The organism is Aureitalea sp. L0-47 (assembly GCF_026126405.1).
Lineage (GTDB): Bacteria > Bacteroidota > Bacteroidia > Flavobacteriales > Flavobacteriaceae > Pukyongia.
The window spans coordinates 1-115343 of sequence record NZ_JAFMTQ010000009.1 but is presented as its reverse complement, the minus strand read 5'-3'; the positions used below and the strand labels follow the sequence as shown (position 1 = coordinate 115343).

Genomic DNA, 115343 nt, shown 5'->3' with positions numbered 1-115343 from the left:
AAAGGGCAGAGGGTGCCTATTTATACGACGAAGATGGTAACCGGCTGGTCGATTATATAGCTTCCTGGGGTCCTATGATACTGGGACACGCCTATAAACCCGTGATCGATGCGGTGATTAATAAAGCAAAAAAGGGTACTTCCTTCGGAATGCCAACAGAGATCGAAACCAAAATAGCGGAGTTAACTGTTAGCATGGTGCCGGGTATCGACAAGATACGATTTGTGAACAGCGGTACCGAGGCTTGTATGAGCGCTGTTCGATTAGCCAGGGGGTTCACAGGCAAAGAGAAGATCATAAAATTTGCAGGTTGCTATCACGGACATAGCGATTCATTCCTGATTGAGGCCGGAAGTGGGGCTGTTACTTTCGGAGTGCCCAATAGTCCGGGTGTTACCCAGGGTACGGCAAAAGATACCTTATTGGCTAAATACAATGACCTTGATTCGGTTTCAGAATTAATTTCTGAAAACAAGGACGAGATCGCCTGTATCATACTCGAACCTGTAGCAGGGAATATGGGGTGTATACCTCCTGTGGAAGGATTTCTTCAGGGACTCCGAAAGCTGTGTGACGACCACGATATCCTTCTTGTTTTCGATGAGGTAATGACAGGATTTCGACTTGCTCGAGGAGGTGCGCAGGAGGTTTTAGGTATTGAGGCAGATATAGTAACCTTCGGAAAGGTAATAGGCGGAGGGCTACCAGTAGGTGCATTTGCCGCCAGGGAGGAGATCATGAACCATCTTGCTCCATTGGGCCCAGTGTACCAGGCTGGAACTCTTAGCGGCAATCCGTTGGCCATGGCCGCCGGACTAGCTATGCTTACTAAATTAAATGATTCTGGAGAAGTATACAGTTCATTGGAGGAAAAGACCGCCTATTTACATAAGGGACTGGATGCTGTACTTAGTAAGTATTCAATTCCTTATACTATTAATCGACTTGGATCAATGATCTCTGTGCATTTTTCGGATGAGCCTGTGGTTGATTTTGCAAGTGCAGCCCTGGGAAACAATGACTATTTCAAAGCATTCTTTCACGGTATGTTATCTGAAGGAGTTTACCTGCCTCCGAGTGCGTTTGAAAGTTGGTTCCTTAATGATGCCTTATCATACGAAGATCTGGATCACACGATAGCAGCATGTGATGGTGTTGTCAAAACCCTATAAAAAAACCTCCCGAAATCTCGGGAGGTTTTTTTATATCGATCTTTTGATCTACATGTTTTGAAGCGATAGCCACTTGGTGTACTGGGCTTCAGTTAAGGCTTTCTTTACCGAAACTTTCAATACATCGTCGAATTTCTTCTTATTGGCCTGTACTTTAGGGCTAGATTGGTCCTGCCCGGTTACATGCTTTTTGTAATTGCTTTCATGGGCAGTATAGGCTCTGAAAAGAGCTCTTTGCTGAGTGCCATCAAGCTCCAGTTTAGGAGATAATTCTGCTACTTTCGTCTTGGCGATCACTTCTGGTCTGTCCTGATCCTGGGTCAGGGTCTGGGCATTTAAATTACCCATTCCGAAGAGCATAACACATGAAATGGCAAGTACGGATAATAGATTTTTCATTGTTTCAAATTTAATTTAAGGTTACTAATGTAACCATTTTACAATGAATTATCCAAGAATTGGGCCAATTTTCAAAATCAACCTCGTCTTTCTCCTTTTCCACCTTGTCTACGTTGACCTTTCCTTCGCTTACCCTTTGCTATCACTGACTTTTCCCACTTTTCATATTGTTCCTTATTCAGTATGGATTTCATGGAATTTTTATGGGCGATCTGCCTGTCCAGCATTTCAGATTTTTTGTTAAATCGCTCTTCGTCACTTGGTTTTTCTCCTCGTTTACGCTCTTCCATCATGGACTTTCGCGATTTAGCAGCTTCCAATTCCAATTGGGATATCTTCTTCTGCTGAGCTTCAGATAGATCCAGCATCAGGGTCAACTTCTTTGTTTTTAACTCAGCGATTTGCTCCGGGCTAAAATCCGGGCGTTCTACGTTTGGCTTACCTTGTCTTTGCCTTCCTTTTTCAGGATGCTGGGCGAAGGCTGTAAAGCAGATTAATAAGCTGCAGATAAAAAGTGTGTTTCTCATTTTTTTCTATTTAAGTTATACGACCTTTGGACTGCGCTACTACAGAATGGTTTAAACAAAAAAGCAGCCTCTAAGGCCGCTTTTTGCATTTTATGTGTTAAATATTTTATAAAGATTCCAGGTATTCGCTTAGCATATTAAGTGCTTCATTGTGAACCACTGTCCTTCCTAATTGCGGCATACGGTAAATAGGTGAAGTACTCGCAAACCTGGCTTCTATATCTCCTCTCTTAGCATAGATACCAGTTTCATTAAATGCTGTCTCATAACGAAGGTCCAAGGCAAATCCCGGAGGGACACTTCCTCCCGGTGCGTGACAATGTGCGCAATTTACATCCATGTAGGCACGCGCGCGCTCCTCGAGAGTTAGGCTGCCGTTTTCCCAATTCGGAATTGAACTAATCGCCGAAGGATCTGCAACTCCAAGTAATATACCATTGTCCGTAAAGAACTGTAGCTGATTGTAACCCGCATATTCGGGGATATAGTTCATATTTCTTAACTTCATCCCAATAGGCACGGTTGTATTGAAACTGTTGTGACAAGTAAAGCAATCGGTATTGCTGGGAATAATGTAGTCTACATTATTTGTAATACCGTTCTCGTCTATATAACTAATTGGGACGGTTCCACCGGCATCATCTCTGAAGGCTTCCGTCATCGATTCGTTCCACACGTAATCCGTAGCAGTCCATCCGCTTTCCAATTTCAGGAATACCCTGGTCTCAATGATCTTCTTTCCGAGCGCAGGATCACGTTCATCCAGAAAATAATAGAATGTTTTTGCAATAAGCGTGTTATTCGGGAATGATGGTAATAGATCACTGTCTATATAACGCATTGCCTGTCCGAAAGGAATTTTGATCAATCGTTGCTTTGCAGCATAGTCTGTGAACAGAGTTGTCCTTATTTCATATAACTGAACATCATCGGCGGGCATTAGGTCGGACATAGTTCCCTGGAAGAATCCAAGCTCCGATAAGGTGGGAGTGAGCTCTAAGGGGGTACCGTACGTAGTTACTGAGGCGGAATTACTCGTCACAGATTCGTTTCCGGCGGCATCCATCGCTGTAACATAAAAGCTGTAAAGTGTTTCTTCGGTTAGATTTTCAACTATGGCGGAGGTTCCGCTTACATCAGATAGCACAAGGGTTCCATCCTGGTATACATTATATCCTGTAACACCTACATTATCGGTAGAAGCATCCCATCCAAGTTGAATTGAATTTATGCCGATATCAATGATTATTAGGTTTTGTGGCGCCGTAGGATTCTGGTTATCAAATTCTCCAGGATCCGTATCGTCGCTTCCACAGCTGGCAATCACAAAAGAAAGAAGAATAAGCAGGGCAAAAGAAAGTCTTTTCATATTCAAACAATTTGATGCTAAAAATAGAAAATAAGTTTGAGAACAACCAATGAGTTATGCTAAACTCTTCAGATCTATCGGTTCCCTAACCAATTACTATCATTGACTAAACGTTGCTTTTATTCCATTTGGTATGCCCCTAGCTTCGGATCAAATTCTAAAACAAAATTCATCATGAAAACAAAGATCTTATGGCTGTTACTGCCACTATTGGGATTAGCAGCATTCTATTCAGTAACCATGTCTAACGGTACCTATGAGGAAACTGCAAGGGTACTGACACCTTCCGAAGGTTGTGTGTTTATGACCATAATGGGTGAGCAATCCTCCGAGGATTTCAACATTTATAAAAGTGACGAGAACCTTATGTTGTCCGTGCGCGATGGCCTTAGCTGGCTGTCTGATGCTCAACTACCTAACGGAGGTTACGGCGCCGGAAGTCATAATGCACAGCATGTAAGAGATCCCCATGCTGTGAAAGCGGATCCTGCAACAACGGCTATGGTTGCTCAGGCGTTTTTGCGTAGCGGCACGACCTTAAAAAACGGCAAATATTCGCAGAACCTAAAGGATGCGATCGATTTTTTACTGGAGACGGTAGAAAATACACCCAAATCATCCCACTATATTACAGAGGTGCGTAGTACCCAGATTCAGACCAAACTCGGAGAGAACATCGATGCGGTACTTACGGCTCAATTACTATCTAACCTATTGGATCGAAACCTGAAGGGAATCGATAAGCGAAGAGTGGAACGGGCCCTCGATATTTGCGTAGGCAAGATCGAATCGGCTACCGATGCTTCAGGACGTCAGAAGGGCGCCGGATGGGCAGGAGTTTTACAAAGCGGACTGGCGACAAGCGCCCTTGAAGCCGCCCAGGCCGTTGGTGCCGATGTGGACGAAGAAGTCATGGAACGAACTAAAGACTACCAGAAGGGGAATTACGACGAAAAGACCGGGAATGTGAAGACGGAAGACGGCGCTGGTATTATGTTGTATGCTGTAAGTGGGAGTGTAAGAGGAAGTGCCAAGGAGGCTCGTAAAGCTGAATCAGCCATCAATAAAGCAAAGCGAGACGGAAAACTAGATAAGGATGCCGAAGTCAATACCGACAACCTGCGCAAAGCCGGATTTTCTGAAAATGAGGCCATGGAGTATGCTACTTCTTACAACGTATACCAGTCTGCCAAGAAGACGGCACAGCGGGAAGATGTCCTGAACGGATTCGGGAATAACGGAGGAGAGGAATTCTTGAGTTTCCTGCAAACCGGCGAGTCGTTGTTAGTTAACGATGACAAGGACTGGAAAAAATGGTACGACGATATGAGCGGACGAATCTTGAAGATACAAAACCAGGACGGAAGCTGGAACGGTCATCACTGTATTACCAGTCCCGTTTTTTGCACTGCTACAAGTGTGCTCTTACTCACTGTTGAAAACGATATTGATTTTCTTAAGAAAGTTGGGGAGTAGTTAGAATCTATTGTGGAGGTGTTTAGTCGTGATTTATAAATAACGACCCCTCATTGATAAATGCCGACCGGATGTGTTTTTAATTGGTTGATAGCGTGCGTATCTTGGAGTATCTCAATTACACGCTAGTTGATGTTTAGGTTGGTAGTACACCGCTCGCGGCCGTCGACAGGGATGTCGGCCCCTTATGCCAAAAAGGTAAAGTTAAACTGTGAGCGGTGTTTTTTATTCCATTCGAACCAATTCCAAAGTTACCTCGTAAATGTCTCTTTCCTCCATTTTCGCCTTTAACCAGGCGTAGAAACTCATTACGAATATATCTTCTTGCGTGGCTACTCTCCACTCCAGGGAATTTTCTACTTTTTCTTTAAACGCTTCGGAAGTAACCTGTTCGGGATCATCATAGTACATTGAGACCAATTTCATGAAACCTATGGCCCGGGTTTGCTCCAGTGCTTTGAGTCGTGGGAATTGCCTACGCTGAAAGTTATTCAGCCTTGAAAGGACCAGGTCCAGTTCATCTAACTCGATAAGCAGAAGTATCTCGATGATATTTCGTTGGATCACCCAAATGAATCCCACTTTCTTCTCGTAAAACCGATCGCTGTGTTGCAGTTTATTCAATGCGCGCCAGGCTTCTTTATATTCCAATTGCTGAAACAGGCACATTACCAATGCCAGTTGTATGTGGGGTGAACTGTTTGCGTGTTCCTGAAGCAGCTCAATAGCGTCTGTTGATTCCCCTGAATAATTAAGGTTAAGCGCTTTAAGAAGTACGAGATCGTTCAGAAAAGTCTTGAAATAAGTGCCCTGCTGCTTTTTCATTTCCTCTTCCATTTGATTGGTAAAGGAGATTGAGTTTTCAAAATCTTTATTTCTGAAACTCACAATGGCCATGAGCAACAGTATCTGGATATGGTAGTAGAGGTGCTTGTCGGCTTGCTCCTGTTTCTTACGAACTATGGTGTAAATATGTTTCGAATAAGGCAATACCGACGCGTAATCGGTGCGTAGTTCGCCGGCAGTGGCTAGAATTTGAAAGAGTTGGTAAAGTGATTTATAAGTTAACGCCTCATCTATCGAAATTCCGAATTCATCAAATGCTGCTTCTATAATGGATTTCACCGAGTTGGAAGCATTTCTGATATTTTGCTTGATTGAGGCATAAGCGATGTTGAGTTTAAGCTCGCGTTGCTGAAGCCTTTGATTTCTTTCCGCTTGATTTGCGATCGTATTGAAATCTTCCTTCGTATTCAGGTGAGCGTACTGCACTTTGGTATGATAAATTTCACTCAGTAAGGTATACTGGTCAAGCGTAAGCGCTCGTTGCTCCGACTTCTCCAAAGATTTAAATGCTGGTTTGTATAATTTGTGTTCGAAAAAGATCCTGCTGGCAAGCAGCAGTTTCATGATCTGCATTTCTTCTGATGTTTCCGAAGCAAAACTTCGTTCAGCAACAAAGTCGATCATGGTATCCTGAAGTCTTTTGCACAAAGCGTGAAAAGAATTGCGGGAAGGCTTTCCGTACAATTGGATGTCCGGATCTTCCAGTCGGCCACTGTCGATCATCCTGTACAGATCGATGTTCTTAGCGTCACCTCTGCGGTTCTTTTTTTTCAGAAAAGAAACGAACTCGCGTTTTTCTTCCGAAGAAAATATACCGTTTATAGCAATTATATCTTTCATTAAAACATAAGTATTATATGCGTAAAGTTACTGTATATAATGAGTAATAAGTAATATCAATAAAGAATAAATAATAAGTAATATTTAATTTATGTGTTGAATATAGCACGGTTTCATCTCATTTTTGCTTCAGAATTAACATCAAAACATTTCATTATGGAAAATCAATTTTCAACTGAAAACAAACCTGTAAATGCTCCTTTGATTGAGAAAATACAGAAGAAAAAAGATGAATTTAATTGCGAGCCTACCCCGGCCTTCATTTCGGCTTCGTGGACCGCTTTGTTTATCGGTATGGTCTCTTATTGTATAGGGCTGTGGAACGCCACTATGGAATTGAACGAAAAGGGTTATTATTTCACCATTCTGCTCTTCGGATTGTTTTCGGTGGTGTCTGTACAAAAGACGGTAAGGGACAAGCTTGAAGGTATTCCGGTAACCGATATCTATTATGGGATAAGTTGGTTTACGACCGTTGCGTCAATACTGCTGCTCATCATAGGCTTGTGGAATGCAGATCTTTATTTAAGCGAAAAAGGATTCTATGGGATGGCTTTCGCTCTAAGTCTGTTCTCCGCCGTTGCTGTTCAGAAGAATACAAGGGATGTGAAATTCCTTCAGCTAAAGAAGAATAAAATAGACTAAGTGCTGTTCAAGCCGTATCTTTAAGTAAAGTTGTTTGGATATGAACTCAAGGATAGATAAAGACCTACGGGAATTACGCGAAGCACACGTAATTTCCGATGAGGTCTCGCAAAGAATAACCGACTATTACCAGGCTAAGAAAAGTGGCGGCCCCAGGAAACTGTTTGCCATTTTCGGTGTGCTGGGATCCCTGCTCATTGGATTAGGGATCATATTGATCCTCGCCCATAACTGGGATAATTTCAGCAGGTTCACCAAGACGATATGGGCATTCGCGCCATTGGTTATAGGGCAACTAGCTGTAGGCTTTTCATTGCTGAAGAACAAAAGCAGGGCCTGGAAAGAAGCCAGTGCCACCTTTTTGTATGTTGGAATAGGTGCCAGTATTTCGCTGGTAAGTCAGATCTATAACATACCCGGCGATATGCCCGAGTTCCTGATGACCTGGATACTGCTGGGCGCATTGCTGGTCTATTTACTGCGATCGTACACGGCAGTGCTGTTGCACCTTATCATGGCTACGGTCTATGCCTGTAACCTGGGTTATTTCAATGAGATCAATCCATGGTGGTATTTAGCGATGATAGCCTGGATCATACCATTTTACCTCAGGATGCTTCGTGAACAGCCGGAAGGTAATGCAACGTCTATATTGAATTGGGCGATCCCACTAAGTCTTGCCATCACTTTCGGTGCTTTTGTTTCTGAGGCTACCAACATTGTCTTCCTAATGTATGTCGGCCTGTTCGGATTACTATACAATCTTGGTAAGCTGGAAGTGTTTAACAGTGGTAAGCTAAGGCGGAACGGTTACGCAATCATTGGATCACTGGGAATGATCTACGTCTTCATGCTTGTGACCTTTGAGTTTGCCTGGGCAGAGTTCAACCCATCGGAACACCTTACGAAGGACATTGTAATCACTGTTGGAATTTTTGGAATGGCTTGCCTGGTATTATTGTATTTGGCTTCAAAAAAGAAACTCCTGCCATTCAACCTGTTCCAATACGCCTTCCTGATCTTCGGTGTCATTTTCGTAGCCCAATACTGGGATTTTCAACTGGCCGTTGTATTGTCAAACTTACTTGTCTTCGGGCTGGGGATATTTGCAATTCGGATAGGAAATCTCAGGAATAATTTCGGGGTGCTGAACTATGGTCTACTGATCATTACGATACTCGTGGCGTGTCGATTCTTCGATACGAACATAGATTTCATAGTTCGCGGATTGTTATTCGTCGCTATTGGCGTTGGCTTTTTCCTTGCGAATTATATGATGTACAGAAAACAACAAAAATTAAAATCGAAAGATCATGAATAAGTTAGTAATAGGAGGATTGTTCATACTCATGGTCCTTGCTCAGTGGTATGTTCCGGGGAATATGATCTCCCAGGAAGAGAAGGTCTTAACGGAGGGCACTATGTATAAATTTAAAACAGAACCCATAGATCCCAGTGATCCATTCAGGGGGAAGTATATAGTGCTTAACTATGAGGTAAATTCGTTTAGATCGGATACTGCCATTTGCAAATACTACGATAAGCTCTATGTGTCAATTGGAGTTGACTCACTGGGCTTTGCCAAGGCGACCAGAATAGGGCTTAGCGAACCCGAAATCGGAGATTTCGTCATCGCGGATTGTTCAGGCTTCTACAACGGGAAACAATCGTTCAGTCTTCCATTCGACACCTATTATATGAATGAGGACAAGGCACTACTCGCCGAAGAAGCGGTTCGTGAAGTGCAGCGAGATAGTTTGCCATCGGTTTGCTTTGGGGTGGTTTATGTGCTTGGTGATCGTGCAGTATTGGATGATGTGCAAATAGACGGGGTTTCAATAAAGGATTATGTAGAGAAACCCTAAAAGAAATGCGGGTGTGTTCCCGTGTTTTGATGTTGGTTGGAACAACCTGCCGGCCGGGGGTTGTTCTTTCAAATGAAGCGTTATGATATCAGCCATTAGCAATAGCAGAAGATACCTGGAGATCCTGGCAGTGGTAGTAACCGCCCTTGGGAAATTCGTATTTATGGATTATCTGAACCTCAGGTTACCTTATGTTGTGACTGCGGTACTAGGCTGGACCATCTATATTATCTGCCGAAGCAGACAGCAGAAGGGGATCTTGTCTTACTGGGGATTCCGAAAGGACAATTTCAGGAAAACAATTAAACTGTTATTGCCCTTTGCATTAGGTGCCTTGCTTCTGTTTCTGATAGTTGGGTATTTTCAGGATAGTTTGAACCTCACCTGGCACATTCTCCCCATCCTGATCACCTATCCTCTGTGGGGGATCATTCAGCAGTTCCTGGTCATTGGCTTGGTTTCAGGGAATATGCACGACATGAACGAACCAAAACTCAACAAGTTCTTAATTGTTATTCTAAGTGCCGTACTTTTTTCAGTTGTTCATTATCCTTCGAACTGGTTAATGATAGGAACTTTCGTTCTGGCTATTTTTTATGGTTTTGTATACCTGAGAATTCGAAATTTGTACGCACTCGGTATCTTCCACGGCTGGTTGGCTGCGGCATTCTATTACACCGTAGTTGGAACAGATCCCTTCCAGGATGCCTTCCTGGTTTGGTTGCAATAAAAAAGACTGCCTGAAGATATATCATTGCCTGTCTGAACTTGTTTCAGAATCTTTTTAAATCATTCAATCAAATAGATTCTGAATTAAATTCAGCAGAACAATATCAAACACTTCAAACAGCCTCAGTCATAGTTTATTGGTCCGAGGGATTCTTAATCCCTAAGATTTTTGTCGGTTTGTCCGTTGTCGTACAATCCTTGCAAGGCAACTACCTTATTATTTTCTGACAGGAAACGAATTCTGAAGGTCTCCAGACCTTTCAGCATAAATTCGTTATCGCTATATGGGTATAGTTCGTATTTCGGGTTGGTGCCACGCTGGTAGTAGAGCTTCCCGTTTTCGAACATGACATTTCGAGGACCGTAGCTGCCCGCATATTTCTTGAGTGTTTTTGTATCCAGAGAAACAGGGTTTTGCTGTACTTTAAGTGCGACCATGGGCCACTCGTAGTAGGTCGCCATTTCCTCGTCGTCCTTGTGCTTTTCTTTTAACGACTCCAATGCTTTAACGTAAGCAACGTCCAATGCATCCTGGGAGGGTACTTCTATGTGCGGACTTACGCCAGTTCCCTCCCAGTTTGTGTTCGTAATTGGATTAATGGCCCGTCCAATCGGCAGCCAAACCATGAATCTATCCGTAGCGGCCCGTGATCCTCCGGGATGGGCACCACCTCCTGTAGTTTCTCCAACCAGAGTGGCACGATCGAGGTTCTTTAAATTATAACTGAACTCTTCCGCAGCTGAAAAAGTACTGCTGCTCGTAAGCACATAAACGGGGGTGTCCGGGCTACGCTCTCCGCTCACGTGAGGCAGGGTCCAGGTTTGGGTGGTTTCATCAGAAGGGCGCCAGTAAAAATTGTTGAGGTGAACGGGCTCACTTCCAAAGAGGTAGCTGGAGATCAGCTGTATCATGGCAGGGCTTCCGCCTCCATTCTTACGAAGATCAATGATGATGGCATCGCTATTACTGAGATAGTTCATGGCTGCAACAGCGGTGGGTCCCGCGAATTCCACATTTGAGAAACTCCGCAGGTCGAGGTAGCCAATATTACCGTCCATGATCTTTACTTTCTTGAAGCCGAAATTATTTCGTTTCATCTGGTTGATCCACCGGTTCATAAACTTAATGCTGTCTTCCGGACTTACCGTTTGCTCCTGTTCCTGGATCTGCTGTGGTGCAAAGGAAACACGAAGGTGCTTGTCCTTACTAATGGCTTGCAGATCTTCGGTGAGTTTGGTGGCGAATTGATTTGGGTCGCTTATGGTATTATAAGCACCGCTCTTAAGTTTGCTTTGAAGATCGGCCGACATCTTTTTGGCGACTTCCGGGAAAACGTAATTGCTGTTCAGTTTGCTGCTTACGGAGTCGATCACCAAAGCTTTTTCGGCGGAGGTCACAGGTGTGTTCTGTGCTTGCAAACAACTAGCGGCCATTAATATTATCAGGCCGGTTAGGACCAGTGTTAGGGTGTTGTAGATTTTCATAGTGTTACTTGTTTTGGCAATTCAGACGTATCTTGTTGAGGATAGCCTGCAATTGCTCCAGTTCGTTTTTTGATATTCCTTTTAATGATGAATTTCTGTTGTGATGAATGATAGGAGGAAGGGTTTCAAGTACTTCCTTTCCTTTTGTTGTTATTTCCAGTTTATAGCGCCTTCGGTCGCTGTCGTTCATGGATCGTTTAATAAAATTCTTCTTTACCATGGTATTGATCATGCGTGTCATGGAAGCGTTGTCCTTAAACACCAGTTCGGCGATCTCCTTTTGGGTCATCTCCGGGAATTTGTTCAGAAACAATAATACCAACCCCTGGTCTATGGTCATTTCCGGAATTGCTTCGGAAATATTTTGCTGGGCAAATTTTCTGTATTCCTTGATGGTACTTTCAATTGTATGAAACACCGTTTCCGAAGGGAGCTTTAACTTCATTAATTAATTATTTGAGACAAATATAATTGATATATCAAATATATTACAAAACTTTAACGGAGTTTTTAGAAACTTGTTGTTTTGTGATGAAGTTTATTTTCTGAAAAGTCGCAGCAATAAATGAAATATCCAAAGTAATAATGGAAATCCCACAACTGTGTATGTATAAAACCAGTAGTACTCTCCGGCACGAGCACTCCCTCTGAAAACTCCATTCCCTCCGAAACTTCCCGAGAGATTATCGGCTAGGGCCCAGCTAACGGGATACCATATTACGCCGAGTACAATCGCTATTATTAAAAGAACTTTTAAGATACGATCTACTTTCGATCGCGGCATTCGAAAGCGCCTTACACCCAGGTACAAACTCAAGGGCAAGGCGATCATAGCCAGCCAGGTGAGGACATTTCCGAGAGGGATAAAAGGATCTTCGATCACAGCATAAACCAACAAATCGGAACCGTTGACTAGTAGCGTAGTCGTGATAACGACAACAAGAGAGCACATAAAAAATCCGAAACGTCTCACTTTTTCTTGTTAACTCAGAACAAAATAGCTAGAAATAAATTAAAAATTTATTAAATCTGTTTATTTACATTATTACATGAAAGATCTTCAATACTACCAACACCTCCAACGATTGTATTTTCATAACTGGTTCCATTGTAAACTTGTTTAAAAGTTAGATTCCAATACTTGCATTCACCTTCAGAAGTTTTAAATGCGACTGCTGCAGGAATGGTCCTGTATATGGTTTTTCCAGTTATAGTGTGCTTGTATATCTTCCAATTATTATCTGTGATTACTATACGCTGAACTTTCTTATTATCTTCCCACCCTTCATTTATTAAAGCTTGTTTCATTGATTGTGTTAAATCAGGATTATTCATTTTAGCGCCAGGCATATAAACACCTGCGAGATTCTTCTCCCTGTATTTTATGGCATAATTTGCTAGTTGATCCCGTCCGGTACTGCAATCTAACGTGAATGTCCCTTCAGCAAATGGAATAATATTGCTTAGTCCAATTCCAAGTCCAGTTAGGGTTACTTTTATTTCGTGATTTCGAGGAGAAATATTAGCTAGAGTTTTTGAAAATTTAGCAGGACCGCTATGTGTATTTGTTGCAGGATCTGGAATAATTTCCATATACAAATACGTTTTGTTTTCTTTTAAACTTTCCCAACTCATACTAAACTCATGAGATGTTTTTTCTGTTCCATCTACGTAAATACTAGTGGTTACCTTAATAGCGTTTCTTGCACTAGCTAAATCCTTGAAACTGCCTTCTAAATAGGCCATAGCATAAATAAAATCACCTGCCTTATAAAGATCTTTTACCGTTGAGATGTTTTCAGATTTAATCTTAGGCCTTTTACTAAAAAACACCACTTTGCCTATATTATTTTTATGAAAATCACTGGTAAAAATATTTTTATAAATGTTCTCGGTGAGGCTTTCATAAGCTGTCATCATTTGCTTATGTAAGCTGTTGACATTAGAATCTTCGGGTAATATCAGAATTGCAGCTTCACTTAATTGTTTGGCTTGCTCTATATATTTAATCGCTTCACGTTCATTTCCCGTTTTATTTTCAAATGCTCCTTCAATTAATCCATTAATAACAACTTGTAATGTTTCATTGTAGTAGGCGGCATAGTTTCGTTCAAATGCTTTTACAGTTTGAACTTTGGAATCCAGGTTATGTCCTTTAAATTTAGCATCTCCTTCAGTCGTTATTTTCAATAAATTTGGGTAGTCAATTTCAGTAGCTGCTTTTAAATAATTAGATGTGTTATAATAGCTGTGAACCCATTCTGCACCACTTCCAAGTTTATCATCTAACAGATTCGAAAGTTGCCAGCTTTTTGATAAAATAAGTTTTTCAAATTCTGCTTTTGCTAAGTTATAGTCATTTACAGTACCTAAATTATTATCATAATAGGTTTGATATCCATCTAATCTTGTTTGCAAGTCACTTACATCAAAATTTGGATCATACGTTTTTACATTTCGTAGGTGAATAGGTGCAGTTTCTAAAAATCCGGAATATTGCAACATTATCTCTTCACTTCCCCAATCAGGACTGTTTTTCAGATCTTCAAGCTTATCTAACCTCTCGATCAAAGAATATAGAAAGTTTTTGGCAGGACTTCTATCAATTGTTCCCTGTTGAGATTCAAGATTAGTACTTTTTATTACTTTAAAAGGATATCTGGCTTGGATCGTAAAATCTGTACCAAAAAAGGCTCTCACCTCATAATCACCCACTTGCAATCCTTTAAAAGTTAATGTGCCATCTGTTACACCTTTTGTGTATTTCCAATTTCCATAGTCTCTTGCGGCAGAACTAGGGTTAATTAACGTAATCCAATCATTTTCGCCTCCAGGGAATCCTGAAAAAACCACTGTGATTTCTTCAAGTTCATTATAAATATCTTTTGCTGTTTTTACGCTCACATTCAAATCTTCATTGCCAATTAGAGCGTGATTATCTTTAATCTTATTCAATAAATGGCCGGAAGAATAACTTAAATTAGCTGAAAATAGAAAACAAAGAAGGAAGAATATTTTATTCATGATTATATGATTTAGATTATTTTATTTTCTAAATCATAATCATTTTTTTGTAAGACTAAAGATACGATTTTATTGTATTAATATTTAGAAAAATACAACTAACCATTACATTTCCTTAAGGGAGCAATTCGAAACTATAAAAGAAGTTTTATCTACAAAAATCAACTACTTAAAAGTAGAAAAAAAGGATTTACCCTTAAGTAAATCCTTTATCAATTATTTCATTCTCCAACTATCTCAACAAACAAACCATCATCTGTCTTCTCCACCTTAGCCAGGTTATTCTTGGTTAGGTGCTTAATGGCCTTGTCCCATTTCTTATTGGAGAGACCGGTCTCTGCTTTTAGCTCGACCAGGTGAACAGGTGAATTCTTTCTGAGAAGTTCCAAAACATGTTTTTCCTCATCGTTCAAAGCTACCTGCTTCTTCTCAGGTTTCATTTGAGGGAAGAACAGCACTTCCTGTATGGAAGCATTATTAGAAAGGAACATCACAAGGCGGTCCATTCCAATTCCCATCCCACTCGTAGGAGGCATGCCGTATTCCAGGGCCCTGATGAAGTCGTTATCGATAAACATGGCTTCATCATCTCCGCGGTCGGCCAACTTTAACTGGTCTTCAAATCGCTCCCGTTGATCGATTGGGTCGTTTAACTCGCTGTAGGCATTGGCTACTTCTTTTCCACAGATCATGAGTTCGAAACGCTCCGTAAGTTCCGGATCGCTACGATGTTCTTTACACAATGGACTCATTTCTTTGGGATAGTCCATGATGAAGGTGGGCTGTATAAAGTTACCTTCACATTTCTCACCGAAGATCTCGTCTATAAGCTTTCCTTTACCCATTGAAGGATCTACTTCAACGCCCATCTTTTCAGCCGCTGCGCGAATTTCCTCCTCAGTCTTGCCGGTAATATCAAAACCAGTGAATTGTTTAATGGCGTCGGTCATGGTTACTCGCGGATAGGGTGCCTTAAAGTTTATGGTATGCTCTCCGAAAGTAGCCTCCGTGGTACCGTTTACCTGCTCTGCACAGAATTCCAGCAATTGCTCACAGAATTCCATCATCCAGTTGTAGTCCTTGTAAGCTACATAGATCTCCATGGCCGTGAACTCCGGGTTGTGAGTTCTGTCCATTCCTTCATTTCTGAAGTTCTTGGAGAATTCGTACACCCCGTCGAAACCACCTACGATCAGTCTTTTCAAATACAATTCGTTGGCGATCCGCAAATACAACGGCATGTCCAGGGTATTGTGGTGTGTAACGAATGGTCTTGCAGCCGCTCCTCCGGGTATGGGTTGTAGTATAGGGGTTTCCACTTCAAAATAGCCGTGTTTGTTGAAGAAATCACGCATGGCGGTGAAGAGCTTCGTTCTTTTTACAAAGACGTCTTTTACATGTGGATTCACGACCAGGTCGGCATAACGCTGCCTGTAGCGCTGCTCGGGATCGGTAAAGGCATCGTGCACTTTTCCTTCTGAATCAACCCTGGGTTGAGGTAATGGTTTTAGTGCTTTAGAAAGTAGGGTGAAATTCTTCACCATTACTGTCTTTTCGCCTACCTGAGTTGTAAACAATTCACCTTCCACACCGATAAAATCACCGATGTCGAGTAGTTTTTTATATACCTCGTTATAATGAGTTTTGTCTTCGCCCGGACAGATCTCGTCCCTGTTGAAGTATACCTGGATTCTTCCCTCACCGTCCTGAAGTTCTGCAAAAGAGGCCTTCCCCTGGATGCGTCTCGACATAAGCCGGCCGGCTAAATTCACCTTTTTTCCTTCTTCAAATTCCTGTTTAATTTTTGCTGAAGTGGTATCCACCGGGTATAGAGCCGCCGGATAAGGTTCGATGCCTAGATTTCTCAGTTGGGAAAGTTTCTCCCTTCGTATCAATTCCAGTTCTGAAAGTTGCATAGGTGTACGTCTTTTGATAGCCGTGTTTTCACAGACGGCACAAAATTAACCTAAATCGAAAAACTTTGTGTTATAACTTTCAGAAAAACCCCTTGTTATTCCTTCGATTGAGATTTTATATACTCAAGCGAGGCAGCAGCTTCTTCATTTTCCGGGTCTACCTTCAGGGCATTTTCATAGTTATGGATAGCCTCCGAATGACGCCCAAGGACCCCAAGGGAATTGGCCAGACTAAGGTGCGTACCCACCTCATCCGGGAATAGCAGGGTATTGAGTTTGTAAACAGCCAGCCCCTCTTCCTTCCTCTTGGAATAGAATAAAACTGTTGCATAGGTATTCAATTCGTAGCGGTTTTTAACCACCTTTTCCAATTCGGGTAGTAATTTGAGTGATTTCTTTCCGAATTTCTCCAGGCTAACTTCTTTTAAAAGATCGTCAACCTTGGATACACCCGAATAATTCGGGGTGTAATTTCCATTCAGGATCTCAAGGATATCCGACTCCAGTGTTGTCACTGGCTCCTCCGTAATGCGATTCACTTCCACGCCATTTTTATAGAAAATGAAGGTTGGAACTCTATGAATGTTCTTTCCTTCGTGTTCTCCTCCCGGACTTTGTTTGTAGGAGGCTTTGTCCCGGTCTACGGCCACTGCCGTGAGACGCTCCAGGGGATATTCAGCAGCTTCAAGTACTTTGTAGAATCGGGGGACTTCTCTTTTACTGTCCCCACACCAGGTTCCCATAAAGAGTTCGATGGTGTAATCGGCAAGTTGGTCTTTAATTTCGTTGATAACGGCAGCATTGGGCTGGTACTCGCTTCGGTTTTTCAGGAACCAGGACGCGTAGCTCCCATTGGACAGCCCCTCCTGGTTGATTTTCCCCAGTAATTTCGGACTCGTTCCTTCTTTGATGATTTCCTTGTTAACTGGCTGAGCAATGAGCAGGCCGGTGAACAGTAGCATAGTGATAAGCAATCGATTTTTCATGTTCGTTTCTGAATTTGTGCCCCGATGCCTTAGCGAAGTGGCAGATTGATGATGGAACGAAATTGCCTATCCTTCAGAAAAAAATTGAAGAAAGATGGGTTGAAATAAGGGCTAGACCCCCGGTTGAAATAAATTAAGAGGCTGAATATAAGGTTTTTACTTCATCTCTCGAAGAGACCTTCAGTTTCTTGTACAGGTTGTTGATATGGGTTTTTACTGTGCTTACGCTCACGTACATTTCGGTAGCGATCTCCTTATTGGTCTTATCGGCCAGGATAAGATCGAGTACTTTCTGCTCCTGGTTGGACAAAACCTTGGAAGCATCCGGGATGGCATTCTTGATCTTTTTCCACTTTCCGAAGAAATAAAAATTAGCAAGAACAGATAGTAAAGTGAGTAAACCAACTAAGTAAACCCACCACGGGAGTTTGGCCTCGCTGGCGGTTTGAACCAGGAACTGATCTGCCTTTAGCTCCGCCTCATATTGAAGGGCATAGGTTGTCTCAGGATAGGTTGATATTAATCTTTGAAGTAAATTGTTATAGTACTCATTGGTCTTCAGGTCTTCCAAATAGTAGGCGTGAAGAATGCTACGCCTATCGCTGATGAAGCTGTAGACATATAACTCAGCAAGGGGTTCATTGAGTTGTTCACCGTACTGCTGAAGTATACTGAACCACTTCTTGGTATTCAGTTTTCGGTTAGCTTCAGAACGGTAACTACTGAAAGCAAAGCGCATATCGTTTTTCAGCGAGTCGATCTTCAGAAAGGCATTGCTGCGTTCATCAGTAGAGACAACCTTACAGAACATTTCATCTTCGAAGGTTACCGGAAGCGATAGGTCAGTGGTGTTGTTAGCTACAAATACGATTTCCTTGCTGTTGCTGCAATTACCGCTCACATGCGACACATTGAATTCTCCGTCGGGACAGGTATCTACATGAATCCTGTACATTCGGTTCTGAGCCGGGAGATTGTTGCCCGTAAAGACAAAGTATCCTGTGGAATCCGGTACCGTCTTGGCGATGATCTGTTCGTGGTAGACGCCCGAGATCTTGCGGTAATCTTCCACCATAGAAAGGTATACTTCACCTTCTATCATGGAATCGTCCACATAGCCGTCGAACTCGTATTGCGCCTGAATAGAATGTATCGCAAGGCTTAAGAAGCATAGTATGACAAATGAAACTCCTCTCAATTTTATAGTTTTTCTTTGGCTTCGTCCAGTAATCCCTGGAATTCGCTGTCGCCCGGAGCAAGTTCCAGGGCTTTTTCAAATTGGGCTATGGCTTCTTCATAACGTTCCATATCTGAAAATCGTGCACCTAGTCCGGCATAGGAGTTCGCATCTTCAGGGTAGATCATAGTGTTGAGTTTCGCCACCGCGATCCCTTCTTCTTTTTTCCCTTGTCGGAAAATGGTCTTGGCATAGGTATTCAATTCGTACACATCCCTGGGTTTGCCTTCGAACTCACTCGCCAGGCTTTCCATATTTGCTTTGAAGGCCTCCAGACCCATGCTGTTCAATTTATTGTGAATGAGATCCGCCACATAATAATAGGGTAGGTAATTTTCACTCAGAATAACGGGAATATCTTCTTCAATGGTACGTACCGGGTATTCGATGATCCGATTCACTTCCGCCTCGTCCTTATTGAAAATGATGGTAGGAACATGATGTATGTTCTTGCCGTACTCCTCTTTGCCCGGACTAAGTTTATAATTTTCGATCTCGTCGTCGATAGCCACTACGGTTAGTTGTTCCATTGGAAAGTCGGCGGCTTCAAGGATCTTGTACAAGGTAGGGACCTCACGTTGGCTATCTTCGCACCAGGTGCCCATAAAAACTTCGATCTCGTATTCGGCAAGTTCCTCTTTGAAACTGTCGACAAGTCCGGTATTCACCTGGTAGTCTTCATAGGTAGGTTGGAACCAATCTTCGAAGGCAGGTTTCATTAGATCATCCTTCTCGATCAACCCAAGCAGTTTGTCCTCGGTATCAGGAGCTACTGCCTCTTCAACGGGGTCGCCAGCTACTGTTGTGTCGGTTTGCTTGTCTTTGCATGCGGTTAGCAAGGGAATCAGAAAACTGAGAAGAATGAGGTAGGAACGCATAAGTATATTTTTTGGTAAATATAGCGAGGCATATTGAGTTAATCAACATTGTAACAAATCACTTGTTCCGTCATCTTATAACAGTAGAATAATTGTAATTTTAATTTTATGAGTTTTTGGAGAGTTTTGCTTTCAATTTTATTTCCTCCACTGGCTGTGATCGACAAGGGTTGTGGTTCGGTGCTAATCGTACTAATCCTTACCGTGGCCGGTTGGATTCCCGGGGTGATCGCCGCACTGATCATACTTAACAATCCGGATCGATAATTTATCTTTAGCGGTCGGGTGTATTCTGTTTTTCTTCGGAATCGATCATGATAGACCATAAGTTCTTACTCTTGGTCGCTAAAACACATACTTTCGGTATCTTTGTAATCATTAAAACACATTAACCTTCGGAACGATGAAAAAATTATTTCTACTCGCATTTGTTTCAATTTCTTTGATAAGTTGTCAATTTCAGGAAACTATGATTCTAAATGAAGACGGTACAGGCCGCATGTCACTTAGTATGGACTTAAGTGAAATGATGGCTTTTAGTGGTGAATTCGGGAAAGATTCAACCGAGACGAAGCAGGACACCATCATTACTTTCAAAGATATTTTTGAAGAAAAGAAAGATAGTATCGCAAAACTATCCAGGGCCGAACAAAAGAAGCTAAAGGCAATGGAAAATTACAAAATACGAATAATGAGTGATCCGGATGCGGAAAAAATGCTAATGGATGTCTTCACCGATTTTAAGGATGTGTCCGAAGCAAATGAACTTATGAGGGGATACCAGCAAGCCGAAGGATTTATTCCGGGTAGTGATTCCTCAGCCAGTGAAGAAGGGGGAGATGAGGAGGAACCAGAGATCATGGCAGTTGCTTACGAATTCAAGAATAATGTTTTTAAACGTGATGCGTATATTATTGATGAGGTAGCTCACAAGAGACAGATAGATAGTATGAAACAGGCCGAAGCTTTTATGAGTTCCATGAAGTATAAGATAAAGTATACCTTCCCTAGAAAAATTAAGAGTACCTCAGTTGAGGACGCTACTTTCTCTCTCGACGGCAAAACGATGGAGCTCGAACGCAGCTTCTTAGACTATTTTAAAGATCCGGACGTATTGGACGTTGAGGTTGAATTGGAGAATTAATAGTGAATAGAACAATAGAAATACAGGACCTTGGAAACAAGGACTACAAAGATACCTGGGACTACCAGGAGGAACTATTCAGGGAAATTCTCGATCTGAAGATCCGGAACCGCAGAGAAAACCTCGAACTGGAAACTCCAAACCACTTTCTCTTTGTGGAGCATCCGCATGTATACACTCTGGGGAAAAGTGGTGACTTTTCGAATTTGCTCATAGACGAAGACAAGCTCAAAGAGATCGATGCTACCTTCTACAAGATCAACCGAGGTGGAGATATCACCTACCATGGCCCTGGTCAGGTTGTAGGCTACCCCATCCTTGACCTGGAAAATTTCTTTACAGATATTCACAAATACCTTCGCTTTCTGGAGGAAATGATCATCCTTACCCTGGCGGAGTATGGATTGAAAGGTGAGCGTTCTCAAGGAGAAACCGGTGTGTGGCTGGATGTTGGAACTCCCTTTGCTCGCAAGATCTGCGCCATGGGTGTGCGTGCCAGCAGATGGGTCACCATGCACGGATTTGCCTTCAATGTGAATACGGACCTGGGCTATTTCGATCACATGATCCCCTGCGGAATAAAGGGCAAAGCGGTTACATCACTTAATGTAGAGTTGGGCAGACCTCATATTTCCATGGAAGAGGTTAAATCAAAACTATTGCATCACTTCACGGAATTATTCGAGGCGTCTGTTTCGGATAAAGTTGACTTATAAAAAAACCGCGACCTGGGCCGCGGTATTAATTGCTTACTTTGTGAACGAAGTAAGAACACTGGTTCCGTCCAGCTTTCCTTTCTTATTGTAGTCTTCAGATTTAACAACGCCTACCCCTTCGGCTATCCATTGTTTTGACGTCCGACTCTGGTTTGCCGCCATAGATTTTATCCGCGTAGTCTGGGTAAGAACATAACAAGGGAAGGTGCCGGCAGGTACCGTAACGGTTTCGGTGGCAAGTACCTTTCTATCTGTGATCAACGTACTCATCGTAAAATTCATACCGGACATTGACATAGTTACAATAATTTCGGCATCAGGCAATGATTGCCCAACAGAAAGGTCATTGGGAAGGTCAAGATTGGTCCCTTTTACGTCAGTTTCCATTTCTTCCCCATAGGCAGCAAGCATTCCCTGACCCATCAAAGATTTAAAATCTATGGATACCACGCCTTCCTTACAGGTAGCTTCGTATTCCGTGCCATTCATTTCCTTGCCTTTTTTGTCGATCAGCTTCATTGTCATGTTAGCTATTGTAGCATCTCCTGTGCTGGAAACACTGTTGATGTGGTATTCGACCATCCCCTGGGATTTACCCTTAGCATTGTACATGGTTAATTGAGAAACGGCTCCTTCAGTAAAAGGGTAGTACTTGCTACAGTCCTGTGCATTCACAGTACTGGAAATCATTAACGAGAGGGTGAAAATTGTTATTATTTTTTTCATGATATACATTTTATTGATGAGGTTAATTACAAATATAAAGATTTAGGCACTATATTATATTGGTCCTTAGAGGCCTAGTAAGAGCCCGAAATAGAATCTGTTTCTTCTATTACTACTTTTTCTTTTCGTGCCTTGCGATCTTTCTTGCGTTGCTCTTTGGATTTCTTTGGTGCATCGATCACTGAGTCCAGGACTCGATCTGTAGTTTTTGATGCTTCTCGATCCACTCGCCATTCAACGGTTCGTTCAGCTGCACGCTCAGCTCTTTTACTGAGTTTTTTAAAGATCTGGGCATCTGCCTGCGTTCCTAATAGAAGGAACAATAGAACTAGAAGATAATTTGTCGTTTTCATGATGTTAGGATTTATTTAAATTCATAAATTATTTAATCGATCTTTCTTATTACTAACCAGGTCCCTCTCCCCGCAGTGGAGGCACCTCCATAAACGGCAGTAGACGAGGGTGTAACATTTGTAGAAAATAGCTGCAACTGATCACCATTTGAGAATTGCTCCACAAAGGTGGTTGAGTAGGTGATTCCATAATTGATGTCGACTGCTTCGGTGCGCTGTTCCAGTGTGGTCATATAGTAGACTCCATTAAGCCAGACTCGATTGCTCATCAGCATTTCATAATTGGGTGCCGCCAGGTTAACATTAAAAGATGTCCTTATTTCATATAGTCCATCGGCTGGTATTGTATAGGTGCCAGTACTGGTATCGTAGGACCCACCTCCCGAATTGTATGATATTGAGTTTAGGAACAGGATAAAATTTCCTCCCTGTGGGATCGAACTGGAAGCAGTTGTGCTGCTTACCTTTAATACCACTTTAGCACTATCAGCAGAGGTTCGTACTTTTTCCCAGTTTGTTCCATTAAAACTGTAATACCCAACACCATTTCCACCTGTAACCGAAGCATTGGTGTTCCAGATCAATAAACCTGTAGCTGCTGTATTGGTGCCGTCCAGCATTGTATCAGACACGTCTCCAAGAGCTACGCGTGGTATCAAAAGACCCTGGTCAGATGAATTTATGTCGAGCACTGCTGAAGGGTTTGGAGAAGTTGTACCGATACCCACCTGTGCCGTGATCGGATGGAGCGAAAAGCTTAGCAGCAGGATAATGATGATTCTTTTCATTTCTTAAAAGTGGTTTGTTTTATTACTTTGTTCTTGTGCGTGATCTTGAGGGTGTAAATCCCTTTTGCGAGATGATTGATGTTGAGATAGATCTGCTTAAATGGTTCCAGCTCAACATTCCCGGCATAGACCTTACGCTCTTTTTTCATTGGGGGGTATCGTTTATTAATCCAAAACTAGGAATCAAGATCGGGCCCTTGTTGGAGCCATGTAACCAATGTTATGACATATGTAACATCCCGTGTTTAAGGGGTGAGAAGCAAGGTTTACTCTATTTCAAAAGCATTCAGGAAGAGAAATAATCTGTTGGAGATGCTCCGAATTCCTGTTTGAAGCACTTGGTAAAATAGGATGGATCGTTGAAGCCTACTGTATAGCCTATCTCCGATATGTTGGCCTTTTTATCCTTCAGAAGATTGTAGGCAAGTTTTAATCTTTGAGAACGTAAAAATTCACTTGTAGACTGACCTGTGATCGCTTTTAGCTTTCGGTGGAGTTGCATTCTACTCACCCCCATTTCTTTGCTGAAACGCTCTGCACTAAAATCGGTTTGCGTTAAATATTGATCCATTACTTTCTGAAGTCGTTCCAGGAATTGTTCATCAGCCGATGAGATGGAAATGTCCTTTGGCCGAATGAGAACTTCCTGTGCGAACCTGGATTGCAATTTCCTGCGGTTTTCAATTAGATTGGTGACAGTAGCCTTTAATAATTGCGAGTTGAATGGCTTAATAACATAAGAATCCGCACCACTATGCACCCCATCCAGTTTATCCTTATCATCGGATTTAGCGGTAAGTAAAACTATTGGTATGTGGGATGTTATTTCATTTTCTTTAAGATTCTTTGTGAATCCAAAACCATCCATTAAAGGCATCATTACATCACTAATAACAATATCCGGGATCTCTTCCAATGCCAGCTCTAATCCCTCTTTTCCATTTGAAGCGGTTTTGATCTGATACGTTGATTCAAAAATTGAACACACATAGTTTCTGATCTCCACATTGTCATCAACCACCAGTAAGATAGGGGCGTCCTCAGGAGTTGAGAGATGCTGCTCAAGGATCTCTTCTGAAACAGACTCAACAGTTGTCTCACTTTTCTGAAGTTCTTCGGAAAGAATTTCATCAGGACCGTAATCCGATTTATTTATCGGGATTTCTACCCTAAATTGCGTTCCTTCTTCTTCCGAACTTTCCACCGAAATAGTTCCTTTATGCAATTCGACCAATTCCTTGGTCAGCGCGAGGCCAATTCCAGTGCCAGGATTATCTCGATCGGATTGATAAAACCTTTCGAAGATTTTGATTTGCTGTTCTTCCGAGAGGAATTTGCCGGTATTTTTAACGCTAAAGGAATAAACTGAAGGCTCCCTTAAACTTGAGATCCGAACGGTCTCTCCTTCATTGGTATACTTTATAGCATTACCCAGTAAATTAAACAGAATCTTTTCCATAGCATCACGATCGAACCAGTCGTCCACTTCGTATTTAGTGTCCAGAGATACTTCGAGTTTAATATTCTTTTCTTTTCCACTGAACGCAAAGGCTTCTGCCTGCACAGCAATGAAATTTGATAAATTACCCGGTTGAACATGTAACGATAAATTGCCGCTCTCCAATTTGGACAATGCTAGTAATTGTTCCACCAGCGATTCCAGGCGATAGGTATTGGTCTTTGCAATAAGCAGGTTCTTTCGGTCACTTTTGCTCAGTTTTCCTGAATTCAATTGATCCTCAACCGGGCCTTTTATCAAGGTTAGCGGGGTTCTGAATTCGTGGGATATATTCGCGAAGAATGTCGATTTTGCCTTATCCAGTTCCTTTAATTTCTTTGCCGTCTTTAAACGGTTCCTGTACTGGAAGAAAAAGAATAGTCCAACCATTGCCATCAATCCGATTCCCCCGAGTAATAGGTTTCGTTGATTCTTCTTTTGTTCTTCTACCAATTCGTTTTGCGAGGTAAGCAATTCAATTTCCCTGTCGCGGCTCTCAGTCTGGTATATGGCCTCGATCTCCTTTATTTTTTCTGAACTCTGAATTGCCTGAAGCGAATCCTTTAGCGCAGTAGCCTGTTCTTTGTAACGAAATGCATTTCTGAAATCACCATTTTGCTCGTACGCGTCAGACAACAACTCAAGTGTTTCCTGAGCAACCTGGCTATTTTGAGATGCTTCGTTGAGTGATTCGACTTCTTTCAGGTAGGGAATGGCGAGAGAAGGTTGGTTTTTTTTAAGGGATAACTTTGCCAATTCAAGCGCATTTAGTGAGGCTTCGTATGCCCTTCCATTTCTTTTGTGAATTTCAAACCCTTCATTAAAATATTCTTCCGCCTTTTCAGGGTCTCCTTGTTTTACCTTTAACTGACCCAGATAGGTGCTAATCTCTCCCACGGTTCGCTCGTCCTTCAAACCAGAAAAGAAAGTATAGCTTAAAGTCAAAAGGCTATCTGCACGATTGAGTTCATTCTTAAACAGATACACCTGGCCAAGGTTGATATGGGTTGTATTAAGCAAATAACTTGCGCCAGGACCCAATTTTTCGAACTCCTGGTTGGCACGAATATAGTACGTTTCTGAAGCGTTGTAGTCCTCAAGATCGAGGTAGATATTCCCAAGATTCTGATAGGCCGCAGCAATTACATCCGGGCGAAGAGCTTCTACTTTATGCACCGAATCGACAACCAGTAATTTCTTGATCGCCTCATCGAGTTTGTTCTGCCTGGCATAGGCCGTAGCCAACGCGGTGTGAGAATCAGCGAAGATCATATTATTTGGGTCGTCGTAAGTTAGGGTAGCGGCAATGGCATTTTCACAGGCCTCTACAGATTCGTCCATCATGCCCATTAAATAATAGGTTCGGCATAAACTGTTATACGCCCGGGCTGTGCCAATAGGGTAGTCGATCTGCTTAGATAAATCCAGAGCCCCTTTAAAATACGCGATGGCCGAATCATTCTGTTGCACTCGCTTAAAACATTGCCCAATGAGATAGTCGGCATCGATAATACCCTGGCTGTAATTTAAATCGGTAGTAAGGGTTTTGATCTTCCGCGAATAGAAAAAAGCACTATCGGGATACGGGTTTATATTTTGAGCCATTTTCATTCTCCATCCGGTAATTTTAATGGAGTCTTCGGTAGAAATATTTTTCACGTAGGAAATGGCGTCCTGGGCAAAAAAGGAAGTAGAAGAGAAAAGAAAACACAGAATTAGTAGAATTCTTTGCATTGTTAGGTTGCTTGATTTCTAAATATAGGTAATTACAAATAAAGTAACTATCGAACCTCGTAAAGAATGATCTCATTAGACTCTCCTTTAACTAATACATTCATAGCGTTAGAACGATCCAGGTTGTCGAGAGCTGCAGATGATGACCCGTAAATCGGGAAGCCGGGAAGTAGGTCGCCGTCACGGTTGTAAATGAAAATTTGTTTTTCCTGGGTTTCGGTGAGGCTAACAAGGGTGTTTCCGTTCACCCGGTAGATTTCGGGTGTTGTATATATCCCGAAAGGTAATTCTATCAACTTTCCGTTAACACGTAAAAGATTGTCGTCCAGGGTAGCTTTTGTATTATAATCGATTACGAAAGAATAACTATCCGATACCTCCAGCTTTTGAGAACTCACCTTTCCGCTTTGTGAGATCTTTTCTTTGGTTTTTTCTGAAGTAATTACCACGAAACTCGATCCTTCCTGCTCAATTGGGGTATCAGAAAACTTGAACCTTTTACCAACACGAACCCTCGACTTTCCAACCCTGCTAAGAATATTCAGGGTACCGCTTTCTTCTGCCACTAAGATATAATCCTTGTTTCCCATACGGATATGCTGAACCGGTAAAACAATGGATGATCCCGCACCTGCGAACTTGAACCCGCTTACATTCTTGCCTTTGTTATCGTAGAGTAAGACCTCCTTGTCCTGAACGATCGCAAAGCGGTACTTTCGGTTATTGTCGTAGTCGAAAACAGACAAAGGTTGAGTGACTTCATCCCTAAACTGAACAGGGAACGGGCGCACGTCGTTTCCATTTCGATCCACTACATACAAAGCATTCTTTGTGGCAAAGGCAAGTTGTTTTTTCCCATTCCGAAGAATATCCACCTCATGAACCTCTCCCAGGATAGGATGCTTGAGATCGCGAGACCAAAGTGCCTTCCCGCTAGAGGAGAGCAGGTGCAATTTGTTAGACATATCCTGAACAGCTATATCTTTTCCTCCCGTTCGATGATTGGTAAAGAATGTGGGTTCTCCCAGAATATCCACCTCCAGTTTTTTACTGAATAGTTGAACTACACCTCCTGCCATTTTTTTGGATTGAGTGGCTTCTTTACAAACGAAATTCACATGTGCAAAATCCCTGTCATGACTGAATTGCAACACAGATAAGTTGTAATCGCCAACACTCGCCAAATTGTTTGGATTCGGTGTTGCTCCAAACAATGCATCGGATATACCCGTATTTACCTGCTCATCAAAGAACATGATCATCAGTGAGGAGGCAGTACTCATGTCCCCTAAGGCGGTTTGGTAATGGTTCGAATTCTCCAGGACACTGTTGGTCTTGAAAGACGTGATGAAGTTTTCCGCAGTTACCATGGTTTCAGTAAAAACAAAGAAATCCTCCACCCTGAAACAATAAGCAGGGATGGTCTGAGAAATTAAAGGATTGAAATTCTCAACAAAGATCTGGGCAGCAGTAAAATCGTAGATATCAACATCCCGGAAGTTAGTGTTCACAAGTAAGGAGGGTAGCAGGGATTCATTGGTAAGAGTAGGATCTATACTGTGCATTATAATAATATCCCCCTCTTTCGTCCGGATTTCAGCCAATTCAGTAGCCGTTTCGAAGATCGCAGGCAACGTTTTGGGAATTGTGTCTCCGCGTAACGATCGCAAATGCTGAACAAGTGAATCTGGGTTGGAGATGGTAAAAGTAACAGAAGACCTGGCGTTAACCGGATGAACAGAGCTGATATGATTTGTTTGTGGGATCTGACCCTTAAACGCATCCATAAGCTTTATTACAGAATCCTGACCCGTGGCAACCCCGTAGCCTGTAATACCTCCCGGCGCTATGGTGAGATTAAGCGAAACCTGTTCCGATAGTGGTTCATAAATGGAATCGGTTAGATGCACCATGCTATTGTTTCTCGTAATTAGAAGCTCCGCGTCGCTTCCCAGTCGAGTAGTATTCCGATACTTCTCTTCAGAAGCCGTTTTGTCGTCCAGGATTTCTTCCAGTAACTTCTGGGAGGAAGTGAGAAGGAAAAAACTATCGCGGCTTGCCGAAAAAGCGATCTGCTCTTCCACCTGGATTCGATCGATGGTGTATTTGCCGTAGGTGAGGGTTTCTGAAATGATATTGGGAACCGAATCCAACTCTAGTATCGTACTGTCCATTCGGGAAATGAAAGCAAATTCTTTTTGGTCTCCCTCACCAGAGTGAATGCTGATCAGGGATTTTGTCTTGATTGTAAGATGCCGAAGGATCTCGTGATCACCGGATAACAGTTTAAATTCGGTTCTATCCTTGTAACGGTCTATAATCTCGTTGAGTTTAAGATCGTTTTTGAGTGTTTCATAATTTGAAATGGAAATAATAGTTTCAGGGTCCCTGGGGATAAAATCTTCCGGTTGGGTAAAGGAAGCATTATCCGATTCACACGCTAAAAGAAGCGCGCAAATTGCGATGAAAAAACTACTGTTCAGGAACTGCTGCACAACACAAAAATAGGGAGTATCGGCCATCGAAACAGTTGGTTTACCAATACTTTATCTACGTCTTTTCAACAATCTACAGATCGAGCCGAAGTTGTTCCGGGAGTAACCTGAAACTCTTGCGGTGATAAGGCGTAGGTCCATATTTCTTAATGGCATCCCGATGCTCTAACGTAGGATATCCTTTATTCCTTTTCCAGTTATAAGCGGGGAACTCCGCATGTAGCTTGTGAAGGTATTCGTCCCTATACGTTTTTGCGAGTATGGAGGCGGCGGCGATGTGCAGGTATTTGCTATCACCTTTCACCACACACTCGTAGGCTGTTTTCTTGTAAGGTTTGAACTTATTCCCATCTATGGCAATGAATTCAGGCTGGATCTTTAATTGTTCAATAGCCCTGTGCATCGCCAGTATGGAGGCGTTGAGGATGTTTACCTGGTCGATCTCTTCCATCATCACATGAGCCACGGCATAAGCAACGGCAGCTTGCTCTATTACAGGCCGCAATTCTTCTCGTTTTTTTTCTGAAAGTTGCTTGGAATCGGTAAGCCAGGGATGGCTGAAATCATCGGGCAGTATAACCGCTGCAGCCGTTACCGGACCGGCAAGGCAACCACGCCCCGCTTCGTCGGTTCCGCACTCTATAAGACCAGGATTTATTTTAAGGGCTAACACTGAAATTAAAAGTAACTATTTTCGTTTAATAATTTACCTTTGTGCGATAAGACGTCCTTACATGAGCAAAACACTTTCGTTCTTATTTCTATCCCTTTTCACTACTGTAGTGTTTTCTCAAAGTTATCCCACCGGCCCTGACAACACCCCACAAAATAAGGCGCCCATCGATCTTTACAAGATTATATCCCACGATAGGGATACCACCAATGTAGATACTGCGCTTAGTATTCAGAAGGATTATAAATTCAACTACCTGAGGAGAGACGATTTTGAATTGATTCCTTTTGCGAACGTTGGACAGACATACAATTCTCTCGGATATTCCTTCAATAATAAAAACCTGAAACCGCTATTCGTAGCTCAATCGCATCATTTTAACTACGCTGAAATTGAGGACATGCACTATTTTCGGGTTCCTACGCCGCTCACAGAACTTTATTTCAGGACTGCCTTCAACCAGGGGCAGCAACTGGACGCCTTTCTTACGGTGAACACCAGCGAACAATTCAATTTTTCCATAGCCTATAAAGGGGTGCGCTCCCTGGGAAGTTACCAGCAATCGCTTACGAGTACAGGTAATTTCAGGTTTACAACAAATTATCAAACAAAGAACAAAAGATACAAATTCAGAGGGCATATCGCCGCCCAGGATATTTTGAACAGAGAAAATGGTGGCCTGAATGCGAACTCCATATTCCTATTCGAAACAAATGATCCGGAATTCGAAGACCGTGGCCGACTCGATGTAAATTTCGAAAATGCCGAAAACAAACTGGAAGGCTTGCGTTTCTACGCGGACCATGAATACGAATTGATCAGTAAAAGGGACTCTACATCGTATAATGTCCTGAATATTGGAAATAGAATTAGCTACGAAGACAAATTTTACGAATATCGACAGGGCGAGCCATTCACAGGATTCGGTGAATCCTATGAGGCATCAGATCTAAAAAAGACGACAAAACTGGAGGATTTCAATGTTCAGGGATATGCCAGACTGGAAAATTCAATACTGGGGGAAATCGGGGCTTCTATTGGTTATACAGACTTTAATTACGGTTATAACACCGTCATAGTCCTGGATGAAGGACGTATCACGAACAGGATCCAGGGCAACCTGGTACAATTCGGAGCCAGTTACAGGAAGCAGTATCGCGGATTCGAACTTACAGGTAATGGTAAGATCAATATCGCGGGTGATTTCGACGGAAATTACCTGAATGCCGCCGCTGCATTTTCCTTTAATGAGGAAAACAAAGTGAAGGCTTCAGCGACAATTCATTCGGTGGCACCGAACTTCAATTTTCTTCTGAATCAGAGCGATTATGTAAATTACAATTGGCAGAACGATTTTGAGAATGTCAAAACCCAGGAATTGAAATTCGAACTGAATTCTGAAAAACTTCTCGATGCTGAAGTGAGTTACACGGGAATCGATGATTTCACCTATTTCACCATAAAAGCGAACGACAGCACACCAACCCCACAACAATACGGGGATAGGGTAGATTACATGAAGGTAAAAGCATCCAGGGAATTTCGTTATAAATCATTCGCACTCATGAATACCGTGATGTTCCAACAGGCGGTAAGTGGGGATGAAGTATTTAATATTCCTCAGATCGTCACACGTCACTCACTCTACTACCAGGACGAGTGGTTTAAAAAAGCAATGTTCCTGCAAACGGGTATAACTGTGAAATACTTCACCGAATACGATATGAACGGCTATGATCCGGTGCTTGCCGAATTCTATGTACAGGAAAATGAGAAGATAGGTGGATTCCCAATGGTAGACCTTTTCTTCAATGCCAAGATCCGTCAAACCAGGATATACGTTAAGTATGAACATATCAATCAATTGTTCAATACATCAAACAGCCACTTTGCCGCCCCGGGATATCCGTATCGGGATGCGGTAATCCGATTTGGCCTGGTTTGGAACTTCTTCTTATAATGTTTGAATTATGAGATCGATTTATGTGATCCTTAGAATTAGTTTCGCTGTCGTCTGGTTTGTGAACGGCTTCTACTGCAAGATCCTTGGTATGATTCCCCGGCATGAGTTTATTGTCGCTAAAATCCTCGGATTTGAATACGCCCAGCAACTCACTCTCGCAATCGGATTGGGAGAAGTTATCATGGGATTCTGGATTTTAAGCGGTTATAGGGCGAAATTTAATGCGATCACCCAAATAGTGCTGGTACTGCTAATGAATATACTTGAAGTGATCCTGGTGCCGGAATTACTCCTTTGGGGTAGTATGAATATGTTGTTTGCCATCCTTTTTGTGATCCTTATCTTTATTAATGAATTCATCATTGCGAAACGATTGCAATAAATGGCTGTGCTCAATTTTTTAAAGGACCACCCGTTCGCCGTAGAGGCCTTTTTTGAACGGTCGGTGGTTTTTACTTTCGCGGCGCCTAAAGCTTCTCTGGAACACTTGCTTCCCGAATGCCTCACTTTGGATACCTTCAACGATGAATATGGATTTGTTGCAGTAGCCATGGTTGAAACCAAAAATCTCAGACCCAAAGGGATGCCTGAATTCACCGGAAATAAATTCATGCTCATAGGTTATCGGGTCTTCGTGCGTTACACGAGAAATAATGGAAAGCGTCTTAGAGGATTGTATATACTGAAATCAGAAACCAATCGAAAGAAGATGGAGTTCTTCGGAAATATTTTTACTCACTACAATTATTCTACAACCGACATACGATTTGAAGACAAGGATGCAGAAACATCTGTGATCTCCGATGGTTCTGTTTTCAGGGCCGACTTCCTTGCTTCATCCGAAGAGGCACCCTTACCCCAAGGTTCTCCCTTCAGTTCATGGAAAGAAGCGAGGAGGTTTGCAGGGCCGCTTCCATTCACTTTTACTTACAATTCCGAAAAAAAAGAAGTGCTCATTATCGAGGGCGTCCGTCAAAATTGGAAACCCCAGCCACTTTCAGTAACCAACCATCATTTTGAATTTATTCATAACCTCAACATCGATGGGATGATCCTGGCCAACGCTTTCCAGATTACAAAAGTCCCTTATTTTTGGAAGAAAGGAGTAAAGGAAGTATGGAAAGGATAAGAAAACCTTTTGAAGGAGTTTGGAACATCGTTCGATTCAACTGGCACTTTTATGTGATATTCGTGATCCTGGTTCCCGTAATTTTTTTCCTTCTGAATCATTACCTCAGTTCATTTGTGGCGATTATAGCAGTGGTCATTTTGGTCGTTCCTGTTTTGAAATCCCTGATAGTTTCCTATTGGGTCTACGACCGATCGGATCTTTATACGTTGAATTACCTGGAAGATCTGAAGTTCGGAGATTCGGATACTATTGTGAATATCAATGCGGGATTTGATGAGACTTCGGAGTTCATTCGGTCCAGATATCCTGGGTCGACCCTGAAGGTTTTCGATTTCTACAACCCGGAACGGCATACGGAGGTGTCGATAAAGAGGGCGCGCAAAGCATACCCACCTTACCATGGATCTACTGCCATAGAAACATCCAGCATCCCGGTGGAAGATGAAACTGCATCCGGGGTGTTTGTATTTATGAGTGCTCATGAGATTCGGGATCAAAAGGAAAGGATACAGTTCTTCAAAGACGTAAACAGGATCCTAACTTCAGAAGGTAGAGTAGTAGTTGTAGAACATCTTCGGGACCTCCCAAATTTCCTGGCTTACACGGTTGGAGTCTTTCATTTCTTCAGTAAAAAAAATTGGTTGAAATCTTTTTCAACATCCGATCTGTATCTTCAGAAAGAAATCAAGATCACACCTTTTGTTTCAACTTTTATACTCACTAAAAATGGAGCTACATCTTAAGATCATAGGAATTTTGCTGATGGTACTGGCGTTTGTCCATATACCCTTTCCAAAGTATTTCAAGTGGAAAGAAGAACTCAAATCCTTGAGTCTCATCAACAGGCAGATGATGAAAGTACACACATTTTTCATTGCGTTGATGGTCTTTCTTATGGGGCTGTTATCCTTTAGCCAGGCAGATCTATTGGTTAGTACAGAACTCGGACAAATTGTGTCACTGGGCATGGCCGTTTTCTGGGGTGTCCGACTCGTATTTCAGCTGTTTATCTACTCTACCAAGCTATGGCGTGGAAAAGTTTTTGAGACCACCATGCATGTACTTTTCACTGCGCTTTGGGTATATATTTCGATAGTCTATGTTGTAGTCTATTTTAGCCCTTCCGTTTAGTTGCTAATACTGTCTTTGATTACCTCCAGGAGTTCTTCTGAGACCTCTTGCAGCGCCGTGCTATCTAATTGAATAATTGAATTTAAATCAGGATCGTTCCTATCGGGCCAGATATCCTCATCTCTTAAATTTTCGGAAGTTTTCCAGGTCTCGCCTAATTGCTCAAGGATGGCAGATTCCCACTGAGAAGGGTGCTTTGCATCGATCCAAACTACATCGCGATACTCCGTGTCCACCAGGGCAAGATCGGGCGTAGCCGATCCATCGAATTTCTTGCTATCGTCCCTTTTGGCTGCAACAGTGCAAAACACGAACATACGTTTCCTGCCACCGATCTCTTTAACGAACGGACGGAATTCAACGGGTTTGTTCACGCTCCAGTCGTATTCCTTTCTCGATTCGATCACTTTTAGCGGCATGGCTGAAACTCCAGCAAGTCCTTCTTTTTTGGCAGCGTGGTTGTAGTAGAGCAATTTGTCGGTTCCATCGGCAGGGATCATCACACTGAAGGACAAGCTTGTTCGTTCTTCACCCACGGGCTCAAGTCCGAACCAATGGTATAAGCCACTGTATGCATCCACCTCCATGGTATCAAAATTGAAGTCGGTCACAAAAGGCTGCATATTCTCATCGTCTTTCAGATCCGGGATCTTAACGGCTGTTTCCATGTTCCAGGGTAGCGGATCGGTAAATCCGCCCAGGAATTGCAATGACTGCGCCTGTAGGCGCGACACTTCTTCCGCCAGTGTATTCTGTTTGGTTAGAAACGGATAGTTCTGGATTTCATCTGGTGGAATATAAGTTCCCTTACCTATGCTGATGCGCTCCAGGTAGTCCATAAAGTCGTGTTCACCAGGTTCTACGATCATTACTCCGCCGTAAGAAGGATAAGGGAAAAAGAAGCCCTTCCATTTGATCAGGCTTACCACTTGCACCCATTTTCCTTCGTCATTCTTCATGTAGAACACGTCGCTGGGTTCCATGGTAAACAATTGGAAGAAATTGAAGCGCTGCACCACGGCATTATAAGTATTCCTGCTGAAAGCCAGGGATTCACCAATGGAGAAGGTTACTGGAATGCGGTTATCACCCGAGAAACGGGGAAATGGAGAGGTGCTTTCTACCGTGAATAATTCCTCTGTGTTATCGCTGATCCGCTGCCATGTGTATTCTCTGGAAGGTTGCACGGCCATGGTCCATTGGTTACTGCTGTCCACACGAACTAGTTGCGGTAAGGACACTTCCTGTGTCTCACCGATGGATTCGTAGGCCATGGTCACAATATTGTTGAATGGTTGGATTCGTTCGTTCTGGGTAAGTGGTAATTCATGTATTTCGATCTTATTTAGATTCTGAAATACATTATAGGTTTGCATGTAGGCGTATAGTTGTAATTTCGAGCCGAAGAACCACAGCGTGCCAAAAAAAGCGATGATCCCTAGCATGATGAGTAATCGTCGTCCGGCACTGGGTGCACTTCGGAATTTCCGAAGGGTTAATGCGAGGAAGAGTCCGCACACCAGGATGATGAATATGAATTTCCGAAGGAATAAAAGGGCGGGCTGATAATCATCCCGAAGGAAGAACAGCAATAACAGCAAAATGATTCCGCCGATAATTACCCTGCGCCGTTGTTTTTTTCCGCGTTTCCAGTATGCCTTTATCATTTTACTTTAGATTAGATTGTTACTTTTTTATTGTCCGATGTCCGATGTCCGATGTCCGATGTCCGATGTCCGGGGCCATTAATTTATCATTCCCTTGTCTTTCAAACGGTCACGAGCACTTTTTTGCTCCTTTGCCGACTCTTTTTCTTCCTGAACGGCTTCAGGGGCTTCGTCATCTTCAGTTAGGTCTTCAACGAAGTCTTTTCCCTTTTCCACGGCCTCATCGAATTTCTTCTTGAGGTTCTCCTTTTTTAGACCCTGAGAGGTAAAAATAAATGCCGAGGCGATATACGTCCCTATCAGTGTGCCCACGATGGCCGATACGAAGTACTGGAAGAAGATCACATTAATAGGAGTGGCAAAGCTTATCAATGCTCCCGCGATAACGTAAAGTAAAGTGATCCAGACCAAGCGCATCAGGAATACCTGCTTGTGGACAAAACCCTTGGGGTTGTCCGGCTCCATTTGCAAATCCTTGGAATGCATCATCTTATTAAAAAATCGGTATAGCCTATTACTCTTCGATTCCCTCCAGTAGATGATAATTCCGAAAAGGATGGCGATTACAAATACAATGATCTCCAGTGTCATGATGCGTAGTTTAGATTGTTCTTAAGGATGCGGTCTATTACCCAGTCCTGGTAACCTTCGGGCCAGGTAAGATAGGTCTCGTAAAAATGCTTTTTATCATACCAATAAAGGTGAAGCGGGTCCACCGGGACGATCTTGGTAAGTAATTTCCAAATAAGTTCTTTATGCTCTACTTCCAGCGATGAATGTGGTTCCAGCAAAGCTTTCATATAGATGGGATCTACTACTTCGTCCATCTTTAATTCGCGTTCTACGATCTTGCGCTGGTTATACCGCTCTACGCTCATCAACCTTTTTTTAGCTTCAACGTCTAGTTCATTCAGATAGCGTTTGAATAGCATCGGACTATCAAGTACTTCCGTCCACGGGTGCTTACATTCTTTTAGTTCCTGAACAAATAAGTGGTTTTTGATGCGCTCGTAACGCTTGGTTTTTGCTGCTTTTTTTATGTTGAATTCGGCGATGAGGTGATTGACCAATGTAGCTGTCAATTCATTGTGATCGATATGGAACATCGTGACATCGTGAACCGTATCTTTAATCGCTTTCTTAAAATACTCTTCCGATTCAAATATGATGATGTCGTTGATAAAGTCCCTCAGCACAAAGATCCCACCGAAAGCCTTGGTGTAGAATGACCTGATCTTCAGCTTAAGGGGTTCTAGTTCCAGTTTCCTGTTTCGTAAATCACCAAAGTTCCTGGCCGAATCCAATAGCTTATTATGAATGTCTCTGTTTATGAAATTATTACCGCTATTGAATTCTTCTACCAGCTCAAGTTGCTCTTTCTGTTTTCTTGCCAGGTCGTTTAGTATCCTGAAACTCAAAGTGAGCTGGTTATATCGTAACAGATCAAATGGTTCGTAGTAGGTGTCCATATGCTGATCCAGGTGAATGCAAATAGCAGAGTCTTTGGTAATATCTCGTATTTCCTTGGCGTAGGCAGTGAACACTGTCGTCATAATATCCCTGTCGAAAGAGTGAAATGGCATGTGCACCGGGTTGCCTTCTTGGTTAGGTGAAATGATTATCGCATTGGAATTTGCCTCCCCTATATTCAGATAGAACGGATTCGACTTTTCCTCGGCGATCTCCGGACTCCAGCCCATTCCGTCTATATGGAATCGATCCAGCGCTGTAGGTTCAACACCAAGCATGCCAAGGCAGCCGTTGTATCGTCTTGCCAACGAGCCTGAAACTGCTATGAGTTCCCTTCCATATAATCCGGCAGCTTTTAGTTTATCCATTAGTGATCTTCATCTTCGAAGCGCCTGCGCGCCTCCATTTGCACATTCATTTCGTGTAATCGCTGATCTACTTTACGTTTGAAATCCGTGTCGGCGATTGTCGCAACATTATCCAGGTATCGCACCACTTCCTGCCTTCGAATATCGGAGAAACTTAACCCTTTCATATTCGATTTCATCAATTCCTGGAGCATATTGAATTTGGTTTCATAATCCTTTCTGAAATATTCATCTGCATTCTCGAACCATTCGGGTGGCAAGTCGAAATCGGTAAGGCGCAGTGAAACCGCACTTTGAATATTCCGAATATCCCGGGACGAGAAGAATGGGAAAGCCTTTTGAATGTTCTTATACAATTCGGCATAGAATAAATGTTCCGAATTCTTATGCTTCTGCTCCGAACGCTCGTAGATCTCGAGAACTCGTTCCTCTGTCGGTTTTTCAGTAGCCTGAAGTATTTCACCCAGGTTTTTAGCCAGTCCCTGCTCGCTGAGATAGACATATTTTTCGGGGTCACTCATATTCACAAATCCCGGCATCGTCTTTTCTATTTTACGCCACCAGAGGTAATCCTGGTCCACAAAATCCGGAATGGTTCTGGCTCCATCGATCTTAAATCGCCCCTGTACCCTCGAAATAACAGCCTTGTCGAGCATTTCGGGGAGGTTGGTGAATAGTCCGACAGAACTGTTCCCGTAGTTTACAGCATAAGCTCCTTCGGTGTATCTAAGGAACACACCTATCACTTCTTTTACACCTGCCGAAACCCCTTGTGCGGTTCGTTCCTGGAGGTTGTTCTCCGCATCATCGATAGGAGCGAAGATCAGTTTTCCGGGATCCTGCAATGGTTTCATCCATTGCACCATCTTTTCGGCAGAGCCTCCCTGGAAGGTCGAGATCAGAGTATCGGGCATGGGATGGAAGAGGAAAGGAATATCAAGATTGTCGCAATGTTCTTTTAATCTCGTAGCGATCGCGGCGATGAGCATACTTTTCCCGGTTCCGGGAATTCCGTATCCCATGAAGACCGGCATAAAGCCACCTAACTCCTGGAATGGGTTTTTTCTTTCGGTGAAATCGTAGCTCAGCAATCGCTCCGTGAGCCTCCTTGCAAAGTGCTTGGCGTCGCGGTTACCAACGATCTCTTCAAATTGTATTTTGTTGAATTCAACACTTTTTGCTGTACCTTCAAATACATTCTCCCAGCCCGAAACGGCAAACTCACTTTTTTCGAGTTTGTAGGTGCGGTCTGTGATGGTTTCGGTGTATTCCAATGAGCCAAGTCGCAGTTGAATTTCTGCTATCATGGCATCGAAAAAAACGACGGTAAAATCAACCACATCAGTATCACGAGTGATGATCTCCGGGTGGTTCAGGTATTTGTCGTAATAGAAAAGCATGCAGGAAATTCCCTTGATAGGCGACATAAGTGACAATTCCGGTATGCCCGCGAACTTATTCTTCATCACACTGAGGTCATCCGAAGCTACCGGTTTTAGGTCGTGTAATATTCTATACGATGTACCATACAACATATAAGCCGTAGCTGTTTGTTGTTTGGATTCGAATTCCCGCCGTTGGCTCCCGTCCAGGGTGCTTTTTCGTTCGTTCAGGCTTGTGAGTCCGGAGGCGTCTCCATAGCTGTCCTTCAGCCAGATTCCCATGGTAAGACCTTCCTGAAGAGCGAATAAGGCACGATTAAGTTTTAACGGAATCGCTATGGATTCGGGTAACAATCGCTTCTTTAGCGCAAGTATCGATTTTGATACTGAAGTCACACTGGAAGTACTATTGCCAGTCGCTTTCGATAGATATAGAAGTATGGAATCGTCTTTAGTGTTCTTATCCCGATTCTTTGCCTTGTACCCTTGTTCCCACTGGACGCCCTTAAGATAGGAAGTGGCCTCTTCACGAAGCGCGTCAAGTTCAGAAATCTTAATTGGAAATGTACTGCTGTGTTCCATACTATAATTTTAGAGCGGGTATTTCTATTGGTTCCTGTGCTAATTTGTTTATCTCATCGGGGACTCGGTCGTAGAGTAACTGGATAAGTCTGTGTGGACAAAGCACATATTTCTTCGATTTGTGTGACTCCCAGATCTGCAAGTGTTGTTTGTTGAAAAAACTGCCTTCCGTAATCTTCCCTGTGGACAGCAGGTCGTCTATGGTAATTGATAATGCATAACTGGAAAGGTCGAGAACCTTATTCACGATTCCTTCCAGGATCACATGTGTAATGGTTAGTTCGTCTTTGGCAAATACGTTATGCAGGGGTCCCATATCTATTTTCCTGAATTTCTTCGGAAGGACTCGCGGTAGTCTTTTGTCGATGGCATAAGCGAGGTTGTCCAGGTTCATGTTCCTGTCGGCAACATTTTCCAGAACTTCATAGATCTTCTGGGTATACTCCTGAAGGTCTGTTTTATGCAGATCGAAATACATAAAACAGATGAATGGGCGGTTGTAGGAAACATCGTAAAAGGACCAGCTTACCAGGTAAGGTGCATCCGGGTTGTTCTTAATGGTGATGATCTTACCCTGCACGAATTTTCGGAAGATGTAATTTCGTTCCACCGAGTTGTAATACACTATAGAAGCCGCCTGTTCCAGTTTTCGCCGAGAGACAGCTTGTTTATCTTTTAATAATGTTTCGAGAAACTCGGCTTTCAGATCCTTAGGGTCTGGTAACCTGCTGATGTGTTCTTTCTTGAGCTCCAGATCGTTGATGAGATAACGAAATTCGAGGTAGTTTGGGAATCCCGACTCAGTAAGGTCGATCTTCATTTTCTCTTCCTCGTCGTACAGATATTTCACCCTGAATGATTCCAAAGAATACGAAAGCAACTCGCAATACTGCTTGATAAAAGAAACCTCCAGTGCATTACATATATCGTTTTCCGTGATGCTTTTCATCAGCGATTCGAAGGCGTGCGATACGATCTTGAAATACACCGTGTACTGTTCCTTGGTCTCAAGGACGGCACTATCTAAAGGTGTTACAATTTGATTGATCGACATTAATTACAAGTCTTCAGTTTATTTTTCATTTCGAGCATAGCGAGAAATCTCATCAAGTAAAGATCCACCACCTCACTCGAAAAGTTGGATGGTTTTTTCAAATATTGTGAACAGGAGTTTTAACTCAATAAATCGTCTTCGCCTCCTTCCGGAGTTCCCGGTGTTTCAGAAGGCTCATCTTTTTTGGGAGTACCCCCGTCTCCACCTGTGGACGAAGCGTAGTATTCTTCAAAGATCTCCTTCATGTCGATTCCGTAGCGATTGGCAAAATCCTTCTGGATCAGGGCATCTTTCTCCCTGATCTCCTGAAGTGATTCGGCATAACTGCTGTAAACACCTTGCATCACTTTTTCATGAACCGGAATGTTGTCCATCATTTCCTGTCGAGCCTTCGCACTGGCCGAATGCATAGCGGCAAGTGTTTGCCCGATATGCTCGTCTGTCTTCACACCCAGGTGCTCAAGGATGGCTGCAAATTCCTGGTCTGTTCTTGCTTTTAGTGCAACAACATATCCGTCGTAATATTTCAGGCGCTCATCGGTATCACTTTTTAGCTTGGCCCTGTGAGTTTGTAGGTTACTTCTCAATGAAGTAAGCACCTTGATCGTAAGATTGTGTTTGTGCACAAAGCTGTCCTTACTTGCCGCAAGTGTAGTGTAGGCGTTCTTGAGTCCTTCAAGTTCTTCCACTTTTTGTTCCAGTTGGGTGATCTTTCCAATAGCTTCGGAATATTCTGTGGATTGCTTATCGGCGATCTCCTCGAGTTCCTGTCGAGCTTGTTTTAGAAGCGCATACTGCTCTTCCAGTTTGTCCTCGGTTTCTTTCTTCTTTTGAAGTGCTTTAGTATGATTCTTACTCGCTTCAACGATGGCATCCTGAAGCTTGTCTTCTACTTCTCTGATCTCCACCTCCCGATTTTTTAATCGCGACACGGCCGCCTGACTCTTGTACGATAGTTCGCTCAGCAGTGTTTGTATGTCTGCAGTCTCAATTCGTTGCTGGAACATTTGCTTGGCCTTTATATCGGCATCTTCGCGCTCTTTTTGAGCTTCTTTGAGTTCAGTTTCCCTCTTTTTAATCCTGGATTTTCTACCCCATAAGTTGTTCCACCAGTTGTCTTTAACCTTTTCAGCGTCTTCGAGTGCCAGTTTTGCCCGTTCCAGTTTACTCTGGGCACGATCGATCACTTTCTGCTCGGCTTCGTTAAGCGTGGAAAATTTTTCGAAGATAATACCTACTTCTTCCTGGTAGTCGGTAAGGTCTTTGATAGCGTCCAGCAAGGAGGCCCTGTCCTTTTCGGCCATACCTACCACATCGTCCAGGGTGGCGTTCAGTATTTTTTGTCGCATTTCAGGATCGTCTTCCTGCGCGAGCTTGGATTTCATCTGGTCTACTGCCTTGCCCCAGTTTACCTCTACTTTATCTTGTTTCGAATTGGATTCGGTTTCTAGTAAATCAAAATCATCAGACATAGGTATGGCTATTTAAGTGTTAGTTATTTAAAAAAAATCGGACTGTTAATTTCGGTAAAAAAAATGAGTTGGGAAACTCATTCGCGAAATTTGGATGGTCACTTTTCGAAAGTACGTTGAATTAGTCGCAAATCTCGTGAAAATGTTACGGTTCTTGCAAGAGCGATAGGAGTGAAAACCCCGCAAGCGCCGGAGGCGGAGAGGAGTTGAAGCGGATAGCGCGGTCCTCCCGAAAGAATAGAGGGAGGGGTTGCTATTAAAAAAAAAAGCCGGTCCTTGGACATACTGAACTTGATTCAGTATCTACGTGATTCAATAACTACGCCATTTAGTCTTTTTAGATTCCGAATCAAGTTCGGAATGACAAGTCCTTGATTACGGAATGACAAGTCCTGGGGTCTGGAATAGTAAAAATTTTAGTCCCTCAAAAGCCCTCTTGAGATCACCATTTTCTGGATCTCAGAAGTACCTTCGTAGATCTGTGTGATCTTGGCATCGCGCATGAGGCGTTCTACATGGTATTCTTTCACAAAACCGTTTCCGCCATGCACCTGCACCGCTTCTACAGTTACTTCCATAGCAACTTTAGAGGCGTACAATTTGGCCATAGCACTACTCATATCGTAGTTATTGCCATTATCCTTGTCCCAGGCCGATTTCATAACCAGGTGACGAGCTGCCTCAATTTCTGTATGCATGTCGGCCAACTTGAATGCGATGGCCTGATGATTGCATATTTCCGTACCAAAGGCTTTGCGAATTTTCGAGTAGTCACGGGCAAGTTCGTAAGCACCTGAAGCGATTCCCAGTGCTTGAGCTGCAATACCAATACGTCCGCCACTTAAGGTCTTCATTGCGAATTTGAATCCGAAGCCATCCTCACCTATCCTGTTTTCCTTGGGAACTTTTACATCGTTGAAATTCAAGGTGTGGGTGTCGCTTCCGCGAATTCCAAGTTTATCTTCCTTGGGTCCCACTTCGAATCCTTCCCAGGCTTTTTCAACGATAAATGCATTGATCCCACGATGTCCTTTTTCCCTGTCGGTTTGAGCAATTACAAGGTAGTAATCCGCGCTACCACCATTGGTGATCCAGTTTTTGGTTCCGTTCAATATATAGTGGTCCCCTTTATCGATGGCTGTTGTGCGTTGGGAAGTCGCATCGCTTCCAGCTTCAGGTTCACTGAGACAAAAAGCCCCGATTGATTCACCCGTGGCGAGTTTCGTAAGGTATTTTTGCTTTTGCTCTTCCGTTCCGAAGGATTCCAATCCCCAGCAAACCAGGGAGTTGTTAACTGATACGATCACCGAAGCAGAAGCATCTATTTTACTTAATTCTTCCATGGCGAGCACATAGGAAACCGTATCCATTCCACCACCACCGTATTTTGGGTCTACCATCATTCCCAGGAACCCCAGTTCTCCTAATTTCTTAACCTGTTCGGTTGGGAATTGCTGGTGAGTGTCGCGTTCGATCACACCTGGTAGTAGTTCGGTTTTTGCAAAATCGCGAGCTGCGTCGCGTATCATTAAATGCTCTTCGGAAAGATTAAAATCCATAGTCTTTTTGTTGTGTCTAAATCGTTTTCGAAATGTGTGCAAAGATACTTTTTTGATCGCAGTTATTCAATTATTCCTTTTACTTTTACTGAAATGGTAAAAAGCAAGTACAAAGTACTGGGAGTGATGAGTGGGACAAGTTTGGACGGTATCGATCTGGCCGAATGTACCCTGGAATTCTCCGAAGCGAATGGCTGGAGTTATAAAATTGGTGTTGCTGAAACGGTTGCTTATCCAGCACAATGGAGTTCATCCTTGCGAGAGGCCATAGGTTATTCCGAAACACAACTCAAATCATTGAATATCGAATATACTCGCTATCTCAGTAAGGTTGTGAGAAGATTCATTGCAAAGCATCAGTTATATGATCTGGACGCCGTTTGCAGTCATGGACATACTATTTTACATCAACCCGATAAAGGAATCACTTTACAAATTGGCAATTTATCCGAGTTAGCCCGGCTGACAGGGAAAAAAGTGGTTTGCGATTTCCGGGTTCAGGACGTGGCGTTGGGCGGACAGGGCGCACCCCTGGTGCCAATGGGTGACAGACTATTATTTGGAGCGTATGATTATTGCCTGAACCTGGGAGGTTTTGCCAATATTTCTTCGGAAGTGAATCAGCGAAGGATCGCTTACGACGTATGCCCGGTAAATATTGTGATGAATCGATATGCGAACAAGCTGGGTGAGCCTTATGACCCCGAAGGAAGCATCGCACGATCGGGAACTGTAGACCAAAGGGTTCTCGAACGTCTGAATGATCTGGCATATTATCAGATGCCGGCTCCCAAGTCGCTCGGACTGGAATGGGTTCTACAAAATATTATACCAGTCCTTGAAGAAACAAACATATCACCTCCCGATGTGCTACGCACTTTTGTTGAGCACATCGTTTTGCAAATAGCGGCCCAATTCAATGAGAATTCAAAAGTACTGGTTAGCGGAGGAGGAGCCTATAATTCTTTTCTGATCGATCGGCTGAAGTCGCTCAAGAACCTTCAAATTGTTATCCCGGATAACGATTTGGTGGATTATAAAGAAGCTCTGATATTTGCTTTACTCGGTGTACTTCGTTTACGAAATGAGGTGAATTGCCTGGCTAGCGTGACCGGTGCAAAAAAGGATCATTGTAGTGGATTTGTGTATGATCCATAGGGCTTTCAATTAGCTTTAAAGGATAATTTATACTCCTTAGTCGAATATTAACATTGCGACTTTTGAAATTGCATTGAAAAGGTTAATTTAGACGGATCAATTTGCCAACTATATGGAATCCATCATAATCCTGATATTCGCTCTAGGATATCTTTCTATAACATTAGAACATCCCTTACGATTAGATAAAACAGTACCCGCTTTGATCATGGCAGCCCTTATCTGGGCGGTTTTGGCGGTTGGATTTCATTCGGGCTGGTTCAGTGTGATCGACACTTACGAAAATGTCTTTACCTATACCGAAGGCCACGATGCCGTGCATGGATTCGAGAATACACTGTTACATCATTTAGGTAAGACGGCTGAGATATTGGTATTCCTTATTGGTGCGATGACCATAGTGGAGATCATCGATCTGCATCGAGGCTTTGAGGTGTTAAAAAGTGCCGTGCGCACTAAAAGCAAGCGGAAACTGCTGTGGATCATAGGTATCCTTGCCTTTATACTTTCAGCGATCATCGATAACCTTACCGCCACTATAGTGCTGGTAACCTTGCTTCGAAAGCTTATCAGCAATAAAAATGAACGACTTTGGTATGCGGCTATGGTAGTAATTGCTGCGAACGCTGGTGGTGCCTGGTCGCCTATAGGTGATGTGACAACTACTATGCTTTGGATCGCGAACCGCGTATCGGCTCTTGGTTTGATAAAATTCGTAGTGATACCTTCTATAGTGTGCTTTATTGTGCCATTTGCAGTAGCCAGTTATCTAAAGCCATTCCGTGGGAATATCGAAGTGGATACCACTGAAGATGTGGTAGCTGAGCGATTATTAAGCAGTAAAACCATGCTTTTTCTGGGTCTGGGAATGATCGTTTCTGTACCCGTATTTAAAACTTTTACTCACCTGCCTCCTTACGTTGGGATGATGCTTGCCTTAGGAGTTGTTTGGTTGGTTTCTGAATACATACATCCCGAAGAGGATTTTAGTAAAGAAAGAAGACATTTATATTCCGCTCACAAGGCACTTTCCCGTATTGAGATCTCCAGTATTCTATTCTTCCTTGGAATTCTTATGGCGGTTGCCGGTCTGGAAAGTCTTGTCTATAGTTCTGTTGAACGCATCGTAGACGGAGTTCCTACAGATGTTCAGGTTGGCACCCTGCGATACCTGGCCGAAGTAATGCAGGAAGCAATACCCAACCAGGATATTGTAATTATGATACTGGGTGGATTATCGGCGGTGATAGACAATGTACCGTTGGTAGCGGCTTCCATGGGAATGTACGATCCGAACGTATTCGAGATGGATCACTGGTTGTGGCATTTCATTGCCTATTCAGCTGGTACCGGTGGAAGTATGCTAATCATTGGATCTGCTGCTGGTGTAGCTGCTATGGGAATGGAGCGAATAGACTTCATCTGGTACCTTCGCAAGGTAGCCTGGTTAGCATTTATAGGATTCTTAGCCGGGGCCGTGGTGTTTATCCTATACCGCGATATGTTACTCGGATAGTGCAACAATTTGCAATCAGGGTCGTTATTCAATTAAATCAAATCTATTTACATGCTTAACTTCTTTATTCAGGAGGGACAGGATCTGGCGCAAGATCTTGAGCCTGTGGTTTCTGAAGAAAAATCAATCTCTGTGCTAGAACTCATCATGAATGGTGGTATGGGAGCCCAGATCATCATAGCAGTGCTTTTCGTTCTGTTATTTGTTGCGGTTTATATTTATTTTGAACGCTGGTTCGCCATTAAAGCTGCCTCTCATCTGGACAACAACTTTATGAACCAGATTCGGGACAATGTAGCCGGAGGAAATATCCAGGGGGCGAAAATTCTCTGTACCCAGCATAACACTCCGGTTTCAAGATTGACGGAAAAAGGGATCTCTCGTATTGGCAGTCCGTTGGAAGATATTAACACTGCAATTGAGAACGCCGGTCGGTTAGAAGTTTACAAGCTAGAAAAGAACGTAAGTATACTCGCTACGATTGCCGGAGCGGCACCTATGATAGGTTTCCTCGGAACTGTAATCGGGATGGTACTTGCTTTTCATCAATTGGCAACAAGTAGCGGACAAGCTGAAATGGGTGCTCTTGCAGAAGGAATTTATACAGCTATGACCACTACGGTGGCAGGGCTGATCGTGGGTATTATTGCTTATATCGGTTACAACCATTTGGTGGTCCGAACCGACAAGGTAGTACACCAGATGGAAGCCACAGCCGTCGATTTCCTTGATTTACTGAACGAACCGGCTTAGTATGAATTTACGAGGTAGAAATAAAGTTAAAGCCGAATTCAGCATGAGTTCCATGACGGATATTGTCTTCCTGTTACTGGTATTCTTCTTGCTTACATCACCGGCCATCACACCTGATGCGCTGGACCTAATCCTTCCGAAGGCGAAAGGAAAGTCCACAAATCAGCAGAAAGCATCAGTGAGTATTACTAAAGAGGGTGCCTATTATGTAAATAAGGAACGTGTAAGTGAGTACAGTATCGAAAAGGAATTGCAAACCATTTTAGCAGGACAGGATGAGCCCACAATTATATTAAGGGCTGAAGAGGGAGTCCCTATCGAGGATGCGGTCTTCGTTATGGATGTTGCAAACAAGAACGACTACAAAGTAGTATTGGCCGTTAGGCCAAATTGATCATAATTATGGGGCTGCTGGATACAAAACATAAGCGAAAAAGTATGACGATCACGGTGATCCTTCACCTGATCATCTTGTTCCTTATCATTTTTGTTGTCGGACTGAAATACATGGATCCGCCTCTTGAAAGAGGTATCGCGGTGAACTTCGGAACGACCGATCAGGGCAGTGGAGATGTCCAGCCGGATCAACCTATAAAATCAGCACCTAAAAATACCAACCCGGAACCGGTGTCTCAACCGAAAGCTGAGGTAAAAGAAGAAGTCGTAACTCAGGATACGGAAGACGCCCCGGTGATAAAGAACGAGAAGCCACAGAAGGAGGTAAAGGAAACTCCGGTTAAGGAAGAACCCAAAGAGGAAGTGAAACCGGACCCAACACCAGATAAGTCCACAACGGATGTTTTATCAAGTCTCATTAATGGTCCGAAGAAAGACGGTACGGCTCAAGGCAGTGAAGGAGATGATAATAAGCCGGGAGATAAGGGCAACCCCAACGGCGATCCCAATGCCCCCGGATACTACGGAACAGGCAAAGGTCTGGATGGCGATGGTAATTACCAGCTTGGTGGAAGAAAAGCACTGAACAAAGAGAAGTACGTTCAGGATTGTAATGAAGCCGGAACAGTGGTGGTTAGCATAGAAGTGGATCGAAGCGGACGAGTGATAAGTGCAACACCAGGTGTTCGAGGCACGACCAACAATTCCAGATGTTTGCTCGAGCCAGCGAAAAGAGCCGCATTAGCTACTCGATTCAACAGTGACACCAAGGCACCTGCCAAGCAGATCGGGAAGATCATTTACAGATTCAGACTCTCCAACTAGCTATTTTAACTTTCAATTTTTGAGTATCTTTAGCAGAATTATAAACTGCTATGAGAACAATATTTCCTCTCCTATTTTCTGTCCTTTTTACACTGGTTTCCTGCACGAAACCTATAGATGATTCTTTGGAATCCAAAGCTGACAAACTTCCTGCGGATTTCATGTTCGATCAACGGGCGTATCCAACAGGTGTGATCAAATCTGAGGCATTGCGTGAAGCCATCCAGTGGAAGAAACAGCAACTTCAGCAAAGATCGGTAGTGGGAAATTCCTGGGAGTTTGCCGGTCCCGTTAATATTGGAGGAAGGATAACAGATATTGAGATACCTTCCAATGAAGCGCAAACTTATTATGTGGGAGCAGCCTCCGGTGGAATCTTTAAGACCACGGACGCCGGCGCCAGTTGGGTTTCAATATTTGACGACCAGGAAATGCTTTCCATCGGGGATATCGAGGTTTCAAAAGTTGATAACGATGTGATCTGGGTTGGTACAGGCGAAGTGAATGCAGGAGGAGGTTCTTTAGCATACGATGGTGATGGTATCTATAAATCTGAAGATGGGGGTCAAACCTGGGAATCCAAAGGTCTACCCGATATTGGAAGTGTCGGGAAAGTATTGATAGATCCCAACGACGAGAATACCCTTTTCGTTGCTGCCATGGGGCCACTTTTCAGAAATGATAACAATCGAGGAGTATATCGATCCACAGATGGTGGTAACAACTGGGAGCAAAAACTCTTTGTTAGTGATTCCACTGGGGTTATTGATATGGCCATTCATCCCACCAATGGAGATATTGTGTACGCAGCCACCTGGGAACGCATCAGAAGGCCGAATAACAGGCAGTACGGGGGAGAGACTTCGGGTTTATATCGATCTTCGGATGGAGGTGAGAATTGGACGGAATTAACGGCTGGCCTGCCAACTGCACCCTCTCAAAAAGGACGTATCAGCATAGATATTTCCCAGTCGAATCCAAATGTACTTTATGCCCGGTATGCGAATGCATCCGGGGATATCCAGGGTGTCTACCGCACGTCTAATGGTGGTGATACCTGGACAGCGGTGAATTCAAATCAGTTAACCAATATCGGTTTCCACTGGTGGTTCCGCGGAATATTTGTGGATCCCACGGATGAAAACACAATCTATAACGTCGATTTTATTGTTGAGAAGTCTACGGATGGAGGTCAGACCTGGTTTACTTCCTTTCCGGATGTCCATGTGGATCAGCACGCACTTGCCTTTAACAATTCGGTTTCGGGAGAAGTGGTTTTAGGTAATGATGGAGGTTTCTATAAAAGTAACAACGGAGGTAGTAGTTGGGCAAAAGATGAAACCCTGCCAATAACACAGATATACAGAACACATGTAGACTTTCAGAATGAAAACAAAGTATATATTGGGACACAGGATAACAGTACCATTCGCACTACCACAGGGTCCGCAAACGATTGGAATATTATTAACGGTGGTGATGGATTCCAACCTTTAGTCGATCCAACCAATACCAGTGTTATCTATGCTTTGTCACAAAGAGGTTTTTTAGTTAAGTCAACCAATGACGGAGCAAGCTTCTCTCCTGCCATGGCGGGTATAGCTTCCGGGGACCGAAAGAATTGGGATACGCCGATAGTATTCGATCCTCAAGACTCTCAAACTCTGTATTATGGGGCAAACAGGCTCTACAAAACAACGAATGCAGCGGGATCATGGACTCCCATAAGTGATGATCTTAGTAATGGTCCCTATTCGGGAAATCTCGACTTCGGAACCATTATTTCCATCGATGTTTCACCATTGAACAGCGATTTAATCTATGTGGGTACAGACGACGGTAATGTTTGGGTAACTGAAGACGGAGGGGAGGACTGGACCCTCGTTTCGGATGAATTGCCAAATCGCTGGGTAACAAAGGTCCTGGCTTCTAGAGAAGATGAAAATGTGGTCTATGTTACCTTCTCGGGCTATCGTTACGGGGCAGACGAAGGACATGTGTATCGGAGTAACAACAAAGGAGTGACCTGGTTTGACATTTCCGGCTCCTTACCTGATATACCGGTGAATGACATTGTTCAGGATGCAAACGGCTATTTGTACGTAGGTACTGACGTTGGTGTGTTTGCCAGTGCCACTAGCGGTCAGTTTTGGGAAGTGGTTGGTGATAATTTACCGTCTGTGGTGGTAACCGATATGCATATTCATGAACCCAGTCAGTATTTGTATGCGGGTACTTACGGGCGCTCACTCTATAAAACAGACGTTTCGGACATCATTCTTGGTTCCGAAGGAATAAACGAGGTAGTGGCATTCTCGATGTACCCAAATCCTGCCGTATCCATTGTGATGATTGAAATTCGAGAGGCAGACATTGGAGCAGAGCTCTATTTATATGATGTAAACGGAAGATTGATTCGAGAAATGAAGTTTGAAGATAGGGTAGAAGTGGAAGTTTCGGATTTGAATAGTGGGATTTACTTTGTGACCGTGAAAAGCGAAGTAGGAAAACAAACCAAAAAACTAATCGTAAACTAAATTCCCAAGTCATAGATTATTCAGAAACATTAAAGTGGTTGTTTAACCAGTTGCCCATGTACCAGCGGGACGGTAAAGCGGCCTATAAGGCGGATCTTTCCAACACCATTCTTCTAATGGATGAGCTGGGTAACCCTGAGGAAGGATTGAAATGCATTCATGTGGCTGGAACCAACGGGAAAGGGTCTACCAGTCATATGCTCGCTTCCATCCTTCAGCATGCCGGTTACAAGGTAGGTTTGTACACCTCGCCGCATTTGAAGGATTTCAGGGAACGTATCAAGATCAATGGTGAGATGATCCCTCAGGATCACGTTGTTGAATTCGTCCGGGATCATAAGCAGTTTTTTGAACTGAATGCACTTTCCTTTTTCGAAATGACCGTGGGTATGGCTTTGGATTATTTCAGAAAGAAAGCGGTAGACATTGCTGTCATTGAAGTTGGGATGGGCGGTCGACTGGACAGCACGAATGTAGTGACTCCCGAGGTTTCTGTAATTACGAATATCGGTCTGGATCATACCGCGTTCCTGGGAACTACCCTGGAGGAAATCGCAGTCGAAAAAGCCGGCATAATAAAACAAGGAGTTCCAGTTGTGATTGGAGAGATACAGGAGGAGACCAGCTATGTGTTTCAGCAGATCGCTGAACAACAACTGGCACCCATCACTTTTGCTGAAAATGTCACCCAGGGCAGATTCGAAACTGACTTGTTGGGAGTTTACCAACAAAAGAATATGCAAACTGCGCTAACTACTATTGATGTTTTGGTGAAAACAGGTCTGGAAGTATCCGAAGAGTCAATACGTGATGGATTGGTATCGGTAGTTTCAACAACGGGATTGCTGGGCAGATGGCAGATTCTTGGAGAAGCCCCAAGGATCATCTGTGATACAGCGCATAACAAGGAAGGTCTGGAATTGGTATTAGGACAATTGAAGAAACAAGTATTTGAGCAACTTTTTGTGGTGCTTGGTATGGTGAATGACAAGGACCTTGACAGAGTGCTGCCTTTGTTTCCAAAAAATGCTGAATACTTCTTCTGTAAGCCAGATATCCCTAGAGGTATGGATACTGAACAACTAAAGACTGAGGCATTGCGTCATGGATTACATGGAGAGGTTTACAAGTCGGTAATTCACGCCTTCGAGGCGGCCAAAGCCAAGGCTGGTGAACGCGATTTGATCTTTATAGGAGGTAGTACTTTTACCGTTGCGGAGGTGCTTTAATGGATTACTTGCGTGATCCAGAGAATACCCGTTCCTGCAAATACAATCCCATGAGCTTCGCTCAAGGATTCTTTTTACTTAATGGATTACTTCGTGATCCAGAGAATACCCGCTCTTGCAAATACAATCCTATGAGCTTCGCTCAAGGATTCTTTTTACTTAATGGATTACTTCGTGATCCAGAGAATACCCGCTCCTGCAAATACAATCCTATGAGCTTCGCTCATTGATTCTTTTTACTTAATGGATTACTTGCGTGATCCAGAGAATACCCGCTCTTGCAAATACAATCCTATGAGCTTCGCTCATTGATCAATAATTTCTTCGAAACCTGAAACAAGTTTCGGTTTCTACAAAATTATTAATCCCAATGCGGTAGCATTGGGATTGTGCTTGATGTGGGTCATACTGAACCACATCTATATGTTTAAACCATAGTTAATATCTTAATTTGCCAGTATTTACATTCAGATATTTTTCATATATTTAATAAAAATGTTTCCCTCATTGTTTCCCTCATAAAAGAGATAGAGATATGATCACTTATAATCCAACATTAAAAAAGAGAAGTAAGAATGAGAAATATGGTATAATCAATATTCGAGTTACAAAGAATAGAAAGCATACTTATCACACACTCTCAATAAGGTTGAATGAAAGTGATTGGAATAAGAATAGAAATGAAGTAAGGAAATCCCATCCTGATCATATTCTACTCAATTCTAAAATTGATGATAAAATCAGTGATTTAAAGAAGTTACTTTCCCAATCAGACATATCACACACATATAAAGAAGGTTCCTTTTTAGAATATTTGGATAATCATATTAATGATCTGGTTAGCGCAAAAAAGATTGGTAATTCAAAGAAGTATATCACTACATATAAACATCTTAGATCATATCAAGATGAAGTGTTATTCTCTGATATAACTATTAAATTTCTTAATAAATTCAAGAACTTCCTTAGAACTAAATCTATTGGTGATAATACTATCCACAATTATTTCAAATGTATTCAAAAGTTGTTTAGACAGGCACTCAATGAAAAGGTATATGTCACATTAGATGATCCCTTTAAGAATTATTCATTAGCGAATGATAAGAAGATAGAAAAGGAATATCTTAATACTTACAACTTACGATGTTTAGTTGATGAAGATATTAATGATCCAAAGTTATATGAGATAAGAAATAGATTTCTATTCCAAATCTATGGGCAGGGATTAAGAGTGAGTGATCTACTTACACTCAGATATTCTAATATAAATTTTGTCAGAGTCTTATCTAGGATTGATTTCATTCAATACAAAACAAGAACACCCAACTCTATTCAGTTATCACCTGAACTAACTAGATGTATATTCTATTATGTGGATAGAAAGAGGTATATGGAAATGTATTATAAAGATAAGTATGAAGTTAAAAGTATAACTGATGATGAAGCTGTAACTGATACATATCAAAATCTAATTAGATACGCACAGAATAAAGTAGATCAGGATCTAGATGTTAGTTTCTATGACACATTTACAGGTAAGATTACATTGTTGAAAAAGAAATTAGCACGTATTCAATATGAGTTGATATTGAAATATAGTATAGATCATAATAATGATTTTATTATTCCTGTATTACCTAATGATCTATTTAAAGATGTAGAGTTTCATAAGAATACCAGACTCAATAGGAAACAGGTAAATAAGATTTCATCTATGACTGCTGTGTATAATAAGCAGTTGAAAAAATTGGCACCTATAACAGGTAATCCAAACATTAGACTGAGTTCCCACATTGCCAGACATTCTTATAGTAATCTGATGTTAGAAACAGGTGCTGATATCTACACCATCAGTAAGAGTCTTGGTCATTCTAATCTATCTGTTACTGAGTCCTATGTCAGTTCTTTTAGTAAAGAGAAGATAGATGCTGATAATTCAGAAGCATTTAGAAGTTTAGGTATGTTATCTAATTCAGAATAAAAACTAGTCCAACTTTATGTTGTATAGCGAATATTCTTTACATCTTATCGAATAGTTCAATTTGTATATAAAATCTACGCAACTTCTTTATTATTCTTTACTATAAGACTTAATTATTAATAGTTAAAAATATAGTTATGATAGTAAAATTTGAATTTGATTTAAATAGAATTGAAGGTAAAGATCAGGTTGATCAAGAAATATTGATACAACACATCTTTGAGATATTTGAAGAGTGTCTTGATGATTTAGATGTTGATGGTATAATGTAAAAAAGTAAAATTATGGACTTAGTTTTTAAAGTGAAATTTGATATTCTATAAATTGGATTATGATATTGGAAAATCAGGTAACAAAGTAATGGTAGTATTCCTATTACATCCTCTTCTTTACGATTGTAAATTCCTTCAATTCGTTGAGGTCATTTAGGTATTTATCAACTATAACGATATCATTACGAAAGACGATAAATCCATCATGTATTGTTAAAACCTTTTCTGCGGGAATATTCCCGATAACTTTGTTCAACATCAAGTCGGTTTCAACCCTCACCATTTTCTTCCCTAAACCTTTACTTTTAAGGGAGTGAAATAAGGGGAATTTATGTTTTACTATCTCATCCAAATCGGGTGGATAATCATTACTTTTCCCATTCAAATAGGTATTGAAACTTCTTTTTACTTTCTTTCGGTCAGAGATATCCATCCCCAAAACACTACCCCAATTTTCATAGAAATCTCCATCAAATAATTCTAAAAAAGGATCATCATTATACCCTTTCTTTTTGATGTATTCCTTTATCTGATAGGGAATGGATGTTTTAATATCATATCCGATAAAATCTTGATCAAGTTGAGGTAATACTTTCTTGTAGGAGTTGGTCAAATTGTGATATAATCTATACCCATATTGATCGGAGGACATTTTTACATCTTCAATCCCAACGGACTCTAAAAAACGCCTGTTTTTTATTCGACATGGGCTTTCCTTAATTCTCAATGGAAACCTCAACTCCTGATCTGATAAAACGGGAAACTCCTTAATTGTATATTCCTTTGACCTAGTTCCTACTTGGTAGGATTCGACAAATATGGGGTCATCATGAATATCAATATAGATCCCCCTCTTCCTTCTTTCATGGAAATCCAACTCTCGTTTCCTAACCTCAACGAAACCATGGCTAATTAAAAAATCAAGGTATCTTTTATATCCCGTAAGAATTGATTTTCGAAAATACTTTGATGATAAAGAGACATAATATTTTTTCTTTTCATCTCCCCTGTTTCTCCCACGTTTAATTTCGGTTTCAACTTTGCTAAGTATCAAACAATATGTTTTTAAGAGAGTATTTCGAGATGATCGGTTTTTAAATTCTCTTTCAGACAACTCCAATAACCTCTTAGGAATTAATCCTACGAGGTTATTTTCATAATCGTAATGGGTGAACTTCATTTATTTTAGTCTATCCCTCAATTTTTGTATTTCTTGATTTAACTTGTCTATTTTGTCCTTATAGTCAAGTATCCTCTTCTCCTTTTGAAGTATCCTTCTTCTTATATTGTTGTTTCTTTCGTTGTCCATTCCATTAGGTTCTTTTTTATGAGGTTCAACCTCTCTTTGTAGTTCAGGTAAATGAGAAAGGGTAACAATCTTTCCGAATTAAAGTAATAAACCCCATCATTGATATAATTAGGTTTCAATTCGAAGTCATTGATCCAATTCTTGATATGATACTTTTGAACCTCCAATTTTTTAGAAAGATCCCTCATACTATAAACCCTCACTTTATTTATCTCCTTTTTCATTTTTCTTTCTACGATGTTTTTTTTCTATCTCCTCAAACTCTAAGTATTCCCAATCAAGTGATCTGATTGTCTCGGATCTAACTGGAGTTTGATCTTTTATTTCGAGAATAAAATCCTCTAAGTTTTTTACATATTTTTTTCTTTCCATAATTCAATCCTTTTTAGATATATATTATCCTATTGACCTTTTGTTGAAGTATTTATTTCAAATTCTCCATAATCCGAATCAGGTGACTCAATTATTATTTTATGGTATTCAAGTAATTTGACTATAAACCATTCAATTGACCACTCACTACAAACCTCAACAGCAATATAATATTCATATAGTCTGTCATATAATTCCTCGTCAATATCTCTTTCATGTTGGATGAAATTGTTGAATTGTGAGATTGTTATATCGTGATATATTAATTGTTTCTGTAATTCTTCCTCCGAATAATCTCTTACATAATTTCTTATATTCTCTTCCATTAACCCAAATAGATTATCGAATTCATCTTGATATTCACATTCACTAGTTAGAATATTTTTAAGTTCTATTTTTGGTTTTTTCCGAGTAAAATTTTCCATGGCATCCCAATAAAAATCAACTAATCGTTTATTTGGGGTACTTTGAATTAGATCTTCTAAGTCTACCTTACCATTTTCTGTTTTTTCTACTTTCCACATATCTTTTAGTTTTTAAAGGTTAATAATCATTTACAGGACTTATAGTATCCAATGTGGATTTTGTTTAGACATTTTTTAAAAAATTTTGAATTTTTTTTGAAGAAAGTGTATCATGTCAAAAATGTATCATTTTAATCTTGTTTTCCTTGGTTAATACACTGGAATTCAGGACCATTGTAATCTAAAAGATTAATTTGATACGTTATGAAGAACTACCTCACACGATTACTTTCCGAGAAGGGAATACCCATGGATCATTCCTTCTTGATCCCCTCAGATAGTCCATTTGGAAATCACCTCATCCCCATGGATGTGGTCATAGAATTTATATCCTGTCTTGACTTAGAAACTCAACTTCAAATAAAGTGGAGATTAGTTAAGATCGATTTCAACAATGGAGATATTTTACATTTTTTGGAATATCTCTGTAAAGGAATGGTTCAACTTAAATTTCCCCAAGGATGAGAGTTGTTATCTATTCGAGGGTATCTACCTCATCTCAGGACAATCAAAGACAGATCAGAGAATTGACTGAATATTGTCAGAAAATGAAATTTGATCTACTTTCTGTCTTTGAAGAGAAAGTTTCAGGTAGTAAAAAGAACCAGGAACGAGAAGTCCTGATGGAAATGATTGACTTTATCCAAGATAACAATGTAGATAAGGTTCTTTGTTGGGAGATGAGTCGGTTGGGAAGGAATACCCTCGAAGTTTTAAGTACCATAGAAACTTTGTCTGAAAACAAAATCTCACTATTCATCAAGAATTTTAATATCGAAACCCTCGATGAAAAAGGAAATAAAAACCCCTTATCCAATTTGATGATCCAAATCCTTACTTCCATTTCAGAAATGGAAAGGACTCAGATCAGACAACGAATAAAGTCGGGATATGACAACTACATTAAAAAAGGTGGAAAAGTAGGTCGTAAAAAAGGATACAAAAAATCCGAAAAAGAGATTTTGGAGGAGTACAAAGATGTGGTCAAGTATCTAAATAAAGGAAGATCAGTTAGGGAAACAATGAAACTTACGGGTCGAAGCAATGGAACAATAATGAAGGTAAAAAGGTTAATTCAGTAACCTTTTTACCTTCATCAATTTCTAATCTAATAAATCCCCTAAATGTTCTCTTTGAAATTCCAATGTAGTAATTTCCTGAATCGTCCTTTTTCCTTTTTGGGTTTCGGGATACATTTTATGTCCTTCAATTTTATAGTATTCCCCAATTAAAGGATAGAAATACATTTTGGAAAATGAAATTACTTGTTTAAAGAATCTATCGTTTTCTTGTTTTTCTTGTTCTGTCGTCATGATTGTCACTTTTTGATAATCATTTCCATACAATTACATTCATCACTCAATCGTAGAATCTCAACATTATTATAATTTGGAATAATTGTTTCATGAAAATCATTGATTACACCCAAAACTATATAGATGGTTTCAAAAAAATCTTTTGAAGATTTATACTGAAAATTGACTAAGGTATTGGTGATGATGGTAGAATACCTTTTAATGTAAGTATCACTCAAATTGACCATTCCTGTTTCTTCTTTATCACAGACTAATTGTCTAATTTCTTTTTTAACGATTCTTTTTAATTCTCTTCTTTCTTTTCTGTTCATAATATTTGTTTTTAATAGTTAATAATTAATTCATGAACAAATTTATGTAGTTAATAGACTGATAATCTGTTATGTATATATTTGGAACATAATTGCATTAAATCGGGTGTGGGTCATTTCCGATTACTTCCTTAACTTTAAAAAAATCACAATTATGGAAAGAAAAGTATTGAGAAAGATGTTACTGGCGATGAATAAAATTGAGGAGGAAATAAGATTAAATAATTTTAAATATCCCAAGAGAAGTAACTTATTTGAAAGTTCAATTCCACCGCATCTTGAGAGTAAGGAAGAAATCATTGATTATTTCACGGAAGAACTACAAAAGCTGGAGGTTATTTCCTTTAAATTAAGGAATTGGTTTCAAGAATTTGTAAAACATGATCTAGGACACTATAAAATTAACCTTCCAAGTGAAAGGGAATTAAATGATACTTTCAAAAACTTAACAATTCCTGAATTACATCTTTTTTATCAACCCATAAACCCCGAAACTCAACAAGTGTATAATATCCGATCAGTTCGAAATTGGTTTAAGAATAATTCGATTTTAAAACCAGTTGTTCGGCTAAATGGAAGGAGATATTCAAAAGATGATTTTGAAAGATTTTTGAACCAAGGAGGTATTCAATATAATCATATACTTACAAACTTAATTTTTGAATTTCTTCAGTCAAATGAATGTTCAAAATTGACTAAATCTGAAAGAAACAGAAAAGTAAAAGAGATCATCCGCCAATTTAAGAGAAGTTAGTACCCTATTACGGAATCACGTTAGCATTTCAATTCCATTTTGATTAATTTCCCCGTTAGCTAAACATATCAACCCTTATGTCAACCCACCAAGAAATATCAAGTTTTATATGGAATGTTTGTGATGACGTGTTACGTGGTCTCTTCAAACAACACGAATACGGAGATGTCATTCTACCTTTTGTTGTTCTCCGAAGATTGGATTGTGTTATAGAACCCAAAAAGGATAAAGTCATTGAACTTTACAAGGAGTTAAAGGATGAGGTTGATCCTACTCCGATTATTAAGAAACAAACAGGACTCAAATTCTTCAATCATTCAAATTTTGATCTTCAAAGACTGAAAGGTGATCCCAATGGACTCAAAGTTAATTTTCCCAATTACATCAATGGATTTTCACAAAATGTATTCGAGATCTTGGAAAACTTTCAATTGGAGAAACCCGTTGAGAAACTTCTAAAAAACAACAAACTATACCTACTCATAGATAAATTCACCGAAGTGGATCTTCATCCCAACAAAGTAGATAACCATACAATGGGACAGATCTTCGAAGAACTCCTTCGTAAGTTTAGCGAAATGAGCAACGAAACCTCCGGGGAGCACTACACCCCAAGGGATGTGGTTAAATTACTCGTTTCATTGGTGTTCTCAGGGGAAGAAGATAACCTCTCAGGTGAAGGGATCATCCGGTCCATATTTGATCCGTGTGCGGGAACAGGAGGTATGTTGACCATCGGTAAAGAATGGATCGAGAAAAATGTTTCCAATAAGGTTCGGGTCAATCTATATGGACAGGAACTAAACCCTCAGACCTATTCTATCTGTAAATCGGATATGTTGATTACGGGAGAGGATCCCGACAATATCAAATTAGGTTCTTCATTGTCAATGGATCAGTTTGAAGGTCGAAAATTCGATTACATGATCACCAATCCTCCTTTTGGAGTAAGTTGGAAATCCGAGAAGGAATTTGTTGATGAGGAAAGTAAAAATCCTATGGGTCGATTCTCTGTGGGAACCCCAAGGAGTTCGGATGGTTCTCTTCTTTTCCTTCAACATATGATCTCTAAAATGAAAGATGAGGGATCTCGAATTGGGGTGGTCTTTAATGGATCTCCCTTATTTACAGGAGACGCTGGAAGTGGGGAAAGTGAAATCAGAAGATGGATCATCGAAAATGATTGGTTGGAATGTATTGTTTCCCTCCCTGATCAATTGTTCTTTAATACGGGAATATCAACCTACATATGGGTCGTTACCAATAAAAAGAAACCTCATCGAAAAGGAAAAATCCAACTCATTGATGGTTCTTCTTTTTACTCAACAATGAAGAAAAGTTTAGGGAGTAAACGAAAGTATATCTCAAAACCATTCAGAGAAGAATTGATCCAATTATATCGAGATAATCAAGAATCGGAGTTTTCAAAGATTTTTGACAATGAGTTCTTTGGATATACGAAGGTTGTCATAGAACAATCCGAAATGGAAAATGGGGAGGTTGTAACTAAGAGAGATGGATCACCAAAACCTGATACCTCCAAAAGAGATTATGAAAGAGTTCCTCTTACAGATGATATCGATGACTATTTTAATCGAGAAGTGAAACCTCATCTTCCGAAAAGTTGGATGGAAAGAAGTAAAGATAAAGTGGGGTATGAGATCAATTTCACGAAGTATTTCTACAAATACAAACCCCTTAGGAGTTTAGAAGAGATTACATCAGATCTTTTAAAATTGGAAGAGGAAAGTGAAGGAATATTTAAAGAGATTGTGAATGAATAGTTCCTTTTCAATAGAATTACCAGGATTATCAAATCTGAATGACTTTGTGAATAGGTGGTCACCTGTTTATTCATTTAAGAATGAACATAGATATAGGGATCATATTGATAAAGTATTAGACAATAAGTCCTCCTTCATAGAATTATTCAAGTGGAAGAATGGAACAGGGGATGTCATTTACGAAAAGAAAATGACGAATGTCCTTAATTATTGGAAGAAGGTTGAGGTGCTGAAATACTTAAAAACGGATTTTGACTGGGAAATTTTTGAATCTGAATTCGAACCTCAAAAAAGTTCTACTATTTGGAGGTTGTTTTTGCTCCATATAATGAACCCTTCCCAATTCCCAATATTTGACCAACATGTCTTCCGTTCCTATAAATTCATCACAAAGGGAGTAATTGAAGAGATCCCCAACAATTCCAAAAAGAAATATTTACTCTATAAAAACGAATACTTTGATTGGTTTAATAATTTAAAACAAGAGTATAATGAATCTCCTAAGAAGATGGATGAGTCTTTCTTTTCATTTGGACAGATGTTGAAAGGAATTAAAAAATACCCGATAAACATTGAACAACGATGAAACTATTTCAAATAAATAACAACGAACTTTCATCCATCTCCTCCAACCCTTTTAAGTTGGAGAAAGACATTCAAACATTGATTGAAAACAATGTGGAAACCCTGTTTGGATTAGAGTTCGTAAAATCGGAATTAAGTGTTCAAAGTTTCAGGTTTGACACGCTCTGTTTCGATAAGGAAACCAATTCCTTTGTGATTATCGAGTATAAAAAAGGGACAAGTTATTCGGTGATTGATCAAGGATATACCTATCTCTCCCTCCTCTTAAACAACAAGTCAGATTTCATTTTAGAATACAATGAAACCCTGGATAAAAACATCAAAAGGGATGAGGTGGATTGGAGTCAATCCAAGATCATTTTTATTTCTCCCAAGTTCTCCGATTACCAAAGAAATTCCATCAATTTCAAGAATATCCCGTTTGAATTATGGGAAGTGATGAGGTATAAGAATAATCTACTTGGATTGAATAAAATCAACATTGAATCCGATGTCGATATCAACTCAACTACTCAAATGGATGGAAGTGAAAACAACTTAGTCAGTAGAGTTTCCAAAGAGATTATTCGATATGATGAAGACTATCATCTTTACAAGAGTAAAAACCGACCTGAATGGGTGGTTGAATTATACCGAGACCTAAAAGATAGAATAATGAAGATTGGTGATGGTATAGAGGTCAAAATTGGAAAACAAACCATTGGATTTAGAGAAAATAGAATTTTTACAGATATCATTATCTATAACAAGGGTCTTGGAGTGTTGGTGAATATGAAAAAGGGCGAATTGAGGGATGACCTCAATTTAACCGAAGATCTTAGTGAAAAAGGACATTGGGGAAACGGGGATTATAGAATTTGGTTACACTCGGATGAACATTTAGATTATGCCATTAACCTTATCAAACAATCCTATCAAAACCAACATTAATGAAAAAATATTCTTCATATAAGGGTTCGGGAGTGGATTGGATTGGGGAGATTCCAAGTCATTGGGTTAAGACCAAATTTAAATATGTATCAACCCTTTATACGGGGAATAGTCTCAATGAAAAACAAAAGGAGTATTATGAAAGTGATGATTTGAAGGACATTTCTTATGTTTCTTCAAAAGATATTGATATAAATACTCAAAGAGTTAATTATAATAATGGACTAAGAATTCCCTTAGAAAATAATCCATTAAGGCTCGGCAAAAAGGGAGGTTTTCTTCTTTGTGTAGAAGGTGGTAGTGCTGGAAAAAAAATGGTGTTTTTGAAACAAGATGTTTGTTTCGTAAATAAATTATGTTATTTCTATTCTGACCAAATAACAAAATTTCAATTTTATTTTATTCAAAGTACCAACTTTCAAGATAAGTTTGAACTATCAAAGACAGGATTAATTGGGGGGGTGTCCATTTCAACTCTAAGGGATTTTGAACTTGTTTTGCCTTCTCTTTCTGAACAACAACAAATCGCCTCCTACCTCGATCAAAAAACCTCCCTCATCGATAACCTCATCCAAAAGAAGGAACGAAAAATAGAACTCTTAAAGGAGAAAAGAACTTCACTTATCAACCATGTGGTGACCAAAGGTCTTGACCCCAATGTGGAAATGAAAGATTCGGGAGTGGAGTGGATTGGGAAGGTTCCGAGTCATTGGGAGTACATCCCCGCCAAGTATTTCTCTATAAACAATAACGGAATACAAACAGGTCCGTTCGGAACTCAACTTAACACCAAAGATTACACGGAAAGTGGAGTCAAAGTAATGAATCAAAAAACATTAATTGAAGAGGATTATGAAATTGGGGAGGAATACATCTCTAACGAAAAATTTCAGGAATTACGTGTGTTTGAAGTGAAGGGAGGTGACATAATAATGGGAACAAGGGGATCTTTTGGTTCAAAAAACAGAACAACTTTTGGTAAGGTCTCAATAGTTCCTGATGGTCTTGGAGATTGTGTATTACATCCTTGCTTGATAAGAATTAGGTTGAATGAACACATGATGTTAAAACAATATTTCTATACTTATGTAAATGAATCATCATTTTTTTTAGAGGATATTCGTAATACTAGTAACTCAACAACCATAGAAGTAATTTATGGAGTGACATTAAAAGATATTAGATTTCCTGTTCCCCCAATTTCCGAACAAAAAATCATCCTTGAATATATTGGTGAACAAACCAACGAAATTGATGAACTAATTGGGTTAGAACAAAACAAAATTGAACTTCTCAAAGAGTATCGTCAATCATTAATTTCAGAGGTTGTGACAGGAAAAATTAGAGTCAGTCAAGGAGACCATTCATTTACCCCTAAAAATGAATTGGTATGAACTCACCCAACGAAGGAAGATTTGAATCACACATCGAGAAATCGTTATTAAAACACGATTATAAGTCCCGTCTATACCCCGAATACGATCGGGTAAATTGTGTCATAGAGGAAGACCTCATCGGTTTTATCAAAGAGACCCAAGAAAAAGAATACCAAAAACTACACTCTCAATTTGATACCTCAACAGACAAACAATTAGTCAAAGTATTAAATGATGGTATTTCAAAACGAGGAATCGTAGATGTTCTAAGAAAGGGAATTAATACACGAGGTTGTTCCTTCGATTTGGTGTATTTCCAACCCAAAAGTGGAATGAACCCTGAACATATGGAGTTATACTCTAAAAACAGGTTTGTAGCGGTTCGACAACTCCATTATTCCATCAAGAATGAGAAGTCTATTGATATGGTTTTATTCCTCAATGGTATACCCATCATCACTATGGAACTCAAAAACCAACTCACAGGTCAGAACATCTATAATTCCGAAAAACAATATAAAGAAGACAGAAACCCATTAGGAGAACCCCTATTACAATTTAAACGATGTCTGGTACACTTTTGCGTAGATAATGATAAAGTATCTATGACAACCCGTTTGAGTGGATTAAAAACGAGATTTTTACCTTATAACAAAGGAATTGAAAATCCTTCTGTTAAAGATGATTACCGATCGGAGTATTTATGGAATGACATTCTCCAACCCGACTCCCTTTTGGACATTATCGAAAACTTTGTCTTGGTCTCCATAGAAACCGATAAAGTATGGAGTTCAAAACACAATAAAGTAATCGAAGAGAAAAGTGAGGTGCTGATCTTTCCGAGATACCATCAATTGGACGTGATCAGAAAATTGAGATCCAAGATCAAGGAAGAGGGTGTTGGACACAATTACCTCATCCAACATACTACGGGATCAGGGAAATCCTATTCCATTGGTTGGTTATCTCATACCTTAACTTCCCTATACAGAACAAAAGGAGATACCAATCGAATGTTTGACACCATATTGGTCATTACCGATCGAAAAGTGTTGGATAGACAACTACAAAACACTTTAAAACAATTGGAACAGACCAGTGGGGTGGTCAATCCAATTGACATCAACTCAAAACAACTACAAGAATACTTAGAAAAGGGAAAGGATATTATTGTTACCACCATTCAAAAGTTCCCTTTCATCTCGGAAACCATTTCAAAATTGAAAGGACAGACTTTCGGGGTAGTGATCGATGAGGTTCATTCCTCGCAATCGGGTGAAACTTCCAAACATTTAAAAAAATCCCTTTCAACCGAAATCATTGAGGATGATGATGGTGAAATTGATTATGAAGAAATGATCCGAAGAGAAATAGAGTCACGTGGAAAACAAGAACATATTTCCTTTTTCGGATTTACGGGAACCCCAAAAAATAAAACCCTCGAACTATTCGGAAGAAAAAATGAAGATGGAAATTTCGTTCCCTTTCATTCTTATTCAATGAAACAATCCATCAAGGAAGGATTTACCTTGGATGTTTTAGAACACTATACCACCTACAAAAGATATTTCAAAGTCCATCAATCAGGAGATGAAGATCAAGAACTTCCCGAAAGTAAGGTGATGAAATTATTGGTGGATTATGTCGATTCCCACGATGAGGTGATCAAACAAAAGGTCTCCATTATTCTTAATCAGTTTGTATCTCGTACTTCAAAGAAGATCAATGGACAAGCCCGAGGGATGGTGGTTGTTCGATCAAGGAAACATTGTGTTCTGTTTTTCCAGGAAATGGTAAGACAAATGAAAGAAAGAGGTCTTAGTTATTCCTGTTTAGTGGCGTTTAGTGGATCTGTTTCACTTCACGGACAAGACTATACAGAGGGATCTTTAAATTCTGAAAACGGAATGGAAGGATCGGACATCCCAAGTGGATTGAAAGATCCGAGGTTCAGAGTATTAATAGTCTCCAATAAATTCCAAACAGGATTTGATGAACCCCTGATTCATACAATGTTTGTAGATAAGAAATTGAGTGGCGTTCAATGTGTTCAGACCCTATCACGACTTAACCGAACCAAATCGGGTAAGACAGATACTTTTGTGTTGGATTTTGTGAATGATACCGAGGACATTGTTAATTCCTTCCAACCATTCTATACCTCAACCACACTAACAGGAGAAACCGAACCCGATAAGTTATATGACCTACAATATCAAATAGAATCATTCAACCTTTTTACCGATGATCAGGTGGATCGGTTCTGTAAAGAGTTTTATAAAGAAACTGAGACCGATGAAAAACTACATCCAATCATTGATGAGGTAGTTGAAAGTTGGAAGGAATTGGAGACAGACGATCAGCGGACAGAGTTCAAATCAAAAATTCAATCCTTCATCCGATTGTATTCGTATATCTCTCAGATTATCACCTTCACAGAGGTTCAATGGGAAAAATTATATGTTTTTTTGAGATATGTAAACAAGAAACTACCCAAGGGAGAATCGGAAAGAATAGACCTTTCAGATTCGGTTGATCTGGATTCATTGAGGATTCAGATGATGGGTGAGTCTAAACTCTCATTAGAGGACATACAAGGAGAGGTTTATCCCATGGGAGAGGATGGATCAGGAGGAGTCAACGAACCCGAATATGATCTTCTTTCCCATATTATTGAAAGGATAAATGAAGTCTACGGAATTGAACTTTCTGAAGAAGATAAGTTAGACTTGGAAAACGTGACCCAACGTATGAAACAGAATGATGATCTATCTTCGGTTATGGTAGGTAATAACACCGAAGACGACAAGAAGGACTTCTTTAAGAAGGTAATGAAGGATGAGGTTAGTGAGTATTATGGGGATCGATTGGAGTTCTATAAAAAGATTATGAATACGAAGGTCTTCCCGATGATTTTGGATGGGTTGTATAGGGAGTATAATAGGAATAGTCCAAATCTTTAAATGAGTAAAAAACTATCCCAAGAAAAATTAAATGAAACTAAATGTGATATTTAATTTCATAACTCTCTATGTAGTTGTCAAATCGTTTAACATATTTATCACGAGTTTCTCTGACGTTCCTTAATAATTCTTTTTTATTATGAATCTCAAATTCATCAATGGCTTCATTAAGTTTTTCCATCAGACTATTCGATAATTTCATGATATTTTCTCTTTTAGTCTCTATCGTATAAAGTTTAAGATTATTAAAATCATCAACAATAACTTTATAATGATTATAAATCCTTTCAACTTCTTCTATAAAAGATTCTAGACTATCTGTTTTTTTTATTTTAATTTCCTTTTCCTTGAAGTCATTACTCATAATATCATATTTAATATTCTATAAATGTAATACGATTTACAATTTTCACCTCAACGAATGAACTTTATCAGCTATAAAAAATAATAGTTTCAGGATTCATAAAAGACATAAAAACAATTTTGTTTCCCTCAAATGTTTTCCTCTTTAAACATAAAAACCTGCATATCAAATATATACAGGTTTTAATCGTGGGTCATACTGGATTCGAACCAGTGACTTCTACCCTGTCAAGGTAACACTCTGAACCAACTGAGTTAATGACCCTTATTGCTTTCAAAGATACTATCTATTAAACAAAAAATCCACCTTATTTAAGGTGGATCTTGTAGTGGGCGCGAAGGGATTCGAACCCCTGACCCCTTGGGTGTAAACCAAGTGCTCTGAACCAACTGAGCTACGCGCCCTTGCAGTTAGCGGATGCAAATATAAGGTAGTTTTTATTTAACGCAAATATTAAACTGAAAAAAAGGCACATTAATTAAATCAACTCCAGAACCCGCTCCAGTGCCATTCCTCTCGATCCTTTTACCAGGATTGTCGCATCTTTTGTATCTAGGTTCGGCCATACTTTGGTAAAGTCTTCAAAGGTTTCGAAAGTTTGAATATGTGTTTCTGAAGTGCTAGTGCCATTGAAATTAGCCCCGAGCAAGTAGGCCTGACCAAAAGGATCCGACTCGAGATAATCCACAATGTTTTGGTGCTCCATTGCTGCCGCCTCGCCCAACTCGAACATATCCCCAAGTATCATGATCTTATTTCCACCTTTCGCCTGCTTGAAGTTCTCAAGGGCTGCCATCATGCTTGTTGGATTGGCATTGTAGGCATCCATAATGAATTCAATACCGTTTTTCCGAAGTATCTGTGACCTGTTGTTCTTCGGAACATAAGACTCAATAGCTGTTTTCATATCTTCCGCAGGAACTTCGAAGTATTGGCCAATTGCTATTGCAGCGGCTATATTGTGAAAATTATAGAGCCCGATGAGATTGCTTTGAATGCTAACTCCCTTATATTCCAGTTTTAGCCGATCTGTCGCGTCTTTTAGCTGCACAGGACAATCAAAGTCACCGCTTCCGAAGGTATAACGCTTCAGTTGGGTAGTTAATTCCATCTGCTTGGAATCATTACCGTTCACAAAGGCCAATTTCTCGTTTTGTTCCAGGAATTTGTAGAGTTCACTCTTGCCTTTGATCACTCCTTCCACTCCTCCGAAACCTTCCAGGTGCGCCTTTCCGAAATTGGTAATGTACCCATAATCCGGTTGCGCAATTTCACTCAGGAACTCGATCTCCTTTTGATGGTTGGCACCCATTTCCACAACACCGATCTCCGTATGCTCGTTCATTGAAAGAAGGGTGAGCGGCACACCTATATGATTGTTTAGGTTTCCCGATGTAGCCGAAGTGTTGAATTTTCTGGAGAGTACTGCGTTTATAAGCTCTTTTGAAGTGGTCTTGCCATTGCTTCCGGTTAGTGAAATAACTGGAATCTGGAGATAATTCCGATGATAGGTGGCAAGTTTTTGTAAAAGGCCCAGAGCATTTCCATGTAGGATGGTCTCGCCGCTATTCTTATGAACTGAGATGTCGTCGATAACCGCTCGCATAGCACCTTTGTCGAGTGCATCCTGGGCAAATTGGTTTCCATTGAAATTTTCACCTTTCAGAGCAAAGAAAATACAGTTTTTAGTAATTTTCCGTGTATCGGTACAAACTCCACTGCTTTTTAGAAACAGTTTATGAAGGACTTCAATTTTCAAGGGAGGCAATTTTTTAAGTGAGTTAAAGATACGAAAAAACCCTCCGAAACGCCGAAGCTGTTCAGGAGGGTTTCATTTATTTGAAACTATAAATATTTCTATTTGTGACGTGGTCGTTTACCTTTTTTACTCTTGGAACCAACTCTGGACATCGCACAACGGAAACCAATATAATCGGTTGCCATGTCCTGAGGGAAGTAGCGTCGCTGCGCTGGGTCTAACCAGTAGTCACGATCTCTCCATGATCCTCCTTTGTAAACACGAACCTCGTTATTGATAAGTGTTGTACGGTTTGAGTTCTTGTCGTATTCACGTTCCATTGTACCTGTGCTATCCGCATACACTGAATGCTTTGGAGAGTTGTACATACGTTTGTTGTCGTTTGTTTCACTCTCTTCAACGTCTCCGAAGGAGGTATAGTGGCGAGTAGATCGAGGATCTCCATCGCGGTAATCGCGGTTGTCACTATCCGAAAACTGAGTCCTTAGATATGTTTCGTTTTCGTCAACAGGAACCTGCAGAATCTCTCCAGGTAGGTTTCTGGCAATGATTTTTCCGTTTGAAAGGGTGTCGTACACAATTGAATCAGCAGTCACCACCTTAACTTTACCGTCGTCGCCAATGTAATTCTTGGTATAAACATTACCACGATAGTAGTTGAAATCGTTGAATTCATCATCCACGATCGGACGATATACATCGGCTACCCATTCGGCAACGTTACCGGCCATGTCATATAGACCGAAATCGTTTGGCTCGAAGGATTTCACTTCAGCAGTAATATCGGCACCATCATCACTCCATCCGGCAATACCACCGTAGTCACCATCACCTTGCTTGAAGTTAGCCAGTTGATCACCTCTGCTTCGTCTCTTTCCGGAGCGGGTATACTGCCCGTCCCATGGGTATTTCTTTCTTCCGCGATATACGTTATAATTTCGTAGTCCAACCAGGCCAAGAGCGGCATATTCCCACTCTGCTTCTGTTGGTAGTCTGTAATCTGGTAATAGCAAACCGTCTTTGCGTTGTACATAAAGTCCGGTACTATCTTCGTTTCTCTTTAATAACGCCTCTGAACGTTTCCCTCCTCGGGTAATAGAATCGCTTCCTCCGTAGGTTAGGGTAGGAGCATTCAGGTATGTGTCTGTATTAAAGGTTTGTCCAGCTTCAACATCGTATCTGGCATTACGCGTAGTAAATCCTTCTTGCTCGAGGACTAACTCGTTCACGCGGTCTGTACGCCAATTACTGAACTCCACAGCCTGGATCCAGCTAACACCCACTACAGGATAGTCTGCGTAGGCCGGGTGGCGCAGGTAGTTATTGGTCATAACTTCGTTATAACCCAGTCGGTTCCTCCACACTAAGGTGTCTGGAACTGCACCTTCATAAATTTTTCGATAGTTCTCGTCACTCGGTGGGAACACAGATTTTATCCAATCCAGGTACTCAAGGTACATAAGGTTGGTAACTTCCGTTTCGTCCATGTAGAACGACTGAACGTGTTGTTGGTTAGGGGTGTTGTTCCAATCGTGCATTGGATCATCCTGTACTCTACCCATGGTGAATGTTCCACCTTCGATGAAAACAAGACCGGGGCCAGTCTCCTGTTCTTTTGCTTTGGGATTGTACTGTAAACCGCCTTCTTTGGCGTTCATTTTCCAACCCGTTGCTCTGGAGCTGTTTTTGTAGTCTCGGGACTTGTTACAGCTAGCAAATACAGCCACTGCAAATACAGCAATAAGTAGCTTTAAGGCTAAGGTTTTTCTCAAGTTCATAGTTTCAAATATGAAAAATTGGGTTCGCAATATAGTAATTAACGATAAAAGCGCAATATTATTTTAACTATAATATAGCGTAAGGCCTTGCAAACAATGCCGACCTCAATGGTAACGCTTAAGAATCGGTTTTATTATGTACTCACAAATTTCATTAAATCTTTGATGCATATTTCATACTAACCGTATATTTAGAGCGTTAATTGTTATGATGAAAAAAATTGTACTCCTTTTTATCCTGTTCTCAGCCCCTTTTGTGGTGGTGGGACAGTCCAAAACCATCCGAATAGACTGGAATGACAATACCCAAACTCAAAGATCGTTTCAGAAAAAAGCCGAGAACAAAGGCGTAGAAACGGCAAATGAGGATAAAAGGAGCCTGGAAGTAAGTCGCCATGGTTTAAGGTTCTCCCAGGTATGGAAAGATTCCCGAATGGCAAATCCGAATTCGGCCAGGATTTCAGGGATTACCTACGCTACGGTGTCACCCTCGGAACTTTCAGATGTGGATAAATCTCAAATTCCATCGAGCCCATCCTATAATATAAAGAGTACTTACTCCAGGAATGTTCTCTACACATCTTTTACTATAGTTCCAATTATTAAGGACAATGGTGTTTTCAAAAGAATAGAATCATTCAATCTCTCCTATAGTTATCAAACTAATCAAAGTAGCTCTAGAAGGATCCCACTAACCAACTCTGTTTTAGCAAGCGGCAATTGGTATAAATTCAAAATTGATAAAACAGGTGTATACAGGGTTGACAAAGCATTTCTGGACAACCTGGGAATGAATACCGATGGAGTGGACCCGCGCACCATAAAGATCTATGGCCATGGTGGAGATCCCTTGCCGGAACTAAACGATAACAACACAGAATACGACCTTCCGGAGAATGCGATCCAGATAATTGGAGAGGAAGATGGATCTTTCGACAGCCAGGATTTTATTTTATTCTACGGAAAGTCGGCGGGTTTTAATGAAGAAAATCCAACAAACATTAATCCATATAGTGACGACACCTATTATTATGTAACTTCGGGTGGATCGACTGGTTTAAGAGTGCAGCCTATGGTGGAACCAACGGGCAATCCAAATGTGACTATTAGCACCTTTAATGACTACCGGTTTCACGAAGTAGATGAAGTTTCACCGGCATTGGTGGGTAGGAAATGGTTTGGAAATAGGTTTGATATAGAAAATGAACAAACTTATGAGTTCACTTTTCCAAATATTGTTTCAGGAACGGATATGGAAATCGATTTTGCCCTTGCCGCAGCAAGTGAGGTGCAGACTTCCATGGCAATCTCGGTGAATGGAACGAGTATTGATCCTGTAGTTTTCCAGCGGATCGACGATCCGAAGTTGTTAGACCTTAGATATGTAAATAGTGAGATACCGGCAGGAGGGGAAACGGTAACTATTGACCTGGCCTATAATAATGCAGGTAATCCGGCAAGTATCGGATATATTGATTATTTGAGAGTTGGGGCACTGCGCAGGCTTGCAGGTAATGGTGAGCAACTGTCTTTTCGTTATGAGGATGCGGCGATCACTTCAGGGATAGGTGAATATCAAATTACTAATGCCGGAGGCTTTACACAGGTATGGGATGTCACGGACAAGCGCAATATTTCTTCAAAATTGAACCAAGGCGGGGCCTCTTCTATTGCCTTTAAGGCTACTATGGGAATCATACGGGAATATATTGCTGTTAACCCAAATGATTACTTCACGCCGCTTCAGGCGGAGCAGTCGGTTGTATTCAACCAGGACATTAAGGGAACGATCTTTAGAGATCCCTCCGGAAACTTTAAGGATGTTGATTTCCTAATTGTCACCTCACCTTTTTTATTACAGCCTGCATTGCGCCTTGCAAGACACAGGGAAGAGCTGGACGGACTGAATGTTAAGGTGATAACCACGGATAAGATCTACGAAGAATTCAGTTCCGGACAGCAGGACATAACCGCTATAAGAAATCTGGTGAAATACATTTACGACAATGCCTCTTCACCGGAAAAACGTATAAAATATCTTTGCCTATTTGGGGATGCGTCGGTTGATTACAAGGATCGACTTTCGGGCAATACCAATATTGTTCCTGTTTATCATTTATATGACACCTTGTTCCAGGTTAGCACCTTTGGTAGTTATATGTCGGACGAATACTACGCTATGATGGATGGCAATGAAGGTACCATGGACCTAAGTGATATGTCGGATATCGCTACTGGGCGCATTTTGGCCGACAATGTGGGCCTTGCGAATACCCTGGTGGATAAGATCATCGAATATGGAACCAAAGAATCCTACGGGAACTGGCGTAATAACTTTGTCTTGGTTTCCGATGATGCTGACGATCTTTCTGATTCAGGCCTTCAATTTGACCTTGACGCGCTTGGAGATGATATTTCGGCTAATAAACCTTTCGTTAATGTGAAGAAGATCCATATGGATGCTTATGAACAGCAGACCTCTGCCGGTGGTAATCGCTATCCGGAGGTAAATGATGCAATGGACAATGCCATCGAAGTAGGTACATTGGTGCTGAATTATTTCGGACATGGGGGTGAAGACGGTCTTTCTAAAGAGTTTATTTTCACCCAGGACCAGGCAATTAATCTTCAGAATAAAGGAAAATACCCATTAATCGTTACAGTGACCTGTGAGTTTACAAAGTTTGACAATCCACTCCGAACAACGGCGGGAGAACTCACTTATTGGAATTCGAGAGGTGGTGCCATATCATTGATCACAACAACCCGGTCCATCGGAGTGGGAACTGGGGTACTGTACAACCAGGAACTGGCTCCCGAACTATTCGGATTTGGGACTAATAACATCAATCCTCCGGCGGAAGCCCTGAGGATCGCGAGGAACAATATTCAACGCTCCGATAAATACGTGGTTTTTTATGTAGGAGATCCATCGATGCACCTGGCCTTTCCGAAGCAAAGTGTGCGCTTAACAACATTGAACGGTGTGCCCATAGAACAGGCAACTGATACCTTAAAAGCTCTAAGTAGGGTACGACTAGGAGGAGAAGTTGTGGATCAATTAGGGAATAGGTTGAATAATTACAACGGGGTGCTAGAGGGTAAAGTTTTCGATAAAAACGTACAAAGACAAACGCTTGGTAATGATGGTACGAGAGATAGTGCCAATCAATTGGTAATATTAAACTTTGTTACTCTTGGAGAAATCTTATTCAACGGCCAGGCAACAGTTTCAAATGGAACTTTTGAATTTGAATTTGTGGTTCCCCGGGATATCCAGATCCCCGTGGATACTGGTAGGGTGAGTTTGTATTCGCAGAGAGACCTTCAATTGGAGGATCAAACAGGTTTTGATCTAAGGTTAAAAGTTGGTGGGCTTAACGAAGATGCCCCGGAAGACAACCAGGGGCCACTAATAAGCCTCTTTATGAATGATGAAAGCTTTACATCAGGAGGTATAACCAACGATGCACCTATCTTAATAGCCAAGTTAGAAGACGAGAATGGAATCAATACTGCGAGTGGTATCGGGCATGATATCACTGCAATTATAGACGGTGATGAGGCCAATCCGTTTGTGCTAAACGAATATTACCAGGCAGAACTAGATGATTTCACCATGGGGAAAGCCACTTATAAGCTGAGGGACCTGGAAGAAGGACCGCACACGCTTACCCTGAAAGCCTGGGATACCTATAATAACTCCTCTACCATGGATATTCAGTTTGTGGTTGCAGGGAATGATGAGCTGGAGATTACACGAGTACTTAATTACCCAAATCCCTTCGTGAATTACACCGAATTCTGGTTCAATCACAACAGGCCGTTCGAGCCACTGGAAGTGCAGGTGCAGGTCTTTACTGTTACCGGTAAAGTGGTTTGGACTAAGAATCAGATCATTAACACAGATGGTTTCCTTTCCAGGGAGATCGTTTGGAACGGTTTGGACGATTTTGGCGATAAAATCGGAAAAGGTGTCTATGTATACAAGCTTACGGTTAAATCTACGTTAACTAACCAGAAAGTTGAAAAATTTGAAAAACTGGTTATCCTTTAAAAATTAAACTATATTTGTTGTCCAAAAATTTGAACCTCATGAAGAAAGTTTTTATTCTAATATTCATTTGTCTATTTGTCTTTAAGGCTGTTGCACAGGACAATTCTACTGCGAACCAGCGTGTAATTACCACAGCGGTTCCATTCATCCTGATTGCCGCTGACGCAAGAGCTGCAGGTATGGGTGATATTGGTGTGGCTACTTCTGCTGATGCTTTTTCACAACAGTGGAATCCGGCGAAATACGCCTTCGCAATTTCAAAGCAGGGAGTAGGTGTGACCTATACACCATATCTAAGTCAGTTAGTAAATGATATTTTCCTTGGGAATTTAACATACTACAACCGTATCAATGAGCGTAGTGCAATTGGTGCGAGTTTAAGATACTTCAGTCTTGGAGATATCGAACTTAGAGAAACCATAGATCAGGATCCTTTGATCCAAAGCCCGAACGAATTCACATTCGACGTGTCTTATGCGTTACGTTTGAGTGAACGATTCTCGATGGCGGTAGCAGGTAGATACCTGAGATCCGACTTAAGAATCCAGGCTTCTATTGAAGATGCTTCCGCGGCAAGTACTTTCGCGGTAGATATTGCCGGTTATTACCAGTCTGAAGAGATCGCTTACGATAATTTTGACGGTAGATGGAGAGCTGGTTTCAATATTTCGAATATTGGTCCAAAGATCAAGTACGATGAAGTGGGACAGGAGAATAACCTGCCTACCAACCTTGCTATTGGTGGTGGATTCGATTTCATTCTTGATGCTTACAACAAGATCGGTGTGAACGCCGAGATCAACAAGCTACTTGTTCCAACGCCTCAGGATTTTGACGGTGATGGCGATATCGATGCGGAAGACGATGAAGAATACGAGTCTATCAGTTTCTTTTCAGGTATCTTCAAATCCTTCGGAGATGCTCCAGACGGTTTCAGCGAAGAGCTAAAGGAAACTACCTGGGCACTAGGTGCCGAATATTGGTACCAGGATGTGTTCGCTTTCAGAACAGGATATTTTAATGAAAGTGATCAGAAAGGATCCAGAAAGTTCCTTTCTCTTGGTGCAGGATTCCGTTACACAGCGATTAATATCGACATTTCATACTTGTTCTCTACTTCAAGAGTGAGAAGCCCGCTAGAAGGTACGCTTCGTTTCGGACTCACCTTCAACTTCGGAGACGAGTATAGCGAATACTAAGAGTTTGAAAAAACATAAGCTGGAGACATATCTGGAAGTCTACGATTCGATTTCTGAATTACCGGATACGATCCAAAACCTAATAAATAAGGCGCAGCAAGCAAGAGACAATGCTTATGCGCCTTATTCGCGTTTTAAGGTGGGAGCAGCACTTGAACTAGCTAATGGCACTATAGTTACTGGCAACAACCAGGAAAACGCGGCTTTTCCTTCCGGATTATGCGCAGAACGGGTTGCGGTCTTTTATGCCGGGGCGAATTATCCCGGCGAACGAATATTGCACCTGGCCCTTACGGTAAAATCCGGTCATAAGGTTATTAACACACCCACCCCTCCCTGCGGAGCCTGTCGCCAGTCTTTGGCCGAATACGAAGTGGGCCAGGGCCAACCAATCGCGCTCTATTTCATGGGTGAGACAGGAAAAGTGGTGAAATCGGGATCGATACGTGATCTCCTACCACTAATTTTCGACAGTTCCTTTCTTGAAAAATTGTAAAATCGTCTCCTAAATCGTTTTCGGAATTTAATTTAGTAGTAAGGTTTTTTGTAGTACTTCAGAATATAGTATTTTTGTTATTCGCTAAATTTTGAGCGAAATATATAGTTCGGATCAATCATACTTCTTAAATGAAAAGAATTACGAAACAAACATATCTTCAGTGGTATGAGGATATGCTCTTCTGGCGAAAGTTTGAAGACAAACTGGCGCAGGTGTATATCAACCAAAAAGTTCGTGGTTTTCTGCATTTGTACAATGGGCAGGAAGCAGTCCTTGCAGGTGCCTTACACGCGATGGATCTTACCAAGGACAGGATGATCACTGCTTATCGGAATCACGTACAACCCATTGGTATGGGAGAAGACCCGAAAAGAGTCATGGCCGAGCTTTACGGTAAAGGAACAGGAACCTCACAAGGATTAGGTGGGTCCATGCATATATTTTCCAAAGAACATCGTTTTTACGGAGGTCACGGAATTGTTGGTGGACAGATTCCCTTAGGTGCGGGTCTTGCGTTTGCAGATAAATACCATGAAAGGGATTCGGTTACTTTAACCTATATGGGAGATGGTGCTACCCGTCAGGGATCACTGCACGAAACATTTAACCTGGCAACTTTGTGGAACCTCCCGGTGGTTTTCTGTGTTGAGAACAATGGTTATGCCATGGGAACTTCGGTAGAAAGAACCGCGAGCCACAGTGAGATATGGAAATTAGGTCTTGGATACGAGATGCCATGTAAGCCTGTAGACGGTATGAAACCTGAGGTTGTTGCCAAAGAGATGGACGAAGCCATTCAACGAGCGCGAAGCGGAGGAGGACCTTCATTCCTCGAAATAAGAACCTATCGCTATCGAGGTCACTCAATGAGTGATGCCCAGCACTATCGATCCAAGGAAGAAGTTGCAAGAAAGCAGGAAGAAGACCCTATCGATTATGTGTTGAATCATATTTACGAAAAGAAATGGGCTACTACCGATGAGATCGGGGCCATCGAAAAAAAGGTAAAGGAGAGAGTTAAGGAGTGTGAAAAATTTGCTGAGGACTCGCCATATCCGGAGAAGAACGTGATGTACGATACAGTTTACGAACAGGAAGATTATCCTTTTTTACCCCACAAATTATAAACTATGGCAGAGATAATAAACATGCCGCGCCTCAGCGATACCATGGAAGAGGGAACCGTGGCGAGCTGGCTTAAAAAAGTTGGAGACAAGGTTTCCGAGGGCGATATCCTTGCCGAGATTGAAACGGATAAGGCCACTATGGAATTCGAGTCCTTTTATGAAGGAACACTGCTCCATATTGGTATTGCTGAAGGAGAAACAGCCGAAGTAGATAAATTACTCGCCATAATTGGTGAAGAAGGAGAAGATATTTCGGCGCTTCTTACCGGAGGAGACGCTCCAAAGACAGAGGAAAGAACTGAGGAGGATGTTACTGAAGCATCTTCAGAAACGACCGATAGCAGCTCGGAGTCATCCGAAATTCCTGAAGGGGTTTCTATCATTACCATGCCGCGTCTGAGTGATACCATGGAAGAAGGGACCGTAGCCAGCTGGTTGAAGAAAGAAGGTGATATGGTGGAAGAAGGAGATATCCTGGCAGAGATCGAGACCGATAAGGCCACCATGGAATTCGAATCGTTCTATTCGGGAACACTATTGAAAATTGGGATTGGTGAAGGAGAAACGGCAAATGTAGATGCCCTGTTGGCAATTATTGGTCCTGCAGGCACAGACGTTTCCAATATTAGCATGAAGCCTAAGCCTGCTGCTCCAAAAACATCTGAAAAAGTAGTAGCAACAGCAGCTGCATCTGCGCCAGAACCGGCTAAGGTGGAAGAAGTAAAACATACAGCGCCAGTAACCACAACCAACGGAAGAATATTTGCATCCCCGCTTGCTAAGCGACTAGCCGAGGATAAAGGTATATCACTTGCCTCCGTTAGGGGATCCGGTGAAAATGGCCGAATAATTAAAAGAGATATTGAGAACTTCCAACCTGCTTCTGCCGGTGTGGCGGCTTATGTACCGGTTGGAGAAGAGTCATTTGAAGAATTGACCAATTCTCAAATGCGGAAGACCATCGCGAAACGCCTGGGTGAATCGAAGTTCACGGCACCGCACTACTACCTTACCATTGAATTGGATATGGACAATGCCATCGCATCCCGGACAGCGATCAACAGCGCTCCGGATGTGAAGATCTCATTCAACGACATGATCGTTAAAGCCTGTGCCATGGCTTTGAGAAAGCATCCACAGGTGAATTCCACATGGGCCGATAAAGTAACCCGAATTGCGAAACACATCCACATAGGGGTGGCAGTAGCGGTAGATGAAGGACTGGTGGTTCCCGTATTAAAATTTGCAGATGGCATGACCTTCTCGCAAATTGGAGTCCAGGTTAAAGAACTGGCCGGAAAAGCACGGGATAAGAAGCTTACCCCCGAAGAAATGCAGGGAAGCACATTTACTGTTTCCAACTTAGGAATGTTTGGTATCAAGGAGTTTACCTCTATTATCAATCAGCCGAACTCTGCTATCCTTTCTGTTGGAGCCATTGTTGAGAAACCGGTAGTTAAGAATGGGGCCATCGCCATTGGTAATACAATGACAGTTACCCTGGCATGTGATCACCGTACCGTGGATGGAGCCACAGGCGCGAAATTCTTACAAACCTTAAAACAGTATATAGAAAACCCTGTAACGATGTTCGTTTAATTACGCTTCATCATTCAAATCATTTGTTAGTCCCGTGTTGTACTTCTGTAAGGCACGGGATTTGTTTATCTTTAGCCCATGAATAAAAATGTTGTCATCACAGGTACTAGCCGGGGTATCGGGTACGAATTAGTTGCTTTGTTCGCAAATAAGGGACATAATGTCCTGGCCTTATCACGAAATGATGTACCGGTTTCCGGTATGGGAATCTCGAATTGTCACTGTTTTCCATGTGACATCACCAGTGCATCGGATGTTCGGCGTGTGTCGGAGTTTGTGAAGGCTGAGTGGAAGCATGTGGACATCCTGATCAATAATTCGGGTTACCTTGTGAATAAACCCTTCGTAAATCTTTCTCATGAAGATTTCATGCAGTCGTACGAGGTAAATGTTTTTGGCGCTATATCGATGATAAAGGCGGTTTTGCCTTTTATGAATTCCGAAGGTCATGTAGTAAATATTAGCAGTATGGGTGGCGTTCAGGGCAGCGCTAAGTTTCCTGGCCTGGCGGCTTACAGCAGCAGTAAAGGAGCTATCATTACACTTACGGAGGTCCTTGCCGAAGAATACAAAGAAAAAGGACCATCCTTCAATGCACTGGCATTGGGCGCGGTACAAACTGAAATGTTAGAAGAGGCCTTCCCGGGCTATAAAGCACCGGTAACGGCCCAGGAAATGGCTAAATATATAATGGATTTCGCTCTCAAGGGCCACAAATACTACAACGGTAAGATCATGCAGGTTTCGAGCAGCACTCCTTAATCAATGACCGAATTACTTCAGAAATACATGCCACGGGCCGCTGTGGAACCTGTCTTCAATCTAATTAAGAGATATAATGTACACCTTAAGATCGTTAATGAACGGGTTACCCGTCATGGTGATTATAAAAGGTTAGCCAATGGTGCTCACAGGATCACTGTGAATGCCAATCTCAATCCGTATCGATTTCTGATAACACTGGTGCATGAGATCGCACACCTGGTTGCCTTTGAGGAATATGGAAGAAGGATCAAGCCTCACGGAAAGGAATGGAAACACATATTTCAGCAAATGATGCTTCCTTTTATCAGGCCTGAAATATTTCCTTCTAACCTGCTGCCTTTACTCGCTAATCATTTTAAAAACCCCAAAGCTTCGAGCGATACCGATAACAAATTATCACTAGCTCTGAAACAATACGATCCGCCGAATGATAAAAACTTTATCTTTGAGATACCCTATGGAGGCACTTTTCGTTTGTACAATGGAAAGCTGTTCAAAAGAGGTAATAAGCGTGTAAAACGATATGAATGCATCGACCTTAGCAACGGAAGGATCTATTTGTTCAACCCCAACGCTGAAGTAGAATATATAAAGTAACTATGATGAACGATCTGTACGCAGTAATCATGGCCGGTGGAATCGGCTCTCGATTCTGGCCTGTGAGCACGACTAGCTTTCCAAAACAGTTTCACGATATGCTGGGAACTGGACAGAGTTTGCTTCAGAAAACACATTCCCGACTAGCCACAGGTATTCCTGCCGAAAATATCTGGGTACTAACCAACGAACGATATCGAGACCAGGTTTTACAGCAAATCGATGGAATGTCTGTAAACCAGGTAGTCCTGGAACCCGCCATGCGGAATACAGCTCCCTGCATCTTACTTTCGGCTTTGAAGATCGCTAAGATCAATCCTGATGCCTTAATGCTAGTAGCTCCAAGCGACCACTGGATCGAAGATGAGGAAGCTTTTATGAATGATGTGATGACCTGCTTCGAAGCATGTACCAAAGAAGATTTGTTGGTAACTCTCGGAATTCAGCCCACATTTCCAAACACTGGCTATGGTTATATCGAAAGTGATGATTCGGATACTTCAGAAATAAAAAAAGTACTTCAGTTCAGGGAAAAACCGGATTATGAGACAGCTAAGGAATTTCTTGCTGCGGGGAACTTTTTCTGGAATGCGGGAATTTTCATTTGGAGTGTGAAAAGTATCATCAGTGCATTTCAGCAGCATCTGCCGGAAATGTACAATTTGTTCAACTCAGGTAATTCTGCACTTAACACTTCAGAAGAAAAAGAATTCGTAGATAAAGAGTACGGTCGATCAGAAAATATTTCGATTGACTACGGAATACTTGAAAGGGCTGCAAACGTCCACGTAAAGCAAGCTTCTTTCGATTGGAACGACCTAGGAACATGGGGAGCCCTTCATGATAAGCTGGAGAAAGACGAAAGCTCAAACGCCGTAGTTCGTGCCATTACACATTTTGATGATTCCGAAGGGAACATGGTCTATACAAGTTCGGAGAAGTTGGTGGTGCTGGATGGAATAAAAGATTATATTGTGGTGGACAAAGACGATGTTCTGATGGTTTTTCCGAAAAGTAAAGAACAGGAGATCAAGTCTTTGCTGGCCGAAGTGAAAGCAAAATTCGGTGAAAAATATACGTAGATGAGTACCCCTGAGAACAATTCAAATCATATAAAGACTGAAGAGGAACAGTTTGAGCATTTAAAACTCTCAACCTGGGAAAACATAAAGAAATTCTTTTCGGAACTGCTTGGTATCCGTTCCGATACTGATCGGGATGCTACTATTTCGGCAGTTAAGAAGGACATTTCTTTTAAAGGGCACAACGCCTGGATCCTGATCTTTTCGATTTTCGTGGCGTCTATTGGTCTCAATGTGAGTAGTACTGCCGTTGTGATTGGAGCCATGCTTATCTCACCCCTTATGGGCCCGATCGTTGGTGTTGGATTGGGAGTTGCTATTAATGATGTCGAAATGCTACGCAGGTCACTCATCAACCTGGGTGTGATGATCGGTTTGAGTGTAATAACGGCATTCCTGTATTTCAAAATTTCCCCACTTACCGCCGAGACGCCTGAACTACTTGCAAGAACCTACCCAACCATATTAGATGTTCTCGTCGCCATATTTGGTGGTCTTGCTCTCATAGTAGCGAAGACTAAAAGCGGGACTATCGCCTCTGTGATCTTTGGTGTTGCCATTGCCACTGCACTAATGCCACCTCTTTGTACTGTAGGTTATGGCCTCGCCATTGGAAACCTGAGCTACGCCGGAGGAGCCATGTATTTATTTTCCATTAATACGGTATTTATTGCGCTATCCACATTCATAATAGCAAAATTGCTGCGATTTCCTTTAGTTCGGTATGCGAATTCACGAAGGAGAAGGCTTATTTCCCGTGTAGCTTCATTATTAGCCTTCATTGTTATGGTGCCAAGTATTATTTTGTTTCTGAATCTACTGGACCAGCAGGTATTTGAGAACCATGCTAGTGAATTTGTGCGAGACGTTGTAAATTACGAAGGAGCAGAGGTAGTTAAATTTACTCATGACTATGAAACCAGAGAAATTGAGGTCTATCTAATAGGAAGAATGGTGCCTCCGGGGACGCTGAATAAATGGCAAACTAACCTGGATGAGACCAAGAATCTTGAAGGAACTAGGCTCAATGTATATCAGGGAGACGATCAAAGTGGCGAACTAGCCGCTAAAATATCCGGTGACCTAAAACAGGATATACTGGAAGATCTGTATGTGAACAATCAGAAAGAACTCAAGGATAAAGACCTTCGTATTGAATTCCTCGAAAACGAGATCACCAAATTGAAGATAGATGAGATCGAGTTTGCTAATTTGAGCAAGGAGGTAAAGCTTAACTACGACAAATTGCTATCCTTCAGTTACTCTAAACGCGTTTTCGCTAATTTTAGTGAGGTGGATACTATTCCAAATACCATCGATACTATTCCAGTCTTTGAAGTAGAATGGGATCGTCGTGTGAACTCAAGGACGAAACAGGAAAATAGCGAGAAACTGGCCAATTGGTTAAAATTCAAGCTAGACCTGGACACTTTACTCATTGAAGAGAAATAAAAAAAGGCAGTCATTTGACTGCCTTTTTATTCTGTATAATTTTATTAGTTCTTAATGAACTTGTAGCTGGCCTGTCTTCCATCTACTTCGATCTGTGCGAAATAAACACCGCTCTTCAAACTTGAAACATCAATATTGTTTTCTGAAGAAATCACAGTAGAAAGTACGATCTTTCCGGTAACGTCTACAACAGTTACAGCAGTGCTTTCAAGACCATTCAACGAGAAGTTAATGAAGTCGGTAGTTGGGTTAGGATAGATATTAATTTTCTCACCCAGGTAGTCATCAAGACCTAAGGTCTCTCCTTCAACAATGATGTGCTGAGTGTTAATTGCCGGTCCAGTGAATGTATCAACTATTCCTGATGGCCACTTAATGATCATTTCTTCGATCTCTGTAGCCGCTCCAATTCCGAAATGTGCTACCAGAGAGTTCATGTGACTAAATCCTTGTCCGGAACGCACTTCACGGATCTGCATGCCCCAGTCGCCATAAATCTCGATACGGGCTCCAATACCATTCAGGTTACTCTGTACACCTTCGAGGCCGATCTTTACCCAGTTAAATCCTGAGTCGGCATCATTAAGCCAAAGGTCACCGTTATTCACAACATCGAGGAAACCATCTCCGTTGAAATCACCGATTCCACCCTCGTCGAATGGAAGATCTGTGCCCGTGAATGTGAGGTCGCCGTTATTCAGGTATAATTCTTTTGATAATTCTGAAAAAATATCTACAAATCCGTCGTTGTTAAAATCTGCAGCCTGGTTTTCCCATGCACCAAGATCGTTGGCATCAATTCCTGAACTTCCAATGATATCGGTGAAGTTTCCGGTGCCGTCGTTCAGCATAAGGCGGTTTTGGAAGTCGTGGTTTACGATGAATGCATCGAAGTCACCATCGTTATCAAAATCCTCAAACACAGTAGACCATGATTGCGCATTGTCTCTCATTCCGATGTCCAGGCCGTTTTCTGTGAATGTACCATCTCCATTGTTTGTATACATGGCATTATCGCGATTCGGGTCTCCCGGAAGGGCTCCTCCACGGCATTTAGTTAAATACATATCACTGTCTCCATCATTATCGTAGTCTACCCAGATCGCCGCATAGTTTCCAGGAGCGTCAATTGTTTGAATAAGAGTTTGATCCAGAGTAAGAGTACCTGTTCCATCGTTTCGGTAGGGGTGGCTAAGATCAATATCGTGACAAACAAAACTGTCCAGGTCACCATCGTTGTCGATGTCCGCCATTGTAGATCTCTGAGAGAAGATAAATTCGGGAAATGCGGTTTCAGTATATGCCGTTCCGTTAGCATTTGCATAAACGAAAGAAACTCGAGATCCGTTTCCTAAAACAAGGTCGTTATACCCGTTTTCGTCAAGGTCACCGGCAGCGATACTCCAGTTAGGAACATTCTGGATGGAAATTGGATAAAAAACGGAGTTAAACGTTCCATCTCCTTGCTGGTAATCTATTCCAATACCGTTGGCAGATACCCTAACGTAATCGTCCAGCCAGTCACCGTTCATGTCGACCGCAGTCTCTGAGTTATCCGGATAATTTCCTAATAGACCTCCCGCGTTAGTGAATGAAACCTGTGCATATGACATAGCGCCCATAAGCAAAGCGATGCCAAAGAGTAATGTGTTTTTCATGGGATTAATTTTTGATAGCGTTAAAAATAGTGCAAAAATCTGTGAATATCCGTAGGAATCTTTTAAAATTTAGCCCTCTTTGAGCTGAACATCCCGGATTTTCTTAAATAGATCGGAAGAATATACAAAATCGATAACGTCCTTGTTATCCGACTTAAAGATGTCTTTATTACTTCCTTCCCACACCAGTAATCCGTTTTTCAATAGCACAATGCTCTCGCCTATTTCCATCACCGAATTCATGTCGTGGGAAACCACCACGGTAGTGATATTGTATTCTTTGGTGATTTCCTGGATGAGGTTGTCGATCACCGTGGCAGTGTTCGGATCAAGGCCTGAGTTTGGTTCGTCACAAAATAAGTAGTGTGGTTTGTTTACTATGGCTCGTGCAATGGAAACTCGTTTTTGCATACCACCGGAGATCTCGGCAGGGTATTTATTATTTACCCCTTGCAGATTTACTCTGGCAAGTACTTCATTCACTCTTTCCAGCATTTCAGATTTCTTCCTATTTGTAAACATACGGAGGGGAAACATGACATTTTCCTCTATCGTCATGGAATCGAATAAAGCGCCTCCCTGGAATAACATGCCAATATCCTCGCGTAACTTTCTCTTTTCGTCGTCGTCCATCTTCTGAATGGCCTTGTCACCGTAAAAGATCTTTCCTACTTCAGGTTGAAAGAGTCCGAGTAAACATTTCAGAAGAACAGTTTTACCACTTCCACTGGCCCCGATAATAAGGTTGGTTCTACCTTTTTCAAATACAGTAGATATGCCTTTAAGCACCTCATGCTCACCAAAACTTTTATGGATGTTCTCAACACGTATCATTAGCTCAATAGGAGTGAAGTTACGATATAGTTCATTAAAATGATAAGTACACTGGTCCAGACAAAGGAATTCGTACTCGCTTTCCCCACTTCCAATGCGCCTCCCTTCATAAAATAGCCCTGCCATGAAGGGACGGTGGCTAAAATAAATGCGAAAATGAAGGTTTTAATGAAGGCATAAGTAAGGTGAAAGGGATCAAATGAATCTTGTAAACCGGTGACAAACTCGCCAGGTGATACGAATCCTCCGTAGACACCGGCAAGGAATCCTCCAAAAATTCCAAGGAACATGGCTAATGCTATAACAAATGGGTAAAGCATGAGAGCAACCACTTTTGGAAAGACCAGGTAATTAAGGGAGTTTATACCCATAACATCCAGGGCATCTATTTGTTCGGTAACACGCATAGAACCAATACTCGAGGTAATAAAAGAGCCCATTTTTCCCGCCATGATGATAGATATAAAGGTAGGAGCGAACTCTAGTATCATGGACTGACGAGTTGCGAAACCAATAAGCGACTTTGGAATTAGAGGATTTTCGAGATTTAATGCGGTCTGTATGGCGATTACACCTCCTACGAAAAAGGAAATAAAGGATACGATACCCAGTGAACCCAGGATTAGGTCGTTTATTTCTTTGAAAACGAGCTCTCTAAGTACTGATGCCTTGGTAAATCCACTGAAAACCCTCCTTAACATAAGGAAGTAGGATCCAACATCCTTGAGAGCTCTAATTACTATCATACAAGGCTAAAATAACAAATTTAACCGACGAAAACGGCCTATATCCTTGTTAAGAAAGCACTATTTCTTTCCTAACAATTCCATCATTTTGTGGAAGATGTCTGTATTTTCATAAATACCCCGGAACGACTCTGAGCCTGGTCCGTAGGCAAAAACAGGAATTAATGTAGCCGAATGTCCACTCGTAGCAAAAGTAGGATCTAACTTGTAATAATTATCTCCCTTGGCAGATAGTGTGAAACCGCCTGTTTCATGATCGGCCGTAACGATTACCAGAGTGTTACCGTTGTTTTCAGCAAAATCAAGGGCTATCCCTATGGTCTTGTCGAAGTCGATCTGTTCCCCCAGCAAGTAGTCAGTGTCGTTATCATGTCCGCCCCAGTCGATCTGGGAACCTTCTATCATTAGAAAGAAACCTTCTTCGTTTTTTGAAAGGTAGTCGAGTGCCATTTGAGTGCTATTCGGCAAGAAATCACCGCGCCCGTCAATCATCTTGGGCATACCGTCCTCCGCGAGAATGATGAGTTGTTTTTTATCTGAAATCATCTCAGGAAGAGCATCCGTATGTACATCGAAGCCTTTTGCTTTGAAGTCTTCATACAGGTTTTTTCCATCGGTTCTCTGTGAGAAGAATTTGTCTCCACCACCAGCGATGAAGTCCAATTCGCTTTCTGCTAATTGCTCTGCTATCTGCTGGTAAATTCTTCTTGATTTTACATGCGCATAAAAAGCTGCAGGTGTTGCGTGTACTACGGAAGATGTGGCAATCACTCCTGTAGCATACCCACTTTCTGAGAGGATCTCGACAATCGAAGTTACTGGTTTATTCTTATTGCTGAATCCAACTGCGCCGTTATACGTTTTCACCCCACTGGCAAAAGCAGTAGCTCCTGCGGCGGAGTCGGTCACCAACTGGGCCGAAGAGGAGGTTCGCATAAGCCCAATATCGTTGAACCTTGTAAAATTTGAGGTTTCTTCATTAAAATAGAAACTTGCGGACACCTGGCTAAGTCCCATGCCATCCCCAATGAGAAGGATGATATTCTTTGGTTTTTGTATCTCTGTGTTGACAGGGCTTTGTGCCCAGTTGCTAATTGAGGCCCCGAGCAACAGTAGGGTGATTAGGTATTTCATAATGTCTTAATTTTCAATATAAATTTAGAATCTTTTGCTGCGATATTCGTTAAGGCGAAGTTATAATTTCAGAATAACTTTTTCCAGATTTTTTTCCACCGAAGTTTACGGATGAATTTGCCTGCTTCAGGGGTTACCAGATAGTCCGAATCGTCCTTGAGATATCCTTTTATACAATCGAAGAAGTATCCAATATTTCCTTTTCTGAAAGCAAGTTTAGCAGACGCAATACTCGTTAGAATGAACCCATAACGCATCCGTCTGAAAGCAGTTCCTTGTAATTTACCTGCTTTGGATGCATAGGCTGTACCCGTGGGTTTAAGGTGTTTTACCTCCAGCTCTGGAACCGTCTGAACCTTCCAGCCGTGAAATTGCGCGAGCAACTCGTCTATGGTATCCCATCCCATGGCTTTTTCAATGCCACCGATCTGTTCAAAACACTCCTTTCGATAGGCTTTTAACGCACCCCGAATATGGTCCTTTCCGGTCAATTCTTCACGAACCCATCCCGATTCCTTTTTTATGGTGCAGAAACCTCCTGCCATCCCGATTTTAGGATGCTCCTTAAATACAGCTACTATTTTCTCCAGATAATCCAAAGGAAATTCAAGATCGGCATCGAATTTACAGATGATGTCGTACTCCTCGTCCAGTAGTGAAAATCCTTTGTAGAATGCTTCAACAACTTTTGTGCCGGGGGTGTGATCCTCACCAGAGGAGATTGTTGTTCCTGAAATAAAATCGAAACGTTTTGAGAAGTCGGCTATGATGCTCTGGGTGTTATCGGTAGAATGATCGTTGACTACCAGTATTTTCGATGGGAGTAATGTTTGATTGGCAAGCGAATTCAGCGTAGTCGCTAAATGTGCTTCTTCGTTATGCGCTGGTATTACGATATAGCATTTCACTTGGAACGTTCAGCATAAACCAGGTAGTACCGTGGTGTGAAACGGCGCAAGATTGGTCTTATGCCTATTTTTCTTACTGGGTTTGTGAATTTCTCCCTCTTTTTAATGTGCCATCCTGACTTCTCCAGCAACCAGTCGAACTGCCAGTCCTCGAATTCGTGATAGTGCCTGTCCCAGTCGTCGGTTTTACTCCTGTAGGCAGAAGCAAACCACAATTTCAAAGGTACAGAGGCAACGAGTTTTTGAGATTGTATATCCTGAAGAACGTTGAAAGGGGAGACCATGTGCTCAAAGATTTCAAAAGCAGTAACCACATCGTATCCGTCTGTTTTAACAGCCGAGGTATCGACGTCGAGGTCTTCACCCTGGGTATTCGTTACGTCATAACCTTCTTTCCGAAGCAATTCGGAAAAGGGATTTTGAATCCCGAGATCGAGAATCTTATCTTGTTTATTGACGAACTGGCCGAGGAAATTTAGCGTATACTTATATCGTTTTTTTGGAATCTTACCTTCGTACATCAGACCCTGTAAACAATTGCGTTTATGTTCATGCCCGCGCCAACGCTGGCGAAGATAATTATGTCGCCTTCATTTACTTGGTGCTCATCCAGTTGTCGTCTTAATACGAGGTCGTATAGCGTAGGAACCGTTGCTACACTGGAATTTCCAAGGGTGTTGATGCTCATGGGCATTACGTCTTCCGGCGCTTCTTCCCCGTACAACCGATAGAATCTCTTGATGATGGCTTCGTCCATCTTCTCATTCGCCTGGTGAATGAAAATTTTCTTTACTTCTGAAATATCACATCCACTTTCATCCAGGCATTCTTTCATCGCTCCCGGCACATTGGAAATGGCGAACTCATAGATCTTTCGACCGTACATTTTTATATACCTCCTGGCATCGTTGAGTTCCTGGTTATTGCTCTCTCCGAAGTAAATGAAATGAGCCTCGTCGAAGGCGAAAGTAGCAGAAATATGCGCTAGGATACCGCCTTGATCGTCATCCGTAGATTGGATAACAGTGGCACCGGCTCCATCGCTATAGATCATCGAATCCCTATCGTGCTGATCGATCACCCGTGATAAGGTTTCTGCACCAATTACCAGGCAGTTCTTTGCCATTCCGGATTTGATGTAGGCATGCGCCTGAATAACTCCTTCGATCCATCCGGGACAACCGAAAAGTATGTCGTAAGCTACACAGCGATGGTTTTTAATCTTTAATAAATGCTTTACCCTTGATGCCAGGCTTGGAACAGTATCACTTTGCTGGGTTCCGTGTTTCACGTCGCCGTAGTTGTGGGCTACAATGATATAGTCCAGTTCCTCCTGATCCAGATCTGCATCTTTTAGTGCCTTCATGGCGGCGCGTGTAGCAATATCGGAGGTGGTTTTTTCGTCTGTGATATACCGTCGTTCGGAAATTCCGGTGATGGCCTTGAATTTTTCAATGATCACCGTATTCTCGTGTCCGAAAACCGTTCCGTCTTCATTGTAAAAGGTGTGTTCCTGAAACTGGTCATTCGGGGCAACTCCCTTTGGAATATAACTGCCCACTCCTGTTATCCTCGTACTCATGACAATAAATTTGAATAAAAATAAGTAAAACTGTTAATGATTCCTTGTTATTGCCAAGAAAAATACCAGTTAGTCCTTATGCTTCCATATACGCCTCTATAGGGGTACAGGTGCAAATCAGGTTTCGATCTCCGAATGCTTCGTCCACACGCCGCACCGTTGGCCAGAATTTATTTTCTGCTACATGATCCATTGGGTAAGCGGCAGTTTTCCGACTGTAAGGAAATTCCCAGCTATCCGATGTGACCATTGCCATGGTATGCGGTGCGTTCTTCAGCAGATTGTGTTCGTCGTCCTTGTCAACAGCTTCGATCTCCATATGAATGGAAATCATGGCATCGCAAAAACGATCCAACTCTTCTTTACTTTCACTCTCCGTAGGCTCGACCATCATCGTTCCCGCTACCGGGAAGGAAACTGTAGGTGCGTGGAAACCGTAATCCATCAAACGTTTTGCAATATCCACTACCTCAATGCCTTTCTCGCGGTAAGGACGGCAATCGATGATCATCTCATGTGCCGCTCTTCCATTCTCCCCGGCGTATAACACTTCGTAATGTCCGTGCAGGCGCTCCTTGATATAGTTGGCATTCAGAATTGCATATTCAGTAGATTTTCTAAGCCCACGCTCTCCCAGCATACAGATATATCCGTAAGAGATGATACAGGCCAGAGCACTACCCCAGGGTGCTGCGGATATAGCTGTAATACCTTTTTCACCTCCTGTTTTAATTACCGGATTCGTGGGGAGAAAGGGTACGAGTTGCTCTGCAACACAGATAGGTCCAACTCCAGGTCCTCCACCTCCGTGCGGGATGGCAAAAGTCTTGTGGAGGTTCAGGTGACAAACATCGGCTCCAATAGCTCCCGGATGCGTAATAGCCACCTGGGCATTCATGTTTGCACCATCCATATATACCTGTCCACCATATTCATGAATAAGACTGGTAATCTCTATGATCGCACTTTCGTATACACCATGGGTTGATGGATAAGTAACCATTAGAGCGGCCAGGTTATCTTTGTGTTCCTCTGCCTTAACTCTAAGATCCTCAACATCGATATTACCTTCTTCGGTGGCCTTTGTTACAACTACTTTCATTCCCGCCATAACAGCACTCGCTGGATTAGTTCCATGAGCCGATGAAGGGATCAGGCAAATGTTTCGGTGTCCTTCACCCCTGGATTCGTGATAGGCTCTAATCACCATCAGGCCGCTGTACTCACCCTGTGCACCCGAATTGGGTTGAAGTGATGTGCCGGCAAAGCCAGTGATCTCAGTTAGCTGATTCTCTAGTTTTTTCAGCATCACCTGGTATCCCTTGGCCTGGTGTATTGGTACAAATGGATGTATGTTTGCCCAAAGGGGATCGCTAAGGGGTAACATCTCTGCGGCGGCATTTAATTTCATTGTACATGAACCCAAGGAGATCATGGAATGATTTAATGAAAGATCTTTACGCTCCAGTTTTTTGATATAGCGCATTAGTTCCGTCTCACTATGGTAAGTGTTGAACACCTCATGTTCCATGAAGGCGGAATTTCTCGCCACCGAAGCCGGAATGGCCGAGGCACTGCTTAATTCCGATATGTGTATTGATTCCCGTTGTGTTGCTTCGGCGAAAACAGCAAGTATGTTATTCACTTCCTTGAGAGACGTGGTTTCATTCAGTGAAATTTGAATTGTATCCCTGTCCTTGTAATAAAAATTCATCCTCGCTGACTCAGCAAAAGGTCTTACTTTATTGCTCGGTGCTTCTATTACCAGGGTGTCAAAGAAGGACTCATTGAGCTGTTGTATCCCAAGTTGTTTGAGGCCATCTGACAGGGTAACAGTAGCATGGTGTACTTTGTCTGCGATATATCTCAGTCCGTTTGGCCCGTGATATACGGCATACATCCCTGCCATCACCGCAAGGAGTACCTGGGCGGTACAAATATTAGACGTAGCTCTGTCACGCTTAATGTGTTGTTCCCTGGTTTGAAGTGCCATTCGAAGGGCACGATTGCCGTCGAGATCCCTGGTAACACCAATTATTCGTCCTGGGATATGACGTTTAAATTCTTCGCGTGTAGCGAAATATGCTGCGTGAGGGCCTCCATATCCCAGTGGAATTCCAAAGCGTTGTGTTGTTCCCACAACCACATCGGCTCCAAGTTTTCCCGGAGCCTCGAGCTTGACCAGGCTAAGGATATCTGCGGCGACTGCCACTCTGATACCGCTATTATGTGAATTTTCAATAAACTCACTGTAATCGTATATCATTCCGGATGTTCCGGGATATTGAAGGATCGCTCCAAAAAATTCAGAAGAATAATCAAAAGTTCTGTGATCACCCACCACCAATTCGATCCCAATAGGATTTGATCTCGTTTTTAAGAGGGCGAGGGTTTGAGGTAACACTTCTTCTGAAACAAAGAATTTCACGACCTTATTCTTCTTTTGGTCTCTATCCCTAACCGCAAAAAGCAAGGTCATCGCTTCTGCCGCAGATGTAGCTTCATCTAGAAGGGAAGCATTGGCGATCTCCATACCTGTGAGATCGGATACCATGGTCTGGAAATTCAACAGGGCCTCAAGCCTTCCTTGAGCTATTTCAGCTTGATAAGGAGTATAGGCTGTGTACCAGCCCGGGTTCTCGAGTATATTCCTTTGAATTACCGCAGGCAAATAGGCCTCGTGATATCCCAACCCTATATAGGTGTCGAATAACTTGTTCTCTTCAGCAAGTTCATTAATGTGCTCCAGGTATTCCTGTTCACTCATGGCACTGTCGAGAATGAGTTTTTCTTTTAAGAGAATTTCATTGGGAATGGTTTCATGGATTAGTTGATCCATGCTATCCACACCAATGGTTTCAAGCATTACAGGAAGGTCGTTTTTACGAGGGCCGATATGTCTTCGGGCAAAAGAATCCGTTTTCATTTATAGCAAATTTTAAGATTCAGCAAAATTACGATATAAACCCTTAAAGTTCTTTTAAAAATATCATAGGAATGCACAATTTTTCCACGAAATCCATGAGTTACTAACATTTGGCTATTTTTGTTTCATGAAGATTCTCAAAGCTATTTTCAATTTCTATCTTAATAGTAGTATTCATGTGGCTGTAGCGGTTTGTTCGCTTTTATATCTCACAGTTTTTGAATACGATCTTCAATTGAGTTCATCACTACTTGGCTTTGTTTTCTTCGGAACAATCTCCGGCTATAATTTTGTAAAGTATGCGGGTGTGGCTCGTTTCCACCATCGCAGCCTTACGAAATCGCTTAGAGTGATCCAGATATTTTCGCTTATCAGTTTTGCACTTCTAGTGTATTTTCTAATTCAACTCCCTCCGATACTATATGTGTTAGCGGGGATTCTGGCGGTCATCACCTTTCTCTATGCCACTCCAATATTGGGGAAACGCACATTGCGAAAACTGTCCGGATTCAAGATCTTTGCGGTAGCTGCGGTATGGGCCGGTATTACTGTTTTATTCCCCTGGTATGCAGTTCAGGATATGGTTACGGATGATGTCTGGCTCACTTTTGTGCAGCGATTTCTAATTGTGATCGTGCTCACCATCCCTTTTGAGATTCGGGATCTTCGTTTCGATGAAACTGCCCTTGGAACATTACCACAGAAATTAGGGGTGAATACTTCCAAATGGCTGGGTGTAGTTGTGATGTACGCTGGTTTTTCCCTGGACCTTTTTAAGGACGAATTCAGTTGTGCACATTCAAGTGCTTTTGCAATCACCTGTTTTCTCTGCGCTCTTGCCCTATGGGGAGCGAGAGAGCGTCAGGGTAGGTATTATTCTTCGTTTGTAGTGGAGGGAATACCGCTTTTATGGGTGGGACTATTCTACGTGTTGAAGTATTATTTTGAGATCTCCTGTTGAATTACCTTTTGAAGCTCCTTTTTCTTATCTTCAGGCAAAGACCGGAGATTGGCCTTCTGAATGATCTCCGTTAACTTGCTATTCTCTTCCGAATGCTGCCGGCAAACCTTACACATCCATTGGTGCATCCGCATCAACATCCGCTCAAACCTGCTCGATTCCCGGTACTGGGACTTATCACAGATATGCGCTGCATCTTTACATTTGAATAGTATTCCTAGATTCATTAAAACCAATTTTCCTGCAGGCACATCGCCAGGGCACGCCTTGCTCTGTGGATGATTACCCACAGGTTAGACGGTGTGATATTAAATTCATTACAGATCGCTTCGGTATCGAAATTATCGATGGTTTTCATCCTAAATATCCGAGCTTGGCGCTCATCAAGGGTATCCATACAGTTGAGAATAGCCATGCCTAATTCCTCGTTCTCCATGCTGTCTTCGGCGGTCCTGTCGAAAGGGTCTTTCACCTTTTCTTCCAGCCATTCTCCCTCAGCGTCTTCATCGTTGTAGTTCACCCTAACTTCGGCTTTCCCCTTTGTGGAATTGATCTTCCGATAGTAGTCGATGATCTTCCTTTTGAGGATGGAAATGAGCCAGGTCCGTTCGGAAGCTTCTCCCTTAAAATTATCCTTCGATTTAAGTCCGGCCAGGAAGGTTTCGGAAATAAGATCCTGGGCAATTTCATGATCGTTAACCCGTACAATGGTATAATTGTACAAATAGTCTGAATACCTGCGTACCCAATTCTCAGGATGTAACATTTCACTTCCCATAGCGTTCCGAAAGGATGTATCAAAAATAACAAAGTTTAATCAACCTTTTACGCATTAATTTCAATTTAAGATTAAAGGAGTTATGATTAATGTCATTTCTTTGAGGAAAGGACTTCTTTACCTTTCATAGTTAATTTCAGAAAAAATAAAAATGAAGAAAATTATACTGCTCATTGCTATATTCTTTATCGGACTAAATAGCTACACACAGAACAACGACAGATTCTACGCTACCATGGCATTGCAAGATGCGCATGAACTACAGAACGATCAACCGGGTGAGATCCAAATCCTCGCCGAACGCGGAAATGAAGCTGCTGTCTACATGTCGGAAACTGCAGCTGAAGCATTGCATGGCAGAATTCTTGTCCATGGGCCAGGCTATATTTTCAAGCCTAGTGCCGACGCTGCCATCGAATCTCTGGAACGAATAGTAAATAGGGATAATTCCAGGATAGCATTTACCATAACCGAAGATGTTGCTGTTCTCCAGGCGATCAACCTTGTCAATGTTCAGAATATTGAAGATCATATTATCGAATTGGAAAACTACGGTTCACGCTATCACACCTTCGGTTCTGCCACGCAAGCGGCAATGGATCTCAAGACAAAATGGGAAGACATGGCCGCCTTACATGGGCGAACTGACGTGAGTGTTCGACTTTACAACCATTCAAACACACAGATGCCATCGGTTATTATGACAATAGAAGGTTCGGAGTTTCCGGATGAATTTGTGATAGTTGGTGGACACCTCGATTCTACTTCTTTTCAGGGAAATAATGATGCCCCCGGAGCCGATGACGATGCCTCAGGGATCGCAACAATTACGGAAGCTGCAAGGGTATTATTTGAGTCGGGATTTGTTCCGAAGCGAACGATCGAGATAATGGCTTATTCGGCGGAGGAGATCGGATTGGTAGGTTCCCAGGAAATAGCGCAGGAATACGGTTCAAATAATGTGGATGTAACGGCTTACGTGAATTTCGACATGACCAACTACAATGGCTCCGGCAACGATGTGTATTTCATCACCGATTTTACAGACGGTAGTCTGAATACCTTTCTGATGGAACTGATGAATCATTATAATTCATCCGGAAGCCATATGTTTACATACGGTACATCTGTTTGTAATTACGGTTGTTCCGATCATGCCAGCTGGAACAATGAAGGCTATATGGCGGCATTTCCTTTTGAATCCAGTTTCGGACAACACAACCCAAACATCCATACAGCCAACGACACCTTCAGTTTTATTGGAACAGCCGAACATGCGGCGAAATTCAGTAAGCTCTGTGCCGAATTCCTGATCGAGACCGCGAAGAGTGATGGACAACTTGCGGTTCTTGAAGTTGATTCAAATGTGTACGAGATCTATGTTTCAAACAATACACTCTACTACGAGTTTAATGACTACGAAGCGGATATCAGTTCAGTTGTTATTTACGATCTTGTTGGAAATACGATAATGACTCTCCAGGATCCCGATAATCAGGGTGCCATCAACATGAATCACCTTGCTTCCGGAATGTATATCGCCAATTTCACCACAGATTACTCAGAAGTGGTGAATAAAAAGGTGATGGTTAGATAAATAATCTTAAATTAATTTTTCAGAAGTCCGGCCCGACGCAGCAATGCGTCCGGGTCTGGTTTGTGACCGCGGAATTTAACATACAATTCCATGGGGTCCTGCGTACCCCCTTGTGACAGCACATTTTCCTTGAATTTCATCGCTACGGTTTTGTTGAAAATACCTTCCTTTTTGAAGTATTCGAAAGCATCCGCATCCAGCACCTCGGCCCATTTATAGCTGTAATAGCCGGCAGAATAACCGCCCTGGAAAATATGTGAAAAGGAAGTACTCATACAGGTCGATGGAGTTTCGGGATACAATCTAGTAGCTTCAAACGCTTTATTCTCGAATTCTTTTACATTGGTTATTTCTGAAGGATTCGCGCCATGCCAGGCCATGTCGAGCAATCCGAAGCTCAATTGGCGCATGGTCTGCATGCCTTCATGGAAAGTAGAGGAATCCTTTATCTTTTGAACCAGTTCCATTGGGATAGTCTCGGCGGTTTCAAAGTGTTTCGCGAATAGTTCGAGCGTTTCCTTTTCATAACACCAATTCTCCAGAACCTGGCTAGGCAATTCCACAAAATCCCAGTAGACATTCGTGCCGGATAGGCCGGAATAGGTTGTATTGGCGAGCATTCCATGGAGCGCGTGTCCGAACTCGTGGAACAAAGTGGTCACCTCGTTAAACGTAAGCAAGGAAGGTTTGGTGGAAGTAGGTTTGGTAAAGTTACAAACGATGGAAATATGCGGACGTTCGTTCACTCCGTTCTTGAACTGCTGAGGTCTGAATGAGGTCATCCAGGCACCGTTTCTCTTTCCGGGACGGGGGTGGAAATCGGCATAGAAAAGAGCAACAAAAGTTCCCTCCTGGTCGGTAACATTGTACGTCTTTACATCTTCGTGGTATAGGTCCACGGTATCGGTGAGCTCAAAATTAAGTCCGAAAAGTTTGTTAGCTACCGAGAAAACACCTGCTATCACCTTTTCCAATTCGAAATATGGTTTAAGTTTTTCGTCGTCCAGGTCAAATTGCTGCTGCTTTAGCTTTTCAGCATAATAGGCACTGTCCCATTTCTGTAATTCAGAAATACCGTCCAGTTTCATTGCGAAATCACTGAGTTTGTCGAATTCCTGAACTGCCGCTGGTTTTGCTTTTTCAAGTAAATTATTCAGAAAACCAGTTACTTTTTCGGGTGTTTCTGCCATACGTTCTTCAAGAACGAAGTGCGCGTGCGAATCGTACCCTAGCAGTACTGCTCTTTGGTAACGGAGGTTGGCGATACGAAGCACGTTGGCTTCGTTATTATTGTCGTTATCCTGGAATCCACGTGCTCCGAAAGCCAGGGAAAGTTTCTTGCGAAGTTCCCTGTTCCTTGCATATTTCATGAAAGGAATATAGCTAGGGTAGTCCAGTGTGATCACCCATCCGTCCAGGTCACGCTCTTTAGCCGTCATGGCTGCTGCCTCTTTGATGCCATCCGGCAGGCCATCGAGGTCTGTTTCAGAGGTGAGATGCATATAATAGCCGTTGGTATCGGCCAACACGTTTTCACCAAATTTCAGGGTAAGTTGTGCCAGCTCGGCATCGATCTCACGTAATTTCTTTTTGTCATCAAGGGAGAGATTGGCACCGTTACGAGCGAACCCCTTGTATTGAATTTCCAACAATCGCTGTTCTTCCCCATTCAGTGGAAGATTCTTTCTTTGGTCGTAAACCTTTTTTACTTTTCTGAAAAGTTCCTCATTCAGCAACAAGTCATTTCTGAAGTTGGAAAGTAAGGGAGATACTTCCTGGGCTATTTTCTGGATCTCATCACTGGTTTCAGCGCTGTTGAGATTGAAGAATATACTGCTAACGAGGTTTAGTTGCTCTCCGCTGCGCTCAAGAGCTTCAACGGTGTTTCCGAATGTAGGTGCTTCCGAGTTCTCAACAATGCTGTCGATCACGGCTTTGGTTTCTTCAATTAGTTGTTTGAATGCGGGTAAATAATGCTCGTTTTCGATCTTTGAAAACGGGGCTGAGGAGAATTTATCGAGTAGTGGGTTCATTAAGTTCGACTGTCAAAGTTTACTTACTCTTTCAATTTTTTTGCGCCTTCTTCTACCTTTAGCTTAAGTCCTTCTTTGTAGGCAAGAACCTTGTCGAGGACACATTTGTCTGCCGAGCCCAGTATCTGCGCTGCCAGGATCCCCGCATTTTTAGCACCATTCAATGCTACGGTTGCTACTGGTACACCGCCGGGCATTTGTAGTATTGAAAGAATGGAGTCCCAGCCATCTATGGAATTACTGGATTTCACCGGTACCCCTATCACAGGTAGGGGAGAAAGTGAGGCGATCATTCCCGGCAGGTGGGCTGCGCCTCCGGCTCCGGCGATAATAACAGAAATCCCTCTTTCATGAGCATTTTTACCGTAATCGAAAAGTTTATCCGGCGTGCGGTGGGCCGAAACAATATCTATTTCAACTTCAATATCGAAACCCTTTAAAACTTCAACGGCATCCTGCATCACAGGCAGGTCGCTGGTACTTCCCATTATGATTCCTACTTTTCCCATTTTGTTTTATTTACTGATCACTTTGATCGAATTCTTAACTTTTTCCGCGATTTCCCTGGCTACGGCTATGTCCCGATTCACGATAGTTACATGTCCCATCTTCCGGAAGGGTCGGGTTTGTTTCTTGCCGTAAATATGCGGTGTAACACCGTCCATGGCCATGATCTGCTCGATATTTTCGTAAACAACATCGCCGGTATAGCCTTCTGCTCCCACCAAATTTACCATTATCCCACCAACTTTGCTGTCTGTTTTGCCCAGCGGAAGGTCTAGAACAGCACGCAGGTGTTGCTCAAACTGATTGGTATAACTGGCTTCTATGCTGTAATGGCCACTATTGTGTGGTCTAGGAGCCACTTCATTTACCAGTATCTCATCGCTTTCGGTCTGGAACATTTCAACGGCAAGTAATCCAACATGCTCGAATGCGTTTGAGACCCGTTCGGCCACTTCACGTGCTTTTCTTGCAACATTCTCGGCGATTCGTGCCGGGCAGATAACGTATTCCACCTGGTTGGCTTCAGGGTGGAACTCCATCTCCACAACGGGGTAGGTCACCACCTCACCGGAAGGATTCCTGGCAACGATCACCGCAAGTTCGTTCTTGAAAGGAATAAGCGTTTCGGCTATGCATTGTCCGTCAGCAAGCCCGTTCAGATCTTCGATTTTTCTAATAATGCTTACACCTCTGCCATCGTAGCCTCCTTTGCAGCTTTTCCACACAAAGGGCAGGGTTACTTTTTCTTCGGAAATAGCCGATTTTAATTCATCCAGGGAGTTGTATAATGCAAAAGGTGCAGTTGGGATATTGTGGCTTTGGTAAAATTGTTTTTGAATCCCCTTGTCCTGAATGTTTCTGAGGGTTTTAGGAGCTGGATAGACCACTTTTCCTTCAGCCTCCAACTTTTCAATGGCCTCAATGTTTACCCCTTCTATCTCAATAGTGAGGACATCCACGTCCTTTCCGAAGGAATACACAGTATCGAAATCCATAAGTGGTCCTTGTACGAAGGTGTCGCAAGCGATGCGGCAGGGTGCTTCGGCACTGGGGTCCAGTACTTTAGTTTTTATGTCGTATTTACGGGTTTCGTAGAGCAGCATTTTTCCGAGCTGGCCGCCGCCCAATATTCCGAGTGTGAAGTCAGAAGAGAAATAATTCGCCATGCTGCAAAGGTACAATCTTCTTTGCAATTCTTATCTTTGCAGCTCTAAAAGACACCCGGTAACATGATAGACGAAATTCACATTGAAGAAACCCAATTGATAGATGCCTCGACAATCCTGAAACTTTATCAGGATGTGGCCGATCAAGAAAATGGGATTATTCGTCACGAGGATGAGATTACCGGTGATTTTATTCAGGAAATGATAAATAAATCACTGCTCCGTGGGTTGTCACTGGTGGCGAGTACAGGTGATGAGATTATCGGAGAAATTCATGCGTATAGCCCCGATGTCTACGCGTTTCAGCATCTGTTCACCGACTTGACCATTGTGGTTCATCCCGATCATCAGGGTCAAGGTGTTGGAAACAAATTACTGGGAAAGTTCTTGAGAATCATAGAACAAGATAGGCAAGAGATTCTCAGGGTTGAATTGTTTACCAGGGAACAAAACCTGAAGAATGTAGCCTTCTATGAGAAATTTGGCTTTGTCAATGAAGGAAGACAGGAGAATAAAATATTTATATCGGAAAATCAATTAGAGACGCCGGTTCATATGGCGTGGTTCAATAAAAATTATAGATTCAAAATCAAAAGAATGAAAAACATCGTACTATTTGGCCCTCCGGGCGCAGGAAAAGGTACCCAGGCAGAAGTTCTGAAGGAAAAATATCAATTAGTTCACATCTCAACGGGGGATGTGTTTCGCTATAATATCAAGAATGAAACGGAACTGGGAGCTTTAGCGAAGAGCTTTATGGACAAGGGCCACCTTGTACCAGATGAGGTTACGATTGAAATGCTCAACGCTGAAGTTGAAAAGAACCCGGATGCAAATGGCTTTATTTTCGATGGGTTTCCAAGGACAGAAGCACAGGCTGAAGCACTTTCCAAATTGATGGATGAAAAAGGTAGCCAGATCAATGCCATGGTTGCCTTGGAAGTTGATGATGAAGTATTGGTTGGCCGACTTCTGGATCGCGGTAAGTCCAGCGGACGTGCAGATGACGCGAATGAAGAGGTAATCCGCGAACGAATCGCCGAATACTATCGTAAAACAGATATTCTGAAGAGCTATTATCAGGCACAGGACAAATACCACGGAGTGGACGGCGTTGGGTCCATCGAAGAGATCACCGAACGATTGAGTACAGTGTTTGATAGATTGTAGAGTCAAGAGTTTAGAATCAAGATCCAAGATCCGACAACTGACAACCGAGAAACGAGAACTCAATTTGTTCAGTGTTAGGTAAAGAATGCAACTATTAAGATTCTAACAATCCAGAATACCAAAATACCAACATACCAAAATACCAAAATACCAACATACCAACATACCAACATACCAACATACCAACATACTAACATACTAACATTCCCCTTATGACTGAAGGCAATTTTGTCGATTATGTAAAGATCCATGTGACTTCCGGAAAGGGAGGGAAGGGGAGTACGCACCTTCGACGGGAGAAATTCGTGCCTAAAGGAGGACCCGACGGTGGTGATGGAGGACGTGGAGGCCACATTATCCTAAAGGCAAATAAGAACAGGTGGACGCTATACCACCTGAAATTCAAGCGGCATTATAATGCTGGCCACGGAATGGCCGGAGGTAAACAAACCAGTACCGGGGCAAACGGGGAGGATGTTTATATCGAAGTTCCACTGGGCACGGCTGTAAAGAATACGGATACGGGGGAGTTACTTCAGGAATTGATGGAACACGGGGACGAATTGATTATTGCCCACGGTGGAAAGGGAGGAAGAGGTAATGCCCATTTTAAGAGTGCAACCCGGCAAACCCCTCGTTATGCGCAGCCTGGTCTGGAAGGAGAGGAAGGCAATTTCACCCTCGAAATGAAAGTACTGGCCGATGTAGGACTGGTCGGATTCCCAAATGCGGGTAAATCCACTTTACTCTCGGTGCTTACCGCTGCCAAGCCCAAGATCGCCAACTACGAATTTACTACACTCAAGCCAAATCTGGGTATCGTTGAATACAGGGATTATCAGACCTTTGTGATGGCCGACATTCCCGGGATCATTGAAGGGGCTGCGGAAGGGAAGGGTCTAGGACACTATTTCCTAAGACATATTGAACGTAATTCTACCTTGCTTTTCCTTATTCCTGCAGATGCAGACGACATCAGGAAGCAATACGACATACTGGTAGATGAATTACGTCGCTACAACCCTGAACTCCTGGACAAAGAAAGACTGGTAGCCATTTCCAAGAGCGACATGCTCGACGAGGAACTAAAAACCGAGATGAATGAAGAGCTGGACAGGGATTTCGAAGGGATACCTTATCTATTCATTTCATCTGTTGCCCAGCAGGGACTGCAGGAGTTAAAGGACAAGTTGTGGGAGATGTTGAATACTTCAGAGGTTTAATCTTGAATAGTTTTGTCGTCGAAGCGAAATCGTTAAAGAATAACTAAACCCAAATCGCCGCACGGTTTTTTCAGTATCTTTAAATAAAAATTAGCCTGTGAAGCTTCTATTTGCTATTCTGGGACTTTCCATGTTGCTCTCCTGCGGCGCCTATGTGGGTGTTGATTACAACGAGGAGACAGACTTTTCTACCTATACTACCTATAATTTCTACCCCGATCGTGAATCTGGCCTTAACCAGCTGGACGAAAAGCGTATTATGCGAATCACAGACAGTTTACTTCAGCAAAAGGGGTTTATCAAAAGTGATACACCTCAACTATACGTTAATTTTTTTGCCGAAGAGACACTTTCTAATTCGAGAAGTACCATTGGTATTGGTATAGGCGGTGGTGGCCGAAATGTTGGTGGAGGTGTTAGCGGTGGTATTCCCATTGGGAGTGCACAGATCAACCAGTTACTTACTTTCGACCTGGTAGATGTGGTGAAGGACGATCTGGTATGGCAGGCAAAAGCAGAAGGAAATTTGAAAAAATCGGCTTCTCCGGGCAAGAAAGTATCTTATTATCAAGGAGTTATATCGAAAATTCTGAAAAAATACCCACCAAAAAAGAAATAATCAGAAAAAATTTTAGTTCTATATCTTTGCATATAAACCTACGCTATGAAGAAATTGTTGCTATTGCTCCTGTTTCCGTCCCTAATATGGGCTCAGTCGTCCTTTGATCAGGCTGTGGAATACTTCAGTAATGAACAATTTTCGAAAGCAAAACCCCTTTTTCAGAAATATTTAAAAGAAAACCCGGGCCATGACAAAACTCGAGAATACCTGGGTGATATTGCGGGTACTGCGAAGGATTGGGATGCTGCAATTTCGTATTACGAATCGCTGGTGGAGGAAAATCCCGATAATCCCGATTACAATTTCAAATACGGAGGTGTACTTGGTATGAAAGCCCAGGAATCAAATAAACTAAAGGCGTTGGGATATATTGGTGACATCAAGGAACATCTCAATCGGGCCGCTACACTCGATCCTAACCATATTGAAGTTCGATGGGCATTAGTAGAACTCTATATGCAATTACCGGGTATCATAGGAGGTAGTGAAAAGAAGGCCATGAAATACGCCGATGAGCTCAAAATCATTTCGCCGGTGGACGGATACCTGGCCCACGGATATATCGCCGAATACAATGAGCGTCCCGCAGATGCAGAGAAATATTACAAAAAGGCCATCGAAATTGGAGGTTCTCCGCACACCTACGAGAAACTTACCAATTTGTACGAAAAGAATAATCAGCCCAGAGAGGCCATGGCCAACGCTGCGGTTTCCCTGAAAAAACACAAACGAAACAGCCTGAATTACCAGATCGGTAAGATCTCAGCCCAATATAATCTTAGTCCGGAAACCGGGATCAAATGCTTAGTGGAATACATTCAGAACTACTCGGTTCGTGATGGTGTACCTAAGGATTGGGCTTATTTTCGCCTCGCACAGATCTACAAAAACACAGGGGATAAGGATAGGGCACTCAAATGGATCAATAAGGCCTTAAAAGATCGTCCCGATTTCAAAGAGGCACGTCAGGAAAAACAACACATTTTATCACTTTAATCTTTTGGGCAACCTCCCCTGTAGAAGTCGTGTAGTGAGCTTCGCTCTACTCCTCGGCACTACAGGGGGCCGGGCTATTGGCCATAGTTTTACTTCGTAAAAGCTATTTGCCGCTATCCCTGTTGCAGACCTAATTCGTACCTTTGAATAAACTTTAGTATTGATATGCGAATTCATTTCATAGCGATAGGTGGAAGTGCCATGCACAACCTGGCACTCGCGCTTCACAACAAGGGATACGAGGTCACCGGGAGTGACGATACCATATTCGATCCCTCCAAAAGCAGGCTGGAAGCAAAGGGCTTACTACCTGCCGAATTTGGCTGGTTTCCCGAAAAACTGAGCGATGAACTGGACGCGGTAATTCTTGGGATGCACGCCAAGCCGGACAACCCCGAACTCGCCAGGGCCAAAGAATTAGGGCTCACCATTTATTCCTATCCGGAATTCCTCTACGAACAATCCAAAGACAAAACCCGTGTAGTTATAGGGGGGTCGCATGGCAAGACCACCATTACTTCCATGATACTCCACGTGATGCACTATCACGACCGGGATGTGGACTATATGGTAGGGGCGCAGCTTGAGGGTTTCGATACCATGGTAAAGCTAACCGAAGATGCCGATTTCATGGTGCTGGAAGGAGATGAGTACCTTTCTTCTCCCATAGACCGCCGACCCAAATTCCATCTGTATAAACCAAATATCGCACTCATTAGCGGTATTGCCTGGGACCATATCAATGTCTTTCCTACCTACGAGAATTATGTGGAGCAATTCAGCATTTTTGTAGACCAGGTAACTAATGGCGGAGCCATGATCTACAACGAAGAAGATCCGGAAGTAAAGCGGGTAGTGGAGGAAAGTGTAAACCCCATCAAGAAATATCCTTATGAAACTCCTGTGTATACTGTTGAAGCGGGCACCACCCTGTTGGAAACTCCCGAAGGGCCTATGCCGGTGGAGGTCTTCGGAAAGCACAATCTGAATAACCTTGAAGGAGCCCGTTGGATTTGTCAGTTAATGGGTGTAGATGCCGATGACTTCTACGAAGCCATCGCTTCCTTCAAAGGGGCCAGTAAGCGACTGGAGAAACTTGCGGAAACCGCTACAGCAGTTGCCTTTAAAGATTTTGCACATTCACCAAGTAAAGTGAAAGCAACAACCAAAGCTGTAAAAAACCAGTACCCGGACCGCCGTTTATTGGCTTGCCTGGAATTACATACGTACAGCAGCCTGAATCCTGAATTCCTCAAAGAATACAAAGGAGCCCTGGATGCGGCAGATACGGCCGTGGTCTTCTATTCGCCTCATGCGGTGGAGATCAAAAAGCTTGATCCCATTTCAGCAGATCAGATCGCGGAAGCCTTCCAAAGAGACGACCTGGTAATATTTATAGAGCCTTCTGAATTTAAGGAATATCTATTCTCCCAAACCATGGAGAATGCTTCTCTGCTGCTTATGAGTAGTGGCAATTATGGGGGGTTGGATTTTGAGGAGGTTAAGGGATTGTTATAATCCCCGCTCATATATCGATTTGATAAATTGGTTGCAATCTCGTTTCGATTGTTTTAAAAGCTGGGCTTTAGCCAATTCAAAATCTTCAGGATTCTTGTCCTGCGATAGCTTGAATTTCCCTTCCCATTTGGAGATCTCGATCTCAAAAGCTTTTATGTAATTCACCAGGCGATCCATTTTTGGATTGTCCTTTTTCAGAATAAATTTAGGATTGTCACCCTCCAGGAAAGCCGTCATATCGATCATGGTTTGCTTTACGGCATCAGGCTCTTCAATAGGATGTACTTTGCCCTTAATATGTACAATTATATAGTTCCAGGTGGGTAGCTGTTCCGTGGAGTAGACCGATGGTGAGATATAACAATCCGGTCCCCTAAATACGACAGTCGCCATACTTCCATTGGTAAGTGTCGCTACCTGCGGATTCATGGCGTCTATATGTGCTACGAGTCGGCCGGAATTGTCGTTGTAGATGATCGGGATATGTGTAATGAAGGGCTCAACATCTCTGGCAGTTACAAGAGTTGCAAAAGGGAATGCCTTCATAACCGCGATCATTTTCTCACGGTCCTGGGATTGATGATGTGGAGGTGGATACACTCTTTAAAATTTAAATAACAGATTTCAAATAAGAAAAAAGCTGCTCGCCTACAATCCAAATTGTCTCAAATGGTGATCGAGGTGTTTGTACTGCATCTTACCCCATTGCTCGTTGGTCATTTTCCCAAAGGCAGGGTGGTCGCCCCAGCTTTCTTTATTTCTCTCGGCTCCGATTTCATCGATAAGCGTTTGAAGTTTTGAAATTTCTTTTGAGAAATTGGCCTCTTCAAGCTGTTTGAAGCGCTTCACCGTTGGCAGGTTCTTTCGCCACAGTTTGTCGTTGTACATGGACTTCTTAAACAATAGGTTCACCAGCCAATTGGGTTTTAGGTTATAGTGATCGTGGCCTAGCATAATGCGCAAGGGATACTGGCAGTGTTTTGCCATTTGCGCCGGGCTCATCTTTCCCCATTGCCGTTCGGAATTTTCTTCCAGGCGATTCACGCGGTCCCTGATCTCATTGAATGCATCCTGGTCTAATATTGATTTCATGCGAAAGGGTTTTTATATTGGAAATATACGAACAATCGAATTGTTTTCTATCTTTGGGAGAGCAGAAACAAATCTTCGATCTGCATTCTAACTTCCCTCATATTATCTGTAAGTCTGACTGCGTTTCAGTTACTTACGGTTTTTCAGAAATATCTATGTATAAACAACAGCAATTATCCATCAAAAGCTGGAATGAAGATGATCGCCCGCGAGAGAAATTACTATTAAAAGGACGAAACGCGATCACCGACGCCGAATTGGTCGCTATCCTCATCGGCTCCGGGAATAGAGAAGAAAGCGCGGTAGGTTTGAGTAAAAGGCTACTCGCAGCTGCCGATCACAACCTGAATCGCCTGGGGAAATTCTCTGTGAAGGAGTTATGCGAATTCAAGGGTATCGGGGAAGCAAAAGCCTTAACCATTGTCGCTGCTTTGGAATTGGGAAGAAGAAGGCGGGTTCAGGAACCTTCAGAATTAAAGAAAATCACCTCAAGTGTTTCGGCCTTCGAGTTGATTCAACCGATGATCGGGGATCTTCAGCACGAGGAATTCTGGATCATCTACCTGAATAATTCAAACAAAGTCCTTCAAACATCTCAGCTAAGTAAAGGAGGAATAACCGGCACTTTGGTGGACATCCGGCTGGCCTTCAAAAAAGCACTGGAACTAGGTGCTGTAAGTTTGATTTTGGCTCACAACCACCCTAGTGGGACGTTAAAACCCAGTGAAAGTGATATCAAACTCACCAACAAGATCAAAAAGGCCGGTGAGAGCCTGGATATTACCATCCTGGACCATCTTATAGTGACTGAAAAAACGTACTTTAGCTTTGCTGATGAACAAATGATTTAATAGCTAATGCTGCTCATTTTTACTCAAAAACTCACACCGAGAATCGATTTTGTGTTCAAGCAAATTTGTGGCCGTATTCTAGGTATGGAAATTGGTTTTACGTCGGTAATCGAGGAATTTATTAGTCATGAGGGACCGAAACTGTCTTACGCCAAGCAACCCATGGGTAATGAATTTTTCATTCAGAGCTATGGTCTGCTTGAAAGCTCCGGGATCGAGGATATGGAACTCCAGGTAAAGCCCTGGGACGATAGCTACTGTTTCTTTTCTGTTGGGGAAAGAAGCAAACTGCCGTTCGATATCTTTTCAGCTGCCTTTTTTTTATTGAGTCGTTATGAAGAATATCTTCCTCATCTCAAGGACGAACTTGGACGTTATCCGGCTCAGGAAAGCCTGGGTTTTCAGAATGGATTCCTGTCTCAACCGGTAGTGGATATATGGGCTTACAAGCTTAAAGTGGCGCTGCAACAGGCTTTTCCAAACATTGATTTTCCGAAGAAAAAAGGGACCGTTCATACCTTATTACGCATCGATCAACCTTATCGGTACATTCAGAAAGGATTTGTTAGGTCTTTAGTGGGCTACTGGAAAGAGCTGTCGAAGTTAAAGTTTCGTTCTGTCTATAAGCGAAGCAGGGTCCTTATGGGGCCGGGGAAAGACCCTTACGATCAATACGACTGGCTTATCGATGTAGTGGGAAAAAGCAATAATAAGTTAACCGCATTCTTTCTCCTGGGTGATCATCATGTCCTTAGGAACGGCTTTAATTCCAGGCGGGAAAAGATACGAAGCCTTATAAAATTCGTAGGAGATTATTCTGAGGTTGGTCTGCTTTTTTCATACAATGCGTTAGATTCTACGGATGTTTTGAAAACGGAAAAGAAACAACTCGAAGAAATAACCCATCGAGCACTTTCCTCATCCATGAATTCAGATTTCCTGGTATTGTTACCTGAACTGTATCGTGAGTTGGTTGAACAAGAGATAGAACGTGACTTTTCAATGGTGTACGAGAATACACCGGGTTATCGCGCGGGAACCTGTACTCCTTTCCTGTTTTACGACCTGGATTACGAGATAAAAACTCCTCTTGTCATACACCCCATAGCGTTCACTACGGAAGGATTCAATAAGAAATACGAATCGGACAGTTTGCAGCGAATAATGGATATGCATGCTCAGGCAATGCGTTTAAACGGGACATTTTCAGTTCTATTTAATATTCACGATTTTTGCGATCAGACTGGCAATTCACTTTGGCGGAATTTGTTTTCTGAAAAACTCCATCTAAATGGCAATTAACATCACCGACGTATTTTTCGACCTGGATCACACCTTGTGGGATTTCGATCGCAATTCGGCACTGGCTTTCAAACGCCTGTTTCAAAGACATGATATAGGTATTGAATTAGTGGATTTTATTGAAGTGTACGAGCCCATCAATTTTAGCTATTGGAAACTTTATAGGGAGGACCGTGTTAGTAAGCAAGACTTGAGGCGAGGACGTTTCAGAGATGCTTTTGATGTTTTCGGAGTTGAATTTTCGGTGGATGAACTCGATGCCATGGCTGTTACCTACATCGATGAGCTCCCAAAGGATAATCACCTACTGGATGGGGCCTGGGAGGTGCTAGAGTATTTAAGTCCGAACTACCAACTACACATCATAACCAACGGTTTTGCCGAGGTTCAGGCTTTGAAACTTCAGAATAGCAGAATAGCACACTTCTTCGAAACTGTTACTTCATCCGAAGAGGTAGGGTTGAAGAAACCTCACCCTGTTATATTTGAAACGGCTTTGGACAAGGCATCCGTAAGGCCGGATAAGAGTATCATGATCGGAGACACTTTTGAAGCTGATATACTAGGTGCGGAGAAAGTAGGAATGGATACCCTTTTCTTTAATTACAGGAAAGACAATGTGCCGAAAACCTATAAAGTTGTGAATCAATTAACCGAGATTAAGCGACACCTGTAAATACTATTATGGCGAATACTCCGTTAAAATGAAACCTAATGCCCCACTCTATGAAAACGAAATTTTTAAAGCCATTAGCTGTGGTCTTCGTGTGCCTGGTGCTCACTGCATGTGTTAAAGATACCGATTTCGACCAGGCCGATGACATTGCACTAACTCCCATTGTGGAACTCGACCTGATCTACTTCAATATTGAGGCAGGGGAGTTTTACGACGAAAATTCAGACACACCAATTCTTACGCTTTCGGATACTACGGAGATTCGTTTTCTGGACGATTCTGGGATTCAGGAGAGCCTTAGGCGAGCCGATTTTTATTTCAGATTCACGAACAGCATACCAAGAAATTTTGAAGTGGATTTTCAGTTCATAAGCGAACAGAACGATACTACCTATATCACCGGAACAAACGTAATTGAAGGAACATTAGAAAATCCAGTGATTACCGAATTTGAACAGGTTGTTGAAGGAGATGATATATTGCAACTCACCATGGCCGACAGGGTTGTGGTTTCAGTCACCATACCCGATTCCGATCCAACACTGGAAGGAATCCTCAATCTCAAATCGAAAACAACATATTACCTGGAAGTTAGGGATAGAGAATAATTACCATGCGAAATGTGTTGATTTTCATATTGGTGCTCTGTCTTACCGGCAGTGTAGCACAAAACAAGCAAGTACTTTACGGACTGGAGGAAGTGCCCCAAAGCCTGTTGTTGAATCCAGGTAGCAAGGTACCCCAGAAAATGCATTTTGGTATTCCTTTCCTCTCACAAATACATGTGAATGGAGGTGCTTCAGGGGTAACCGTTTTTGATATATTCGGAGAATCGAATGTGGATATAAATGATAGGATCAGGAATAAGATCTTCGAAATGAGCAATAGCGATTTCTTTACGGCCACTCAGCAATTGGAGATCCTAAATTTTGGATGGAGAGCGAAAAATGATATTTATTTTTCTGGCGGTATATACCAGGAATTCGATTTCATCACCTATTTTCCCAGGGATCTTGCCATATTAACATGGGAGGGAAACCGCGATTATCTCGATTATCCCTTCGACTTGGGTGAAGTAAACGCCACCGCCGACCTACTCACTGTTTACCACTTCGGAGCAAATAAGCAAATCACAAAAAAACTTACTGCGGGAGTGAGAGTAAAGCTCTATTCCAGTATGATGAGTATTCGAAGTACCGACAACCAGGGGACCTTCACAACCACACTTGGTGATGTCAATAGTGAGAATATCTACGAACATACAGTCTCGGATGCGGATGTAACCGTGAATACTTCCGGGATCGCGTCACTAGAAGATATGGAGAGTTCAGAGATACCGGGTGAAGTTATTGGCAGGGCATTTTTTGGAGGTAATTTTGGTGTGGGAGCGGATTTAGGGGTAACCTACGATATAAACGACAGGTTCACAGCTAGTGCGAGTGTACTTGACCTGGGCGTTATTTTTCACAGCAATGATGTGGAAACCTACCACGCCACAGGATCATATACCCTGGACGGAATTGAGTTAATATTTCCGCCGCTGAGCGCCGGACAATCCACTTTACCTTATTACGATAACCTGGAAGACGAAATTGAAGAGGCTATACCTATTGATACCATAACAAGTGGATACAGCCAATTAAGACCGGTAAAATTCAATGCTTCGCTAAAATATAGCTTTGGTAAGACCATAGGCAATTCCGGTGATTGTGATTGTAGGAATATGGGCGGTAACGTTGAACGTGCCCAGGCAGCTGGTGTTCAATTTTACAGTATACTGAGGCCTAAAGGTCCTCAAATGGCAGGCACCTTGTTTTACTACAGGCGATTGTGGGACTTTTTATCAGCTAAGGCAACCTACACTGTAGATCCATACAGTTTTTCCAATCTCGGACTTGGTGTTGTAACCGATATCGGGAAGTTTAATTTCTATATTGCGGCAGACAACCTATTGCGCTATGGCAATTTGGCAAAGGCAAAAAGTGTATCTTTACAGCTAGGCTTCAATATAAAAATTGACGAAGAATGAAAGTGAAATTATTCCTATTCCTATTCCTTGGAAGTTTTGTTGTAAACGTATACGCACAGAAATCGCTAAGTGATTACAGCTATGTGGAAGTTCCACGGTTGTACGAGTTTTTATACGAAGAGGATCAGCATCAACTTAATTCACTTACCAAGTTTCTCTTCAATAAATATGGCTTCAATGCCTATTTTTCGGATGAATTACCGAACGTAAAACGTTGTGATGGTCTGCAGGCCGAAGTGTTGGGAAAACCTGGTTTTATTTATACAAGGATCACCGTTATCCTAAAGGATTGCAACGGTAATGAAGTTTTCATAAGTGAAGAAGGACAGAGCAAGCAAAAAGAATACAAAAAAGCCTATCACGATGCGATGAGAAAGGCATTTGTGAGTTTAGAGGAATTAGGTGTTCAGCAGAAAGAGATTAAGGTGTACGAAGATGAGGTTGTTGAAGAAAAAATTGAGCCCATGCCAAAAGTGATCAATGATCCTCGGCGACCACCCGTAGGAAAGAATGACGATAATCCAAATATTACCGTTGGTACAGGAACAAAGATCACTGCAAATGAGCCTCGCCATTATCCCTCGGCTAAATTTACCAGTTATGAATTGAATGGTGAGTCCTTTTTGCTTAGAAAGACAAATGAAGGGTATTCGCTGTATGAAGAATCGGAGGATGCTCCCAATGGCTTGCTTCTAAGAGGAAATATTGCCGTGGATAATAACAATATGGCAACGTATACTTCTGTTGATGGAGTAAAACACAGAGTGAAGTTTAAGGAGAATAATGATCTTGTACTCACTTCTACCACGACTTCGATCACCTACAAGGCTCAGAACTAGAATTCATATTTATCCTTCCACAATCCTTTGAGGTAGGACTTAAGGGCATTCTCACGTTTGTTGTTTCCGGGTTTATAAAAGGTAGTGCCTGAGATTTCTTCGGGTAAAAATTCATGGGGAACAAAGTTTCCTTCATAATCATGCGCATATCGGTATTCCTCGCCATACCCTAATTCTTTCATTAACTTGGTAGGAGCGTTTCTAATTGATAAAGGCACAGATAGGTCGCCTTGCTGCCGAACTACCTGCTGGGCGGCTCCAATGGCTTTATAAGAAGCATTACTCTTAGGTGAAGAAGCCAAATAGGTGACGCATTGACTTAAAATAATACGTGCTTCCGGATAACCGATGATATTGACAGCCTGGAAAGTACTGTTCGCAAGTACCAGTGCCGTTGGATTGGCATTGCCGATATCTTCAGAAGCAAGTATCACCATTCTGCGCGCAATAAACTTAACATCTTCTCCACCTTCGATCATTCGTGCCAGCCAGTATACAGCCGCATTGGGATCACTTCCCCGTATGGATTTAATGAAGGCTGAAATAATATCATAGTGCTGTTCTCCGGCTTTATCGTATAGGACGGTGTTCTTCTGAACTTTTTTCTGAACAGTTTCGTTGTTGATCACAACGGAATCTGAATCTTCCGAAAGTATAAGGATTTCCAGGATATTCAGCAGCTTTCGCGCATCTCCACCGGATAGGCGAAGCAATGCTTCTGTTTCTTTCAGCTCAATCTTCCTGGTGGAAATAATTTCGTCCGTTTTCACGGCTCTGTCCAAGAGCATCTCCAGGTCGTTTTTACTGAATGGGTTCAGTGTATAGACCTGACAGCGGGACAGGAGGGCGGGAATCACTTCGAAGCTCGGATTTTCAGTGGTGGCGCCAATCAAGGTAACCCAGCCTTTTTCCACTGCTCCAAGAAGAGAGTCTTGTTGTGATTTACTAAAGCGATGAATTTCGTCTATGAATAGTATGGGGTTCTTTGTTGCAAAGAGATCATCGCTTTTCTTCGCTTTGTTGATCACTTCCCTTACCGCTGCAACGCCACTGTCCACGGCACTCAGGGTATAGAATGGGCGTTCGGAGGTATTGGCAATAATTGTTGCCAGGGTGGTTTTACCTGTTCCCGGAGGACCCCAGAAGATCATGGACGGCAACATGCCTGTCTTTAACTGAACCGTGAGGGCACCCTCAGGTCCCACAAGGTGTTTCTGACTGATATAATCCTCTAAAGATTTCGGACGTATGCGTTCGGCAAGTGGTCTGTTCATCAGGAATAAAATTACAACATTATCGAAGGATGCATACTGACAATTTATCATAAATTTGAATAAGGGAGCATTTTTTGAAAGGATTGAGTTAAATGGCGAAAAAATCGAATTTAGAGTTTACCAGCGATGTGATCCTGTATCCCTTACTCATGGTAATGTCCCTTTGGATAGTCTTCTGGGCCGAGTTTCGTTTTGGTTGGCAGTTGAAATACTTCGGAATTTATCCTCAGAAGATCGAAGGTCTGAGAGGAATTCTTTTCGGGCCATTTATTCATGCAGATCTGAAACACCTGTTCAATAATTCAATTCCCATACTGGTACTCGGGACATCGCTGTTTTACTTCTATCGCGATATACGGTGGAAGGTACTCATCCTTGGAATGTTATTAACTGGTTTGCTAACCTGGATTATCGGCAGACCGGCACTGCATATAGGAGCCAGTGGCGTTGTTTATCTATTGGCAGCCTTTTTGTTTTTTAAGGGAATATTTTCGAAACAGTATCAGCTTACGGCTCTCGCATTTGTCGTTGTGTTTCTATATGGCAGTCTATTGTGGTATTTATTTCCTATAGACCCAAAGATCTCCTGGGAGGGACATTTATCTGGTTTTGCTGTTGGGTTTGCTTTTGCCTTGTTATTCAGAAGTAATCCAATCCCTAAAAGGAAATACGCCTGGGAAGAGGATGGTTTCGATCCGGATTCGGATCCTTTCTTACGTCATTTCGATGAAGAGGGGAATTTTATAGAACATCTCCCTGAGGAAGAGCAACAGGATACTGAAACTCCTAAAAAAATTGTGATACGCTATACCTACAGAAAATCAAATAAGTCGAACGAAGAAGAGGATGGTTAACCGATACGCTGCCGTACAACTTCGTACAGAAAAACGCCACAGGCTACAGATACATTTAGCGAATTAATATTTCCAAGAAGGGGTAAGGAAGCACTGTGATCTACAAGTGAAAGTACAGATTTAGAAATTCCTTTTCCTTCGGAACCCATAACCAGCGCGAGTCCACCGGTAAGGTCTAATTCATATAAACTTTGATTGGCTTTTTCAGTAGCAGCCACAGTGGTAATGCCTGATCCTTGCAGATAGAAGATCGCATCTTTGATATGATCCACCTTACAGATTGGAATATTGAAAATTGCACCTGCCGAAGTCTTCACCGTATCACCACTAACGGGAGCACCCCCTTTTTTTTGAATGACCACTGCATCTACGCCGGTACACTCAGCAGTTCGTAAAATAGCCCCAAAATTTCTCACATCGCTAACCTGATCGAGTATAAGGAATATCGGGTCCTTTTTAGTCTCAATCAATGATTCAACAGTTTCTTCAAGGGATTGAAAGACTATTGGCGAGATACTGGCAATAATACCCTGGTGATTGCTACGAATCAATCGATCCAGCTTTTCAACGGGTACATAATTAACCGAAACGGCATCCAAATCCAGTTCATTGAGAATTGGGTTGATCTTATCTTCTGCCATTCCTTTCTGAATGAATAACTTGTCTATAGGCTTACCTGATTTCACAGCCTCGAGGACTGGATGTATTCCGAATATTAGCTGATCTCTTTTCACAAGGATTCTTTTGTTAGGTGTAAAAGTAAAAAACCATCCGCAGAGTGCGGATGGTTTTCAATAAATTATAAAATTATAATCGGCTTATTCCTATGGCTCAAGGTACTTAACTCTGTACCATACAGCTGGTAACAAGAAATTATCTCCTGTATCACCACCTTGTAGCACCACTACGTCGATGGTTCCACCATTCCAAGCTCCGGAACCGTCAGGATCACCTGGCTCAAGTGGACATCCGTCACACTCAGAAGCTCTTGAAATGTAAACTTTTCCATCATCAGTAGTAATTACTGTCAAGAATTCAAAGAAGTCACCTGACTGGAATACTTCAGCATCTACATTAAATAGAGCCGCCATATCTGCAGTAGTAAAACTTACGTCGTATGGGAAAGAAGTCGTGCTACCAAAAGCAAGTGCTTCTTCTGGTGCTCCATCGAAGTCACCTTCTACGAAGAACTCTACTGAAACTACATTTCCAGATGGGTCCTCTACAAAAGCATTGAAAGCAGCTTCTGCAGGATCTGAACCTATATGATACTTAACGATTGAAGTACCATCGGAGTTATCTGATCCTGACCATGTATCAGGTTGTTGTACAAATTTGATGAATCCGCCATTTCCTAATTCAGGAAATCGCCAATCTTCTCTCTGTTCACAACTGGTAAGTGAAATTGATACTACCAACGCGATCAGAGCTAACGGTAAAAAGAATTTTAGTTTTTTCATAATAAAATATTTTTTAATTAGTCAATAAATCCGCCAGGGTTGTTATCCCAGAATACCTGGTCGGTTAGCTGACGCTGTTGGATGTTCGGGTTGTTTTCTACTTCGTCTACAGGATATCTGAATCCTCTTGGGAATGC

General features: G+C 42.0%; 108 protein-coding genes and 2 tRNA genes (1 of these 110 running past the window's edge). 55 read left to right on the top strand and 55 right to left on the bottom strand.

The features are described from left to right. Positions 1 to 1172, top strand: the 3' portion of a protein-coding gene (gene hemL / locus J1N09_RS10370; protein ID WP_265200115.1) for a glutamate-1-semialdehyde 2,1-aminomutase. Its footprint begins 115 nt before the window's first position; only the last 1172 of its 1287 coding nucleotides appear in the window; its start codon lies beyond the left edge, outside the window; its stop codon occupies positions 1170 to 1172. 48 nt (positions 1173 to 1220) lie between these two features. Here the strand turns inward: hemL and J1N09_RS10365 are convergent, their stop codons facing one another. The 3 genes from J1N09_RS10365 to J1N09_RS10355 form a co-directional block, all read right to left on the bottom strand. Beyond that, on the bottom strand, positions 1221 to 1571 hold the full coding sequence (locus J1N09_RS10365) for a hypothetical protein (RefSeq protein WP_265200114.1): 351 nt from the start codon (positions 1569 to 1571) through the stop codon (positions 1221 to 1223). Positions 1572 to 1648: 77 nt separating this feature from the next. Then, positions 1649 to 2098 (bottom strand): hypothetical protein, encoded by a 450-nt coding sequence (locus J1N09_RS10360; protein ID WP_265200113.1) that lies wholly within the window; start codon positions 2096 to 2098, stop codon positions 1649 to 1651. 106 nt (positions 2099 to 2204) lie between these two features. After that, positions 2205 to 3467: a fibronectin type III domain-containing protein gene (locus J1N09_RS10355; RefSeq protein ID WP_265200112.1), complete on the bottom strand. Its 1263-nt coding sequence runs from the start codon at positions 3465 to 3467 to the stop codon at positions 2205 to 2207. Positions 3468 to 3641: 174 nt separating this feature from the next. Between J1N09_RS10355 and J1N09_RS10350 the strand changes: the two genes are divergently transcribed. Next, positions 3642 to 4943 carry a hypothetical protein gene (locus J1N09_RS10350; RefSeq protein ID WP_265200111.1) on the top strand — a complete coding sequence of 434 codons (1302 nt, stop codon included), beginning with the start codon at positions 3642 to 3644 and terminating at the stop codon, positions 4941 to 4943. 225 nt (positions 4944 to 5168) lie between these two features. On the opposite strand, the gene J1N09_RS10345 is transcribed toward J1N09_RS10350, so the two are convergent. Continuing rightward, positions 5169 to 6629, bottom strand: coding sequence for a hypothetical protein (locus J1N09_RS10345; protein WP_265200110.1), 1461 nt, complete (start codon positions 6627 to 6629; stop codon positions 5169 to 5171). Positions 6630 to 6785: 156 nt separating this feature from the next. Between J1N09_RS10345 and yiaA the strand changes: the two genes are divergently transcribed. From yiaA to J1N09_RS10325, 4 genes are all read left to right on the top strand, one after another. Continuing rightward, positions 6786 to 7274 (top strand): inner membrane protein YiaA, encoded by a 489-nt coding sequence (yiaA, locus tag J1N09_RS10340; protein ID WP_265200109.1) that lies wholly within the window; start codon positions 6786 to 6788, stop codon positions 7272 to 7274. Positions 7275 to 7314: 40 nt separating this feature from the next. After that, entirely contained in the window at positions 7315 to 8595 is a 1281-nt protein-coding gene (locus J1N09_RS10335; protein ID WP_265200108.1) for a DUF2157 domain-containing protein, read from the top strand. Next, positions 8588 to 9139, top strand: coding sequence for a GDYXXLXY domain-containing protein (locus tag J1N09_RS10330; protein WP_265200107.1), 552 nt, complete (start codon positions 8588 to 8590; stop codon positions 9137 to 9139). The genes J1N09_RS10335 and J1N09_RS10330 overlap by 8 nt, the downstream gene beginning before the upstream one ends. A gap of 82 nt (positions 9140 to 9221) precedes the next feature. Further along, positions 9222 to 9869 carry a CPBP family intramembrane glutamic endopeptidase gene (locus J1N09_RS10325; protein ID WP_265200106.1) on the top strand — a complete coding sequence of 216 codons (648 nt, stop codon included), beginning with the start codon at positions 9222 to 9224 and terminating at the stop codon, positions 9867 to 9869. Positions 9870 to 10021: 152 nt separating this feature from the next. On the opposite strand, the gene J1N09_RS10320 is transcribed toward J1N09_RS10325, so the two are convergent. From J1N09_RS10320 to J1N09_RS10285, 8 genes are all read right to left on the bottom strand, one after another. Beyond that, a complete protein-coding gene (locus tag J1N09_RS10320; RefSeq protein WP_265200105.1) occupies positions 10022 to 11353 on the bottom strand; it encodes a S41 family peptidase in 1332 nt (443 codons plus the stop codon). 4 nt (positions 11354 to 11357) lie between these two features. Then, a complete protein-coding gene (locus tag J1N09_RS10315; protein WP_265200104.1) occupies positions 11358 to 11798 on the bottom strand; it encodes a MarR family winged helix-turn-helix transcriptional regulator in 441 nt (146 codons plus the stop codon). 93 nt (positions 11799 to 11891) lie between these two features. Beyond that, a complete protein-coding gene (locus tag J1N09_RS10310) occupies positions 11892 to 12326 on the bottom strand; it encodes a hypothetical protein (RefSeq protein ID WP_265200103.1) in 435 nt (144 codons plus the stop codon). 50 nt (positions 12327 to 12376) lie between these two features. Beyond that, a complete protein-coding gene (locus J1N09_RS10305; RefSeq protein ID WP_265200102.1) occupies positions 12377 to 14377 on the bottom strand; it encodes a hypothetical protein in 2001 nt (666 codons plus the stop codon). A gap of 221 nt (positions 14378 to 14598) precedes the next feature. Beyond that, positions 14599 to 16293 (bottom strand): lysine--tRNA ligase, encoded by a 1695-nt coding sequence (gene lysS, locus J1N09_RS10300; RefSeq protein ID WP_265200101.1) that lies wholly within the window; start codon positions 16291 to 16293, stop codon positions 14599 to 14601. Positions 16294 to 16388: 95 nt separating this feature from the next. After that, on the bottom strand, positions 16389 to 17279 hold the full coding sequence (locus J1N09_RS10295; protein ID WP_265200100.1) for a thioredoxin family protein: 891 nt from the start codon (positions 17277 to 17279) through the stop codon (positions 16389 to 16391). Positions 17280 to 17412: 133 nt separating this feature from the next. Continuing rightward, positions 17413 to 18477 (bottom strand): helix-turn-helix domain-containing protein, encoded by a 1065-nt coding sequence (locus J1N09_RS10290; RefSeq protein ID WP_265200099.1) that lies wholly within the window; start codon positions 18475 to 18477, stop codon positions 17413 to 17415. 2 nt (positions 18478 to 18479) lie between these two features. After that, positions 18480 to 19394 (bottom strand): hypothetical protein, encoded by a 915-nt coding sequence (locus J1N09_RS10285; RefSeq protein ID WP_265200098.1) that lies wholly within the window; start codon positions 19392 to 19394, stop codon positions 18480 to 18482. Between the two features lie 108 nt (positions 19395 to 19502). Between J1N09_RS10285 and J1N09_RS10280 the strand changes: the two genes are divergently transcribed. The 3 genes from J1N09_RS10280 (at position 19503) to lipB (ending at position 21254) form a co-directional block, all read left to right on the top strand. Then, positions 19503 to 19661: a YqaE/Pmp3 family membrane protein gene (locus tag J1N09_RS10280; protein WP_265200097.1), complete on the top strand. Its 159-nt coding sequence runs from the start codon at positions 19503 to 19505 to the stop codon at positions 19659 to 19661. Between the two features lie 136 nt (positions 19662 to 19797). After that, on the top strand, positions 19798 to 20538 hold the full coding sequence (locus J1N09_RS10275) for a hypothetical protein (protein ID WP_265200096.1): 741 nt from the start codon (positions 19798 to 19800) through the stop codon (positions 20536 to 20538). Positions 20539 to 20540: 2 nt separating this feature from the next. Beyond that, positions 20541 to 21254, top strand: a complete 714-nt coding sequence (gene lipB / locus J1N09_RS10270) for a lipoyl(octanoyl) transferase LipB (RefSeq protein WP_265200095.1) — start codon at positions 20541 to 20543, stop codon at positions 21252 to 21254. Positions 21255 to 21287: 33 nt separating this feature from the next. On the opposite strand, the gene J1N09_RS10265 is transcribed toward lipB, so the two are convergent. From J1N09_RS10265 to J1N09_RS10235, 7 genes are all read right to left on the bottom strand, one after another. After that, a complete protein-coding gene (locus J1N09_RS10265) occupies positions 21288 to 21980 on the bottom strand; it encodes a hypothetical protein (protein ID WP_265200094.1) in 693 nt (230 codons plus the stop codon). A gap of 74 nt (positions 21981 to 22054) precedes the next feature. Then, entirely contained in the window at positions 22055 to 22333 is a 279-nt protein-coding gene (locus J1N09_RS10260; protein WP_265200093.1) for a hypothetical protein, read from the bottom strand. Between the two features lie 32 nt (positions 22334 to 22365). After that, positions 22366 to 23121 (bottom strand): hypothetical protein, encoded by a 756-nt coding sequence (locus J1N09_RS10255; protein ID WP_265200092.1) that lies wholly within the window; start codon positions 23119 to 23121, stop codon positions 22366 to 22368. Then, entirely contained in the window at positions 23118 to 23270 is a 153-nt protein-coding gene (locus tag J1N09_RS10250; protein ID WP_265200091.1) for a hypothetical protein, read from the bottom strand. The genes J1N09_RS10255 and J1N09_RS10250 overlap by 4 nt, the downstream gene beginning before the upstream one ends. Positions 23271 to 23407: 137 nt before the next feature. Next, the gene (locus J1N09_RS10245; protein WP_265200090.1) at positions 23408 to 26353 is read right to left on the bottom strand and encodes an ATP-binding protein; all 2946 of its coding nucleotides are present in this window, start codon (positions 26351 to 26353) and stop codon (positions 23408 to 23410) included. A 47-nt stretch (positions 26354 to 26400) separates the two neighbouring features. Further along, positions 26401 to 28875, bottom strand: a complete 2475-nt coding sequence (locus tag J1N09_RS10240) for a hypothetical protein (RefSeq protein ID WP_265200088.1) — start codon at positions 28873 to 28875, stop codon at positions 26401 to 26403. Between the two features lie 46 nt (positions 28876 to 28921). Then, entirely contained in the window at positions 28922 to 29521 is a 600-nt protein-coding gene (locus tag J1N09_RS10235) for a ribonuclease HII (RefSeq protein ID WP_265200087.1), read from the bottom strand. Between the two features lie 61 nt (positions 29522 to 29582). Between J1N09_RS10235 and J1N09_RS10230 the strand changes: the two genes are divergently transcribed. Genes J1N09_RS10230 through J1N09_RS10210 form a run of 5 tightly spaced genes read left to right on the top strand, consistent with a single transcriptional unit; the run spans position 29583 to position 33747 of the window. After that, positions 29583 to 31481: a putative porin gene (locus J1N09_RS10230; RefSeq protein WP_265200086.1), complete on the top strand. Its 1899-nt coding sequence runs from the start codon at positions 29583 to 29585 to the stop codon at positions 31479 to 31481. A gap of 10 nt (positions 31482 to 31491) precedes the next feature. Continuing rightward, positions 31492 to 31866 (top strand): DoxX-like family protein, encoded by a 375-nt coding sequence (locus tag J1N09_RS10225; protein ID WP_265200085.1) that lies wholly within the window; start codon positions 31492 to 31494, stop codon positions 31864 to 31866. Next, positions 31867 to 32613 (top strand): DUF2071 domain-containing protein, encoded by a 747-nt coding sequence (locus J1N09_RS10220; RefSeq protein ID WP_321160809.1) that lies wholly within the window; start codon positions 31867 to 31869, stop codon positions 32611 to 32613. Further along, positions 32601 to 33359 carry a methyltransferase gene (locus J1N09_RS10215; RefSeq protein ID WP_265200084.1) on the top strand — a complete coding sequence of 253 codons (759 nt, stop codon included), beginning with the start codon at positions 32601 to 32603 and terminating at the stop codon, positions 33357 to 33359. Before J1N09_RS10220 ends, J1N09_RS10215 begins: the two co-directional genes overlap by 13 nt. After that, positions 33343 to 33747 carry a hypothetical protein gene (locus tag J1N09_RS10210; RefSeq protein ID WP_265200083.1) on the top strand — a complete coding sequence of 135 codons (405 nt, stop codon included), beginning with the start codon at positions 33343 to 33345 and terminating at the stop codon, positions 33745 to 33747. The genes J1N09_RS10215 and J1N09_RS10210 overlap by 17 nt, the downstream gene beginning before the upstream one ends. Here J1N09_RS10210 and J1N09_RS10205 read toward each other — a convergent pair. From J1N09_RS10205 to J1N09_RS10175, 7 genes are all read right to left on the bottom strand, one after another. Next, positions 33744 to 35414, bottom strand: coding sequence for a hypothetical protein (locus tag J1N09_RS10205; RefSeq protein ID WP_265200082.1), 1671 nt, complete (start codon positions 35412 to 35414; stop codon positions 33744 to 33746). The two genes, J1N09_RS10210 and J1N09_RS10205, sit on opposite strands and share 4 nt — an antisense overlap. Positions 35415 to 35492: 78 nt before the next feature. Beyond that, the gene (locus J1N09_RS10200) at positions 35493 to 36005 is read right to left on the bottom strand and encodes a hypothetical protein (protein WP_265200080.1); all 513 of its coding nucleotides are present in this window, start codon (positions 36003 to 36005) and stop codon (positions 35493 to 35495) included. Beyond that, on the bottom strand, positions 36002 to 37252 hold the full coding sequence (locus J1N09_RS10195) for a DUF6638 family protein (protein WP_265200079.1): 1251 nt from the start codon (positions 37250 to 37252) through the stop codon (positions 36002 to 36004). Before J1N09_RS10195 ends, J1N09_RS10200 begins: the two co-directional genes overlap by 4 nt. Further along, positions 37252 to 39216: an ATP-binding protein gene (locus J1N09_RS10190; protein WP_265200078.1), complete on the bottom strand. Its 1965-nt coding sequence runs from the start codon at positions 39214 to 39216 to the stop codon at positions 37252 to 37254. Before J1N09_RS10190 ends, J1N09_RS10195 begins: the two co-directional genes overlap by 1 nt. Before the next feature lies 1 nt (position 39217). Continuing rightward, the gene (locus tag J1N09_RS10185; RefSeq protein WP_265200077.1) at positions 39218 to 40270 is read right to left on the bottom strand and encodes a hypothetical protein; all 1053 of its coding nucleotides are present in this window, start codon (positions 40268 to 40270) and stop codon (positions 39218 to 39220) included. Positions 40271 to 40389: 119 nt separating this feature from the next. Next, positions 40390 to 41742, bottom strand: a complete 1353-nt coding sequence (locus J1N09_RS10180; RefSeq protein ID WP_265200076.1) for a microtubule-binding protein — start codon at positions 41740 to 41742, stop codon at positions 40390 to 40392. A 416-nt stretch (positions 41743 to 42158) separates the two neighbouring features. Continuing rightward, entirely contained in the window at positions 42159 to 43301 is a 1143-nt protein-coding gene (locus tag J1N09_RS10175; protein WP_265200075.1) for an acyl-CoA dehydrogenase, read from the bottom strand. Positions 43302 to 43337: 36 nt separating this feature from the next. On the opposite strand from J1N09_RS10175, the gene J1N09_RS10170 reads away from it, so the two are divergent. The 10 genes from J1N09_RS10170 (at position 43338) to J1N09_RS10125 (ending at position 53968) form a co-directional block, all read left to right on the top strand. Next, complete coding sequence (locus J1N09_RS10170; protein WP_321160808.1) at positions 43338 to 44459, top strand: anhydro-N-acetylmuramic acid kinase; 1122 nt, start codon at positions 43338 to 43340, stop codon at positions 44457 to 44459. Between the two features lie 112 nt (positions 44460 to 44571). Continuing rightward, entirely contained in the window at positions 44572 to 45975 is a 1404-nt protein-coding gene (gene nhaD / locus J1N09_RS10165; RefSeq protein ID WP_265200074.1) for a sodium:proton antiporter NhaD, read from the top strand. Between the two features lie 51 nt (positions 45976 to 46026). Beyond that, entirely contained in the window at positions 46027 to 46728 is a 702-nt protein-coding gene (locus J1N09_RS10160) for a MotA/TolQ/ExbB proton channel family protein (protein ID WP_265200073.1), read from the top strand. Between the two features lies 1 nt (position 46729). After that, positions 46730 to 47122 (top strand): ExbD/TolR family protein, encoded by a 393-nt coding sequence (locus J1N09_RS10155; protein WP_265200072.1) that lies wholly within the window; start codon positions 46730 to 46732, stop codon positions 47120 to 47122. 8 nt (positions 47123 to 47130) lie between these two features. Beyond that, positions 47131 to 47949 (top strand): energy transducer TonB, encoded by an 819-nt coding sequence (locus tag J1N09_RS10150; RefSeq protein WP_265200071.1) that lies wholly within the window; start codon positions 47131 to 47133, stop codon positions 47947 to 47949. A gap of 50 nt (positions 47950 to 47999) precedes the next feature. Continuing rightward, the gene (locus J1N09_RS10145; protein ID WP_265200070.1) at positions 48000 to 50486 is read left to right on the top strand and encodes a VPS10 domain-containing protein; all 2487 of its coding nucleotides are present in this window, start codon (positions 48000 to 48002) and stop codon (positions 50484 to 50486) included. 56 nt (positions 50487 to 50542) lie between these two features. Further along, positions 50543 to 51715, top strand: coding sequence for a folylpolyglutamate synthase/dihydrofolate synthase family protein (locus J1N09_RS10140; protein WP_321160807.1), 1173 nt, complete (start codon positions 50543 to 50545; stop codon positions 51713 to 51715). 50 nt (positions 51716 to 51765) lie between these two features. Further along, on the top strand, positions 51766 to 51945 hold the full coding sequence (locus tag J1N09_RS10135) for a hypothetical protein (protein WP_265200069.1): 180 nt from the start codon (positions 51766 to 51768) through the stop codon (positions 51943 to 51945). Positions 51946 to 52250: 305 nt separating this feature from the next. After that, the gene (locus J1N09_RS10130) at positions 52251 to 53696 is read left to right on the top strand and encodes a site-specific integrase (protein WP_265200068.1); all 1446 of its coding nucleotides are present in this window, start codon (positions 52251 to 52253) and stop codon (positions 53694 to 53696) included. 137 nt (positions 53697 to 53833) lie between these two features. Next, the gene (locus tag J1N09_RS10125) at positions 53834 to 53968 is read left to right on the top strand and encodes a hypothetical protein (RefSeq protein ID WP_265200067.1); all 135 of its coding nucleotides are present in this window, start codon (positions 53834 to 53836) and stop codon (positions 53966 to 53968) included. Positions 53969 to 54071: 103 nt separating this feature from the next. Here the strand turns inward: J1N09_RS10125 and J1N09_RS10120 are convergent, their stop codons facing one another. From J1N09_RS10120 to J1N09_RS10105, 4 genes are all read right to left on the bottom strand, one after another. Beyond that, positions 54072 to 55148 carry a hypothetical protein gene (locus tag J1N09_RS10120; RefSeq protein ID WP_265200066.1) on the bottom strand — a complete coding sequence of 359 codons (1077 nt, stop codon included), beginning with the start codon at positions 55146 to 55148 and terminating at the stop codon, positions 54072 to 54074. Between the two features lie 101 nt (positions 55149 to 55249). Then, the gene (locus J1N09_RS10115; RefSeq protein WP_265200064.1) at positions 55250 to 55501 is read right to left on the bottom strand and encodes a MerR family transcriptional regulator; all 252 of its coding nucleotides are present in this window, start codon (positions 55499 to 55501) and stop codon (positions 55250 to 55252) included. Continuing rightward, complete coding sequence (locus J1N09_RS10110; protein WP_265200063.1) at positions 55482 to 55649, bottom strand: hypothetical protein; 168 nt, start codon at positions 55647 to 55649, stop codon at positions 55482 to 55484. Before J1N09_RS10110 ends, J1N09_RS10115 begins: the two co-directional genes overlap by 20 nt. 29 nt (positions 55650 to 55678) lie before the next feature. After that, entirely contained in the window at positions 55679 to 56173 is a 495-nt protein-coding gene (locus J1N09_RS10105; protein WP_265200062.1) for a hypothetical protein, read from the bottom strand. Positions 56174 to 56377: 204 nt separating this feature from the next. On the opposite strand from J1N09_RS10105, the gene J1N09_RS10100 reads away from it, so the two are divergent. Next, positions 56378 to 56638 (top strand): hypothetical protein, encoded by a 261-nt coding sequence (locus J1N09_RS10100; RefSeq protein ID WP_265200061.1) that lies wholly within the window; start codon positions 56378 to 56380, stop codon positions 56636 to 56638. Next, the gene (locus J1N09_RS10095; RefSeq protein WP_265200060.1) at positions 56635 to 57255 is read left to right on the top strand and encodes a recombinase family protein; all 621 of its coding nucleotides are present in this window, start codon (positions 56635 to 56637) and stop codon (positions 57253 to 57255) included. The genes J1N09_RS10100 and J1N09_RS10095 overlap by 4 nt, the downstream gene beginning before the upstream one ends. Positions 57256 to 57276: 21 nt before the next feature. Here J1N09_RS10095 and J1N09_RS10090 read toward each other — a convergent pair whose 3' ends face one another. Both J1N09_RS10090 and J1N09_RS10085 read right to left on the bottom strand, forming a co-directional pair. After that, entirely contained in the window at positions 57277 to 57486 is a 210-nt protein-coding gene (locus tag J1N09_RS10090) for a hypothetical protein (protein WP_265200059.1), read from the bottom strand. A 5-nt stretch (positions 57487 to 57491) separates the two neighbouring features. Next, entirely contained in the window at positions 57492 to 57800 is a 309-nt protein-coding gene (locus tag J1N09_RS10085; protein WP_265200058.1) for a hypothetical protein, read from the bottom strand. A 154-nt stretch (positions 57801 to 57954) separates the two neighbouring features. On the opposite strand from J1N09_RS10085, the gene J1N09_RS10080 reads away from it, so the two are divergent. The 6 genes from J1N09_RS10080 to J1N09_RS10055 all read left to right on the top strand — a co-directional run bounded on the left by J1N09_RS10080 (position 57955) and on the right by J1N09_RS10055 (position 66192). After that, positions 57955 to 58554 carry a hypothetical protein gene (locus J1N09_RS10080; protein WP_265200057.1) on the top strand — a complete coding sequence of 200 codons (600 nt, stop codon included), beginning with the start codon at positions 57955 to 57957 and terminating at the stop codon, positions 58552 to 58554. Positions 58555 to 58631: 77 nt separating this feature from the next. After that, a complete protein-coding gene (locus tag J1N09_RS10075) occupies positions 58632 to 60338 on the top strand; it encodes a type I restriction-modification system subunit M (RefSeq protein ID WP_265200056.1) in 1707 nt (568 codons plus the stop codon). After that, positions 60331 to 60924 (top strand): hypothetical protein, encoded by a 594-nt coding sequence (locus J1N09_RS10070; RefSeq protein ID WP_265200055.1) that lies wholly within the window; start codon positions 60331 to 60333, stop codon positions 60922 to 60924. Before J1N09_RS10075 ends, J1N09_RS10070 begins: the two co-directional genes overlap by 8 nt. Further along, on the top strand, positions 60921 to 61853 hold the full coding sequence (locus J1N09_RS10065; protein ID WP_265200054.1) for a DUF5655 domain-containing protein: 933 nt from the start codon (positions 60921 to 60923) through the stop codon (positions 61851 to 61853). The genes J1N09_RS10070 and J1N09_RS10065 overlap by 4 nt, the downstream gene beginning before the upstream one ends. Beyond that, positions 61853 to 63247 carry a restriction endonuclease subunit S gene (locus J1N09_RS10060; RefSeq protein ID WP_265200053.1) on the top strand — a complete coding sequence of 465 codons (1395 nt, stop codon included), beginning with the start codon at positions 61853 to 61855 and terminating at the stop codon, positions 63245 to 63247. Before J1N09_RS10065 ends, J1N09_RS10060 begins: the two co-directional genes overlap by 1 nt. Continuing rightward, positions 63244 to 66192 (top strand): type I restriction endonuclease subunit R, encoded by a 2949-nt coding sequence (locus J1N09_RS10055; RefSeq protein WP_265200052.1) that lies wholly within the window; start codon positions 63244 to 63246, stop codon positions 66190 to 66192. Before J1N09_RS10060 ends, J1N09_RS10055 begins: the two co-directional genes overlap by 4 nt. A gap of 37 nt (positions 66193 to 66229) precedes the next feature. On the opposite strand, the gene J1N09_RS10050 is transcribed toward J1N09_RS10055, so the two are convergent. The 5 genes from J1N09_RS10050 to gldJ all read right to left on the bottom strand — a co-directional run bounded on the left by J1N09_RS10050 (position 66230) and on the right by gldJ (position 70093). After that, a complete protein-coding gene (locus tag J1N09_RS10050; RefSeq protein WP_265200050.1) occupies positions 66230 to 66556 on the bottom strand; it encodes a hypothetical protein in 327 nt (108 codons plus the stop codon). Between the two features lie 189 nt (positions 66557 to 66745). Next, positions 66746 to 66820, bottom strand: a tRNA-Val gene (locus tag J1N09_RS10045). A 65-nt stretch (positions 66821 to 66885) separates the two neighbouring features. Then, positions 66886 to 66960: transfer RNA gene (locus J1N09_RS10040), tRNA-Val, on the bottom strand. A 74-nt stretch (positions 66961 to 67034) separates the two neighbouring features. Further along, positions 67035 to 68315, bottom strand: a complete 1281-nt coding sequence (locus J1N09_RS10035; protein ID WP_265200049.1) for a UDP-N-acetylmuramoyl-tripeptide--D-alanyl-D-alanine ligase — start codon at positions 68313 to 68315, stop codon at positions 67035 to 67037. 98 nt (positions 68316 to 68413) lie between these two features. Then, complete coding sequence (gene gldJ, locus J1N09_RS10030) at positions 68414 to 70093, bottom strand: gliding motility lipoprotein GldJ (protein ID WP_265200048.1); 1680 nt, start codon at positions 70091 to 70093, stop codon at positions 68414 to 68416. A gap of 208 nt (positions 70094 to 70301) precedes the next feature. Here gldJ and porU point away from each other — a divergent pair, with 208 nt between their 5' ends. From porU to J1N09_RS09985, 9 genes are all read left to right on the top strand, one after another. Further along, complete coding sequence (gene porU, locus J1N09_RS10025) at positions 70302 to 74150, top strand: type IX secretion system sortase PorU (protein ID WP_265200047.1); 3849 nt, start codon at positions 70302 to 70304, stop codon at positions 74148 to 74150. 38 nt (positions 74151 to 74188) lie between these two features. Next, positions 74189 to 75349, top strand: coding sequence for a type IX secretion system outer membrane channel protein PorV (gene porV / locus J1N09_RS10020; RefSeq protein ID WP_265200046.1), 1161 nt, complete (start codon positions 74189 to 74191; stop codon positions 75347 to 75349). Between the two features lie 4 nt (positions 75350 to 75353). Continuing rightward, positions 75354 to 75845: a cytidine deaminase gene (gene cdd, locus J1N09_RS10015; protein WP_265200045.1), complete on the top strand. Its 492-nt coding sequence runs from the start codon at positions 75354 to 75356 to the stop codon at positions 75843 to 75845. 131 nt (positions 75846 to 75976) lie between these two features. Further along, positions 75977 to 76975 carry a pyruvate dehydrogenase (acetyl-transferring) E1 component subunit alpha gene (gene pdhA, locus J1N09_RS10010; RefSeq protein ID WP_265200044.1) on the top strand — a complete coding sequence of 333 codons (999 nt, stop codon included), beginning with the start codon at positions 75977 to 75979 and terminating at the stop codon, positions 76973 to 76975. A gap of 3 nt (positions 76976 to 76978) precedes the next feature. Then, positions 76979 to 78574 carry a pyruvate dehydrogenase complex dihydrolipoamide acetyltransferase gene (locus J1N09_RS10005; protein WP_265200043.1) on the top strand — a complete coding sequence of 532 codons (1596 nt, stop codon included), beginning with the start codon at positions 76979 to 76981 and terminating at the stop codon, positions 78572 to 78574. 78 nt (positions 78575 to 78652) lie between these two features. Beyond that, entirely contained in the window at positions 78653 to 79336 is a 684-nt protein-coding gene (locus tag J1N09_RS10000) for an SDR family NAD(P)-dependent oxidoreductase (protein ID WP_265200041.1), read from the top strand. 3 nt (positions 79337 to 79339) lie between these two features. Continuing rightward, a complete protein-coding gene (locus tag J1N09_RS09995; RefSeq protein ID WP_265200040.1) occupies positions 79340 to 79936 on the top strand; it encodes a SprT-like domain-containing protein in 597 nt (198 codons plus the stop codon). Positions 79937 to 79938: 2 nt separating this feature from the next. Beyond that, entirely contained in the window at positions 79939 to 81018 is a 1080-nt protein-coding gene (locus J1N09_RS09990; RefSeq protein WP_265200039.1) for a mannose-1-phosphate guanylyltransferase, read from the top strand. Further along, positions 81019 to 82470 (top strand): DUF389 domain-containing protein, encoded by a 1452-nt coding sequence (locus J1N09_RS09985; RefSeq protein ID WP_265200038.1) that lies wholly within the window; start codon positions 81019 to 81021, stop codon positions 82468 to 82470. 44 nt (positions 82471 to 82514) lie between these two features. On the opposite strand, the gene J1N09_RS09980 is transcribed toward J1N09_RS09985, so the two are convergent. The 8 genes from J1N09_RS09980 to gcvP form a co-directional block, all read right to left on the bottom strand. Further along, positions 82515 to 84128, bottom strand: coding sequence for an FG-GAP-like repeat-containing protein (locus J1N09_RS09980; RefSeq protein ID WP_265200037.1), 1614 nt, complete (start codon positions 84126 to 84128; stop codon positions 82515 to 82517). A gap of 69 nt (positions 84129 to 84197) precedes the next feature. Then, complete coding sequence (locus J1N09_RS09975; RefSeq protein WP_265200123.1) at positions 84198 to 84962, bottom strand: ABC transporter ATP-binding protein; 765 nt, start codon at positions 84960 to 84962, stop codon at positions 84198 to 84200. Next, on the bottom strand, positions 84962 to 85708 hold the full coding sequence (locus tag J1N09_RS09970; protein WP_265200036.1) for an MlaE family ABC transporter permease: 747 nt from the start codon (positions 85706 to 85708) through the stop codon (positions 84962 to 84964). The genes J1N09_RS09975 and J1N09_RS09970 overlap by 1 nt, the downstream gene beginning before the upstream one ends. Before the next feature lie 60 nt (positions 85709 to 85768). After that, entirely contained in the window at positions 85769 to 86842 is a 1074-nt protein-coding gene (locus J1N09_RS09965; protein ID WP_265200035.1) for an alkaline phosphatase, read from the bottom strand. A gap of 68 nt (positions 86843 to 86910) precedes the next feature. Continuing rightward, positions 86911 to 87750 carry a glycosyltransferase family 2 protein gene (locus tag J1N09_RS09960; RefSeq protein ID WP_265200034.1) on the bottom strand — a complete coding sequence of 280 codons (840 nt, stop codon included), beginning with the start codon at positions 87748 to 87750 and terminating at the stop codon, positions 86911 to 86913. Beyond that, on the bottom strand, positions 87747 to 88271 hold the full coding sequence (locus tag J1N09_RS09955) for a class I SAM-dependent methyltransferase (RefSeq protein WP_265200033.1): 525 nt from the start codon (positions 88269 to 88271) through the stop codon (positions 87747 to 87749). Before J1N09_RS09955 ends, J1N09_RS09960 begins: the two co-directional genes overlap by 4 nt. After that, a complete protein-coding gene (locus J1N09_RS09950; protein ID WP_265200032.1) occupies positions 88271 to 89332 on the bottom strand; it encodes a 3-oxoacyl-ACP synthase III family protein in 1062 nt (353 codons plus the stop codon). The genes J1N09_RS09955 and J1N09_RS09950 overlap by 1 nt, the downstream gene beginning before the upstream one ends. Positions 89333 to 89408: 76 nt before the next feature. Then, complete coding sequence (gcvP, locus tag J1N09_RS09945; RefSeq protein WP_265200031.1) at positions 89409 to 92258, bottom strand: aminomethyl-transferring glycine dehydrogenase; 2850 nt, start codon at positions 92256 to 92258, stop codon at positions 89409 to 89411. 127 nt (positions 92259 to 92385) lie between these two features. On the opposite strand from gcvP, the gene J1N09_RS09940 reads away from it, so the two are divergent. Continuing rightward, on the top strand, positions 92386 to 93219 hold the full coding sequence (locus J1N09_RS09940) for a hypothetical protein (RefSeq protein WP_265200030.1): 834 nt from the start codon (positions 92386 to 92388) through the stop codon (positions 93217 to 93219). On the opposite strand, the gene J1N09_RS09935 is transcribed toward J1N09_RS09940, so the two are convergent. After that, entirely contained in the window at positions 93198 to 93446 is a 249-nt protein-coding gene (locus tag J1N09_RS09935; protein WP_265200029.1) for a hypothetical protein, read from the bottom strand. The genes J1N09_RS09940 and J1N09_RS09935 overlap by 22 nt on opposite strands. Beyond that, complete coding sequence (locus tag J1N09_RS09930; protein ID WP_265200028.1) at positions 93446 to 93997, bottom strand: sigma-70 family RNA polymerase sigma factor; 552 nt, start codon at positions 93995 to 93997, stop codon at positions 93446 to 93448. The genes J1N09_RS09935 and J1N09_RS09930 overlap by 1 nt, the downstream gene beginning before the upstream one ends. A gap of 151 nt (positions 93998 to 94148) precedes the next feature. Here J1N09_RS09930 and J1N09_RS09925 point away from each other — a divergent pair, with 151 nt between their 5' ends. Continuing rightward, entirely contained in the window at positions 94149 to 95594 is a 1446-nt protein-coding gene (locus J1N09_RS09925; protein ID WP_265200027.1) for a M20/M25/M40 family metallo-hydrolase, read from the top strand. Between the two features lie 11 nt (positions 95595 to 95605). Here J1N09_RS09925 and J1N09_RS09920 read toward each other — a convergent pair whose 3' ends face one another. Genes J1N09_RS09920 through purK form a run of 3 tightly spaced genes read right to left on the bottom strand, consistent with a single transcriptional unit; the run spans position 95606 to position 99300 of the window. Further along, a complete protein-coding gene (locus J1N09_RS09920) occupies positions 95606 to 97627 on the bottom strand; it encodes a M3 family metallopeptidase (protein WP_265200026.1) in 2022 nt (673 codons plus the stop codon). Positions 97628 to 97650: 23 nt separating this feature from the next. After that, positions 97651 to 98136, bottom strand: coding sequence for a 5-(carboxyamino)imidazole ribonucleotide mutase (purE, locus tag J1N09_RS09915; protein ID WP_265200025.1), 486 nt, complete (start codon positions 98134 to 98136; stop codon positions 97651 to 97653). Positions 98137 to 98142: 6 nt separating this feature from the next. Continuing rightward, the gene (gene purK, locus J1N09_RS09910) at positions 98143 to 99300 is read right to left on the bottom strand and encodes a 5-(carboxyamino)imidazole ribonucleotide synthase (protein ID WP_265200024.1); all 1158 of its coding nucleotides are present in this window, start codon (positions 99298 to 99300) and stop codon (positions 98143 to 98145) included. Positions 99301 to 99363: 63 nt separating this feature from the next. Between purK and J1N09_RS09905 the strand changes: the two genes are divergently transcribed. From J1N09_RS09905 to J1N09_RS09885, 5 genes are all read left to right on the top strand, one after another. After that, positions 99364 to 100470, top strand: coding sequence for an adenylate kinase (locus J1N09_RS09905; protein WP_265200023.1), 1107 nt, complete (start codon positions 99364 to 99366; stop codon positions 100468 to 100470). A 212-nt stretch (positions 100471 to 100682) separates the two neighbouring features. Continuing rightward, positions 100683 to 101693, top strand: a complete 1011-nt coding sequence (obgE, locus tag J1N09_RS09900) for a GTPase ObgE (protein ID WP_265200022.1) — start codon at positions 100683 to 100685, stop codon at positions 101691 to 101693. A gap of 97 nt (positions 101694 to 101790) precedes the next feature. Then, positions 101791 to 102312: a DUF4136 domain-containing protein gene (locus J1N09_RS09895; RefSeq protein WP_265200021.1), complete on the top strand. Its 522-nt coding sequence runs from the start codon at positions 101791 to 101793 to the stop codon at positions 102310 to 102312. 45 nt (positions 102313 to 102357) lie between these two features. After that, positions 102358 to 103311 carry a tetratricopeptide repeat protein gene (locus J1N09_RS09890; RefSeq protein WP_265200020.1) on the top strand — a complete coding sequence of 318 codons (954 nt, stop codon included), beginning with the start codon at positions 102358 to 102360 and terminating at the stop codon, positions 103309 to 103311. Positions 103312 to 103476: 165 nt separating this feature from the next. After that, positions 103477 to 104829: a UDP-N-acetylmuramate--L-alanine ligase gene (locus tag J1N09_RS09885; RefSeq protein ID WP_265200019.1), complete on the top strand. Its 1353-nt coding sequence runs from the start codon at positions 103477 to 103479 to the stop codon at positions 104827 to 104829. Here J1N09_RS09885 and J1N09_RS09880 read toward each other — a convergent pair. Further along, on the bottom strand, positions 104824 to 105429 hold the full coding sequence (locus tag J1N09_RS09880; RefSeq protein ID WP_265200018.1) for an FMN-binding negative transcriptional regulator: 606 nt from the start codon (positions 105427 to 105429) through the stop codon (positions 104824 to 104826). The two genes, J1N09_RS09885 and J1N09_RS09880, sit on opposite strands and share 6 nt — an antisense overlap. 48 nt (positions 105430 to 105477) lie before the next feature. Then, positions 105478 to 105921, bottom strand: coding sequence for a DUF1569 domain-containing protein (locus J1N09_RS09875; protein ID WP_265200017.1), 444 nt, complete (start codon positions 105919 to 105921; stop codon positions 105478 to 105480). 155 nt (positions 105922 to 106076) lie between these two features. Between J1N09_RS09875 and radC the strand changes: the two genes are divergently transcribed. Genes radC through J1N09_RS09845 form a run of 6 tightly spaced genes read left to right on the top strand, consistent with a single transcriptional unit; the run spans position 106077 to position 111618 of the window. After that, a complete protein-coding gene (radC, locus tag J1N09_RS09870; RefSeq protein ID WP_265200016.1) occupies positions 106077 to 106772 on the top strand; it encodes a RadC family protein in 696 nt (231 codons plus the stop codon). A gap of 6 nt (positions 106773 to 106778) precedes the next feature. After that, positions 106779 to 108074 carry a DUF7033 domain-containing protein gene (locus J1N09_RS09865; protein ID WP_265200015.1) on the top strand — a complete coding sequence of 432 codons (1296 nt, stop codon included), beginning with the start codon at positions 106779 to 106781 and terminating at the stop codon, positions 108072 to 108074. After that, positions 108064 to 108750, top strand: a complete 687-nt coding sequence (locus tag J1N09_RS09860; RefSeq protein WP_265200014.1) for a YjjG family noncanonical pyrimidine nucleotidase — start codon at positions 108064 to 108066, stop codon at positions 108748 to 108750. The genes J1N09_RS09865 and J1N09_RS09860 overlap by 11 nt, the downstream gene beginning before the upstream one ends. 50 nt (positions 108751 to 108800) lie before the next feature. Further along, positions 108801 to 109358, top strand: coding sequence for a hypothetical protein (locus tag J1N09_RS09855; protein ID WP_265200013.1), 558 nt, complete (start codon positions 108801 to 108803; stop codon positions 109356 to 109358). 14 nt (positions 109359 to 109372) lie between these two features. Then, positions 109373 to 110779 (top strand): DUF5723 family protein, encoded by a 1407-nt coding sequence (locus J1N09_RS09850; RefSeq protein ID WP_265200012.1) that lies wholly within the window; start codon positions 109373 to 109375, stop codon positions 110777 to 110779. Then, positions 110776 to 111618: a hypothetical protein gene (locus tag J1N09_RS09845; protein WP_265200011.1), complete on the top strand. Its 843-nt coding sequence runs from the start codon at positions 110776 to 110778 to the stop codon at positions 111616 to 111618. Before J1N09_RS09850 ends, J1N09_RS09845 begins: the two co-directional genes overlap by 4 nt. On the opposite strand, the gene J1N09_RS09840 is transcribed toward J1N09_RS09845, so the two are convergent. Next, on the bottom strand, positions 111615 to 112892 hold the full coding sequence (locus J1N09_RS09840; protein ID WP_265200010.1) for a replication-associated recombination protein A: 1278 nt from the start codon (positions 112890 to 112892) through the stop codon (positions 111615 to 111617). The two genes, J1N09_RS09845 and J1N09_RS09840, sit on opposite strands and share 4 nt — an antisense overlap. A gap of 92 nt (positions 112893 to 112984) precedes the next feature. Between J1N09_RS09840 and J1N09_RS09835 the strand changes: the two genes are divergently transcribed. Then, complete coding sequence (locus J1N09_RS09835) at positions 112985 to 113746, top strand: rhomboid family intramembrane serine protease (RefSeq protein ID WP_265200009.1); 762 nt, start codon at positions 112985 to 112987, stop codon at positions 113744 to 113746. Here J1N09_RS09835 and rlmB read toward each other — a convergent pair. Further along, entirely contained in the window at positions 113743 to 114480 is a 738-nt protein-coding gene (rlmB, locus tag J1N09_RS09830) for a 23S rRNA (guanosine(2251)-2'-O)-methyltransferase RlmB (RefSeq protein WP_265200008.1), read from the bottom strand. The genes J1N09_RS09835 and rlmB overlap by 4 nt on opposite strands. Before the next feature lie 90 nt (positions 114481 to 114570). Continuing rightward, positions 114571 to 115206, bottom strand: coding sequence for a hypothetical protein (locus J1N09_RS09825; RefSeq protein ID WP_265200007.1), 636 nt, complete (start codon positions 115204 to 115206; stop codon positions 114571 to 114573). Positions 115207 to 115343 lie beyond the last annotated feature (137 nt).

What these genes read in the sequence shown, in the direction of transcription:
- J1N09_RS10365 (WP_265200114.1), bottom strand. Translation starts at nt 1,571, where the DNA reads ATGAAAAATCTATTATCCGTACTTGCCATTTCATGTGTTATGCTCTTC.
- J1N09_RS10360 (WP_265200113.1), bottom strand. Translation starts at nt 2,098, where the DNA reads ATGAGAAACACACTTTTTATCTGCAGCTTATTAATCTGCTTTACAGCC.
- J1N09_RS10355 (WP_265200112.1), bottom strand. Translation starts at nt 3,467, where the DNA reads ATGAAAAGACTTTCTTTTGCCCTGCTTATTCTTCTTTCTTTTGTGATT.
- J1N09_RS10350 (WP_265200111.1), top strand. Translation starts at nt 3,642, where the DNA reads ATGAAAACAAAGATCTTATGGCTGTTACTGCCACTATTGGGATTAGCA.
- J1N09_RS10345 (WP_265200110.1), bottom strand. Translation starts at nt 6,629, where the DNA reads ATGAAAGATATAATTGCTATAAACGGTATATTTTCTTCGGAAGAAAAA.
- yiaA (WP_265200109.1), top strand. Translation starts at nt 6,786, where the DNA reads ATGGAAAATCAATTTTCAACTGAAAACAAACCTGTAAATGCTCCTTTG.
- J1N09_RS10335 (WP_265200108.1), top strand. Translation starts at nt 7,315, where the DNA reads ATGAACTCAAGGATAGATAAAGACCTACGGGAATTACGCGAAGCACAC.
- J1N09_RS10330 (WP_265200107.1), top strand. Translation starts at nt 8,588, where the DNA reads ATGAATAAGTTAGTAATAGGAGGATTGTTCATACTCATGGTCCTTGCT.
- J1N09_RS10325 (WP_265200106.1), top strand. Translation starts at nt 9,222, where the DNA reads ATGATATCAGCCATTAGCAATAGCAGAAGATACCTGGAGATCCTGGCA.
- J1N09_RS10320 (WP_265200105.1), bottom strand. Translation starts at nt 11,353, where the DNA reads ATGAAAATCTACAACACCCTAACACTGGTCCTAACCGGCCTGATAATA.
- J1N09_RS10315 (WP_265200104.1), bottom strand. Translation starts at nt 11,798, where the DNA reads ATGAAGTTAAAGCTCCCTTCGGAAACGGTGTTTCATACAATTGAAAGT.
- J1N09_RS10305 (WP_265200102.1), bottom strand. Translation starts at nt 14,377, where the DNA reads ATGAATAAAATATTCTTCCTTCTTTGTTTTCTATTTTCAGCTAATTTA.
- lysS (WP_265200101.1), bottom strand. Translation starts at nt 16,293, where the DNA reads ATGCAACTTTCAGAACTGGAATTGATACGAAGGGAGAAACTTTCCCAA.
- J1N09_RS10295 (WP_265200100.1), bottom strand. Translation starts at nt 17,279, where the DNA reads ATGAAAAATCGATTGCTTATCACTATGCTACTGTTCACCGGCCTGCTC.
- J1N09_RS10285 (WP_265200098.1), bottom strand. Translation starts at nt 19,394, where the DNA reads ATGCGTTCCTACCTCATTCTTCTCAGTTTTCTGATTCCCTTGCTAACC.
- J1N09_RS10280 (WP_265200097.1), top strand. Translation starts at nt 19,503, where the DNA reads ATGAGTTTTTGGAGAGTTTTGCTTTCAATTTTATTTCCTCCACTGGCT.
- J1N09_RS10275 (WP_265200096.1), top strand. Translation starts at nt 19,798, where the DNA reads ATGAAAAAATTATTTCTACTCGCATTTGTTTCAATTTCTTTGATAAGT.
- J1N09_RS10265 (WP_265200094.1), bottom strand. Translation starts at nt 21,980, where the DNA reads ATGAAAAAAATAATAACAATTTTCACCCTCTCGTTAATGATTTCCAGT.
- J1N09_RS10260 (WP_265200093.1), bottom strand. Translation starts at nt 22,333, where the DNA reads ATGAAAACGACAAATTATCTTCTAGTTCTATTGTTCCTTCTATTAGGA.
- J1N09_RS10255 (WP_265200092.1), bottom strand. Translation starts at nt 23,121, where the DNA reads ATGAAAAGAATCATCATTATCCTGCTGCTAAGCTTTTCGCTCCATCCG.
- J1N09_RS10250 (WP_265200091.1), bottom strand. Translation starts at nt 23,270, where the DNA reads ATGAAAAAAGAGCGTAAGGTCTATGCCGGGAATGTTGAGCTGGAACCA.
- J1N09_RS10245 (WP_265200090.1), bottom strand. Translation starts at nt 26,353, where the DNA reads ATGCAAAGAATTCTACTAATTCTGTGTTTTCTTTTCTCTTCTACTTCC.
- J1N09_RS10240 (WP_265200088.1), bottom strand. Translation starts at nt 28,875, where the DNA reads ATGGCCGATACTCCCTATTTTTGTGTTGTGCAGCAGTTCCTGAACAGT.
- J1N09_RS10230 (WP_265200086.1), top strand. Translation starts at nt 29,583, where the DNA reads ATGAGCAAAACACTTTCGTTCTTATTTCTATCCCTTTTCACTACTGTA.
- J1N09_RS10225 (WP_265200085.1), top strand. Translation starts at nt 31,492, where the DNA reads ATGAGATCGATTTATGTGATCCTTAGAATTAGTTTCGCTGTCGTCTGG.
- J1N09_RS10220 (WP_321160809.1), top strand. Translation starts at nt 31,867, where the DNA reads ATGGCTGTGCTCAATTTTTTAAAGGACCACCCGTTCGCCGTAGAGGCC.
- J1N09_RS10215 (WP_265200084.1), top strand. Translation starts at nt 32,601, where the DNA reads ATGGAAAGGATAAGAAAACCTTTTGAAGGAGTTTGGAACATCGTTCGA.
- J1N09_RS10210 (WP_265200083.1), top strand. Translation starts at nt 33,343, where the DNA reads ATGGAGCTACATCTTAAGATCATAGGAATTTTGCTGATGGTACTGGCG.
- J1N09_RS10205 (WP_265200082.1), bottom strand. Translation starts at nt 35,414, where the DNA reads ATGATAAAGGCATACTGGAAACGCGGAAAAAAACAACGGCGCAGGGTA.
- J1N09_RS10200 (WP_265200080.1), bottom strand. Translation starts at nt 36,005, where the DNA reads ATGACACTGGAGATCATTGTATTTGTAATCGCCATCCTTTTCGGAATT.
- J1N09_RS10195 (WP_265200079.1), bottom strand. Translation starts at nt 37,252, where the DNA reads ATGGATAAACTAAAAGCTGCCGGATTATATGGAAGGGAACTCATAGCA.
- J1N09_RS10190 (WP_265200078.1), bottom strand. Translation starts at nt 39,216, where the DNA reads ATGGAACACAGCAGTACATTTCCAATTAAGATTTCTGAACTTGACGCG.
- J1N09_RS10185 (WP_265200077.1), bottom strand. Translation starts at nt 40,270, where the DNA reads ATGTCGATCAATCAAATTGTAACACCTTTAGATAGTGCCGTCCTTGAG.
- J1N09_RS10180 (WP_265200076.1), bottom strand. Translation starts at nt 41,742, where the DNA reads ATGTCTGATGATTTTGATTTACTAGAAACCGAATCCAATTCGAAACAA.
- J1N09_RS10175 (WP_265200075.1), bottom strand. Translation starts at nt 43,301, where the DNA reads ATGGATTTTAATCTTTCCGAAGAGCATTTAATGATACGCGACGCAGCT.
- nhaD (WP_265200074.1), top strand. Translation starts at nt 44,572, where the DNA reads ATGGAATCCATCATAATCCTGATATTCGCTCTAGGATATCTTTCTATA.
- J1N09_RS10160 (WP_265200073.1), top strand. Translation starts at nt 46,027, where the DNA reads ATGCTTAACTTCTTTATTCAGGAGGGACAGGATCTGGCGCAAGATCTT.
- J1N09_RS10155 (WP_265200072.1), top strand. Translation starts at nt 46,730, where the DNA reads ATGAATTTACGAGGTAGAAATAAAGTTAAAGCCGAATTCAGCATGAGT.
- J1N09_RS10150 (WP_265200071.1), top strand. Translation starts at nt 47,131, where the DNA reads ATGGGGCTGCTGGATACAAAACATAAGCGAAAAAGTATGACGATCACG.
- J1N09_RS10145 (WP_265200070.1), top strand. Translation starts at nt 48,000, where the DNA reads ATGAGAACAATATTTCCTCTCCTATTTTCTGTCCTTTTTACACTGGTT.
- J1N09_RS10140 (WP_321160807.1), top strand. Translation starts at nt 50,543, where the DNA reads ATGTACCAGCGGGACGGTAAAGCGGCCTATAAGGCGGATCTTTCCAAC.
- J1N09_RS10135 (WP_265200069.1), top strand. Translation starts at nt 51,766, where the DNA reads ATGAGCTTCGCTCAAGGATTCTTTTTACTTAATGGATTACTTCGTGAT.
- J1N09_RS10130 (WP_265200068.1), top strand. Translation starts at nt 52,251, where the DNA reads ATGATCACTTATAATCCAACATTAAAAAAGAGAAGTAAGAATGAGAAA.
- J1N09_RS10125 (WP_265200067.1), top strand. Translation starts at nt 53,834, where the DNA reads ATGATAGTAAAATTTGAATTTGATTTAAATAGAATTGAAGGTAAAGAT.
- J1N09_RS10120 (WP_265200066.1), bottom strand. Translation starts at nt 55,148, where the DNA reads ATGAAGTTCACCCATTACGATTATGAAAATAACCTCGTAGGATTAATT.
- J1N09_RS10115 (WP_265200064.1), bottom strand. Translation starts at nt 55,501, where the DNA reads ATGAAAAAGGAGATAAATAAAGTGAGGGTTTATAGTATGAGGGATCTT.
- J1N09_RS10110 (WP_265200063.1), bottom strand. Translation starts at nt 55,649, where the DNA reads ATGGAAAGAAAAAAATATGTAAAAAACTTAGAGGATTTTATTCTCGAA.
- J1N09_RS10105 (WP_265200062.1), bottom strand. Translation starts at nt 56,173, where the DNA reads ATGTGGAAAGTAGAAAAAACAGAAAATGGTAAGGTAGACTTAGAAGAT.
- J1N09_RS10100 (WP_265200061.1), top strand. Translation starts at nt 56,378, where the DNA reads ATGAAGAACTACCTCACACGATTACTTTCCGAGAAGGGAATACCCATG.
- J1N09_RS10095 (WP_265200060.1), top strand. Translation starts at nt 56,635, where the DNA reads ATGAGAGTTGTTATCTATTCGAGGGTATCTACCTCATCTCAGGACAAT.
- J1N09_RS10090 (WP_265200059.1), bottom strand. Translation starts at nt 57,486, where the DNA reads ATGACGACAGAACAAGAAAAACAAGAAAACGATAGATTCTTTAAACAA.
- J1N09_RS10085 (WP_265200058.1), bottom strand. Translation starts at nt 57,800, where the DNA reads ATGAACAGAAAAGAAAGAAGAGAATTAAAAAGAATCGTTAAAAAAGAA.
- J1N09_RS10080 (WP_265200057.1), top strand. Translation starts at nt 57,955, where the DNA reads ATGGAAAGAAAAGTATTGAGAAAGATGTTACTGGCGATGAATAAAATT.
- J1N09_RS10075 (WP_265200056.1), top strand. Translation starts at nt 58,632, where the DNA reads ATGTCAACCCACCAAGAAATATCAAGTTTTATATGGAATGTTTGTGAT.
- J1N09_RS10070 (WP_265200055.1), top strand. Translation starts at nt 60,331, where the DNA reads ATGAATAGTTCCTTTTCAATAGAATTACCAGGATTATCAAATCTGAAT.
- J1N09_RS10065 (WP_265200054.1), top strand. Translation starts at nt 60,921, where the DNA reads ATGAAACTATTTCAAATAAATAACAACGAACTTTCATCCATCTCCTCC.
- J1N09_RS10060 (WP_265200053.1), top strand. Translation starts at nt 61,853, where the DNA reads ATGAAAAAATATTCTTCATATAAGGGTTCGGGAGTGGATTGGATTGGG.
- J1N09_RS10055 (WP_265200052.1), top strand. Translation starts at nt 63,244, where the DNA reads ATGAACTCACCCAACGAAGGAAGATTTGAATCACACATCGAGAAATCG.
- J1N09_RS10050 (WP_265200050.1), bottom strand. Translation starts at nt 66,556, where the DNA reads ATGAGTAATGACTTCAAGGAAAAGGAAATTAAAATAAAAAAAACAGAT.
- gldJ (WP_265200048.1), bottom strand. Translation starts at nt 70,093, where the DNA reads ATGAACTTGAGAAAAACCTTAGCCTTAAAGCTACTTATTGCTGTATTT.
- porU (WP_265200047.1), top strand. Translation starts at nt 70,302, where the DNA reads ATGATGAAAAAAATTGTACTCCTTTTTATCCTGTTCTCAGCCCCTTTT.
- porV (WP_265200046.1), top strand. Translation starts at nt 74,189, where the DNA reads ATGAAGAAAGTTTTTATTCTAATATTCATTTGTCTATTTGTCTTTAAG.
- pdhA (WP_265200044.1), top strand. Translation starts at nt 75,977, where the DNA reads ATGAAAAGAATTACGAAACAAACATATCTTCAGTGGTATGAGGATATG.
- J1N09_RS10005 (WP_265200043.1), top strand. Translation starts at nt 76,979, where the DNA reads ATGGCAGAGATAATAAACATGCCGCGCCTCAGCGATACCATGGAAGAG.
- J1N09_RS10000 (WP_265200041.1), top strand. Translation starts at nt 78,653, where the DNA reads ATGAATAAAAATGTTGTCATCACAGGTACTAGCCGGGGTATCGGGTAC.
- J1N09_RS09995 (WP_265200040.1), top strand. Translation starts at nt 79,340, where the DNA reads ATGACCGAATTACTTCAGAAATACATGCCACGGGCCGCTGTGGAACCT.
- J1N09_RS09990 (WP_265200039.1), top strand. Translation starts at nt 79,939, where the DNA reads ATGATGAACGATCTGTACGCAGTAATCATGGCCGGTGGAATCGGCTCT.
- J1N09_RS09985 (WP_265200038.1), top strand. Translation starts at nt 81,019, where the DNA reads ATGAGTACCCCTGAGAACAATTCAAATCATATAAAGACTGAAGAGGAA.
- J1N09_RS09980 (WP_265200037.1), bottom strand. Translation starts at nt 84,128, where the DNA reads ATGAAAAACACATTACTCTTTGGCATCGCTTTGCTTATGGGCGCTATG.
- J1N09_RS09975 (WP_265200123.1), bottom strand. Translation starts at nt 84,962, where the DNA reads ATGATACGTGTTGAGAACATCCATAAAAGTTTTGGTGAGCATGAGGTG.
- J1N09_RS09970 (WP_265200036.1), bottom strand. Translation starts at nt 85,708, where the DNA reads ATGATAGTAATTAGAGCTCTCAAGGATGTTGGATCCTACTTCCTTATG.
- J1N09_RS09965 (WP_265200035.1), bottom strand. Translation starts at nt 86,842, where the DNA reads ATGAAATACCTAATCACCCTACTGTTGCTCGGGGCCTCAATTAGCAAC.
- J1N09_RS09955 (WP_265200033.1), bottom strand. Translation starts at nt 88,271, where the DNA reads ATGTACGAAGGTAAGATTCCAAAAAAACGATATAAGTATACGCTAAAT.
- J1N09_RS09950 (WP_265200032.1), bottom strand. Translation starts at nt 89,332, where the DNA reads ATGAGTACGAGGATAACAGGAGTGGGCAGTTATATTCCAAAGGGAGTT.
- gcvP (WP_265200031.1), bottom strand. Translation starts at nt 92,258, where the DNA reads ATGAAAACGGATTCTTTTGCCCGAAGACATATCGGCCCTCGTAAAAAC.
- J1N09_RS09940 (WP_265200030.1), top strand. Translation starts at nt 92,386, where the DNA reads ATGAAGATTCTCAAAGCTATTTTCAATTTCTATCTTAATAGTAGTATT.
- J1N09_RS09935 (WP_265200029.1), bottom strand. Translation starts at nt 93,446, where the DNA reads ATGAATCTAGGAATACTATTCAAATGTAAAGATGCAGCGCATATCTGT.
- J1N09_RS09930 (WP_265200028.1), bottom strand. Translation starts at nt 93,997, where the DNA reads ATGGGAAGTGAAATGTTACATCCTGAGAATTGGGTACGCAGGTATTCA.
- J1N09_RS09925 (WP_265200027.1), top strand. Translation starts at nt 94,149, where the DNA reads ATGAAGAAAATTATACTGCTCATTGCTATATTCTTTATCGGACTAAAT.
- J1N09_RS09920 (WP_265200026.1), bottom strand. Translation starts at nt 97,627, where the DNA reads ATGAACCCACTACTCGATAAATTCTCCTCAGCCCCGTTTTCAAAGATC.
- purE (WP_265200025.1), bottom strand. Translation starts at nt 98,136, where the DNA reads ATGGGAAAAGTAGGAATCATAATGGGAAGTACCAGCGACCTGCCTGTG.
- purK (WP_265200024.1), bottom strand. Translation starts at nt 99,300, where the DNA reads ATGGCGAATTATTTCTCTTCTGACTTCACACTCGGAATATTGGGCGGC.
- J1N09_RS09905 (WP_265200023.1), top strand. Translation starts at nt 99,364, where the DNA reads ATGATAGACGAAATTCACATTGAAGAAACCCAATTGATAGATGCCTCG.
- obgE (WP_265200022.1), top strand. Translation starts at nt 100,683, where the DNA reads ATGACTGAAGGCAATTTTGTCGATTATGTAAAGATCCATGTGACTTCC.
- J1N09_RS09890 (WP_265200020.1), top strand. Translation starts at nt 102,358, where the DNA reads ATGAAGAAATTGTTGCTATTGCTCCTGTTTCCGTCCCTAATATGGGCT.
- J1N09_RS09885 (WP_265200019.1), top strand. Translation starts at nt 103,477, where the DNA reads ATGCGAATTCATTTCATAGCGATAGGTGGAAGTGCCATGCACAACCTG.
- J1N09_RS09875 (WP_265200017.1), bottom strand. Translation starts at nt 105,921, where the DNA reads ATGAAATCAATATTAGACCAGGATGCATTCAATGAGATCAGGGACCGC.
- radC (WP_265200016.1), top strand. Translation starts at nt 106,077, where the DNA reads ATGTATAAACAACAGCAATTATCCATCAAAAGCTGGAATGAAGATGAT.
- J1N09_RS09865 (WP_265200015.1), top strand. Translation starts at nt 106,779, where the DNA reads ATGCTGCTCATTTTTACTCAAAAACTCACACCGAGAATCGATTTTGTG.
- J1N09_RS09860 (WP_265200014.1), top strand. Translation starts at nt 108,064, where the DNA reads ATGGCAATTAACATCACCGACGTATTTTTCGACCTGGATCACACCTTG.
- J1N09_RS09855 (WP_265200013.1), top strand. Translation starts at nt 108,801, where the DNA reads ATGAAAACGAAATTTTTAAAGCCATTAGCTGTGGTCTTCGTGTGCCTG.
- J1N09_RS09845 (WP_265200011.1), top strand. Translation starts at nt 110,776, where the DNA reads ATGAAAGTGAAATTATTCCTATTCCTATTCCTTGGAAGTTTTGTTGTA.
- J1N09_RS09840 (WP_265200010.1), bottom strand. Translation starts at nt 112,892, where the DNA reads ATGAACAGACCACTTGCCGAACGCATACGTCCGAAATCTTTAGAGGAT.
- J1N09_RS09835 (WP_265200009.1), top strand. Translation starts at nt 112,985, where the DNA reads ATGGCGAAAAAATCGAATTTAGAGTTTACCAGCGATGTGATCCTGTAT.
- J1N09_RS09825 (WP_265200007.1), bottom strand. Translation starts at nt 115,206, where the DNA reads ATGAAAAAACTAAAATTCTTTTTACCGTTAGCTCTGATCGCGTTGGTA.